The organism is Levilactobacillus huananensis, assembly GCF_003946145.1.
Lineage (GTDB): Bacteria > Bacillota > Bacilli > Lactobacillales > Lactobacillaceae > Levilactobacillus > Levilactobacillus huananensis.
The window spans coordinates 57,672-173,014 of record NZ_RHOC01000004.1; the positions used below are offsets into that span (position 1 = coordinate 57,672).

Below are 115,343 nucleotides of genomic sequence, written 5' to 3' on the forward strand. Positions count from 1 at the left end.
CTGTGATTTTTGTCTTCTCATCCACTGGTCGACACATCCTTTTCTAAAATAGCTGTCCGTCAAACGCTGATTGATAAATCCGGCGACAATCTTCTCGATTCAAGCGCACGATACCACCGATACACTGGTCATCGCCGCGAAAGGCAATATTGCCCAACATCCGTTCTGTTTCCGTCGTGGGAACGTCATAGTCCGCAAAGGACGTTGGCATCCCCAATTGTTTAAAGAAAGCCACGACCTGCTTAATCCCTTCGTTCGCCAGCTCCTGATCATTTTTACCGGCAGCCGGCACGTGGCAGACCTCGCGGGCAAAGCGGGCAAACCGATAGGGCTTCTGTCGACTGGCATAGGCCATCCAAGACCCCATAATAATGGCGATCGTCGCCCCATGTGGGGTGTCGAAGACGGCACTCAGTTCGTTAGCAATCTCGTGGGTCGCCCAATCTTGGGTTCGTCCCATCCCCACCGTATTGTTCTGCGCAATCGTCGCAATCCACATGAGTTCGGCGCGACTCTCATAATCTGCGGGATGGGCGAGAACTTTTGGACCCAAGTCAACAATGGTCCGAAGAATGCCTTCTGCCATGCGATCGACTACACCAATCTCATTGTCTGGTGAGAAGTAACGTTCGCACACGTGACAGAACATATCCACGATCCCACACGCCGTCAGAAATGGGGGCAGGGTGCTCGTGAGCTCCGGTGCCATGAAGGCCACCGCTGGTCGTACGATGGGGTCACTGACGAGAAGCTTCTGCCCAACCGCCGTGTTATTGACGACCGTGACGGCACTCGACTCACTGCCGGCCGCTGGATAGGTCACGAGTGAGGCTACCTTCACCGTAGCGGTCGGTGTCGCCTGGCCCGTGAAGAAGTCCCAGACGTCTCTGTCCGTGGCTGCCCCCAATCCGATCGCCTTAGCGGAGTCAATGGTGCTACCGCCACCGATCGCGAAGATCAGATCGATTTTTTGGGCCTTCACAATGGCGATCCCTTCACGCACCAGTGACAGCCGCGGATTGGGTTGTACCCCGGCTAACTCGGTCACCGCAATCCCGGCCTGCTTGAACTGGGCCCTTACCCGATCCAAAAGCCCGGTAGACTGGAGAAACGGCCCGCCATCGTGATGCAAGAGGACGTGATGCACGTTCATGGTCTGAAGCTTGTCCCCAATCTGGTCAATACTCTGGCGACCGAAGACGAAGTCCGTCCCAATCTGAATCTCAAAATCCTGTAGCATTCTCCTGCTCCTTTCCCAATAATTTTGCTTTTAGCTGAGCCACCGTTGACACACACTGCCACGGCCGCTGTTGCCGTAAGGCTGCCACATCACCATCTCCGTAGGTGACCCCCAAACACATCAGGCCATTCGCTCGGGCGGCGCTCACGTCCGTCCCCGAATCTCCTATGTAGAGGAATGGACCAGGGTAATGGGTGTCCATCAGAATGTGTCGAATGGCCGTCGTCTTGGTGGCCTGGGGGCCAAACCAATCGATGCCATAGACCGCGGTAAATAAGGACTGCCAACCCTTGTTCGCCACAATGCGATCCAATGCCGCTTGTGGCTTGAGGCTGACGACCACATTGCGAATACCACGATTCTTCAGGTCCTGGAGGAGATCCTGAATTCCCGGGTAAAGCCGCGTCTGGTCAAAGGTATTCAGCGTGCGATAATGCTTGGCGACTAACCGATCGAATTTAGCGAAATCTCGCTGATCCGCTCGCGGTTCCAACTGTTGAAACAACTGCTCTAATGGCCAACTTAAATGACTGGGATCCGCCGTGAGTGCCGCTGGTAATGTGGCGTTCAATGCCGCCGCAGCGTAGGCTACCGAGGCCCACACGTCTGGTGCTGTATCCGCCAACGTTCCGTCGAAGTCCCACAGGATGGTCCCCAATGTTGTGATACCCTCACCCCCTTAACTAGTGGTTGTCACTGACAGTCATGACTCTGTCAGCACGTGATCTTCTAAGAAAGCTTCGAGCTGGGCTTGCGTCGGACAAGCGCGACTTCCTGGCTTCGTCACCGTATAGCCCGACACGGCATTGCCTAATCGCAAGGCTTCGCGGAGCCCTTGATGCTGCAACATTGCCTTGATGAACCCTGCGTTGTAGACGTCGCCAGCGCCGACCGTATCGTCAACGGTCACCTCGAATGCGGGCACTGCGATCTGCCGGTCAGGCGTTAACGCCAGGGATCCCTGACTGCCGTTACGGACGACAATCGTTCGGTCATTTGTGACCAATGATCTGGCGTTGGTTATCCCATCCTGACTGTCACCCAAGTAGGCATATTCCTCCTCGCCCGAACCCAGGACGTAGGTGGTGTAGGTCAGAATTTCTTTAATCGCTTGTTCATAGCTTGGATCGAGCCGACCATTATCGACCCTGAGATTCAGGTCAAAAGACGTCGGAATGTTGTGTTCATAAGCTAATTTGAAGATCGCTATGATAGTCGATCGCGCCGAGGTGTCATAAGTGAGCGTCATGCCGGAAGAATGCACCCAATCTGCCTGTAAGACTTGGTTGTCATTCACTTTCGCCGGGTCCAATACCTTGAAGGACCGTTTCTCACGCGGCCATCCCCAAAGGTATCGTTCCCCCTGGTTATCGATAAAGGCGAAGACCCCGACCGTATTCCGTGTGGGGTCGACAATGAGTCCCGTCGTATCAATACCGCTCTTCCGAAAGTCTTCTTGCACGTAACGACCATACGAATCGTCCCCGATTGTTCCGATAAATGCTGTCGGCACATTCAAACGAGCCAGAGCCGTGGCGGTATTCGCCGCTGTTCCGCCGCCTTGTAGGCTGGGATTCTCAAAGTGAACGGCCGTTGGTTGCTCACGCGTCACCGTTGGGTAGTGAACCAGAATGTCGACATTGGCATCCCCCACAATTAGAACTTTAGGCATTTTGCGCCGCCTTGATGAACGCCTCAACCTTCTGCGGATCCTTGCAACGCAAGGTGTTGGCGCGCTCATCGTCGTAATTGGTCAGACTGAAGGAATCGACGCCGTAAGGATGGGTCAGGTGAATGGCCGCCGCCACGTTCTGATCGTCTAAGCCCCCTGCGATAATGCAGGGCACCTGGGTGCTATCAATAATGGCCGCGTCAATGTTCTGATCGTGAACCTCACCCGTTGCCCCAATATCGTCCGCGTCTGGCGTCTTGGTATCAATTAAGAAGAAGTCGGCCACCGGTTCATAGGCCTTCACGTAGTCCAAGACCGGTTGTTCGGCCAATGGCACGCCAGCCAAAACCGGTAACGCTTGCATTATTTTCAATCCTGGAAAGCGATCTTTTAGGATCTGAGCCTGTTTCGGGCTGATACCGTCAATATCTCCGGAAAGATGCATGACGTCCGGTAAGGCCAGCTTGAGGTCTGATGTAATTTCGTCGATATCTTCGGAAACCGTTAGGCCCACACGGACCACGTTGCCAGCAGTCGCCTCAAAGATCGCCTTGGCCTGGTCGCAGGTTAATTGTCCGGGGGTCCGCTTCACTTGACCATAGCTCACGCCGATGTGGTCGCCCCCTAAATCAATAACCATCTGCGCATCTGCAATCGTTCTAATGCCATAAATTTGCGTAATCATCTTTGCCACAATCCGTTACTTCCTTTCCGCTTCGAATGCCCGTACAAAGGCGTCCGTGGTAAATGGTGTTGCGGTGAACCCCACCGCTTGCGCTAATTGAGTCAGCGGCGGTGGCGTGATGAAGCAGGTCTTCAAGGCCGCCGTCTGAGAGAAGACGGCTTCCGGCGTCCCATCCAGCCGAACAGCGCCCTGTGACATGACAATCACCCGCTTAAAGTTCTGAGCCACAAAGGTCATATCGTGGGAAATCGTCACACAGAGTTTTCCTGCGGCTGTGAGGTGGCGAATCAGACGATTCAACAGGTGATCGCCGTGAACGTCTTGCCCACAGGTTGGCTCGTCAAACACCACCACATCGGGATTCATCATGATAATAGCGCCGATGGTACAGAATTTTTTCTGCGTGTCGTCAAGGTCGAAGGGATGGGTATCAAGTTCATCGGTCAACTCGACCAAGTCAGCGACCTGATCGATGCGGTGCTTAATCTCTGCCGGTGCCATCCCAATTCGTTTGGGCCCAAACTCAAATTCTTTCCGGACCGAATCTAAAAACAATTGGTCATTAGGATTTTGAAAGACATAGCCCACTTTTGCGGCCCATTTGGCGGTCGTCTGGGTGGTCACATCCTGACCGTCAATCAAGACGTGTCCGGAAGTCGGCGTCAAGATCCCATTGAACTGCTTCACTAACGTCGTCTTGCCGGCCCCGTTCTGGCCAATGATGGCGATGGGGTCCGTCCCAGCCAGCGTTAAGTCCACGCCATGCAAGATTTCATGTTCAGGATGATACCCGAAATGTAAATCCTGTAAGTCAATGCGCATGATTGAGCCCCTCCTTCACCAGTGCGACCGCCTGTTCTTTGGTGACACCTAATTCAGCTTTGATGAGGTGGCGCTGGGCCAAGGCCTGCGTGACCGTCGCATAAGCCGGGGGTTCGACCCCAAATTCGGCTAATCGCGGATCGCCGAAGACTTCCGCGGGCGTCCCCTGTAAGACTGGAGACCCTGCCGCCAAGACCAAGATTTGGTCGGCATACTCGGCGACTCGTTCCATATCATGGTCGACCATAACCACCGTTATCCCTTCATGATTGAGGCGCTTCACGATAGCAAAAATATCATCGGCACCCATAGGATCCAATTGTGTGGTACATTCATCCAGCACCAAAATCTTCGGTTCTAGAATGAAGGTGGACCCAAAGGCCACGCGTTGCGCCTGACCACCGGACAAATCAAGCGGATTCTGGTCGAGTACCTGATCGATCCGCATTAATTTGGCCACGGCCGCAACTTTCTTCACCATCTCTTCACGAGCGACCCCGCGGTTCCCCAACCCGTAAGCCAATTCCTCGGCGACCGTTGAGGCCGTGTACGAGAGTTGATTAAAGGGATTCTGGAAAACCAGACCAATCTGTGACGATAAATCCGCAATGGACTGGTCTAAGATACTCTGGCCGTTGACACGGACCTCTCCGTCCATCTTGCCTAAAAAGTAATGGGGAATCAGCCCCACGAAGGTATTACACAACGTGGATTTGCCCACACCATTGCCGCCAATGATACAGAAGAAGCTCCCCTTGGGTACCGAGAAACTAACGTGGCTTAACGCCGCGTGGGTCGTTTGCCGGTAACGAAACGACAGATCCTTCACTTCAATTGCTAACTCGTCCAACGCGCTTCCCTCCTCGTCTTACTGTGCCCATCTCATCCAAATAGAAATAATAATGACTGCGACTAAAAAAATAATGAGGCCTGCGCGTAAATATGTATCCGCCTTGGACGTTGTGACTTCGATATAGCTCGTCCGCTTAACGTTCGTGTTCGCAAACCCCCGCGTTTCCAAGGTCATCCCCCGCTCCTGGGCATCCGTCAATGAGGACATCACGACGGGGCCCATCAACGGCACATAGGCCTTTAGTCGGGCCCACAGGCCACCGGTTGTTTCAACACCACGCGCCTCTTGCGCTTCTTTGATGATGTCCAAGCGGCGGTGCATCTGTGGCACCACATTGAGACTGGCCAGAATGAGGTAACCGACCTGCGGATTGATCCCGCTCCTGGTCAAAGCAGCGACCATCTTTCCGGCATAAGTCGTTTGATTCATGATGTAGAATGTCGCTAAGAAAACAAGCAGCGTGATGACAATCTTCGCCGCGTACAGGAGGCCCTCTTCACCAAGCTTGGCGAATCCCAAGTCCGCAATGATGGTCTTATTCTTGGGACTGTAGAGGCCTTGAATAAAGAACAGCATCAGCGAAATGGGAATACCAAAACCGAAAATCGTCTTGGCGAAAGACGTCAAGATATGGGCTATTCCTGCGACTCCGAAGAGGACAATCACGATGCCTAATCCTAACCAAGAGTTCGGATAAATTAGCGTTGCGAGTCCCAAACAAAAGATGGCCAGCATCTTTGTAAGCGGATTCAATTTTTCGATCGGACTTTTAACTGGTTCTCCGCTACCCACGGGACTTTCCCCCTCTCAAAATAAACAATGGCTTGCTAGTCGTCACCCAGGCTCGATGAATACTGACTCAGGAACTTCTTTGGAATCCGCTGGATGATGAGGTAGGCAATCACAAAAACAATGGCCTTATCAATTAAATTTTCCACCATCGATGACGAGAAAACTGAAAACATGATTTTCTTGGTGGTGGCAAGCAGGGCCGCCGTGACTAGCGAGGTACTGTTCACCCCAGTGGCCCCCCCATAAACGAAGATCGTGATGAGTGACGCAGAAACGGTATTGGTCAATGTCACTACCAGCCAAGTCACCACGACGCCAAACTTGTTGCGAAACAGGCCGGCCTTAATTAAGTACCCCGTGACCAACCCACAGAGAACACTCACTAGGGCGTAGGGCAGGTAGACCGGGTTAGCGACTAACGCCAAGAACAGGTTGGTTAACAATCCACAGAGAGCCGCCACCCATGGGCCGGACAACACCGCAATCACGATGGTGCCAATCATATCCAGAAAGAGTGGTAATTTCAGGGTCGAACACAACGTTCCCCCGATCAGGTTAATGCCGACAGCGATTGGTATGAGCACCAAGGACTTCGTCGCCGACTGAACCTTCACACTTCTGGATAGAGACCTTTTTTTGTCAACATTCATCCCCCCTTTTAAATTTTTTGATTCTGTGCTAACTTTAGGAAAGTGTTTTCCGAAAGCTCTTTCACGGTCAATTTACCATCACGATTTAGGATTGTCAATCAAAAGTTGTGGTGGATAACGGTTGCGCGTGCACGCCTTTTAAACGGGACTTCGACGAAACCACAGGCGCCACTTGGCTTGGCTTTGCGAAAAGGCTTGCAAAAATAATTCGAATAAAATACGCTAGGAACGTGGGGTCAAATAAATAAACATATTAGTCGTTCATTCCGTGTTTAATAGGCCCTGAAATAGCGTCATAACAACGTTTGCCAGCGAATAAACCGTTTTACATGAGCTGGTTGACCAAGCAACTGTTGACTAACGACAATTTTGAAAAGGTGAACTCACTCATGAATATTAACGATATCGCGAAAATGGCAGGTGTTTCAGCATCGACGGTGTCTAAGATTGTTAATAATAAAGACGGGAGTATTCGTTCCGAGACGCGCGAGCGCGTCTTAAAGATCGTCAAGGAATATCACTACACCCCATACTCACAAACGATCAATGCGTCGCAAAAGACGTATACCTTTGGGGTGCTTCTAAGTTCCGCCATTTCGATGGACTCCACGCTAGATGGCATCATCAAGACGGCCCAGAGAAATGGCTACCGTGTCTTGGTCTTCAATGCCTACAATGATGCCGATCAGGAATTAAAGAATATTAGCGCCGTCAGCAACAATCAAGTCGACGGGGTTATTTGGGAACCCATCAGCCAAGCCAGCGTCAAGCGGATTGCCCGCTTCAAAGAACGCCACATCCCCCTGATTACCATTGGGGCCTTCGGTGGTGACCACTCTCTGCTCATTCCCTATCAGCAGGCGGCTTACCAGATTACGCAAGAACTGATTGACCATCGCCACACACGAATCGCCTGTCTTCTCTCCGAAGGTCGCCGGACAGATGCCTTTCTCGAAGGGTATCGCGAATGCCTCTTTGACAACAACCTGACTTACGAAGAAGATCTGGTCTACACTGACCTCGACGATAGTCTGCTTCACCGCATCAACTCCCACTACATCACCGGGGTGGTCTCCTCACACCACAGTAAAGCCCTTGAATTCTATGCCATCCTGCACGACCTCGCCATCAAGATCCCCGAAGATGTGTCTCTGGTCTCTCTGAAGAACGATAACGCAGAGTCACAAGCGACATTTGCCCTCAATGAGATCTCGACATTAACCGTTCGGAACTCCGATTTTGGGGCGTATATCTGCAATAAGATGGTTACCCAACTGGAAACGAAAAAGACCGTCAAAAAGCCCTTTTCACAAGAATTCAAGCTCGATAACGAAACCACCGTTGCCATTCCTTACCAGTTCAATAAGCCCAAGGTCACCATCATTGGCAGCATCAATATGGACACCTATCTCCGCGTACCGCAGCTCCCAGAAAGCGGGAAGACCGTCACGGTAACCGCCTCAACCACCGTTCCTGGTGGTCATGGGATCAACCAAGCCATCGGGGTGGCTCAGCTTGAACAACCGGTTACCCTGATTGGTAACATTGGTTCTGACCTTGAATCCGATACGATTTATAAGGAACTCGAGCACTATGCCATTAATGTTCGGGGCGTTAACCGTATCAACCACATTGATACCGGCCATGCCATCATCTACGTCGGAAAGGATGGCAATTCCACCGTGTCAGTCCTTCCCGGCGCAAATGCACTGGTTACGCCCGAGTATTTGACGGCCAATGAATCCCTGTTCAAGAACTCTGGCTATTGCCTGATTCAGTCAGAGCTCCCTTTGGAAACCATTGAACGTGCTTGCACACTGGCCCACAAGTATGGCGCCACCACGATCTTCAAACCATCGACGCGTAGCAAAATTCCCGTTCAATACCTCAATGGCGTTGACATTCTGGTTCTCGACCGCCAAGAATTGGCCCTCCTCGCACCTGCAGCCGGTGAACTCAAGGACCAGGCCGAATTTCTTTTGAATGCCGGTATCTCCAAGGTCATCGTGACCTTGGGTGGTGAAGGCTGCTACCTCGCAACGGCCGAGACTGAACGGGTCTTCCCCGCCACCGACTTCCCTAAGATCGACACCACGGCAGCAACCGATGCCTTCATCAGTGCCCTAGCGACTTACCTGTTAGCCGGCTATGCTCTAGAAGAGGCCATCCGGATCGCCAACTATGCCGCGGGCTTCTGCATCTCACGTGAAGGGGCGGCGGCCTCACTGATTGATCGGCGAGGACTGGAATCCTATATTCACCAGACGGAACCAGGTTTGCTGGATTCCCTCTAATTTAGGAATATGACAAGCGGCACCCTGAGATTGCTCTCGGGGTGCCGCTTTTGGTGTTGCTACCGTATTTTGATGCTGCTTTTGAAACGTGCTTCAGGAGGCAGCCAGTTCCGCTTAACCCCAATACCGCAAGTGTCCAAACCCGGGACGCTCACGGTATTGACGTTAATGCTCACTGACTAACCGCCTCCTGAACCACTCTACTCTATTGAAACACCCGCGCCGTGAAGACCTCTGGCCGGTGGTTACTCATCAAGTAAGCCGTGCCATCGCTGGCGAAGCTCAGCCCTTCGAATTCCCGCCGTGACGCGAAGTGGGTCCACAGCACATCCCTGCTGGTTAGACTACCGCTACCCGCAAGCTTCTTAACCGGCAGACTGGCGATGGATTCGTCGGCAACCAGGTACAACCGCCCGTTGTGTGGGTTGTAAGCCATGCTCTGAACATGTGTGCCGGGCCCGTGCTCCAGGATCTGATGCGTCAACCGAAAGCGGACGTGGTTGCGGCTAATCTTGCCTTGATAGATGTAGACCTCGTTGCCGTTTGGCCGTGTCCAGAAGTAAGCCCGGCCAGCCTTGTCAAAAGCCAACACGTGACCGCCAGGAACCGCAAAACTCCCCGCCTTCAATCGGAATGTCACCTTGTGAACTGGCTTCAACGTCGTTTGGCTGAGCTGCTGGATAACCCCTTCTTGGTTAATTGGAACGGCGGGGGCAGACTCCCGATCCTGCCACATGTAAAGCTGGTGGGTCTTCCAGTCATAGGACAGCGACTGCCCGTGCCCCGTCACAAAGGCTGGCCCAATCTTAATCGCCGCCGCGATTGCCTGTTCATGCTTGTCATTAGCCGCCGAGCTGTGGTAGACCCGCTGAATATCCAGTGGGGTCGCCTTAAGACTCGCTAACTTAGCCATATCCAACCGCACCATGCGGCCGCGATTATGCCAGGTCATCGGACAGTAAATCACATAGAGATAGTGGCCCACCACCGTCATGCTCTGAGGATCACCCCAGGCTTCGTTGCGGTAGCCCGGTTGTGGTAACAAGTACTTGGTCGTAAAGGTTACGGCCGAGCCTTGGTCACTAGCAATCGTGTTGATCCCGTGCGGATGAGCCGCTTCAGAATAAGAGCTTGGTGCCGTCACAAAGTGAACCTGCGTGTCTGCTAATGGCCGCAGATCGCTCGGGGCTACTAAAGCCGCCGACGACTGTCTGACCGTACTCATCGCGTGTGCAGACACCGTTCCTGCGCTGCCCAAGCCAAGGCTCAGAACCAACGCACCCCACAAATAGATTCTTCTCATAATTGGCCACCCCCCAATATTTGACGCCAGTATAACGGTGTTGGACGTCCTTGACGACCTTTGACATCCCGATCGATCTCGTAGCAAACTTACTAATTCGAGATGAACCAGAGCGCCACATATCTAGACCACCTGTCAGCAGTCGCTTGTAAGTGTCTGGCAGGCGTCACAAGTGGTATCATAAAATTGACGGCATCCCATATGTCGCCAGTTTAGGGAGGAATCAGTTATGTCCAAAAGTTTGGGAAAGATTGTTATCACGACTTTAATTATCGGATCCTGTGGTCTGTTACCGACCACGTCATTTGCCAGTCAAAAGACTGTGGCACACGTCTCTAAAATCCGGGTGACCCGTCAACACGTCTATGGCCGGACGACTAAGAAGGCCACAGTTAAGATTCAGACCTTAAAGGGTCATTTTCTGGGGAAGGCCACGGTCAATCATCAAGGCCGCTTTGTCATCAAAACCAAAAAGAATCTCAAAAAATCCAACTTTAAGTTCAAGGTGTCCAAGCACGGCTATCGCTCTCGAACCACGACATACGCGCCAATTGTGACCATCGTTTCGAGAACGAACTAAGCACCCTAACGACCTGATCAATTCGGGAATAAAAGCGGACCTGGAAAAATCCAGATCCGCTTTTTACATAATATCAATTTATAAAACAAAAGATGGCCCGTGCTTAGATGTTAACCAACTCGAACTCATTCACAACCCTTATTTTGCTCTAACCGGTATGCCACGATAAAAAATCGAGCCCGCCACCTGATGCACACCAATAACACGCGTGGAAAACTTACTCGTGCCAACTGTAAATTGGACATGATAGTAAGTCCAGTCCCGCCGGACCGAATACTTCTCGCCCTCTGAATCCGCCAACTTGAGCGGATAGACCAACAACCCTTTCACTGGCTGCGCGTGTTGCACTAAGGTGAGTCGGACCGCATTACTGGGCGTATACGGAACGAAGAGCAAGACAACCGCTGCCACCAGAATTAACAGAAGGACAGCCACTCTGTGCCTCCCTTGATGTGCCTGTCGTTTCATCGCCATTCCTCCGTTCATCTTTCAGTTATCCAACGTCAAAAGTCAGTGTACCGCGGTAAAAAAGATGACCCGCTGGCCGCCAAACGCCGACCTCGTTGCTTTCATAGCCCCCTGAATAGGACATCACCTGGTGATCAAAGCGGTAATAATCCCAGTCTCGCTTACCAGAAGACCCGCGTGTATCAGTTCGTGACTCCTTAACTGGATGGCCCTCAAGCGCCTGTAGAGGGTGACCATTGCGAAGTATCGTCCAGCGAACCGTATTCTTAGGCGTCACCGGCAAAAGAAACAACAACTCTATCACCACCAACACACTTATCCCACCAAATAACCACCAAAGAAAGTGCCGTTTATGTATGCGTCCTGCCATGAGGCTCATCTCCCATCCCTTGCCGTTAATCTTATGATACACCATCTTGTGAAATGGTGTTCTTATCAATTGTAAACTTATCAATTACCTAAACGCGTTACGTAAAAAAGCTGTGACCAAGGTCACAGCTTTGGTGTCGCCAGGATTGAAACGTGTGTCCCAAGACAGGGAACTCCGCTTACCCCCACTAATCGCCTTGACTCACCCGTTGTTTTTTACCACCAATTCCGATCCCCGGAAAAGAGCTCAGGATGGTGATTGGTCAGAAGATAGGGTGTCCCATTCTTGGTGAACGTCAGACCCTCGAACTCCCGCTTGGACGCGAATTGCGTCCATTTGAACTGCCTGTTTTTCAAATGACCCTTGCCCACCAATGACTTAGCCGGGAAACTCGCCACAGAGTCATCGGCGACCAGGTATAGCCGCTGATTATGCGGGTTGTACGCCATGCTCTGCAGGCGTGTCCCGGGATTCCGGGTCAGGAGCTGGTTGGTCATGCGGAAATGAACCTTCTTCCGCGAAATGGTGCCCTTGTAGATCAACGCGGTATGCACGGTTGGCTTGGTCCAGAAGAAAGCATTGCCGTAACGGTCGAACGTCAGCACGTGACCACCAGGCTTGGAAACATGACCAGATTTTAGCTTGAATCGGATCTTGTGAATTGGGGTCAGAGACCGTCCGCTGATCTGGGCGATATAACCGAATTGATTCATGGGGACCCGGGGAGCAGACTCCTTGTCGATCCACATGTAGAGGCGCTTGTGCTTCCAGTCATAGGCCAACGACTGCCCGTGACCCGTGGTAAATGCTGGCCCAACTTTAATGGCCCGGCGAATCGCCAGTTCTCGTTCGTTGGTTTGTGTATACGCCATCTGGACTTCCAGCGGTGTCACGCCCAACTGATTTAATTTGCGTGCATCATAACGGACCACGCGTCCGTGATTCCTCCAATTGGTCGGGCAATAAATCACGTAGAAGTACCGGCCATCGGTGGTCAGGCTCTGTGGATTCCCCCAAGCCTGATTCTTGTATCCCGGATACGGCAAAAGGTAGGTCGTCTTGAAATTCATCTTAGCGCCCTTGGCCCAACGAATCTGATTGGGACTATGTAAGTGACCATGCGCGTAAGTTTTCGGCATTTTCACGTAATGTACGGCATGATCATTGACCTTCCGCAACTTCCCCACCGTGAGTGCCGGCGTAGTCTGATGGTCAACCTTGACCGCGGCTTTCGCGGGAACGTCAACGCCCGCGTTGATTCCCAGGAAAAGCCCCAATATTAGCAGAGCCAATCCCATTTGTTGCTTCTTTAAAATGATGATCGCTTCCCCATAAATAAGATAGTAAACGGGATAGATTATATCCCAACTTCAGAGAATCAACAACGCGCTAGATCTCCCGCAAATGGGTGGCCTAGCGCGTCTTAGTTTGTGATTAATTTTGTTTTGAGGGGCTACACTGTCGATAACCCAAAGTCATCATGAGTAGCCCGACTTACCATCTAGAGTCGATGGTCGATCTCAGCTGCACGCCTAACGACCCCAATCGCTCTAACAAGTTACACGAATTCAGAGCGTCTAGATGACCTCACGCGTAAAGGGATCCTTAGAAATCCCCTTATCGAGAATATCCTTGCACCATTCTTTAGCGGAGAACAGACTGTGGTCCTTGTAATTCCCACAACTGTACTTGTCCGTTCCCTGAACGTCCTTCCACTCCGTGTCAAACGCAATCTTGTGGAGCGAAGCCTTTAAAGCCTTGGCAACTTCTTCCGTAGATTGTTCACCCCAAGTAATCAAGTGAAAACCGGTCCGGCAACCGAATGGTGAACAGTCGATGACGCCGGTCATCTCGTCTCGCAGATAGCCCGCCAACAGGTGTTCAATCGTATGTAAGCCAGCCGTTGGAATCGCATTGGTATTCGGTTGGACTAACCGTAAATCAAAATTGGAAATGACGTCACCCTTGGTCCCCGTTTCCCGGGTAATCAAACGAACGTATGGTGCCTTAACAGCGGTGTGATCTAACGTAAAACTTTCAACTTTTGCCATTATTTGCCAACTCCTTTTGAGATTGTGGGTACGCCTTTACTGTACACCCCTAACGACCGCCCTGGCCAATAATTTGGATGGCTAAATTGATTAACCGCCCGACCATTTGGTTAGTCCTAATTTGATCAAAACTAGGCGTATTGTCCTCCCCTTACCGCGCCCCTCGCTATACTGAGAGCAACTTGACGAAAGGGGGAGTCTGTTATGCGTCAATCTAGCGCAAAACCACGCCACCTGTTAATTCGGAAACATCACTGGCAGCGGATCGTGACCATTGGTGGGGCACTCCTCGCGTTGCTTGGACTGTGGGGGTACCACGCTTGGCAAGCCGCACAGCATACCTTTGACGGGGCCTACCAATCCGCCGGGATCCATCCCGATGGGAGTGCGATCACCAGCGGCAAACCCTTCGCCGTCCTCCTACTTGGGACCGATACCGGTGCTCTGGGGCGCCACGACGTCGGACGAACTGATACGATGATCGTGGCGACGATTAATCCCAAGACCCAGACGGCCAAGCTGACCAGTATTCCCCGTGACACCCTGGTCGACATCTATGGGAGCCAACAAGACGATGAAAAGATCAACGCGGCCTACCCGTTATATGGTGCTAAAACAACGCTGAAGACCGTGGAGCACCTGGTGGATATTCCGATTCATTATTACGTCTTGCTCAACATGGGCGGCCTTAAACAGATGGTTAACGCCGTCGGAGGTGTCACCATCAACCCGCTCCTAACCTTCCACTACGAACAGGCTAACGTGACCAAGGGCGTTAAGATTCACCTTGACGGGGCCAGTGCTCTGGCCTACTCGCGGATGCGCGATCAGGACCCCTTAGGCGACTATGGCCGTCAAGCGCGTCAACGCCAGTTGATCAAGGCTCTCGTCGTTAAAGAAGCCGGTATCAGCTCCATCCCCCATTACCAAGCCGTGCTGGGATCCCTCCAACACAACATCCAAACCAATCTAACCTTCAACGACCTGATGTGGCTGCGTTTCAAGGACGCTCACACCAGTCGCCATATCGACTCTCTGACGCTTCAGGGTCAGCCAGCCATTCTAAATGGTATCGACTACCAGGTGGCGCCACAATCCGAGATTGACCAAGTTTCCAACCGTCTGCGCCGTGCTCTGAACTTGCCGGTAACGGGCAACTTCCAGACGGATGCATTGGATCCGTTAGTCTTTTAACGGCTAGCAATTAGACAAATGGACCGCCAGATCAAATCGTCTGGTGGTCCATTTTATTTTCCCTATCATTTTGCCATTATAGTGTTGAAACGTGCGCAACAAACTAACCGCCTTACGTCTCACTTTCCCCTAACAAAAAAGGGTAACGCGATCGCGCCACCCCCACAACACTACTCATTATTTGTTTGATGTTGCCGAGCCTGCCAGATATGCCAGCCAATAATCAGAACGCTGGCATCCCCGAGCAAGGTACCCAAGGCGATCAACAGATTCCCAGAAGTCGTAACCATCAAGCCAGACGTTGCGGGTATCCGAGCCAACAAGGCAAGAAAAGTCGTAATCCACAGACTTCCCAACACAGCAGACAACCAAGAATTAGGATGGATGCGGTTCTGCCACCAAGTCAGACCAGTAACCAGCACGGCAAAGACGATCAGCGCAATACTCCCACCACCGCGAGTTAAGTAAACCAAGCCCACTGGTGGAATCGTCGTCGCAGCAACCCGCATCGCCACGAGTAACGCCACAATCACGATCAACCAGGCCACGACGCGGCCGCGCTCGGTAAAGCGCGGTGTTAGCCAGATCCCGATTACTAAAGCCACGATGAACAATCCGTACTCCACACCCACCAGCAACAGCTGAAGTGGCACGGCCGGTAGAATAACACCGGGTAAAATGGTTCCCAGCGTGAAGATTAACAGCGGAACCAAAAGATCCCAGTTCCACCACCAAGGCCGACGACTGCCGGTCTTGCCTAACGCAATAGCAATGGTGGCAGGACCGCCGCCGAAGAAGTCCTCGGCATCTCGTCCAGCCTTTTGCGCCGCGATAATTTCCGGCAACAGGTCGTGTAACTCGCGCTGGAGCACGGTTTCCTTACGAAACTTGGCCTGTTGGCGCATATTTTCCACGAGATCATCCCAATACGACCGGTTTTCCGGCGAGAGTTGGTCTCGTAGCGTTGCATTTTCCTTAATAATTGTTGCGATTCGCGCCACGACCGACACACCTTTCATAAATATTCACTAATCCCATGATAGGGAAGTTACCTGCCAAACGCCACTATTTTATCCCACAAATCGCAGGCCGACCATCAGGCCTAAAGCAGCTAGGAGTAGACCACCGCCGACGCTTACCAGTCCATAGCTTAGTGCGGCGCCATAGCGGCGCTGGTCAACCAACATGACCAGTTCATGACTGAAAGTCGAATAGGTCGTGAAGCCCCCTAAGACCCCCGTTCCAATTATAACGGTTGGCCAGGTGCCCCACTGCCAACCCGTGAGTAGACCCAGTAATAAGCTCCCTAAAAGGTTGATAAGTAACGTCGCAAATGGCCAGCGGTTCCCCCACAGACCGGTCACCCATTTCGTGATTTCATATCGTCCCAGTGCCCCCACTGCAGCCCCTAGGCCAGCCAACGCGGCCATCAAAGGGTCACCGAGGGGAGGCGCCACCATCGACGTGCACACCAAACCCCAAAAGCACTACAGGCCAAGCCACCGAAAACGGTGACCATCAAATAAACCGTTGCCAGACCCCACTGTTGGCGTTCAAGTAGGGTCATCGTGGTCACACTGAACGTCGAGAAGGTCGTAAAGGCCCCCACGCCACCGACACCCAGGCCAATGGTCAGGGCTTCCGGCCATTTGGCAGTCAACCGCTGGGCGTGCGACAACCACGCTAACACCCCACTACCGAGGAGATTGATCAACACCAGGCTCCAGGGAAAACCTGTGCCCGTGGGAATAACTTCCCCCAACCAGTAACGTAGACTGCCCCCCAGAAAGCCACAAATTAGAATCGCCAGTACATTTGCCACAGGTTCACGTCCTTTACTTTGAAACAGATTAGTCCATTGTACCAAAAACAACCAGCTGACAACAGACGATTAACCGATGATCCTTAGCAAACCCAACTGCTGATCTCATGTCTCGGCCAAATCAGACCGGCGGTCATCCGGACAAAAAAGGCGCCGCAACTACTGCGGCGTCTTTTATTAATTTCTTGTCAGTTTAGTGGAACTGCATCCCACCATCAACTTCTAGCGTCTGTCCCGTCATGTAATTTGAATCCGGACCGGCCAGAAAGGCAACCCCGGCAGCGACATCTTCGGGTTCGGACAAGCGGCCCAAAGTGATGTCCTTGGCGAACGTCTGCATCCCCCATTCATCATCCTTACCGGCATTTTGCCCGACCTTATGGGCAATATCAAACATCATCGGCGTCTTCACAATTCCAGGTGCATAGGCATTCACTGTAATGTCTTCGGCGGCCAAGTCACGCGCGGCGACTTGGGTAATCCCTCGAATAGCAAACTTGGTCCCACTGTACAGGGCTAGGTTTGGATTTCCAACCACCCCGGCTTGCGAGGTCGCATTGATAATCTTCCCCCCGTGTCCGAGTTCCTTTAATTTGGCGTGTGTCGCCTGGATGCCCCATAGGGTCCCAGCCACATTCACATGGTACACTAAATCAAACTGTTCTGGGGTAATCGTATCGATCGGCGTTGTTGGCCCTAAGCCGGCATTGTTGACGATCACGTCAAACCCACCGAGCTCATCTGCTGTCGCGTTAACCGCGGCAAACACACTGTCGCGATCGGCCACATCGACCTTCACGGCGCATGCCTGACCACCATCAGCTTCGATGTCGGCAGCGACCTTCTTGGCATTGTCTAAGTTCAAATCGGCAATTGAAACCGCAAACCCATCACTGGCTAAACGTTTGGAAATGGCTTCCCCAATTCCTTGTCCACCGCCGGTAACCATTGCTACTTTACCATTTGATGCCATGTGCCATTCACTCCTTCAGAATAAGTAGATTCACAGGTACACCCTCATTCTACCGGAAAAGGCAACGCAATGAAACCGATTTCACTCTGAGCTTTTTAACGCGCTAACCCGGTCATCACTTGGTCACAATGCCCCGTGTCATAACAAATCAAAAAACCAGGACCCATTTATTGGGATTCCTGGCGGAAACACGATTTATTTAGAAAGTATTTTAATGACCTTCGCAGGCACACCACCCACCAAGGTATTGGCAGGAACGTCCTTCGTCACGACTGCTCCGGCCGCGATCACAACATTATCGCCAATGGTCACACCGGGCATAATCGACGCCTTGCCCCCAATCCAGACATCGTTACCAATCGTAACTGGTTTGGCCTGGGCTAAGTATTGGCGGCGACCACTAGCCGTCATCGGATGGTTAACCGTGTAAATATCTACGTTCGGGCCGATCATCACGTGATCTCCGATCGTGACCGGCGCAATATCCAGGATAGTGAGGTTGTAATTACTAAGAAAGTCCTCTCCCACGTGGATATTACGCCCATTGTCGCAGTTAAACGTCGCCTGCACGGAAACCCGTTCGCCATGACGACCTAAAATTTCCTTAATTTTTGCAGTTTGTGCCGCCGGATCAGTAGCTGGAATCGCATTAAATTCCTGACACAGCCGCGCCGCTCGTGCCTTACGGGCTGCCACTTCCTCGTCAAGAAAGTAATAGGGCTCACCGGCCTCAAGCTTCTGTAACGCTGTCTTTGACATCATCTTCACCTCATGGTCATCCTACCACTTAGTGTTGACGCTAAGTCAAGACCTAGTGTGTCTTAACGACCAGGTCCAAGGCAGCTTGGAGTTCCATCTGTTGGTCATCGGTGAGTTGGTCCTGACTGACACACTGTTTGACGTTCTCCGCCACTACAACACCCATCATCCGTTCAACCCCGGAGCGAACGGCAGCGAGTTGCGTCAGCACATCCTGACAGGGGCGCCCCTCATCGACCATCTTTAAGATACCTTGCAGTTGACCATCGGCTCGACGCAGGCGATTCTTCAATTGACTAGACGTCGTTTGAACCATTAAGCGCTCACCTCAGTTAACTTTTCATCGAGATACTTCTTCAATGCAGCCTTAGGATGGAAACCCACAACCTTTTCCGTTGGCATCCCGTTCTTGAAGACCACCAGAGAAGGAATACTCATGATCCCCAGAGATTGTGCGAGGTCTTGGTTCTGATCCACATCGAGGGAGGCAAACTTCACCTGGTCCCCGTATTCTTGATCCAACGCCTCTAGAACTGGCGTCTGCATCTTACAAGGTCCACACCAAGTGGCCCAAAAGTCGACAACGGTTACGGCGGTGTCGTCCCCCACGTGCTCGAAATCCTTACTCGTAATTGCTTGCATGTTTGCGTACCCCTTTTCAAATTTGATCGTGCCATCAGTATACCCCCGCAGGTATGTTTTGGCTAGGGCTTTGCATGCTTCATTAAAAAATAGCGTCCCGATCATACGCCGTGCTTGCCGGAGCGTAGAACCGAGACGCTACAGGCGACCCAATATCGTAGAGATAAAAAACCGAGACACGAGGTCTCGGTTCAAGAGTTCACCTATTCAGATTAAGCTTCCTCTGGGTCCTTATCGACACCAGCGGTCAAGCGAGGATGGTTGTTCCCACGCTTCGTTTCTTTTTCCACGGCCTGTTGTGCGACCAAATTCAGATAGTTGAATGGGTCGTCAAAGTTTGGATTAAACAACATATCCACGAAGGCCAAGTCATCAATCGTGTTACGGTTTTGAATGGCAATCGAGATGGCATTAGCAGACTGTGCCACTTCATGTTTACTGAAGAATTGGGCCCCTAAGATCCGCCGATTCTTCCGATTGTAGACCAGGTTAATCGTCAAGTCATCGGTCGTTGGCATATAGGCTGGCCGCCAAGTCCCATCGAAGGTCACTTGGTCGGCGTCAAAACCAGCGTTCAAGGCATGGTCGATAGTCAGACCGGTTGAGGCCAATGTCCGGCCAAAGATGACCATGGCTGACGTGGCTTGCGTCCCCATATATTGTTGAATGTTTCCAAACACGTTGATCCCCGCCAACATTCCTTGGCGCACGGCATTGGTGGCAAGTGGTGTGTAGGCTGGCTTACCCGTTGGGTTGAAGTTAACCACACTGGCGTCTCCGCAAGCAAAGATATCGGGATTGGATGTCTGTACGTAATCGTTAATGATGATGGCCCCGTGCCTATCCATCTCAACCTGTCCCCGTAAGAGTTCGGTATTTGGCACGAATCCGGTACAAACCACGGCTAGGTCGGCCGTGAATTCGCCGTTGGTCGTTTCAATCACCAATTCCCCATTGTCATTACCAGTAAAGGACGTCACACGCCGGTTCAACAGTACTTTGACCCCTTCATCAGTTAGGATGCTGACGATGTGATCTGAAAGGCCCTTGTCGACGTAATGGTTCAAGATAATGTCTCGTGATTGAATCAACTGAACATCGTGACCCGTCCGCGCGTAACTTTCAGCTAATTCGGTCCCGATATACCCTGCCCCGATAATGGCAATCCGCTTGTTATCCTTAGCGGCCTTGTCAATCGCGATAGCTTGTTCATAGTTCTTGCATAACATGACCTTGTCTTCGTCGATCCCAAAAATTGGTGGAACCGTCACCGTTGACCCTGTCGCCATAATTAATTTGTCATAGGTATCTGTCTTCATGTCTCCGGTGTCCATGTCAACCACTTGAACAGTCTTGCTCTCGGCATCAATCTTGACGACATTGTGTCGAGTCAAAACCTTTGCTCCCGCTTCGGTCAACTGTTCCGGGGAAGAATAAAACATGTCCTCTAGATGTTTAACTTGCCCGTCTAGGAACAAAGAGATCCCGCAAGACAGAAGAGAAACATTCGTATGCCGTTCATAAATGGTAACTTCGGTTTCTGGATGATCTTGCAAAATTTGTAACGCTGCATTAGTCCCAGCGTGTGTACTACCAACAATGATGACTTTCATGTTTACCCTCCTACACGAAAAACAATTCTACCGTTAGTCTACTTGAAAGTTAGCGAAAGATAAATGACTTCGTCTTCAAAAGCCTTGGAATAACCGCTTTTTCCTCACACTTAGATAAAAATGACGGTATTGCGTGCGTGACACACATAAATTTTCACTTATAATATGAGAATCGTTCTTATCTGTTGTGACGATAAATCCTGTCACAACGCGTTTTATCAGCAGTTACACAATTATTTATATTGCAAGTTTCATGACTGCATCACTGACCGGCCGTCGATACCATGATCGGTCACCCCCCTTGGCGAAAAAGGAGATTTTTAACCGCTTTCATGTTAAAATCGTCCGCCACTTATCGCATGATAACGCTAATCAGTAACCGTTTACCGCTGTTAATCACCTGTGCCTAATCCGTACTGGGATCCCCCCTAAATGACCACCAAAGTTAATTATCTAGCCACTTCTGCAAAAGAGTTACATTTTGCTTGCTTACAAACTGACTGGTGACTATGATTAACACTAGTTAGTTCGTGATACGTTCTGACCTTAAGCACTGTGATAGAAGTTAGGAATCACTGTCTATAGATGCACTCCCCCCAAAACAAGTGATTTATTAACAAATTCCTAAAATATGGCCTTGAGCGATCCGCATGTCGCTTGAGGCTTTTCTTTTGCCCTTTTTTCAATAAAAATAAAAAAGACACCCTTAAAGTAGATGTCTACGTGCGCTGACGCCAGGCTGTTAGGCCACGTTTCACCATGACTGGTATCACCATCAGTACCAAGAATAACCAGGTAAAATTCTGTCGAATGAAGGGCGTATTGCCGAAGAAGTAGCCCACGGCGCAACAACTAAAGACCCACAAGAAGCTTCCGAGTAAGTTGTAAATCCGAAATTGACGCCAGGCCATGTCTGCCGTCCCAGCCATAATGGGAACGAAGAGCCCAACGAAGGGAATGAAACGCCCAATCAACAGCGTTTCGCCTTCATTATTGGTAAAGGACGTGGTGGCCTCAGCAACCTTCTGGTCTGGTAACCGCGCGATCAGTCTGGCCTGCCGGTCATGCCACCGAATGGTGGTCAGGTACTTGATGGCCGATCCCAGGGTGGCCGCCATCGTAAATATCACAATTAACCACCAAATATTCAGCTCTGACGCTGGTGCGGCCGCGATCGATCCCACCATAAATAACAATGATTGACCGGGAATAAAGGAAAAGATCAGCATTCCCGACTCTAAAAAAATAAGAAAGAATAGCACCGGGTAGATCCCAGTCCCCAATTGATTGGTCAGAGGAACCAGGACACTCAGCGGATGCCAGATGATCGCCCAGATTTCAGCGAGTAATGTCATGTTACGACCTCCATGATTAATCGGGACTAAATCTCCAAATTAATCCAATATCTATAAACCATTAACAGGTGGCTATTGTAACTTTAATCACGACAAATAGCCGATTTTTGTTTCTTTTGATGCGTAAAATGTAAATAATAGTTAAGACGTCTAATCATTTTTCAATTCTCCAAGTAAGGTAACACGGTCGTGTTAGGCGACCATCCGTTACAAAACCTTCACGAAACTTAGTTATCACTGATGGCCAACGTCCTTTACAAAAACTCCGTAAAAACAGTGCCTCACAGTTGGAAAAGTGTCGCTAAGTCCCGTCCTTACTATCCCGCGGTCTATTATACGGTTATTTCCAGCAAAAACCGCGCTTTTCTTCAACAAAAAATGGCCGTCGAATATTTTTCGACGGTCGTCAGCCCTTATTCCTCAGGCCTTTAACACGATTATATTTTGTGTCTATTTCTCTAATATTTGTGCCCCAACATTTTTAATCGACTTGCTCATTCATTCCTAGAAGCGACTTAAAAAAGCCGCTAACCAGTTATTAGTAAATTTATGAAACCAATCAATTGCGCCTAATCTTGCCAGGGGGTACACTACAAGCAAGTTAGTAGCAACGACGCTGCTAGCTGCGTTGCATCAATTCTTATTACTCTTTTTACGAGCAGCAATTAGCACTCCCCCAAAGTTTCTAAGAAACCTGCTCGTATCCCCCCTCAAGCCGCGATAGTTCGATATCGTGGCTTTTTTGTGCCACTGGTGAAGGGGCTTCTCCCCCGTCTGCGTCACCTAACCAGACTCGTTGCAACCAGGCTTAGCCTAAACAACGTCTGCTAGGAAGTCTATCTAGGTCGGTCTTAGCCGGTCAAAAGGCAAGCATCATCCATGGTTCACCATCCCCGTTAGGAAACTAACCTCCGCAACTAGGGGATGGCGAAACCGTGTTGCTTTCGCCATCAATGTCACCGCGAGTCGTCCTTTGCCACCTCGCGGCAGAACTAGTCCAACACCTGAACCCCAACGCCAATCAGTCCTGGCCCCGTGTGTACCCCCAGTGCAGGCGACACATCCCCAGCATACCAGTCCTCCACGTTCGGATGGGCGGCTTTTAAGGCCGTTAAAACGCGCTCTCGCAGGTCCGGGTCGGCCCCGTCACAGACGGCCACGTTAACCCGTTTAGCGGTGCCAATGGCGTTATTAACGAGCTCTAACAGCTTGCCTAGGGTTCGTTTGGTCCCACGAACCTTGGCGATTGGGTAATAGATCCCCTCTTCATCACACGAAATAATCGGCTTTACATTTAAGAGTGTGCCGGCCATCCCGGCAACCTTGCCAATTCGACCACCAGCCTGAAGGTATTTCAGGGATGGCACATAGAAGAAGACCTTCGTCTGGGCAGTCACCCGTTCCACTTCCGCCACAATCTCATCAAAAGATTTGCCAGCATCACGTAACTGAGCCGCATAAATAGCCGCAAATCCACTTCCGATCCCGACACTGCGGGTATTGATAACGTGTACCGTCAGATCGGTATCGGCGGCCAATAGCTGTGTCTCCTGGTAGGTGCCAGACAGAGCCGCCGAGATACAAACCGCAATCACATGCGTGTAGCCAGATTCCTGAATCCGTTCCAGCGCGTCCATGATGTGCTTACCCGTGGGACTCGCTGTGGTGGCCTTCTCGTTGGCTTGGCGTCGATAGAATTCGGTTGGGGTGATGGTGACACGGTCCTCGTAGGCCCGATCGCGGAAAATCACATTCATCGGCATTAAGGCCATGTCCGCCGCTTCAAGCACTGCGGCTGGAACGTCGGAACATGAGTCCACCAAAATGGCAATCTTTTCTTGTGACATGACTGTTACCTCGTTTCTCCTAGTATCGTTCTTGGATAATAATCGTAATTATAACGCAATTACCTAGTTATTGAAACTAGATCATCTATTGTTTGTTCTGGAAGTCCCTTTACCAAGCAGTTAATTTGCCTTCGCCAAGACAGCCAATTCTAAAGTTTCCCCCTATACTGAGTGCAATTAAAAAATATTTTAGCTATCATCTATCATTTTTCTCTAATTCAGGCATTCGTTATTTCTGTTCAACCTGACCAAGCCACCTGTCGGAACTCCCCTCACCGACAAACGCAACGGCCACGTCTGGCAACCATGAAACCGGACTCAGAAAAAAAAGAGGCGCAAGATGACCATAAACCGTGAGCGACTTAAAAGACAACTTTTTATAAAAATAAATGTTTGGGCGACCAAAATTAATCCCCCTCAAGGTTGACATTGCGGCTCAATAGCCTATACTTACGGATGGAATCAAAGTCTGTCGTACGACCCAGTCTCACGTAATTGCTCTTATTCGCACCGTTTCGACTGGGACTTCTCCGGACTTTATAGGAAAGACAGAAGTCACTCGACTGCCTGAATTTCTAAGCCAATAGAAAAGAGGGATTTTTTTATGAAGAATCACGAATCCGATCCAAAGTCCAAGCACCATATGCTCCAATCCACTGGCGGCGACCAGAAGAGTCTCGACGAAGTTAACGGGACTGTCGAGGTCCCGCAAAATGCCGGTTTCTGGCGTACCCTGATGGCCTATACCGGTCCGGGTGCCCTGATTGCCGTAGGGTATATGGACCCCGGTAACTGGATTACCTCCATCGCCGGTGGTGCCAACTACAAGTATGCGTTACTAACCGTGGTCTTGCTCTCCAGTCTGGTCGCCATGCTCTTACAAGCCATGTCAGCTAGACTCGGGATTGTGACCGGGAAGGATTTAGCGCAACTCACTCGAGAGCGAACCGGTAAGAAGACCGGTTTCTTCCTCTGGGTCGTGACTGAACTCGCCATCATGGCCACCGATATTGCTGAAATCATCGGTTCAGCCATCGCCCTGAAGTTGTTATTCGGCTTCCCGTTAATTGTCGGGATTCTGATTACCACCGCTGACGTCTTAATCCTCTTGATCCTGATGAAACTCGGATTCAGAAAGATTGAAGCCATTGTGGCAACCTTGGTTGCCGTCATCCTCTTCGTCTTCTTATATGAAGTTATCTTAGCCCAACCAAATGTTGGCCAGATGCTGAAGGGGTACCTTCCTTCCAGTAAAGTGGTGACCAATCAAGGTATGCTCTACCTATCCTTAGGGATTGTCGGGGCAACTGTGATGCCTCATGACTTGTACCTGGGGTCATCCATTTCACAAACTCGGAATTTCGATCGGAAAGATCGGAAGAGTGTGGCCAAGGCCATCCGCTTCACCACGATTGATTCCAACATCCAATTGACGTTAGCCTTCGTTGTGAACAGTTTGCTCCTGATCTTAGGAGCCGCCCTCTTCTTCGGAACCAACAGTGACTTGGGCCGGTTCGTCGACCTGTTCAACGCTTTAAGCGACAGTAAGATTGTCGGTGCGATTGCCAGTCCAATCCTGAGTATGCTATTTGCTTTAGCCTTACTGGCTTCCGGTCAAAGTTCCACAATTACGGGGACCCTGGCTGGTCAAATCATCATGGAAGGCTTTATTAACCTGAAGATGCCACTCTGGGCACAACGGGTAATCACCCGACTTCTTTCAGTGACACCAGTGGTGATCTTCGCCATTTACTACCATGGTAATGAAGCAAAGATTGAAAACCTGTTGACACTCTCACAAGTATTCTTGAGTATTGCGTTACCGTTCGCCATGATTCCACTGGTGATGTTCACCAGTAGCAAGGACCTCATGGGTGAGTTCGTCAATAAGACGTGGTCACGAATCCTTGGCTGGATCATTGCGGTAATTCTAATCATCTTAAACATCTACCTCATCTTAAATACGTTACATCTCGCCTAAACCTGACGAGTCGCCCGGCCGCCTTGGCCGGGCTTTTCTTTTACCGTTAGTTTGCCTCCAGTCTTACTAACCATTGACTTCTCCGTACTCACCAGCTATAACTAAGAAAAAAGCGAGGTGGTCTCATGACTGATTATCGAGTTTCTAAAACCATTGTCCTCAAGTCTCCAACGCCAGACGATGCACCGGCGTTGTTCGAGCTCGTCGATGCCGACCGGCAGACCTTACGCCAGTGGTTGCCTTGGGCGGATGATACCGAAACGGTAGCAGACGAGGCAGCCTTTCTGCGCGTTTGTCAGCGCCACATGGTGAGTGGTGAACTCTGGCTGGCCGTTATTTGGGTCAATAATCGACCGGCAGGCATGATTGACCTACACAACATCCATGATGGTCAGGCCGAGGTCGGTTACTGGCTCGGGAACGTCTTTCAAGGCCGCGGTATCATGACACAGTGCCTTAAGACGGTCGAACAGATTGGCTTTGCCGTCCTTCACCTACGCAAGCTATTTCTGTTGGCAGCGAGTGCCAACTTCGCCAGTCAGGGTGTGGCTAAGCGCCGACACTTTCAAGTAGAAGGTCGCTTGCGTCAACAGATTCCCGATAATCATGACGGGTATCGAGATGCTGTATTATTTGCAAAGTTAGCCTCTGACTAATTTCTTTTAGCGCAATTTAAAGGCAGTGTGGTCCCAAAATGGACGCACACTGCCTTTTTTAATTTCTTTGAATTTACGTGGCCGAAACGTGTCAGCTAGGGCAGCCAACTCCGCTTAACTCCGTCAAGAAAGTCATCCAGGTTCGAGATGATTCCCTTGGCGACGTTCATGCTTGCCAGCTAATCGCCCTGGCTGACACGCTTACTACGACTAGGCTCTTTGCCCACCGTCCACCGTAAACTCGGCACCATTAGCGAATGAAGATTCGTCGCTACCTAGGTAGACACAAACTTCACCGATGTCCTGTGGCTTGCCTAAGTGACCCACTGGCACCGTCTTGGTGATTTGTTCCTTAGCGGCTGCGGGGATGATGGCCGTGTCAATCCAGCCTGGATGAACGGAGTTAACACGGATATCAATCCCGCGTTGGGCTAAGTTCAAGGCCGTCGCGTGGCTCAACATCCGACTTCCACCCTTGCTAGCAGAGTAAGCTGGCGCCATTGGTAGCCCGATCAACCCGGCAACTGAGGACACATTAATGATGGACCCCTTGGCGTCGTTGGTCTTCTGCATCGTCTTGATAGCGGCCTTTTCACCTAAGAAGTTAGCCGTCAGGTTGATGTCAATAACCTTCTGCCAGTCAGCTAATGACAGGTCTTCAATGGCCGTGTTAGGGCCTCCAATACCGGCATTGTTAACCAGAATATCTAGTTTACCAAATTTTTCAATGGTTGCATCGATAACCTTTTGCCAGTCGGCTTCCTTGGCAACATCTTGTTGCACGAAGAGACTCACGTCATCCCCGAACTTTTCGACAGCTGCATGACCGCCATCAACGTTATGGTTAGCGGTGATCACAACCTTGGCTCCCTCGCGAACGTAGCACTCTGCGATACCGAGGCCGATTCCAGCAACCCCACCGGTAATAATGGCAACTTTACCCTTTAAACGATCAGTCATATCAAATCATCCTTTCAATCTTTTCTATTGTTCAGAATATCACACTCAACGGTTAGGGGAAAATAATTCTCTCACTTAATGGGTGATCGGCACTACTTGTTTGATGACTACCTTAATGACAGTACTTTTCATTTCAGACTTAATTTCCAATAAAAAAATCCGAGACCTGCGCGCCCCGGATTTTTAGTCTTTATTCGTTTAAATTAAAACTTGTGGGCTAAGACTAAGCCACCCGTTTCATCATCATTTGGATGGTCGCGCTTAACCACGAGTTCCTGGTTGACGAAGCTAAAGATCCCGCTCTGCCCGAGTTCACGGCCAAAACCAGACTTCTTGACACCACCGAATTCAAGTTCCGGTAGGGAGCTGAAGAAGGTGTTGACAAAGACCATTCCCGTTTCAATTCGAGAGGCCAATTCTGCCCCATATTCGGCAGTGCCAGCAAAGACGATACCACCTAAACCATAATCGGCATCGTTAGCCAAGGCGATAGCTGCATCGTCATCCTTAACCTTGTAAACCTGAGCAACGGGACCAAACATTTCCTTCCCGTATGCTGGATTATCCTTGGTAATATTGGTTAAGATCGTTGGCATGAAGAACTGACCATCGTCATCGATTGGGTCGTGAACGTAGTAAGCCGTTGCGCCACCAGCAATGGCTTCGTCGACTTGAGCCTGTAACTTGTCCTTGGCCCGCTTAGAATTCATTGGTGCTAACGTTGTCGATGGATCCATTGGATCGCCCATCTTAACGGATGAGAAGGCGGCCTTCAAGGAAGCCAAGAATTCATCGTAATTGTTTTCGGTCACAATGAACCGCTTAGAAGACGTGCAGACCTGACCAGCGTTATATAAACGTGCCCGTGGTGCAATGGCATTGACATCAGCCATATTAGCATCGTGAGCGACGATGAAGGCGTCGACCCCACCCAATTCCATCGTGGTCTTCTTGAGGTGTTCACCAGCAACCTTGGCAACGGCAACTCCGCCACGTTCAGAGCCGGTTAAAGCAACCCCTTGAACCCGCTTGTCAGCAACGACATCGGAAACTTGGTCGTAGGATAAGAACAGATTGGTTAAAGCCCCTTCAGGCGCTCCTGCCCGCCGAACAGCGTCTTCGAAAGCCAAGGCTGAAGCTGGCGTAATTGCGGCGTGCTTGTAAACGATTGGGTCACCCACGGCAAAGTTTGGTGCGAAGATCCGCATCATTTGGTAGTAAGGGAAGTTCCAAGGTTCCACAGCCATCATGACACCCAGTGGATGGTTCTCCAATTGGGCTTCACCAGCAATAGACGCGATGGTCCGAGGCTTCAGAAGTTCCTCGGCGTGGTCGGCATAGTAGTCGGCAATCATCGCACACAGAATCACTTCACCCTTAGCTTCACCGATCAGCTTACCCATGTCCACCGTTAACACCTTAGCGAGACTATCCGTCTCATCTCTGAAAATCTGTGCCAACTTGTGGAGTACGGGAATACGACTGGATACGGGATCGTTCCGCCACTTCAAATAGAGTTTTTGTGCCTTTGCTAAACTTTCTTCGACATACTCAGGAGTTGCGTCCTCATAAGTCTTCACAACTTCATTGGTATAGGGATTGGTTGTTTGATAAGCCATTCTACTCTTCCTCCTTATCGGGGTCATCAGCGTTCACAAAGTAACCCCTTACATTTGCCACTATACCCTCATAGATTGCGGAACGCCAGTATTTCGTTTGTGACTTTTTATTCAAGCTATTTTGTGAAATAGCACACGGATTTAAAGCGCTCTCATAAATTTCCAACAAAATTGGTCTATGACTGAATTCTGGGTAAAACCACGAGATCGTGACTGATTAATTCCCCTCAAGTATGACAGCTAAACCGGCAAATATGTTCAAACATCACAAGGGTTAGAAGGTTCGCCAATTGTTCAAACTAACCGACGACGCTTTACCCCTCCAGCCACGTCCTTTGAAGATGTGGGACATCAAAAAAGCGACTCTCAAGATGAGAGTCGCTCCGTAAGCGTTTAGCTTAACTTCCAACGGTCCAAAATCCCGTTGAACAGACGGTTGGCCGTGGTAATCTGGTCCAACACCGTCCGGGGGCTAGCAGTAAAGTTATCGTTCGCCCACTTATTAATTATTCCCAACGCGCCAGCGGCAATAAACTCCGCCGACGTGTCGATCACGTCTTCCTTTAAGTAACGGTACTCGGGCATTGCGTGGAGTAAAATTGACAACCGCGACGCCACAAACTCATTCGCAGACTGGCGCCAAACGCCACCATCATACGGATAGGCATTCAAAAAAATTTTCGAATGATCAGCGATTCGTTCCAATAATTGGATCGTTGCCGGCCGCCAATTTTCCAGCGTCAATGCCGTCGGTTGCTCATGCCGTGGGGCGTCCACGATAAAATGTTCGTAAACAAAACCCAGCAATTCATATTTGTCGGCAAAGTAGTAGTAGAACGTTTTCCGGTGAACTTCTGCTTCGTCAGCGATCTCACGGACCGTGACCTTGTCAAACGTATTGTGGTTCAACAGCGAAGCCAAGGCCTCCGCAATACGCTCCTTAGTTTCCGATGCAGCCATCGTGATACCTCCAATCATACACACCATTTAGATTTAGATTTTGATTTTGCACGTTACTAGCATCCCCCCCGGAAGCTAGTAACCTTAACTAACATCCTAAGCTGACTAAAATTATACGCGTCTTCGCGCCAGATAAAACCCTTTTTTCAGAGAAAATGTCAGTTAGTTGCTTATTAGTTATAACTATCAACTATAACCTCGACTATCCTTTAAACAGCCTCGATTATAGCATAACCACTGATACATTGTACGATACTTTTGTGCACAATAGGTCATTAAGCCGTAAAATTTCGAAAAAATCGGCATTTTCTTCGTCAATTATCGATCTGCCAAGTCATTTTAACGATCCTTCCAGTTCTAGTAGCCAACGCTTGCGCTTCAGGCCCCCAGCGTAACCAGTTAAATCCCCATTTTTACCGATCACACGATGACAAGGAATAATCAAGCTGATTGGGTTATGACCAACCGCACCCCCGATAGCACGGGCACCGGGGTTATGTCCCAGCTGCATCGCAACCTTATCCGCAATTTCACTATAGGTCCAAACTTGACCATATGGAATTGTCCGTAACACTTGCCAAACTTGGCGTCGAAGCGGTGTCCCGCTAGGCCGAACCGGGAAAGTAACGGATGGTTGTGCGCCGCTGAAGTAAGCGGTCAGCCAGGTAGTCAGCTGGTCAAATACCGGATAATCGCCAATGGGCGTCGCCTCGGGTAACGTGCTCCCAAAGTGCTGCTGATCAACAAACCACAGACCCGTAATGGCCGTTCCATCGCTGGACGCGGTCATCGATCCCAGCGGCGTTTCAATCTGCTTTTGCCACATAATGATCACCCTTTTTTACTTATTTTATCATTAAAAAAGACGATAGGCTAACATTACTCAATTAAATTTTTCGCGAAATCATTCTGTACGATGGTTAGCCCACCGGCCTTCAGGTCTCGATTGGCCCTTGGCCCTCCCAACCACGCACTCTATCCGCAAACTAACGCTGTTAATTATTCCTTCATTTGGTTTAAAAGTGGCTTGATGCTTGTTGTTTTTTGGTCACTTTCCAACTGCTCGCCGCCAGTTGTCGGGACACGCCCCATCGATCACGGTTAATCGATACCCTCGCTAACTTTTCAGAGTCGTCTTGACGACTCGCCGCGGCTATGGCTAACAAGAAATAAAAATAACCACATCAGTCGCCCAAACCAAGGACGTTCTCATGTGGTTATCTCGTCGTACCGATTTAAATTTTAGTGATACAGGTCGAATCGGCCCTTACTAAAGACCGTACTCAAATGAGCACTTTCCAGTAATGAACGGTCGGTGATGACCTTCTTCATGGCAGAAGCCACGTAACCCTTGATCTTACGGTTACTACTGAAAATCTCACCGATACCATCGCGGTCACTCAGTGAAGCAACCGTCCCAACGGACTTGTAGACGAATGGCAAGGTCTCACGGCCACGTCGTTGTAACCCGATGTTCTTAGCCGCTTGTGCGCCCGCCGCCAAAGCAATTTGTGCCGTGGTTGGATATGGGCGTTCGCTATCAGCATCCATGACAGCGGCCACATCCCCAACGATATAAACTTCGGGATGATCAGCTAAGGACAGATCAGGCTCAACGACAACTCTGTTTCGGCGCTGTTCAAAACCGGAATCTGCGATAACTTGCGATCCACTAACCCCCACGGTCCAAACGATCGTGTTCGCCGTCTCTTCGTGTTCTTCATCATTGCCATCACTGTAAACCACTGCGCCGGGCTTGATTTCTTTAATATTGGATCCTAATTTCATCTCCACGTTGTGCTTGGCCATGAAGGCCATCGCATAGTCTGCCAAAGACTTGTCAAACATTGGCAGAATGGCTGGGGAACGTTCCAGGCAGACCAGCTTGATGGCTGGCGTGTTGTATCGCGTCTGAAGTTTTGGCAGCGACTGGGTTAATTCACCCAGGAGTTCAATCCCAGTGAACCCAGCGCCACAGACGGCGACCACTAAATCATTAGGATCTTGACTCTGAGCATAACCCTTTACCTTAGCCTCAATGTGCCGGTAAACGGCCTCAGAAGTTTCCAAGTCATCCATTGGCAAGGCATTCTCTTCGGCACCCTTCAAGCCAAACGTTTCAGACTGGAAGCCCAAGGCCACAATCAAATAATCATAGGTAATGGGTTCATGATCCGCCAATGTGACCTGTTTCTGATCGACATCCACATTGGTTACCTTGTCGCGAATAAAGGCCACGCGACTGCTAATCACATCGTTAATTTCATAGGTGATGCGGTCAGGGGCAATGGTCCCTGCTGCCACCTCGTGCAGATTGGTTTTTTCTGTATGGGTACTCGTCTTATCGACTAAAATAATTTTATCTTCACTGGGTACCTCACGCTGTAAGAACTTGATTGCCCGCATGCCTGCGTAGCCACCACCGAGAACTAAAATCGTTGCCATATTAAACGACCCCTTTTCTGCTAGAGTTCCCTGAAGTTCGGTTAGTTTGTTAATCCGTTAATTGACTAAGTCCATAAGCCCTTAGCCAATGACCACTCCCCCCGGAGAAATCAGCGGGTGACCTAGTCATCAGGGATGATTTACTTCTATTATACGAGTTATCAGGTGAAAAGCCATTGAAAGCGGTTTATTAAATATTTCACAAGGGGACCTCCTGCGCAGACAAGAAATTGACAAAGTGGTTAACCCCGTATGTCAGTCAGCTCAGACCTTGGCGAGTCACTTTAGCTGAAATCTCCTCACGAAACCTTTAAGGTAGAGGTTAGTTAAGTTAATTAGGTCTGGTGGGGTCATCATTTACGGTCATGCGATGCCGCCTTAGTCACCGCAGACTAACACCCAACACCAAATCACTCAAGGAGGACTTCTTCATGACAACATTAGTAATTGGTGCCCACGGCCACGTTGGCCAGCACATTGTCGAACAACTCGCAGCCCAAGGTGAAACCGTCTATGCCGGTATCCGCTCCGATACGCAGGCTTCAGAATTAAAGGCCTTAGGTGGCGAACCGCGCTTGGTCGATCTGATGGGGAGTATCGATGATCTCGTCGCAGCCATGGCTGGCATCGATACCGTCGTCTTCTCTGCTGGATCCGGTGGTCGCACTGGAGATGACATGACCCTAAACATCGATCTTGATGGGGCCGTCAAGTCCATGATTGCGACAGAAAAAGCTGGTATCAAACGGTTTATCATCGTCAGCGCCATGGGAACCGACGACCGGTCCTTCTGGCGTAAGTCTGGCATTCGCCCATACTACGTGGCGAAGTTCTACGCCGATGAATGGCTAAAACACCGTACCAACCTGGCTTACACCATCGTCCGGCCTGGTATTTTGACCAACGATGCCCCAACCGGTAAGATCACCACCCAGACGGCCGATAGCGAAACGAAGTCTGTCAGTCGGGCCGACGTGGCCGCGGTGGTTGCGGCTATCGTGGCACATCCCCAACCTAAGCAAACGATTGAATTCGTCAATGGCGACACGGCTATTGACACCATTATTCAGTAATTTAAGCCCTGTTAGGACGTCAGCCTCGTTGGTTGACGTCCTTTTTATCTCCCGAAAACCCGGTATTTCGGCCAGGCAGACCAACGCGTGGTTTTTATATTTCACACAAAACAGTACATAACCAACTAATTGGTATGAATTGTTTATCCCCGATGTGATAAAATAAGTTTATAAATGGTTAACCACTGGAAAGGAAATAGCGCATGAATTTTAAAGACTTAGCATACTTTACCCGATTAGTCGACCGTCAGAGCTTCTCTCGCGTTGCCGAAGATTTTCAGGTGACCCAACCCGCGGTATCGGCTGCGCTACGCCGACTGGAAAAAGAATTGGCTGTTCCTTTGGTCGATCGTCGGCAATCCCGTCGCGAGGTCACGTTGACCCCTGCTGGCAACCAATTCTACGCTCACGCTAGCCGTATCTTAAATGAATATCATCGTTCCCAACAAGACCTAGTCAGTCTGGAGAATGGTACCGTGCGTCTAGGCCTCCCACCAATTATTAGTCAAAACCTTTTACCACAATTGGCGCCGGCCCTGCAGGAAGCAAACTTATTCCAGGCATTAAAACCCGTCGAGGGGGGATCCAACCAAATTCTACAAAAGCTTTTAGCCGGTGAACTGGACGTGGCCTTTATTGGTACCGCAGGCAGTCTACCAGCCGATACCTTGAATGTAGAAGAACTCACCTCCGCAGAATTCGCCATTATCGTCAGCCAACAACATCCCCTAGCTAACCGCAACCGAGTCAACTTCAGTGAGTTTGTAGATGATCCCTTCATCATGCTAGAACCCGGCTACGTTCAAGATAACGTCTTTCATCAACTATCAGATGCTGGCATCACGCCACCGATCCGGTTCCAAACCAGCCAGGTTGAACTGATCAAGCAGCTGGTCGCGGTCAATGCCGGGGTCAGTCTACTGGTTGACCTGGCCATCTCACAGAGTGACCCACTGATCGCGTTGCCCCTACTCGATGACGTTCCACCATTTCGTATCTGCCTGGTCACACGCAAGGGACAACACCTTAACGCCGCCACTCAGGCCTTCATCGACTTGGCCCGTCGCGAACTAAAAGGAGCGTAACTCCCGGCGTTAGCCGACAATCACGCTCGAATTAGCTTCTATTCTACTGATTAACCCTTACTTTAATTGACGGTCGTCATGCTGGTTGTCCAGGTTCAGGGCACTGGCATTGACGGCCGTTTGGACTTGACTGGAAATTTTCTTGGTTGTAATCCGCTGCAAGTGGATCCGGGCCGGTTGAATACCGGCGTTGGGCCGGTCACTTAGCTGAATCGATGTCCGAATCTCAGGGGCATTGTCCCCCACCGTCGGCTTCGTTGCAGCGGAAGCCCCGGCAGAAGTTGCCAGTAAGGTCGTCACCGTCATAGCACCTAGCATAATTTTAGTCATCATCGTCTTAATTTTAGTCATTTTAACCACTCCTCAGTTAGTTGTTTTGGCTGTTCGCTTTCGATGTCTTAGTTATACCATGGCACGTCCCTGTTAATCTTGAGGCTAAAATAAGCCGGACATAAGAATTTCTTATTTTCCACCGCTAGTGTTATGGTATTATGCCATTAAACGCCACCATACGAAGGAGTATCACGAGTTATGAAAAATACAATTCTACTGGTCGAAGACGAGGAAGGCCTCGCCAGTTACGTTGCCAAGGAGCTGACCTTCGAAGACTTTACGGTCATCACGGCCGCAGACGGTGAGGAAGCCTGGGAAACGTATCAGAAAAAACGCGACGAGTTGCTTTTAGTTCTATTAGACTGGATGTTGCCAAAGATGGATGGCATGCAGGTTCTCCGCCGGATTCGTCAACACGATGACCTGCCCGTCATTATGATGACGGCCCGTGACTACCTTGGCGACAAGGTCACCGGCCTAGATACAGGCGCCGATGACTATATCACGAAACCCTTCGAAATCGAGGAACTCCTCGCCCGAATTCGGGTCATCCAGCGCCGCGCTGAACATCAAGCTGGTCGCGATCAGGCCTACCACTTAGCCGACCTGACCCTGGTTACCAAGACGCGTCAGGTCGATCGTGGGGGCCGTAACCTCCAGCTTACCCAGCGCGAATACGATCTCTTACTCTTCTTACTGCAACATCCCGGTCAGGTCTTTACCCGAGATGAACTCCTCGACAACGTCTGGGGAGTCGACTTTCTCGGCCAACAGAACGTGGTCGACGTCTACATCGGCTACCTTCGTAATAAAATTGACGTAGGCGACGCGCCGCACCTATTTCACACGGTGCGTGGCGTCGGCTACAGCCTAAAGGAAGATGATGCTGATGCGAACTAAACAACCGCGCTCTTACGCGGATATCATTCGTCATTCGTTTACCAGTCTGCTGGTAACGATTGGGATCGTCATCGTACTCACGGTCAGTATCACCCTAGTGGTCGACCAACTCACTCGCGCCCAGAACCAGGCCGCCCAGCTGAGTGCCAGCCTCCAAACCTCCCAGGTCAGCAACTTTCAGGACTGGCTCAAGATTAACCAAGCGAGTGGCCTGAACTCCCACAACACATTTGTCTTCATCAAACAAGCCAATGGCACCACCACGTCACTGCTCCCACGAGGTGCCGCACTTGCAGCGGCTAAGACCTGGTCGATTCCCTTCACCCATTTGACTTACTTCAAGGGCTGGGGACTCTACTTCTCCGAATCACTCAAAACAGGCGGTCGAACCTACGATCTCTTCATTGGAATGCACGTTCTGGTTGGCAATCTCCACATCTTAATTGCAGTCCTTATCATTATTATTGGTTTGAGCTTCCTGATTGGGCTGGCCTACGTTCGCCGATTAGCCAACCGGATTAGTGCTCCCACTATCACCTTGGCCCAGGCGGCCCAGCAGGCCGCGGCCAATCCCGAGAGTACCCAACCGGAACTACCGCGTCCTACAGAACCGGTAGAAGTGGCCCAACTAGCGCGCGACTTTAATCAGCTTCTAGCTGCTCAGAATGGTCGATTGCAACGCGAACGTCAATTTATCTCTGACGCTTCACATGAACTTCGAACTCCCATTGCCACCATCCGCGGCAATCTCAAATTAATCGAACGTCGCGGAGAACAGCATCCCGAGGTCATCCCTGAATCACTAGGCTTCATCGACCAAGAATCTCTGCGGATGCAACATCTAATTGAAAACTTACTCCATCTGTCCCGAGCGGATCGCGCCGCAGTCACCCTAGAGCCTCTGGATATCGCGCTCATGGCCCAAGGCGTCGTCGAGCACTACCAACCCCTGGTCAGCCAACCGTTGACGTTTAACGGTCCCGCAACACCAGCCATGGCTCTGGGTAATCAGGATATGCTCCACCAAATCCTGACGGCCCTCCTCGACAATGCCCACAAGTACTCACCAGAAGACCAGCCCATTGCGGTTACTGTCGCCACAACCAACGACCACGTCACCCTTACGGTGGCCGACCAAGGGATAGGGATCGCGCCGGAGAATCGCCAGCACATCTTTGAACGTTTCTATCGCGTCGATGCTGCCCGGTCCAATAAGATTACGGGTAACGGTCTGGGACTCGCCATCGTGTCACAACTGGTCCGTCTCAACCACGGGACAATTGCTGTCACCGACAACACACCTCACGGTAGTCGATTTACCATAACCCTGGCCACTGCAAAAGAAAAATAAGAAATTCTCAGGTAATCCTTAACTGAAATCAAGGACTAAAGTGACCTTTCCCAGGTATACTGGGTCCATAAATGATATCTGAGTGTTCATGACAATCTAGCGTGCCGCCTGCTTCAATCAGACGCCACCCGCCTGAAAGGTAGGCTTTGAGCGTGCCCCAAAGGCTGCCATGCCTGACCAACCCAAGCGTTCACACTCAGACCTCATAATTTGAAAGGAAGCGTGAGATTATGCTGATTGATGACAACCCACACATTCATACGGTAACACCCGCCCAGATTACGAAGGTTTTCTACCCTTACGTCATCGCTAAGACGGAAGCTGGGAGTTATGTCAACCTGAACTTAAGCGACCAGGAACGCAAGGACCCCTTATTCTGGGAATCCATCACGAACATCGCCAAGGCCAAACTTTGGGTGCCAATTGGCGAGAAGTTTCACCAACTCTTAGCCTACGATTGGACGTACGCCATGTAGCACAACTAAAAATTAATTGTCGCCGTGAATTAAAGGCCCCCAGTGAGAGCGCCATTCACCACTAAAGCGATCCGCAACCTCAGCCGCCAAGATGCTTGACTTGGCGGCTTTTTTGATTAATAAAAGGGCTTCCACACACCAAAAAAGGCCTGAGATTTTTATCCCAGACCCACTTGTTTAAAGCTATGATTAATTCTTAATGGGGAATCGGCTTATGCGTAAACTCGGCCTTTCGTCGCAACTGTTTACGCGTCTGTCCCACCATGATTTCCGTGGGATAAGCCAGATAACCGTCTAAGGTGCCCCCAAAGCTAGCAACGCAAAAACTCATAAAGCCCCAAATTGCGGGCGTCCAGTCAGGAAAGTAAGGGGCCATGCAAGCGACAATCGTGAAGAAAATAAATCCAACGAGACCTTCAAATCCCTGCCGACCAAACCGATTGAAGTAAGGATACTGACGAGTGAAGAGGCCGTCAACAATGACCAATCCGAGCATTGCACCTACTGCCAGATTCCTGCTAGATGCGACGGGTTCGAAAATCACCGGACTCATCAGCAACATCAATACCTGAAGAAACCAGAACGAATGAAACGCATAGCGCCAATCAAACCGCATCTGAATCGCCTCGCTTTCCAAGTTGGGTTCCGCTTTTGGAAGCCAAGTGTAGCACAGGAAAGCTTAACAATAGGCTAACAGAAACTGACCTGGTTAGGGTAGTTGCAATACTAACGCCCCGTTGTGTTCCGTTCGGATCGAAAGGCCGCTAGCATGCTGAGCAAGGCCCCAAGTCCGGTCACCACCAATACCAATAGAGCCCATTGAGACCCCAATGCCGTTTTAACGGCGGTACTGCCGGTTCCAGATGCCTGACTAGCGGCGATGATCGCGGAGACCACGGCCGTTCCAATGGCACCGGCGAACTGTTGAAGCGCGTTCATCAAGGCGTTACCGTCCGCTTTAAGGTCGGTACGCAATTGCTTCAATCCAGCTGTCATGATGTTCCCAAAGGCAATCCCAATTCCAACCATGTAGGCTACGTAAAGCCACAGAATGGCACCGACCGACAGGTGACTTGCAAAGCCCGTCATCAGGGCCAACGTGAGGACAACAATACTCAAGCCCAAAAGAATGGGGCGTTTAGCGCCGAAGCGATCCAAGATTTGACCACCGATTGGGGAAAAGGCAGCACCAATGACAGCCCCTGGCAAGACCACCAGCCCAGCCACAAAGGCTGTTCGCTGGTCCACCAACTGCAGATAATTTGGCAAGATAAAAGACAATCCCAGTGCCGTTGTCTGCACTAAAAAGAAGGCCAATAAATGCCAGGCGAAAGCCCCATTACGCACCGCTGCCAGCTGAATCAGCGGATGATCGACGTGATCCGACCGGCGCACAAAACCGATGACGCCAATAACACCCACAATCCATGAGCCCAGAACCGACCAACTCAGCCACTCGTGACTGCCGAGAGAACTGAACCCGTAGATTAGCCCCCCGAAGGCCAGAATCACTGTGACCATGCTGAGGACATCGAAAGACTCTCGCTTCGTAGGCGTGACCTGCTTGATCGTCCGAATCCCCACAAAGAACGAAATGATGAGAAATGGCAACAGAATCCAGAAGATATATCGCCAATTGAAATTCGTGACTAAAATACCGCCGTAGGTTGGCCCGATAGCGGGTCCCACGGCTGTGATCAAGGTTCCAATCCCCGTCATCAATCCAATCCGACTCAGCGGAACCTGTTCAAGGATGATGTTAAACATCAAGGGTAAGGCGATCCCGGTTCCGAGTCCTTGGACGGCCCGCCCCAGCAACAACCACGCGAAGGTCGGTGCAATGGCATCTAGCAACAATCCTGTAATAAATAGAAGGTTGGCCGTCACAAACAGCGACTTCAACCGAAAACGCCGTTTCAAATATGAGGAGATCGGAACGATGCAGGCCACGATCAGGAGATACAGTGTGGTCATCCATTGCACGGTCCCCGTGGTCACGTCAAATTGCTTCATTAACGTCGGAAACGTAATATTCATCGCAGTTTCTACAATAACACCACTCAGAGACATCAAGCCGGTAGCCAAAACAGCACCGACGACTCGAGGCTCAATTCTTTCACTTGCCATTAGCAGACTCCTCTCCGGGGATGGACTTTCCCCACTGTGCAACCTTCTGTAATGCGTGACGAAAGGCTGCGGCTTCATTGGCCGTCAGTCCTGCCACAATCTTGGCATCCTGTTGTTCCAGATGAGCCGTGACGATCGGTACCAACCGTTGGCCCTTCAGAGTCAATCTGAGTTGGCGCTTGCGACTGTCATTGCTAGCCACCTCTCGCGAAACCAAGTCGCGTTCCACCATCCGCTTGATCATCACGGATGCCGTGGACCGTTGCACGTGAAACTCTCGCTCAACGTCTAACTGATAGGTATCGGCTGTTCCCCGCCGACTGAGAAAATCAATCACGGACATCTGCATTCCTGTGAGATCATAGGGACGAGCAAACTCGTTCATTTCAAAACTCATCTGGTGCTCAGCATCTCTCAGCCAAGCACCTAATCTTCTATTGGGCATTTCCACACTTCCTTTTGTTAGTCAGCTAACAATTTTAACTGGCTTTCTTGGAAAATGCAAGCGTTAATTTTCGTGTAGCTGGCCCTTCCCACCTCGTAGTGATATGAACAGTCAGATCAAAAAAACCGCACACGATCAAGATTGATCGCATGCGGCCGTTAAAGTTAAATTTAAAGCGTGTCACCCTTGGCGCGTAACAATTCGCCTAACGCGGGTTGTTCCTTGGGATCGATGTGGCTAGTCTTGGCATAAGCATCGACCATCTCTTGACCGTAGAGCTTAGCATCAAGCGGCATGAAGGCCGTTCCGATTGGATCGTCGTCTTTGATAACCGCGTTGACCACAATCGGCTTGCGGTTCCCCTTAGCCTGCAGGTCTTTGATTTGATCGAAGACCGCTTCGACTTCGGCGTTGTTGGAAACGGTGAACCCAATCCCACCGAGTCCTTCGGCAACCTTCGCCCAGTCGGCATCGGTCAGATCGACCCCGTACAAGTGTTGCTTGGTATCAACTTGTTCACGGTAAATGAATCCGAAGCGTCGGTTACTGAAGACCACGTTGATAACAGGCAACTCATAACGCGCCTCTGTGATAATATCGGGGGCAACCATAGCGAATCCACCATCACCGGAGAAGGACCAGGCTTGACCATCTGGCACACTCAACGCCCCAGCTAACCCTGCTGGTAGCCCATACCCCATGGTAGCGAATAACCCAGAGAGAACGAAACGTTGTTGCTTATCCATTGGTAAGCCACGAACAGACCATTCAGAAACATTCCCGGTATCGACCCCATAGGTATCCTTCGGGCCAACCATGCTGGCAACCTTCTTCATGACGGCTTCGGGTGCGAGGCCCTGACTATCATCATCGGCCTGTTGCGCTAACCAGGCATTCCAGTTCTGCTTATTCTGCCGGTTAGCACGTAACCAATCCGTCTCTGGCAACGTTTCACCGGTGGCAATCATGGCTTGTAGATAACTCTTTGCATCACTGATGACCGCATAATCGATTGGAACCATTTTCCCAATATCAAATGAATTATTGTTTACTTGAATGATCTTAATATTCTTTGGCCAATATTGGGCAAATGGGAACTCAGAACCGAGGAAAAGAATCAAGTCCGTATGCTGAAGGGCTTCAAACCCAGACTTGGACCCCAAACGGCCAAACGTCCCAATGGCGTTGGGATGATCAGTTGGAATGACGCCCGTAGCGGGAACCGTATTGAGTACGGGAATATGGAACTGTTCACTGAACTTAACCAGCTCGTCTCGAGCTCCCAACAATCCCCGGCCAGCATAGATTAAGGGGTGCTTGGCTGCCTTGATCAGGTCGAGTGTGGCGGTTATCGCAGCGGGATCGATCGTTTGCGTGTAAGTATTTGAGACCGTGTTTGGCGTCTTAACTGGTTCATAATCAATTTCTGTAGCTGAAAGATCCTCAGGAATAATGACCACAGCTGGCCCCTTTTGCCGGTAGGCTTCACGAATGGCTTGGTTGACCATATAAGGCAATTGTTCGGCTGTCGTTGCCGTTCGATTATAGACAGCCACGTCGCTAAACATTGGCGTTTCGTCCATTTCTTGGAAGTAATTCGTATTCATCGTTGGCTGAGGGACTTGACCGACTAACGCTAACATTGGCACGTGATCCATTTTGGCATCGTAAAGACCATTAAAGAGGTGTGTGGCGCCAGGGCCCGCGGAACCAAAGGCAACACCAACTTTGCCAGTATACTTGGCATCAGCTGCGGCGGCTAAAGCCCCCACTTCTTCGTGGCGCACCTGGATGTATTGAATCTTGTCCTTTTCCAGGTAGAGACCCTCAACAGTGTGGTTGATGGACCCTCCAGGAATACCGTAGAGGTGATCGACACCCCATGCCTCTAAAACCTTGACCAATGCTTGACCCGCAATCATCTTTGTCATTTGAATCGCGCTCCTTCGGTGTAGGTGTCGATCATTCAGCACCCTAAAATCATTGATTACTGTCATCATATCCCCAAGTTATGGTGAATGCCAGCAATTGTACTTACTTTTTGTTAGTGAAAGGCTTCACTTATGAAGCGCTTCCATTCTACGGCTCAAAAAAAGGCTGCGATGGCAGCCCTTTTTAGCATTGAGATTGTTGAAACATCTTCTTACCAAAAATGCCGGTGTTTTAGCATCAAGGCCACCCAGGCCATAACGCCGACCATGATGGCCACGGTAATCAGCCACGAGATCCCTTGATTGGCAAATGGTAGCTTAACATTCATCCCGTAAAATCCCGTCACGATAGTTGGAATCGTCAAGACCAATGACCAAATCGTTAAAAATTTCATCGTGTCGTTCAGGTTATTGTTCAACACGTTGTTAAACGTCTTGGAAATACGATCGACAACATCCGCCTCGATAGACGTCATTTCGGACGTTTGACGGGCTTCAATGACAGCATCCGTGAGACGCTCATTGTTGGTATCCGAGAGTTGCTTGCCAAAAGGCGTATTACTTAGGTTAACCACCATCATCGCGTTGTTCCGAGTGGCACTGACAAAGTACGCCAGACTCTGCTGCAGGTTAGACAACGCGATTAAATCCTTGTTATCCGGCGACTGATTGAGCTGCCGGTCCAAACGATTCTGTTCCGCATTAATCTTACGAATTGGTGGAATAAACTGGTCAAACAAAATGAACAGGCCAACCAACACGAACTCATTGGTGTCCATAATCTGTTCTAACTTCAGTCGGTCGCTCAACGTCTGATTCACCCACTGGGTATTTTTAGTGGTAATGGAGAAGACTCGGTGACCCTTCAGTAGAAATGTCACAGGCCGCGTAATATAACGTTGCGACACTTGGTCCACAACCACCGGCACGTGAAAGACAAAGAGTTGTGTATTCAAATACTCGTCACGGTCATAGTGGGAGCGTTCATTTTCATCGGTAACGTAGGTCAAGATTTCTTCAGTCAGACCATAGTTAACCTGTAATTTTTCTCGGTCGGCATCGTCCTCAACCATGGCCATCACCCAGACCAGGTCTTGTTCCCCCGTCCCAATCTTTCTTTCAACAATCATGTCATTCCGCTCCTTGTTAAACGCTGTTTACAGTGTACCACGAGGGGCTAACTTTTACCGCCAAATTTCGGGGATTGTGCTTCTAACTATCGGCCAGATGCGTCAGGCTGGACTATCGGAAGCAAGGGCGATCCAGCCAATCAATCCAGACAAGATGCACTTAGAAAGACCTATTGGGAAAGGCCAACTCAAACACGACATCCCCTCTAAAACCAAAAAGGATCATCACTTCCGGACCCCACGCCCGGAAATGACGATCCCTTCAATCACTAAATTTTGACACCTAATTAATTATTGCTCTCCAAGCTGGCGGCATATGCCGTCTCCTGCTTGATGACCCGTTGCCGTTCCTTCTCGTTATACCAGGGCGAGATGGTGAATGCCAACACATCATTAATCAAGTAGACGGAACTGTTGATGAACATCGCCAACGTCGCCGATCCTTGGCGGAAGGAGATAAACCACAGCACCATTTGAGCCAGACCAGAAGCGATCCACCAAACGTATTGGTTGTTGAACCGTAGGAAACAGATTACGCCAGCGGTCAGACTGATGGCGAAGCTAATCGCATCGACCCATGGTCGTGGATCGTCGGTAAAGGTTCCAATTCCCCAGCCAGAGACCAAGTAAATCGCAACCGTTGAAGCCAGTGCAATGACCCAGGTCCGACCCGTAAACTTGCGGATCTTAGACGCCATGTTGACGTTCCAGCTCGCGCTCAAGAGAACTGGAATATCCAGTGTGGCCACGTAGGCCACCTGTTCGAAAATACTCAGATAGTTCTTCGCCGCATACCCCGTGATAATGAAGCAGATTGCAGAAAGCACGCCGAGAAAACCATTAACCGACTTCGCCGCGTTAATCGCCAGAACACAGAGAACTCCCAGCGTCGTCCCAATAAACGTCAAGACAGTCAGCAACGTTATTTGTTGGCTAACCAGCGTCATGACTTGGCACCCTAGGCTAAAGAAGAATAAGTAATAGTTTTGCTGTGGCCACCCTTTGAGTTGGTGGGATAAAAATTGAATATAATGCTTCATGCTAATTGCGCTCCCTCTTCATTTTCATTAACCACATCTAGTATTTCATCACCGGTGAAGTGGTCAGTTAGCACAACATGTTGTGGCGTTCAATTTGAACAACAGGATCGATTATAGCACGTAAATTTCCTTTCGGGGGCCTCTTTTAAAATTTGTTTCATGCCACTTTTACCCGTAGTAAGCGGTTACAATCAGACGGCCACAGCCGTGAAACAAAAACAATCTGTTCCGAAGGTTGCACATATTTGTTCGTTTGAGGGAATAGAAAAAGACCAGTCGCATACGACTGATCTTAGCTTATAATTCATGCGTGAGTGATTAGGCCTCAGGAGTCGCCGTGGTCGCCTTAGCCGTTGCCACTGCCAACATTTGAGTCAATTCACTGACCGTCAATTGACTCCCACCAGCCGCCAGCTCAGTATGACTCATGACCTTGGCTGATTTGACCAGAAGATCATGACAAGCCATTTCTAAGGCTTCACCGCTGGCTGTCAATGATAATGGACGTACTCGGCGATCGGAAGACTGATAACTTTGCAGCACATAGCCCCGACGAATCAATTGCGAGATTCCGCGCGACACTGCGGCACGAGAAATTCCGCGGCTATCGGCAACAGTAGCTGAAGTTAGCTTACCAGGATTCTCCAAAATATGGTGTAGAATCGCGTACTGATCCACGGAAATCCCCATTGCCCGTTGGAACCGTGTCGCTGACTTCTCCAATTCTCGCTTCAACTCCATGTAAGATTCGAAAAAACTTTCCGCATGAACGACCTTACTCTTTGCCATAGTATTCATCATATCCTTATCTTCTTCACTAACCGCTAAGATAATTAACACGATTAGCAATACGCAAAATGGTTGACCCCATAGAAATATCTATACATTTAATAATAAAGAACAATTTGCAGAAATGCAATAGGAATTCGCTAATTTGTAAAAAAGTTTAGGGTATAAAAAAGGCGGCCGCGTTTTAAACCCGGTCCGCCCCGCTAAACCTTTATTCCAGTTTTCTCAAATGATACAAGCGGGCTTCCCAAGGTTGAATCTCGAGATCGTCTGATGCTGCATCAAATCGTAGGTTCGTTAAAATAAGTTCACTCGTCTTCAAATCAAATTCTTGGGTGGTAGCACTGTCGTCACTCATATTAACGACGACCAACCAGTTATCTCCGTTCAAAGTTCGACGGTAGACGTACAACTGATCGTCGTGTGTATCAATCAATTCATAACGACCCCGTAGCAACGTTGGTACCGACTTCTTCAGTCGAACCAACTGCCGATAAAAGGTCACCACCGAATGCGGATCATGGCTCTCCCGCTCGACGTTCACCCGCTCCCCATCAGGCGCCGGCTTGATCCAGGGCTGGTGATCGGAGAACCCGCCGTATCGGTGCTGTGTCCAAGGCAGTGGCGTACGTGCATTATCTCGGCTTCGTTCGGACAGGTCTTCTAGAACTGTTTCGGCTGGCACACCCTGTGCCAGCTGTTGTCGGTAATACAACCGACTGTCAAGGTCTCGATAGTCATCGATTGACGTAAAGTGTGCATTCGTCAATCCCAACTCTTGTCCCTGATAAATGAAGGGCGTTCCTCTCATCAACAGGTACCACAACCCCAGGGCCTTTGCTGAGCGACGCCGGTAGTTCCGGTCGTTACCATAGTAGGACACGGCCCGTGGCAGATCATGATTCTCAATAAATAACGCAATCCAGCCACTATCGGCCATCGCCAACTGCCATTTCGTTAAATTCTCACGAAGTGCAGCCACTGGTAGCTTAGGTTCAGCCAACTCCCAGTTGTGCACGTGGTCGAACTCCAGTAACAGATCGAAGTAGCCCGTTTCGGGGGCTAACCAGTGTTGGGCGGTGGTCATATCAATACCACCAGTTTCGCCAATGACAAGCAAATGATTACGACGCAAGACGGGTTTCAAAGCCTCGAGATAAGCGGTTACCCCGGTAAAATCGGCAAAGTAGCCAGTTCTTGGATTAGCCACATCCGCAAAGTCCGCGCGCTTCTTCAGATGAGTCACCCCGTCGAGACGGAACCCATCGACACCACGGTCGGCCCACCACTGAATGACTGCCGCCAACTCATGTTGTACGGCGGGATTCTCCCAGTTCAGGTCGGCCTGTTCTCTGGCAAAGGAGTGCAGATAAGCCGCACCGACTTGCGCATTGTAGGTCCAGGCCGATCCGCCAAAAACGGATTCCCAGTTATTGGGCGCTGTGTCTTTGGTGGCCGATTGCCAAAGATAGTAATCATGATAGGGACTCTGCACATCTGCCACCGCGGCTTGGAACCACGGGTGTTTGGTAGACGTATGATTCAGTGGCAGGTCCAATACCACCTTAATATCCGCGGCGTGCAGGGCCGCGACCAGGTGATCAAAATCAGTGATCGTTCCGAATTGCGGCGCCACCCCCTGATAGTTTGTGACATCGTAGCCATTATCAATCCCACCGGATGGATAAAAGGCAGCGATCCAGACAAAGTCAATGCCCAGTGACTGTAGGTAAGCCACCTTGAGCTGGATGCCCGGCAGATCGCCGATCCCGTCGTGGTTACTATCATAAAAACTTTGTGGATAAATCTGGTACCCGACGGCTCGCTGCCACCACTCTGTGTCACTCATGAATTTCTTCCTTCCAATACGCAATTAATGCAACCGCTTGTCGCTTCTAACCATCAGTCTTGCACTCGCTTTCATTGTACCAATAATTATCCGGGTTGTGGTTTCTTTTTGCAAGTTTTATGCCTAACCCCATAAAATAAACGACAGCAGAAAATAGTCCCCCTTCTTTATTATTTTATTAATCATTGAACCAACTTATTCACCTAAGGTCATACCGCCTACACCCCGTTGGCCTCAGCCTAGAAGGTAACCGATTACGACGCCTTGCCCACAAAAATAGCCTGACCAGGCCCCGATAAGACGAGACTGATCAGACGATTTTTCATTCTATTTATTTTTTTGAAAACAACCACTACCCACGGTCTGATACGAAGCGTGATCGCCTCGTCCGACACCCACAAGCAGATTACCACGCGGTAGCAACGTGTTTTTAATCGATCTTCCGTTTGGGATTTAAGATGTTCATCGGATCGAACAATGTTTTAATCTGGTGTTGGAGTTGATCAACCGTCTCGCCGAGTTCGGGATTGTTCCACTGATTCTTAATCATCCCCACGGCATGTTCACCGGAGATAGTTCCACCCAGTTCGAGCGTCTTCCAGAAGGTCTGGCGTAAGGCCTCAATGATGACCTCTGGCACTGCTTCTTCGTCCTTAGGCCAAACGAACGTTGGGTGGACATTCCCATCACCAGCATGACCGGCAGTATAGATGGTAATCCCCAACTTCTTCCCTAAATCTTGAAGGTAATCCATCATCGGGGCTAGCTTAGAGAGTGGCATGGCCATGTCCTCCATCAAATGATTCTGACCAGCAAAGACGGCGGGTAACATGTCACGCCGTAATTGTTCCAGATCTGCCTGTTCTTGTTCGTCATCCGTGACCTGGACATTTTGGCCCTCGTACTTCGCCAAAAGATCTTTCACTACGGCCATGGATTCAGGACTGGAGCCTTCGAGTTTAAAGATCAACATGGCCCCGCTAGTCGTCGCATAATGGGTATGTTCATACTTATCCAAGGCAATGACTGTATTCCCATCCAAGGCTTCCAACATCGTTGGATAAACCCCGGACATTCGAATGGCTGTGACGGCCTTAGCCAATGCCCCCATGTTACCGAAGAAGGCAACCCCCATGACGGTTTGACCCAATGGAATTGGCATTAACTTTACAGTAATCTCAGTGATGATTCCGAGGGTCCCTTCAGACCCCACGAAGAGTTGGGTCAAGTCATAGCCGAAGGCTTGCTTTAACGTTCGACCGCCCAACTTGATCTCACGACCATCCGCTAAGACCGCCTTCAATCCTAGGACATTATCCTTGGTCGCCCCATAACGAACAGTACTCATCCCGCCGGCATTGGTTGAGACGTTCCCACCGATGGATGAAATGGGCTTAGAACCAGGGTCCGGCGCGTAGAACAATCCTCGTTTTCTCGCAGCCTGATCCAGATCACCATTAACCACGCCGGGTTGAACCACCGCGACGGAATCTTCCTTATCAATTTCTAGAATTCGATTCATTTGCCGAGTCGAAAGAATCAAGGCGCCCGTCTGACCATCAGAACCAATAACGGTACTGGTTGCAGTGGTTTGCGGAATGACTGGCAAGTGGAACTTCCGTGCGGTTCGCAGAACCCCCTGAATATCGGCGACACTTTCAACTTCAATGAAGGCCCGAGCCAGACCACTTTCACCACCAGAAGCATTGGCGTTGAACGATTGCTTTTTGAGCGTGGCCATATCGGTTTCCACCGTGCCATCCTTAACCTGAGCTATCAGGTAGTCGAGAATTTCTTCATCAGAATATGCACTGAATACTGTCATTTGTAGGACCTCTTTTTGTGTTTTAGAGACAAGGTCATCATAGCACCACTTTAAAAAGAATACCTTATTGAATTCTCGGAAAACTTGATCAGGTCGGGAAAAGCGGTTTCATCCTTGTAAAATGCGCTATAATTGAGATATCGAATGAGGAGGTATTTCGCTATGCGTCGAAAAAATCTACAAGTTACCGATTTAATCAAGGTCAAGGCTTTTTTAAGGACGGGACACGTCATCAACACTGCCATTCACGACGGTGATTATCCTTACGTGGTTCCAACGAACTACGGTTTCCAATTTGATGAAGATGGCCTACTCCACCTCTACCTTCACGGGGCGCCAGAAGGTAAGAAACGTGAGCTAATCGCCAAAGATGGTCACGTCGCCTTCGACATCGTGGCCAAGGCAGAACGTTATGACACGCCTGATGGCGAATTGTCGAACAACGGGTACGCCTACCAAAGTATTATGGGAACTGGAAATGCCAGCCTGGTCACTGATTTGAAGGAAAAGCGAGAAGCCTTAGAACTGATTCTCGACCACGAGCTGGGTAGCCGTGATGATTCCTTGAAACCGGCAGATGTCGAATACACCGGTGTTATTCGAATCGATGTCACCAGCATGACCGCTAAGGAAGCCACTAAAGACAAAAACTAATCAACAGAATCTGGGCGGTTGCCCAGATTCTTTTTTTAAAATTATTAGTTGCAAATGCAACTTAAACGTTTTATACTAGGCCTACGCGTTTTTGGAAACTATCGCTATCTACGCTTATCAGGGGACGACAGTGACTTTAAAAATCAGCTTAAAGGAGATGGGAATTTGCCAGATATTCTAAGATCCATTGGCATCATCGATCGTGCACTGGATACGATCGCTAACATCGAGTTCAAGGAAGTTAATCTCACCCGTGGTCAATATCTTTATTTAGTTCGAGTCTATGAGCATCCCGGCATCATTTTGGAACGCCTGGCTAATCTAATCAAAGTCGACAAGACGACGGCAGCTCGGGCCATTCAAAAGATGGAAAAAAATGGCCTACTTGCGCGCAAGGTGAATCCCGCCGACAAAAAACAAAAGCAGATTTACGTTACCGAAAAGGGCCGCCAGGTTTACCCCCTCATTCACCGGGAGAATCTGTACTCTAACGAGGTCGCCCTGACTGGAATCTCACCTGACGACCAGATGAAGTTGCACGATCTTCTTGAACAAGTGGCGAAAAATATCGAAGACGACTACAACACCGTTAAACGCGGTGAGAAACGTCAGTATTAAGTGGCCCATGACTAACCCAACTTTCACCGTTGTCAGTCCCCAACAGCTAGCTGATTTGCGCCGTCTCAGCATCGACACCTTCACTGATGCCTTTGGAACCCAGAATACCTCGACGGACCTTCAAGCTTACCTGACTCAGGCCTTCAGCCCCAGCCAATTGGCGAACGAACTAAGTGATCCCAGCAGTCAGTTCATCTTTATCCAGACGGCGAACGAGAATTGCGGGTACCTTAAGCTGGTTACTCACCCAGATTATTTAGAGATTCAACGACTCTACCTCACGCCGCGCGCGCAACGCCAAGGATACGGTGCCGCAGCTATTGCCTTCGCGGCACATCTTGCTCAGTCAAAAGTTAAACATGAATTGCGCCTCGCCGTGTGGGAACACAACCTGCCAGCATTCAAGTTTTACGTGGCTCAGGGGTTCCGCCCAATTGGTAGCCACCCCTTTCAATTGGGGTCAGCAATACAAACCGACCTCATCATGACCAAAAAATATAAATTTGGAGATGTTCATTTATGAAACAAGCAATCATCGATCCATCCTTTTGGGAACTATTCCCCCAAGGGCAAATCAGCATTCTAACCCTCAAAGGTATCGACAATCATGTCAACGAAGCTGACGATCCTTACTTCCAAACCCTTCTTAACGACGGGGCTACCGAAGCTGAAAAGTTCATCACAGACGACACCTTTAGAGAAAATGCCGTCATCGCCGAATGGCGGGATGCCTTACGGAAGTTCAAGACTAAGAAGGGCGCTCGTTCATCAATCGAAGCCCTCCTCAAGCGGATCAGTCAAGGCAAGCACCTCAGTCCCATCAACCCGTTGGTCGACATCTACAACAGTATTTCACTGAAATACGCTTCACCCTGTGGGGGCGAAAATATCGACGCCATCGCTGGTGACCTCCACCTCGGCCTCGCTCAGGGTGGCGAAGGCTTCCGTCCTTTAGGCGACACTGAAGACTCTCCTGCTCTACCAGGCGAAATGATCTACTATGACAACGATGGTGCCATCTGCCGAAGCCTTAATTGGCGTGAAGCCCAACGAACCATGCTGACGGAAGACACCACGAACGCCGTGCTGGTTATCGAAGCCATCAACGCCGATCAAGCCACCCGGGCTAGCGAAGCCATTCAGGAATTGAAGAACCTATGCGAACACTACTTCAAGGTCACTGGCACGACCACCCTCTTAACCGCCGATCATGCGGCCACGACTTTAGTGGACTAACACCGCATTCTTTGAGTTAACGACGACATCAAAATCACCACAGGCTCTGTCATTATTGACGGAACCTATGGTGATTTTTTGTTTGTATCAGTTAAGCTATGCGCCTAGTGACCTACACGTTGCGTTAGTGACGAACAAACCATCTTAGCCGAAGGCGACCAGCATAGAATTTAAGTCAACTTCGTAAACTGCTTATTCTCCAAGCGGTACTGATGATCGCACTGTGCAGCCACATCTGGTTCATGCGTCACAATGATCACACACTTATTCTGTTCATGCGCGATTCGCTGAAATTGTGCGATCACGGCCTTCGTGTTATCTTCATCAAGATTTCCGGTTGGTTCATCAGCCACAATCACCTGTGCATCACAACACATCGTGCGCGCGATGGCCACTCGCTGTTGTTGCCCACCAGACAGTTGCTGGACGTTGCGATCGACTAGGTTATCTCCGATCCCAAGGTCATTTAGAATCTGTTTGGCATACGCACGATCACCAGCATGCTCCGCTTCCGTGATGGCCATGGCCGTCAGCAGATTATTCATCGGCGACATATAGGTAAAGAGGTTGTACGCCTGGAACACAATCGCGACATCATGACGGCGATAGTTGGTTAGTCCGATCTGCTTTAACGCGTGGTCACCCAATAAGATTTCTCCCGCTTTTGGTTTGTCGAGCCCGGCAATCAGTGACAGAAAGGTCGTCTTCCCGGTCCCACTGTGCCCCAGAATAGCGTAGGACTTACCTGACTCGAATGTCAGATTAATCCCTTGAAACAAGGGGTGTGCTTCATCCTGGTACCAGTATCCCAGGTCTTGTATTTTTAACATCGACAATCCTCCTTAGGAAATCAGTACTTTCTTTGGTTCCAATCGTATAATCCCACCGGCAGCTATCATAATCGACAGAAAGGTGATGGCTAAGCCAAAACCGCCAAGTTCGGCGAGATCAACGGCACTTACCGCAATCTCTAAATTGAGATCCTTCGCCTTGGTGCTGGCGGCCTGCCTGTTACCAGGACCACTGCCCTTAGTGCCACCAGGTTGGCCGCCCGGTTGGTCGGACGTGGCGTTCGTGGTTGTTTGCGTCGTGGTACTCTGAGAAACCAATTGTGACCCCAGCTGATTGCCGACAAACTTACCACCAGCGCCCGCAATCGCAATTGCCACTACAATCACCATCAACATTTCCGTAAAGAACTGTGCGACGATCTTCCAACGCGCTTCACCGAGGGATAAGAGCACCCCGATTTCAAAGCGCCGCTCGCGAATCATTAAGATAACAATCAAAGCCAGAATAACGGTTCCCGCAATGGCGACCAACCAAACAATCTTGTTGGCGAAACCTGCCACATTAGCCATGGATGCCTTCACTGACTGATAACTGGCGTCGTCGGTGCTCAGAGAATACTGACTGCTGATCAGCTGATTACCAGCCTTCTTAGTCGTACTGACCTTGGCCGGATTCGTCACATTAAAGGTGACCGAATCGGCTGTCCCGGCGTACTTGCTCCCCTTAATCGTATTCGCCAAGGTGTATGACGCATAGATCGTATTGGCGGGATCAGTACTCATCGGCCCAGCACTAGCCGAACTCGTCGAGCTAGCCGTATAAATTCCCACAACTTTAATCGTCACGGTGGCCTTATTACCACTGGTCTTCTTGAGTGTCATGGTATCTCCAACAGTCAAGTTGTTTTGACTGGCCAACTCCTTTTCAATGACCACGTTGTTCGTATTCTTGTCGTTTGCCGTGATACCGCGCCCCTTAGTTATCTTACTTTGACCCTCACTAAAGGTTGTGGTCAAACTCGTGGCAGTGACCCCATCAATCTGGGTATCACCAGAACTTGCGGATGACTTCATACCAGTCGGGCCACCACCATTACCACCCATACCGCTGGTCGTTGAGACCGTATCGTAGGATTTAGCATTCGCCGAGGTACTACTCGTCACATTGCTCGTCTTGATATTACTGAGCTTGGCGATCTTCGTCGCATCACTTAATTTCACCGGTGTCAGTGTTAACTTCGGCCGGCTGGTTTTGCTACTGGAACGACTACTGTTCTGACGCATCTTTTTAAAAGCTGCCTGCCGATTGGCCGATAGTGTCATGGTGGCACCAGCCTCATTCTTAGCCGTTTCAGTCGCCTTAACCGCTGCGCTCCGGATCAGTAATCCGGCCAACACAAACATCAAAATTGCAGACGAAACCAGAATCAGTAACAGTGATCGTCCTTTCTTCACCCAGATATTTAACCAAGCGCGTTTGAAAAAGTTCATGCGCGTCGCCTCCATTCATAACTTGTCATCGATTATGGCAAACTGGGCTTATCGCAAACCTAAAACACGGTCTGTAACACCGCCTATCTGCGACTCAAAAACGGCGGCATCCTGCAGGACACCGCCGTTTAGACTCTTTTCCTAAATTAATGACGCTGTTAATAAAGCGTTAAGGCTCACCCAACTTATCTTCGGGGGGAAAGACGTCCGGATAGAGTGCTGAGTACTCCTGATACCACTCAAAAGCGGTCGTTACCAGGACTTTGAGGACGGCAAATCCCGGCACCCCAAAGATAACCCCGATCAGGCCAAACATCTTACCACTTGCCAGTAAGACAAAGACAATGGTAATCGGGTGCATGGCCAGACTGTTTCCCATAATCAGTGGCGATAAGACTTGCGTCTCCAAGACCCATTCAATCAGGTAAACAATCACCACACCCAGTAACATCGACGGACTCGTCACAACTCCCATGATGATCGCTGGAATCAGCGCAATCGCCGACCCAAAGTATGGAATTAGATTCAGTGGTCCCGCGATAAGTCCGATCAAGATGGCATAGGGCAACCCAATGATAGAATAACCCGTGGTGAAGATAATCATGACACATAGTGCCACCGTGAGTTGACCGCGGACATAGGAACTCACCTTAGCATTCATCTTGTCGAGCATGACGACGAAGCGTTCCCGGTAGGCCGTTGGCACAACTTGACTAATATAATGTGGGAATCGCGATCCATCTTTCAACATGAAGAAAAGGACCATTGGCGCCGTAATCAGCGTGATAATCCAATCGCTCACCGTGGTCACCACATTCCCCAGAGAACTCAGGGTTCCCGTCAGAATATTCCACCCCCGCTGGGAGAAGTAAGTCGTCACCCGATGATTGATCTCGGCGAGATTAGCCGCCGATACCCAGTGATGTTTCTGATTCATGGTATTGAGTTTTTGCATCACATCGTTGGCAAACTGCGGTAAGGCCGCAATAATCCCGGTCGTTTGCTTCGTAAGAAATGGAATCAGCATGAGGAAGATCACGACGATAATGGCAATGGTCACTATCATAGCAATTGCAATCGCCAGACCCTCCTTCAACTTCAACCGGCGTTCCATGAAGTGAACAAACGGATCGAGGACGTAATACAGGATTCCCGCGACCACGATTGCCGGCGCCGTGATGCCAATAAACTTCCAAACTGGATCCAACAGACCGGCGTTTTGGACGAGCTCATTGACCACTAATAAAAGTAAAAAAATATTTAGCAATAATATTGTAATATGATTGTTCAAAAACCGTTGGTAGAACCAAGAAAATCCCGACTCTGGCTGTCGCAGTTTATTCAAAACGACCCCTCCCCAAGTTAACTTACTCCTAGTTTACGGCTCAGCGGCGGCTATGACTAGCCCGAATCTCGAATTCTTCTACCCGCTCATACTGAAATTAATGAAAGGGGCATAGAACGTGATCCGATCCTCATGTTCAATCTTGTCTTCGACCAAGCCACCCACGGCCACCACCTTGTGAGGCAGACTAGTCGTCTGGGGATTCCCACATTTTAGTCGCAGGTGTGCCAATTTTAGCATCAGAAAAAGCTCTGGGACATCACTCAAAAATCAGCTTTTTCAGAAAGACTTTCTTCTGAAAAAACTGATTTTAGTTTTGGTCATTATAGTGTCGAAACGTGCGCAACAAGGCAGTTTGTTGCGCTTAACCCGAGAACAAGAATTATGCCAAGACCAGGCATAGCCCCTGTTCTCACGTTAATGCTCGCAAACTAACCACCTTATGTTCCACACTCTTCCCATCACTTCGTGTTCTGTGCCACTTTAACCGTGGTGTCGGCGGCTTGTCCTTTGACGGTATAGGTTTGCTTACCGTCTTGCCAGGTCACCGTGTTGTCCTTGTCATCATCGGTCTTGCTGTAGACTGTGACAGCCCCAGTATCTGCATGCTTAGGCAGGCTACTCTTGCGCAATTGTTGATTGACCTGCTTAGCAAATTGAGTCGGCGTTCCCGTCTGATCGGCGTTACTGGTAACCGCCGTGACCGACCAATCGCCCTTGGTCCAATGGACGTAGGTATGTCCCATAACCCCTTGAACGACAGCGCTTGTCGACTTGTTCAGTTTAACTTTTTCGCCATCAGCGTTACCGACGTAATCCACTTGATCCTTGGCCGTGGCACGCGATCCGTAGGTCTTCTTTTGCAGGGTCGTGGATTGATCACCGGTACTCTGATCCGTATATTTAACCGTATAATTTTGCTTGGTTCCGCTAGCCGTAGTCGCCGTCACCTTCGTGCCATCGACGGACGCCGAATTGGGCGCTACCGTCTGGCCCGTGGAACTGACATCGTTAGCCGCGTGCATCTGAAGCACGCTGCCGGACCCCAGTGCTAATACTGCCAACGTCGCCGTGACCACCGTAATCAATTTCGTTTTACGTTGCATTTTCATCCAACCTCTCCACTTATTTCTTGACATGGGCATGCAGTGCCGTGACGTAAGTCCCATTGGTTAAGACGTAATACCGCGAGCCCGTGGCGCGTTTCTTAATCGCTGAAACCTTAAGCGTCGTGCCCTTCCGATACGACTTAACGCGGCTCGACTTGGTCATAGACGTCTTATTGTAGGCATAAATCTTTTGCTTGGTGGTAATTGTCTTCGTCGCATTCATACTTTCAAAATAGGCATGGTTTAGCCGTGCTAAATTGGCGGTAATATACCCTTTGTTAGTCTTAATACGATACGATTTGCCATCCGGTGCCTTAACAACGGTTCCAGCGACCTGCGTGCCGTTCTTGTATTTCTGTCCCGTCTTCTTGGTCAGACTAGAATCGGAATAAATATTCACATTATCGTGTAAATTGAAGGCTCCGTGTTGACCGACCCAATAGCCGGTAACGTCCTGGGACAGGACCCACTGGCCCAATTCCTTAATATACAGTTCTTGCTTAGAGTTCGACATGGTCAGTGGCTTGACGTCGGAAATCGTGTAGAATTTCTGACGATCGGCCTTGTCAATCTTCGAGCGATCAACATACTTGGAAGCCCCTTTATGTAAATAAACGTGCTGACCGGAACGGAAACTACTGTACGAATAGCTATGCGCTAATGCCGTCGCCACACCATCCGTCCACCAACTGATTGGATGAACCGACGTTTCGGCCCGACTATTATCCGTGGCCTCACCTAATGAAGACAGGTAATTACTATCCGTATACTGCCACAGTGCAAAAGAAATTGTCGGCGTGTAGGAATAGTTAGCGATCCACTGGGCGTCGAATTTTGTTCGTGCACTGTTGGCATAGGTTGTGGCAAAAGATTGGTAAGAATAGAAAATTAATTTTTTGCCAGTCAGTGAACTCATTTCGTCATACCAGGCCTTAACAGCGGCGTTTGTGGTCCCAGAAGTCACATCATTTTCCTCGAAATCCAGGGCATAGAACTTGGCATTCTTATTTGATCGATTATAGAAATTCTTGGCTTCCGCCTTAGCACTCGCTGCACTGGTAAAGGTCGCATAATCATACTCTCCAAATGGAATCCCATACTTGGCGTACAGGGCGGTATTATTGGCAGCATACTTGTCCACGTAGGATGATCCATACTGCCGCCGGTTGATGACAAATGACACCTGACGCTTTAAATTTGAAACCTGTGTTGCCGTTAACTTTCCCTGCCATTCGGGAATATCTGGAATGGCTAGTGTGCTGGCACTGGCGACGGCTTGACCGCCCCAAGCGAATCCAACGAGGGCACTGGCGGCAACCGCGGCTTGGGTTACCCGCTTGGCCCAACGATGATTAGTTGACATAATTGGCACTTCCCTACTTAAAATTTGGTGTGCCCTACTCCTAAAACTGGTGTGTCTGCTTCCCCGACACCCGAATCTCCCCGATGCTTTGCTCACCACCTCACGCTTAAAGTCATCTTTAAGGATAGGCTTCTTAAATGTGCATTTGATAACAGCAGGGTTTCAGTTCGATTACCGCATTTTACAATTATATTTATTACAAGAACGCCGTTAAATCAATGATACTAGTGACTATCTGGTTGGAAAATGATTAGGTAGTTTAATAGGGAAAAAGGCTATATGTACGAGATGGTGAATTGCTTATCAGGTTATCTAGGTGCCTGGAATCAAACATAACAACTCTCCCGTCTCCTCTGAGCATTGTTCGTAAATAGTGGTCATCCGTGATTTTAGTGTTGTTTCTCTAGTTTATTAAATACTGATAAAGAATGTCCCAATATAAAAGGATTTATAGATCGGTCACTTTACTTTCTATCCTGGCGATCTCTTCGTAAATATACGAATTATTATAAATTGTTCCCGTTGATTGTTCAGGACAATTCCCGTATGATAACCCTAACAGCTTTTACTCACAATTAGGAGGTTATCTTATGCGCCGTGCCCTACTCAGCGTTGCCGACAAGACAGGCATTGTCGACTTTGCTCATACGTTAATTGCCAATGACTTTGAACTGGTCTCGACCGGCGGTACCCAAGCCGTCCTTGCCGATGCCGGCATCCCCGTAATTCCCATCGAAGACGTCACCCAATTTCCAGAAATGTTAGACGGCCGCGTTAAGACCCTCAACCCACGGGTGTTCGGCGGAATCCTCGCCAAGCGAGACGACCCTCGTCATCAACAAACATTGGCCGCACACGCGATTACACCCATTGATCTGGTTTGCGTTAATCTTTATCCCTTTGCCGAAACCATCAGTCAACCAGGTGTCACGTTAGCCGCGGCAGTCGAACAGATCGATATCGGTGGTCCAAGCCTCATCAGAGCCGCCGCCAAAAATTATCAGGATGTCCTCGTCGTCTGTGACGTAGCCGATTACGATCAAGTTGGGCAGGCCTTAGTGACCCATCGTGATACGCAACCATTTAGAAAACATCTGGCTGCCAAAGTCTTTCACCACACGGCCCACTACGACGCCGTGATCGCGACCTACCTGACAGACGAGGCCAAGCCGGATACGCTGACCCTCACCTACAAACGAAAGGAAGCCCTACGCTACGGTGAAAACCCGCAACAGACAGCCACCTTCTACCAGGACTGCCAGCCGTCTCCGTTCTCTATCGCCGCGGCAGAACAACACCACGGGAAGCCCCTTTCCTTCAACAACATTAAGGACGCCGACGCCGCACTGGGACTAATTCGCGAATTCAGTGCCCCCACCGTCGTGGCCTTAAAGCATATGAACCCGTGTGGGATTGGAACCGACGAGGTACTCGAACGGGCTTGGAACAAATGCTATGCCGCTGACACCATGTCGATCTTTGGTGGCATCGTCGTCCTTAATCGACCAGTAGACTTAGCCACTGCCCAGAAGATGCATCAACTCTTCTTAGAAATTATCATTGCCCCAGCCTTCGACAACGACGCCTACGAGGTGCTCGCAAAGAAGAAAAATCTGCGATTGTTGACCGTCGATTTTAGCGCGGCCAACGATGCTGAATCAGATGAATTGGTCAGTGTTCGCGGTGGTCTCTTACGCCAGGAACGTGATGAAATCATCGATGATCCCGCAACCTTTCAGACTGTCAGTACTGCCCAACCCACGCCAGAACAGCTCGCTGCCATTGCCTTTGGCCTAAAGGCGATTAAGTTCGTCAAGAGTAACGCCATTGTCGTCAACACCAGCGACCAGACCTTAGGCATTGGGCCCGGACAGATGAATCGGATCGATGCTTTAAAGATCGCGGTGGATAAGGCCGAGGAGAAACCTAACTATGATCACGCTGTTTTAGTATCTGACGCCTTCTTCCCAATGGCTGATTGTGTCCAATATGCCGCCGAGCATGGGATTCACGTCATTGCCGAACCGGGTGGCAGTATTCGTGATCAGGCCTCCATCGACATGGCCAACGAACACAACGTCGCCTTAGTCTTCACCAATCATCGCCACTTCAGGCATTAAAAACCACGTCCCTAAGCGCATAGCGGTTTCATCGTTTGGAACCGCTATGCGCCTTTTCTGTTGATGACATGATTTAACATTATTAAGAACACTTTCACTGACCTCGATAGAACACTTGAGACCCATTAGTAACTTGCCGAAGAAAGTCATTTAATTTAAGCGCAATTTACCGCATAATGGAATTATCCAGTTATCATCGACTCAGAATAAGTTGTTCGAACTTAGATTTACTGGGGGAGCTGATCTGAATGAAAACACTAACTGCACCACGGCTAACCTTAGTTGTGCCGTGTTATAACGAAGAACCAATGTTACCCAAGAGCGCACCGGTCTTAAGCGCCATTTTGCACCGTCTCATTGACAGCAACCAGATTGCCAATGACAGTAAAATTCTCTTTGTCGATGATGGCAGCCACGATCACACTTGGGCTGTCATCACGCAACTCCGGCAGGCAGACACCTTGTTTACTGGACTGAAGTTCAGCCGCAACTTTGGCCAAGAAGCCGCACTCATGGCGGGCATGCAAGTTGCCCATCCCTTCTCCGATCTCATTATTACTATCGATGCCGACTTACAGGATGACCCCCGCGTCATTGGCGCCATGGTTCAGCAAGCCAAGGAAGGATTTGATATCGTCTACGGCGTCCGCAATGACCGTTCCACCGATACCTGGTTCAAACGAACCTCGGCTGAGGCCTTTTACTGGACCATGGGTAAGCTGGGAGTCGAGCTGGTTCCAAACCATTCTGACTTCCGCCTGCTCAGCCACCGGGCCGTCACCGCGCTGATGACCTATACCGAATCTGCACCTTTTATTCGGGGGATTATTCCGAAGCTAGGTTTCCCCAGCACGAAGCTCTATTACAAGCGCCAGCCACGGGCAGCGGGCACCTCGAAGTATCCGCTCAAGCGAATGTTGCGTTTCGCCTTAAGTGGGATCTTTTCGCTATCCTTAGCCCCACTCCGTGCCATCATGTACTTGGGTCTCACCATTTGTGCCGCCGCGACAATTGTCCTGTTATGGCTATTAGGGCTACACCTAAATGGCCTCACCACCGACAGAACACTTTTGACCTCCTTATGGCTACTCGGTGGCCTACAATTAGTCGGTCTGGGCGTCATTGGCCAGTACGTCGGCCAGATTCTCAGAGAAACGCAACACCGACCACATTACATCATCCAAACGGAAACCTTTTCCACTGCATTCCTAGCAGCTTCGCTCACGATAACACAACAACACGAGCACCAATCTGTTAACTAAGGAGGGACCTCTCATGACCACACGCCAACGCCTAACGACTGGCTTAGTCGGCCTCATCAGTTTGACTCTGTTTCTGACCGGCGTGTTGGCCGGTGTGAACCCTGTCGAATTTCGAACCGATCACGATTGGCTAAGTCCACTTGTGATCTTACTGGGAGCGGGCGTCTACCTGGGCATGCTGGGCCTACTCTTTCGCTGGCTTCATCGCCGCACCGCAACTCAACATCGCTGGCTCAGTTGGGGGCTTTGGGGCCTCTTATTGGCCATCCAACTGGTCGTCGCTTTCAACTGGGTAAATGCCCCCAGGGCCGACCTCTACTTCGTTCATCAGCAAGCTTTAACGTTGCTTCACGGTGACACTTCCTGGTCAACTTACTTCTACACTTATCCCAATAACATCAACTTCACGCTGGTCTTGACCGGTCTAATGAAGGTGGCCCGAATGTTTGGGACCACCCTCAGTGGCATCGATCTCAACCTCATTCAATTTGCCTGGCTAGATTGTGGCCTGCTGGCCCTTTGGCAGGTGCTTCGTCGCCACAACATCGCTCGTGGCCACCTCTTCTTAATTATCATCATCGGCACGGTACCACTCTATGCTTACGCACTCAACACTTATAGTGATCTCGCCGTTTTGCCAATTAGCCTGCTCGTTCTGGCCGGTTTATCACACCTATTGCATGCTTCCACGTGGCCTAAACGACTAGGCTGGACTTTATTTGTCGGTCTTTTTCTAACCTTTGCTGTACTCATTAAAGCCAACTTCATTGTCCTAGTCATTGCGGTTATCTTGGGCCTCTGGCTGGTCGACAATGCGAGTCCTCGGCCCTGGCTGGCCCGGACTGGCATCACAGCTCTATTGATCGTCATGCTAGGAGCCGGTATTGGTGGGAGCCATGCCATTCAACGTGCCGCTGGTTACCAACAAGATCCTGCTCTAGCCTTACCGGCGACCAGTTGGATCGCCATGAGCTGGAACCCCACAACGCATGGCGAGTACAGTCGTCCTGATGTGGATTCCATTCGTGATGAACCCACCGCTGCCCGCAAGCAAGCCTTGGCCAAGAAACATTTAGAAGAATCCTGGCACACATTGGGAATTGGAGGAAGTCTTTATCACCTCGCCCAAAAGGCCAAACTCTTCTTAGCCACTGGAACTTTCGACGCCTTTCAAATCTCACCAGAATTCGAGCAGGCACCCAACTGGTATCGGCAGCAGCGCAACACAGTTGATTGGCTTTTAGCCAACTGGTGTCAGCTTAATTACCTGGCACTGCTCATCGTCACCTGTGGCTGGGGTCTCCAGCAGATTCGTCGCCGACGACTGCGTGCAACCTACCTCATCGGGGGGCTCTTCGTCATTGGCCTGATTTGCTTTCACGTCATCTTCTGGGAAACCGAGGAACGCTATGCCCTGCCAATTCTGCCCCTCCTAGTCACTGGCACCGCAGCAGGTTATCGCCAACCACTTAATCTCTTGCGTTGGTCAACCCGCAGCCGCTGGATTCCGTTGGGAATGGCCTTGGTTTTTAGTGGTCTTATTCTGGTCAGTGCCTGGCAGAATAATGGCCTCACCACAAAACCCGTCGACAATCCCATCTACGTGCTTACCCAAAATGAAGGCCGGTACTTCCAAAACCACCACTTTAAACTCAAACCGGGTAGAAGTCTCACACAACCATTGACGGCGCCAATTGCTTTTGACCAACTGTCTATCGATCCTAACTTCCCGTTCCGTGGCCGGCTTACCTTGCGTAATGACCAAGGTAAAGTTGTCTGGCACTCACCCGATCCGGATCCCCTGATTCAACTCAAACAAATCCTACCCGTACAGCCCGCGGGCCACTACCGTCTGACGATCACCAATCTTCAACCGACCCCGGTCAAATTCGTAACAGCGCCAGCGACGTTCCCTGTCCTACCACAGCCGATCGTCGGTCATCCCGACCAGTATCTTCGCTTCCACCTCACACAGCGCAACGTGGCCCCAGTCATCGATCGCCGTCAATTCTGGTTAGTTCTGGGGACCATTTGGCTCAGTGGCTTGCTGATTATCGATCGGTTCTACTGGTATCGGCGCCAGATCTAACACTTTCTAACAAATGACTTGCCCTAGAGTGGCTCGAAGGTCCTACAATAGACCTAGAACACGTCATATCAAAGGAGCAACTAATTTGAAAGAAATTAAGCAACAAACATTAACCGGGGAACGGGCCTTATTTCAAGGCCACGACCTTCACATTACTGATAGTATCTTTGTTGACGGGGAATCCCCACTCAAACACGGGAAGAACTTAGCCATCGACCACACCATTTTCAAGTACAAGTATCCCCTGTGGTACACCGATCACACACAGTTGGATCACACAACCTGGCAACCAGCTGCACACGCTGGTGCTTGGTATGCCAAGGATCTCACTATGGCCCACAGCATGATTCGAGCCACCAAGACTTTCCGGCATGCGCAAAATCTCCACTTGGATGACGTAACCTTCGCCGATGCCGGTGAAACCCTTTGGTGGTGTGACGATCTTCACTTAGACAACGTCACCGCTACCGGAGACTACTTTGGCATGAACAGCACCAATGTGGTCGCTAACAACCTGAAGATCAACGGAAACTACGCCTTTGACGGTAGCAAGAACGTCGAGATTCATAACGCCACCTTCATCACCCACGATGCCTTTTGGAATTGTGACAACGTCACTATCTACGATTCAACCATCATCGGAGAATATTTAGCTTGGAACACCAAGAATATCACCTTCGTTAATTGCTGGTTGGAAAGTGAACAAGGCCTGTGTTACGTTGATCATCTGACCATGCGCAACTGTTCTCTGGTCAATACGAACCTGTCCTTCGAATACTGTTCTGATATTGATGCCACAATCAACACGACCATCGACAGCGTGAAAAATCCCATTAACGGCCGGATATCAGCTCCAGCGATTGGTGACATCATCTTTGACGATCCCGCCATCGATCGCAGTCGGACGACGATTACCACTGAGGAGGTCACTCATGAGTAACGACTTTTCAGAAATGGTCGACCGCCGTCATACGAACTCCGTCAAATGGGACGTGGCCGATAACGAACTTCCCATGTGGGTGGCTGACATGGACTTTCGAACGGCGCCTGGTATCGTCGCCGCCATTCAAAAGAAGGCCGCTACTGGTATCTTTGGTTACGAAGAAGTCCCACAAGACTACTTCGATGCTGTCCAGCACTGGCTCACGACGGAACACAACTGGACGCCTCAAACGAACTGGATGCGCTTCGTCACCGGTGTGGTCCCCGCAATCTCTTCGGCCGTGCGCCGAATGAGTCACGTGGGCGACAATGTCTTGGTACAAGCCCCCGTTTACAATATCTTCTATAATTCAATCGTGAACAACGGTCGCCATGTTCTTTCCAGTGACCTCCACTACGCTGATAATCAATACAGTATCGACTGGAACGACCTCGCTTCTAAGCTGGCAGATCCGTTAACCAGTATGATGATTCTCTGCAACCCGCATAATCCAATCGGTAAGATTTGGACGCCAGACGAGTTGCGCCGGATCGGCGACCTAGCCGCCACCAACCATGTGACCGTCTTTTCTGACGAAATCCATGGGGATATCACCACCCCTGGCAAGGGCTACACCCCCTTCGCCTCGGCAAGTGAAACCTGCGCCGCTGTCAGCATCACAGCCGTTTCTCCTAGCAAGACCTTCAACGTCGCGGCCTTACATGCCGCCACTCTAATCATCCCCGACGAAAACCGCCGCAATGTGGTCGACCGCGGGATCAACACAGATGAATTGGCCGAACCCAACGCATTTGCCATCGATGGCAGTATCGCGGCCTACACCACCGGTGCCGACTGGGTGCACGACTTAAACCACCAGATCACGACTAACCGCCAAGCCGTCACCGCGTTCGTACAGAAAAACCTGCCCGATCTGCACGTGATTGCCGGCGATGCCACCTATCTGGTCTGGATCGACTGTCGCGACGTCACAACGGACACCACCGCTCTCTGTCAGGTCATTCGCCACCAGACCGGTCTCTTCATTACCGCTGGTGCCGTGTACGGCGGCAATGGTCACGACTTTGTGCGCATCAACGTGGCTTGTCCAGCCGAACGTCTCACAGACGGTTTGAACCGCCTCAAACGTGGTCTCCAAGCTTTTCGTCAACAAAACAACTAATCAAAAAACCAGCGATTTCAATCGCTGGTTTTTTAATTTCCCCAACTTTCCACCCACTTAGCGGTCAGCCAGCGAAACCATTTATTAGCCCCCTGATATACTCAACCTAGGTATAAACATTCTGATATTGAGGGGGAGTCACTATGCCACAAATTAACCTTGCCGACGTCCAGGACGTCTTTCGTGATGCCGGTAAAAACGTGTTATTTACCACCTTGCTCATTGATCGAAGTGACCGCATCAAAGCACGTGAGGCCATGGCCTGTTTTGCCGATCGCTTAGGGGCCACCGAACGCAGCTTAAACGTTCGCTACCCTCAAGCCGAGCTCCGCGTAGCGTTTGGTTTGGGGGCCAGCGCCTGGCAACTTCTATTTCCAACAATCCGACCGCCAAAAGAGCTCGTCGACTTTCAACCGGTCGTTGGTCCCAAGTATACGGCACCAGCCACGCCCGGCGATCTCTTCTTGCATATTCGCGCTAATGATATGGCCGTCGTCTATGAGATGGCTGCCGAGCTCCATGAATTTCTCCACAGCTGGACGAGCGTCGTGGATGAGACAGTCGGTTTTCGCTACTTCGAAGGTCGGGCCATCATTGGGTTCGTCGATGGCACCGAGAATCCGGCGGGACCCGAAGCCCCAGACTATGCCATCATTGGGGATGAAGATCCCGAATTCATTAACGGCTCTTACGCCTTTGCCCAGAAATACACCCACAATCTGGATGCTTGGAACAATCTGGCTACCGAGGACCAAGAACGGGCCATCGGTCGTCACAAGTTCAGCGATCAGGAACTCTACGACGATGACAAATTGCCTAACGCCCACAACTTGGCCTCCCAAGACAATGATGATGGCGTGGAGCATAAGATTGTTCGCATGAATGTCCCCTATGGTGACCCAATCCGCGGCGTAACCGGCACTTACTTTATTGGCTACGCTCGCCACTTCACTGTCACGCAACGCATGCTTGAGAACATGTTTACACAAAGTGACCGACTACTGGACTTCAGTACGCCAATCACGGGAAACGCCTTCTTCATCCCTGCGTGGTCTCTACTGGCCCGTATTGCGGATGGCGATCTCTTTCCGGTAGACTATCCGGACGATTAACCCATTTTAAACCTTAAGACTCCCGAGACCTTGCCACTAATTTAGGGCTGGTCTCGGGAGTCTTTGTTTGCTGTATGCTTCCTAATCGGCGACGGTTTTAACCGGTGTCTTCCGGTTAGAACACCCAGTGTCTAATTTGAAATAAAAAATAATTATCGCGGAACCGGGCATTATTAAACAATTGCGAGCGCATACAAAAAGCGCCGAGATATTGACGTTTCGGGCTTATGAGGGTATGTTAGTGGGGTTAATACTAACGAATAAATCAAATTGGTGGGTGTGACTTTTGGTCAGATCATCAATTAATCTATCCCCATAAAGGAGTTGACTCACTTTGGATGAAGCCGAGAGAGAAAGTGGCCCGTGGCGTCGTAATCTACGGGTTCTTTGGTTCTGTACGTTTGTTGCCGGCATGGCTTTCAGTGAAATCATGCCATTTTTGTCATTATATATTAGTAGTTTAGGAGACTATACCAAATCCCAGGTCACCATGTACAGTGGTCTGGTCTACGCCGCCGACTTCTTTGTCAGTGCCATCGCATCGCCCCTCTGGGGAATGGTTGCCGACCGCAAAGGCCGTAAACTCATGTTGCTGCGGGCCTCATTGGGGACGGCCTTTGCTATGGCCTTGATGGGCTTCGCAACCAGCGTCTGGCAATTAGTGGCCTTGCGTGCCCTGCAGGGGGTCTTCGCCGGGTTCATCTCTAACGCGCAGGCACTCGTGGCTTCTCAGACACCGCGGAAACACTCTGGCGCTTCGCTGAGTACCCTGATGACCGGCGTAACCAGTGGGATGTTGCTGGGGCCCGTAATCGGGGGTATCCTAGCCCAGATCTTCTCCATTCGCCTGACCTTCTTCATCACGGCATTGCTCCTACTATCGACCTTCTTCTTGAGTTGGATCTTTGTGGAAGAAAAGTTCAAGCCGGTCGCACCAGCCACCAACGCCGACGGACGCAAGAGTCATAACCCGTTGGCTGCCTTCCCGAATCCAAAATTAATTTTGGTCCTACTGAGTTCAACGTTAATCGTACAGTTTGGGAACATTTCAATCTCCCCAATCATCAGTCTCTATGTGAAGGAACTCATGCATAATGTCGGCCCCATCACCGTGGTTGCCGGAATCATTGCAGCTCTCCCCGGAGTTTCCAATATCTTTGCTTCCCCGCGCCTTGGGCGTTATGGCGACAAGCATGGTTCCGGGCGGGTCCTCATTTTTGGGTATATCTTTGCCACATTGATGTACCTTCCCCAAGGGTTCGTCACCAGCGTCTGGATGTTGGGGATCTTGCGCTTCATGATCGGGATCTCCGATGGGGCCTTGTTCCCAGAGATTCAAACACTCCTGACCAAGAACTCCCCCGTCGCGCTGACCTCCACCGTCTTTAGTTGGAATCAATCCTTCCAATCGATCGGTAATATGCTGGGGTCTCTGCTAGGTGGCTGGATCGCAGGGGTTTTCAACTATAATGCGGTCTTCATTTCAACAGCGATGTTGATGCTCATTAACCTTGGCTTGGTCTGGTGGCTGGTTCCGGAAATCCGGAAGCCACAGGCTCAGGTGGCGGATTAGTTACCGGCGTCCTTAACGTAACGGCTGACCAATCAGTGGCAGTTCCAGCTGATTAAGTCGGGTTCAATCGAATACAAAAAACGAGTCTGAGATCGCATCCCCAGGCTCGTTTTATATTTCAAATGTATAATACGGCATAAAAAGCAACTGACGCCGCTTACCCCTGCTAGATGGGGCATTGTTCCGCGTACTTTCCTATCTAACCAGCTAAGCCAGATACCCGTGGCTGAGCACTGGAAACCACCATTGGTAGCCCCAATAGCGCGCGTACACTGCCGAGTCCGGTAACCAGATCGGCTGTCTGCAGGGCAATCAAGGCCCGTTGGGCGGCACGTAACTCACCCGGGAGTTCGTCAATGTCATCGGTGCGGCTGACCACGACTCGTGACGTCCCCGTGGCTTGAGCCGCCGTGACAATGGTCTGTGTTACGGCAGCGAGACGAATCGTGGGTACCAGAGCCACAACGGCATCCTGATCCAACATGGCAGCACTCAGACCGCCCTCGTCAATTAGTTCGCCAGTTAGACCGGTAACGCTGCCGGGTAAGGTCACCTGGCTCGGGGTATAAACGGTCAAATTAACCGAATTCAGGTTGCTTAGCTGATGAACAAAGGCTTGTCCTGACGAATCTAAAGCGCCGACGATTAAGATATTTTTCAAAGGTGATCTTCCTCTCTTTTTACTGATATGACGTATTATACGGGGTTACAGTAGGTCGAAGGCAAGCCCTCATTTGAAAAAAATGACGACCACCTCTCACGGTTTTCAAGCCATTCAATTAGGCCATTCTTATCCAACATCTGGCCAAATATGTTATGCTTGAATAGATTAAGTCCTTCAATGGCGGCAATTCGGCCATCAACCCCTTGCCATTAAAGGATCACTGGCCATGCAGTCCATGTGACTATCAACACCAGCAATAGTCTTCATTTGGAAAAATCATCGGTTTCAGGTAAAATTAGTCAACAACTAAATTCGTTAGTTTCACAATCAAATACGACCGGTCTCCAGGTTGCCCGCCGTGCGTGCGCCACCTTGGCACACCGATCGTTATTTCTTTTCCCGAGGATCCCTCGGGCGCAACACCACTATACAGGAGGTTAATCTATGCTACTTTCAATGGAACATTTAAACAAAGAATATCCCAATGGCAAGCTCGCCGTTGACGACTTCAACTTACAAGTCGATCGCGGCGAATTCATTTGTTTTATTGGGACGTCTGGTTCCGGAAAGACGACCACCATGCGGATGATCAACCGCATGTTAAATCAAACGTCAGGAACCATTAAAATCAATGGGAAAGACATTGCTAAAATGGATCCCGTTAAACTACGGCGTTCCATCGGCTACGTCATTCAAAACGTGGGCTTAATGCCTCACATGACGATTCAAGAAAACATTGAAATCGTCCCTAAGTTGTTGGGCTGGTCCAAGGAAAAGCGGGCCAAGCAAGCCGTTAAGATGATCGACCTCGCCCAGCTTCCTCAAGAGATGTTAAACCGTTACCCCGGTGAACTCTCCGGTGGGCAACAGCAACGAATCGGGGTTGTGCGCGCTTTGGCTGCCGATCAGGATATCATCCTCATGGACGAACCCTTTGGGGCCTTAGACCCCATCACGCGTGAATCCTTACAGGAACTGGTCAAGCGACTCCAAGAAGACCTGGGGAAGACCTTTATCTTCGTGACTCACGATATGGATGAAGCCCTCCATCTTGCCACCCGCGTGGTCATTATGAGCCACGGCAAGCAAGTCCAAGTCGATACGCCGGATAACATCTTGCGGCATCCCGCTAATGAATTCGTCACCAACTTAATCGGGGAAGAACGTCTAATCAGAGCGCAACCTAATATTCTCTCCGTCAGTCAAATTATGTTAAAGAACCCCGCGGCAATTACGCCAGACAAGACGTTAGATGATGCCATTGACCTGATGCATAGCCGCCGTGTCGATACACTGCTGGTCACCAACGCTGACGGCGTGCTCGAAGGCTACGTTGATCTGGATGATATCAACCGGATCACGGACGCCACGACCCCTGTCAGTCGCTTTACCAATCGCGAGGTCTTCTATGTCCAGGCCAGTTCACTGATTGGCGATACGGTTGACCGAATTCTGAAACAGGGGGTTAAAAACGTTCCCGTTGTCGATGCCAAGAAGCACTTAGTTGGTATCGTCACGCGGACGGCCTTAGTCGACATCGTTTACGATGCCCTGCGTGGGGCACCGGCAACTGATGAAGAACCAGCCTCACCAATCAATGCCGACATCCACGCCGCCGCAACTCATGAAGGGGGCGAATCATCACAATGATTCACTTTCTGCAAACTTATGGCATGCAATTAATAAGTAAGACCGGTCAACATCTCTACATCTCAGCCGCTGCACTGGGGCTGGGGATCATTGTGGCGGTTCCGTTGGGAATTCTGCTTACGCGGATGAAACACGGGGCTAACGCTGTGATTACCCTGGCCGGGGTGCTGCAAACCATCCCCGCCATGGCGCTGTTAGCCATGATGATTCCCATCTTTGGGATTGGCTCTACACCCGCGATTGTCGCCCTGTTTATCTATTCTTTACTTCCCATCTTGCGAAATACGTATCTCGGTATGGAAGGGGTCTCCCCTGCCGTCCGTGATGCCGCTAAAGGAATGGGAATGACCTGGTGGCAATCGATGGTACGCGCCGAGATTCCATTGGCCGCTCCCGTTATCATGTCCGGCATTCGGCTCTCTGCCACTTACGTGATTGCGTGGGCCACGCTGGCTTCCTACATTGGTGCCGGTGGCCTAGGTGACTTTATTTTTAACGGGTTAAATCTATATCGTTCCGACCTTATCTTAGGTGGATCAATCCCCGTTATCATCCTGGCACTGGTAGTCGACTACCTCTTAGGTAGACTGGAAGCAACCGTTACCCCACGAGAATTACGATAGGAGGTCCGTCATGCGAAAACATTTACGTCGATGGCTAGCCGGACTTCTGTTAGTCATTTTAATCATCCCAATGAGTGGCTGTAGCCTGCCCGGGTTAGCGGGTTCCGGTGACAATACCGTTCGGATTGCCGCGCAGAACACGACCGAGCAACAAATCATGGCTTACATGATTCAGGGCATGATTAACCACTACACCGATTTAGATTCAACCATTATCAACAACCTCGGATCTGGAAATGTCAGCTTTAATGCCCTCAAAAATGGCAATGCCGACATCTCCTCCATCCGGTTCTACGGAACCGACTTGACCACCATCTTGAACGAAAAGTTCGAGCGGGATCCATCGACCGTGAAGTCGACGGTCACGAAGGCCTTCGAAGATCGTTATCAGATGACCTACTTTGAGTCCTATGGTTTCGCCGATACCTATGCCTGGATGGTCAAGCAGAGTTACGCCAAGAAACACCACCTGGAAACGGTCAGTGATTTGAAAAAGCTGGCGCCAACGATGAAGGTCGGCATTGACCAAATCTGGCAAAACCGTCCCGGTGACGGTTACCCGGCTTTCCAAAAAGACTACGGGTTTAGCTTCGGGACTGTTTATCCCATGCAACTTGGGTTACTCTACGATGCCCTGGCTTCCGATAAGATGGACGCCGTGCTGGGTTACTCCACCGACGGTCGGGTCGGCAGCTACAATCTTAAGCTGTTAAAGGATAACAAGGACTTCTTCCCACCATATGATGGAAGTCCGGTTGCCACTGATGCCATCTTAAAGAAACATCCCGAGCTCAAACCGGTTATCAACCGCATGGTTGGCAAGATCTCACTGAAGACCATGCAGCAACTGAACTACCAGGTCGACGATCAACTCGAAGAACCACAGACCGTGGCCAAAAACTATCTGAAACAACACCACTACTTTGAAGGGGGGAACTAGGCATGAAAGACATGGGATTATTCAGTCAGTTAATTTACTATTTTTCACATAATGGCATGTACGTCCTCAATCAATTCAACCTGACGTTCCTCGTTTCAATCTATGGGGTCTTGTTTGGGGCCATCGTCGGAATTCCGATTGGGATCTGGATCTCACAAAACCGGAAGCTCTCGCCAATTATTATTGGGATTGCCAACGTGATCCAAACCATTCCATCCTTGGCGATGCTGTCAATCTTAATGTTAGGCCTGGGACTCGGACAAAATACTGTGATTGCCACGGTCTTCTTATACTCCTTGTTGCCAATCATCAAGAACACTTATACGGGGATGCTGAGCGTCGACCCTGACGTCTTGGATGCCGGTAAGGGGATGGGAATGACGCGTTTTCAAGTCATGAAAACTATTCGAATTCCCCTGTCGCTTTCCGTCATCATTGCCGGTATTCGGAATGCTCTGGTACTGGGCATCGGGATTACCGTGATCGGATCCTTCATTGGTTCTGGTGGTCTGGGCGATATCATCGTCCGAGGAACCAACGCCACCAATGGTGGGGCCATTATCCTAGCTGGTGCTTTACCGACGGCCTTAATGGCGATCATCACCGATCTGGTCTTATCCTTCATTGAGAAGCGCTTAACACCAAAGACTTCGTCAGAAAATTAGGCGCTATTACTCGGTTCCTAAACTCCTGATTTTCAAGTCAACGTTGCCATTAGGCACTTTCAATCAACAAATCTAAATAAGGGTCGAGACGTCTGGTCTCGACCCTTTTCTAGTGACTTTAATCTGAAAAGACGGTCCTCAGTCCTTACTTCCGGCAAACCGAAGGCTTTCCGAAAACCCCGCCGTATCAATCCTGTTCATTGCGTGGGCGCAAGGCTTAGAGTCAGGTCAACGGGACCAGAGTGAAGGTGTGCCCGCCTCATAACAGAGATATTTGGTATACTATAAACAAAATCTACGAAAGCGAGGTCTTCCTCGTGACACGATCTAAACAAGCCGGGATGGATTTTTCGGTAGGGACCCTTAACTTTTTGGCCAACGTTGGCATCATCTTACCTTACATTCTCATTTTGGCCCGCTTCCAACGAACACAGAGTACCACCTACCTGATCGCCTTAGTGGCCTTCTACGTCTCCCGGGCTGCCAGTATTTTTTACACCAAACGACTGCACTTGCGCGCATCCACCTACCTCATTTTGAGCCTGACGCTGGGCGCTGCCGGAAGTCTAATCTTTGCCATCGCTGCTCCACATCTAGGCTGGCTGATCATTGGTAGTCTCCTGTGGGGGTACAGTGCGGCGACTATCTGGCCGTATTTTCTTACGGTAAAATTACACCTGACAAACCTAACTAATTTTAAAATGAAACGCATCTATTGGCTAATCTTCGCCGGCCTTGGGATCATTGTCGCCATCGACATCGTGACCAAGTTTAATTACACGTTGACCTTTGCCTTGTTGGGTCTGCTCTATCTGATCGCTATCCCCGGTGGCTTGCTCCTTCAAAAGGTGACTCGTGGTCTCTATGACGACCGGCCTTGGCAGATTAAGCCGCTCAAGCAGGGCTGGCGTTGGGTCCTATCTCTGATCTTCTTTGCCGTCATGGCGGTTCTAACCACCTTGCGGAAAGCCACCGTCTACTTGCCAATCTGGCTAACGTTAACAATTATTGGGGTCGCTCTAATCATCTTACTCGTGGAGCTTCATTTTGACTGGCACCTCTTGCCCCAATACAAGTTTCGCCTCTTGAGCCGCGGATTCTTGGTGAGTCTGGTGCTCCTCTTCAATGGCTTTTTCGCCTACTTTTACCTGGGAAAGACTGGGATGTACGTCGTCTTTGCCATCTATTTATTGGGACTTGAGACCGGCTATCCACTATTTCATCGACTGGGTCGGGGAGAAGACAACCGATCACGAGATCTCAGCCTGATTGGCGTCGTCGTGGGTCAGGTACTCTTACTAATCCCCTGGATTGGCTCATATTTGCTGGGTATGCTCCTTATTGCCCTCTACGTGGGTTACGACAACCCCACCATTAATGCCACCCTCTATGGCCTTGATACGGTCGATAGCGACACTGCGATGATTCACAAGTATCGCTTCTCAACCTACGGCGGTCTTCTTTGCCAACTCGGAATTTTTGGCCTACTGGTGATACTAAGTGCGATCACCCATCGACCACTGTTAGCCTTCTTCAACCCGCAGTCGGCGGGACACTTTGCCCTATATTTTTACGGACTGAATTATCCACTCGTCATTATTTCGCTGTTACTCACCTCGGGAACGATCTGGGTTCGTCCACGAGATTAAGCCGCTTGAACCTAATGTCGCGGTGCGACCGTGAAATAAGTCATTAACCACCCCCTAACAATGATTTTGCGCTAAACTAGATCATACAAAATGTCACCTATAATCAGACAAAACCATCAGGAGGTTATCACCATGCCATTGATGCGTATCGATATGTACCGTGGCCGTAGCAAGGCCGAGATTAAGAACATCTTAGACATCTCGTATCAGGTTGCCACAGAAGAACTACACCTCTTACCACGTGACCGGTACCAGATCGTCACCCAACATGACCCCGAGGAAATGATCATGTTGGACGTTGGCTTAGGATTCGATCGGACCGACAAGATGCTGGTCTTTAGCCTAACCTCCAGTCCTCGTAAGGACGCTGACAAGGCCCGATTTTACGCTCGGTTAGTCAAGGAACTGGCTGCCCATGCCAATGTGGCACCATCAGATGTCCTGATTAACATCACCAGTAACACAAAAGCAGACTGGAGCTTTGGCAATGGTGAAGCCCAGTTTATGAATGGTAAATTAGCGTAAACTACTATTACTCGAAAGGCCGTCACAGCAATTGCTGTGGCGGTCTTTTGATCTGGATAAATCCAGACGCATAAAAAGAGCACAAGTCATTTCTGAATTGTGCTCCCATCATTTCATTATCCAAATTAATAACCCAACAAAATTTAATTGACAGGAACGTCCGTCAGAGACCACGTGATGGTCCCAGAATAACTGGTCGCATTCCCCGCTGCATAGATGTTAGGATTGGCATCCAAGTAGACCCCAGCCGGTGCGGAATTGCCACTATAAGACTTGCCGTCTTGATTCCAGTCCTTGGCGATATCCGTCGAGTTACTGTCACGCTTGCCTGAAGCCACAGAAACCGCACTCCCGCTATCTAGCCGCGTCTTAGTTCCATTACCATCCTCATAGACAATATGCCCGCTGAGTGGCCGATGACTACTATCGGTAGACGTCATCGTTGTTGCATTAGCCGTAACATACCAGGCTGACCCCAGCTCACGCGTATCAGAAATGTTAATCTGGTAGTCTCCGGGAGCATAGAGCGTCGATTGGCCAGGAACGGCTAATGATGCCCCATTCCCAAAGACCATGTCAGTCATGTCACCGAATTCCAACTTCCCAGCACCGCGAGTCACAGAAATTGTGGCTGGCGTGGTTGACGCATTGCCATCGCTATCGGTCACATTCATCGTCACGTCTTGGGTCCCACCGGTAACGGTTGCCTTGAGTTGGTCACTATCGGTCGTGTCGAAGGCCAAGGTCGATGGCGTCGTCCCATCTGGCTTGGTAGCCGTCATACCGGTTTGTGAGGCAATCCAGCTCGCAATATCCGTAGAAGACTTGCCTGCAATGTGGGCATCCCAATCATCTGGCGAGATGGTTAGAGAAGGCGTACTGGAGGTGATCGTCAGTGGCACTGTATTGGTAACCGTAGCAGAAGCACTCTTGGTATCCCCAAATTCATTGTACTCGGTAGCCGTAATACTGCTGCCTGCGTGCAAAGACTTTAACGTATTCGTGCCTAAGTCGAAGGTAAATTTACCACTGGAATCAGCCTGCGTCGTATAGTCACCATCGATACCCGTTAACTTAACCATTAAGTTCGGTTGTGCCGAACCAGTTACGGTATGTGCACTAGACGCAACCGTTCCGCCACCATCAATTGTGATATCCCCCATATTCTTGATCACATCGGGATCGGAATTCAATTGAACCGTGTAGTACATGGCCGTGCCAGATGCTAAATATTGTTCATAGTAGCCATATGAAAACCCAATATTGAGGGGCAAATTAATCGTATTTCCAAGATCCTTAAGATCGACATCTAACTCAGTCCAACCACTTGGAATCTTCGTGACTGATTTTTGCTGGCCAGTGGTCCAACTGCTAACTGAATTTTTAACCAATGACACAGCCTTACCATTCGATGTATAACTCACATCTGGATAGACCGAGGTAAAGTATCCCTCTTTGATTGTCATAGGATTTCCATTTGAAGCTAACGCAAAGTGAACGAAAAACTTGGTTGTTGCAGTGGTAATTCGACCATTTTTAACGCCGTTAGCATAAACCCCACTTGACTGATTGGGATAGTTTTGTACCCCGTAATAATCTCCATTAGAACTTCCTGAGACAAGGTTAGCCGCGTCTCGCTGGGAGTTAAAAGAATTCCCTGAAAGTAACGTTGCGTCCGCATCGACACCCGTCGGATTAGACCCAGCAGCATGAGCTGAAGTTACCATAACTGCAGAGCCCACACTCACAAAAGTCAGTAATAAACTAAGCTGTAACAACAACTTCTTCAGTCTCATCCTGCTACCCCCTTTCTCTGAGTAACCGAGCTTGGCGATAAACACCCATTGCCAAGACTAAAGCAATTAATAAAAGTAACCCAACTAGGCTAGTCAAGAAAACGCGTGATTCATTAGTCTGTGGTAATCGGCCAGCAATCAAATCAGCTGAGCCAGCTTTCACGATAGTTCCTATACTCTTCTTGGTCGTATTTGCGACGTTCGGTTTAACCTTTGAGGTCTTCTTAGGTGTTTTTTTACCAGAAGGCTTATCGGGAACAACCGGAAGGTCCGCGCCAGAACCTTTGTGTATTTTGGGCGGATTAGGAGTTGGCTCTGGATCAGGAGTTGGTATGACTGGATACCCCTGAATATACACGCTAGTCTGTGTCGTGCCACTAATCCCATCGACAGTTGCAGCGAGCGCCGGTGTCGTCGCGCCAATCCCTACGGTTAACGCGAGCGCCATAATTAAAGTTACGATGAATTTCTTCATACCAACGCCCTCCTTTCAATGGACCTTGCTTACTTTCGTTCTTTATCTTCGTTCTCATCTCGACGACGGCGAATCAGATAGATAATTAACAGAATTAAGAGAATCAAGATTAGCATTGCTAAGGCCCCAAGGCCGATCAATAGCCAAATGTTAACCCCTGAATCATCAACTGAATCAGAATTAAACTTATTGGCCTGGGCATTCGTGATCGTAAAATCACGGTCAAAGATCCAGGTTCGTTCCTTATTCTTAACTACCATGTGCAAATGGTAGTGTCCCGCCTTCAATGCCGTTTTTCCATAAAGCATGGGATAGCGATACGTTGTATTCGGCGCCATCTGAACATTCTCTTTTTGAATACGCTTTACAGTTTGACCACCATCACGATTCGTGATGGTCGAATTCATCGTCAGATCAGGAATAATCGTTGCCGTCGGATTCCTCAAATTGGCAATAACCCCACGGTGATAGTTATCCATCCCCGCGCCGACTTTACCAAGCTTGAGATCGCCAGCTGGCACCTTACCCATCAGGTATTCCATACCAACAACATAAGAATATTTATTCTTGATATTGTTGGTCCCTTTCACTGTGCCAGTGACCTTCGTATCAACCCGTTCAAAATACCAAGCACCTAAGATTAATCCGTTATACGCTTTATCCTGAGGTACCTGAACATTAACCGAAACAACTTTACTGCCACCAGCTGGAACGGTCACCGTCTTCTGTCCTTGAACACGACTAATATCACTCATCTTATATTTTAGCGAGGGGTCAAAAGACTTAGGTGAATCAATGTAATCAATTACACCACTCGAATTGGTCCAAGCCGTATGCACAGCTGATTTCACTCGAATATCTTGATTTGTGACATTAAAGATCTTCGTCCGTAGAGTCTGAGTCTGCCCAGGCTTCATACGTAATTCAAAAAATGACTGACTCTTATCAATTTGATTCTTTGGAATCTGTGCTTCCACGCTGTATCCAATATTATTGTTAACACCAGCCGCTTTAGCGGTCACCGGCGCCACAGTACCAATCAACAACGCGAAAAACGCGAGTATCATGAGTTGGAACTTCTTCAATCCTTGCATCCTTACACCTCTGTCTTACCCTAGTTAGACTCTGGTCGTACCAACTTCATGATACAACATATGTAAGCGAAAAAGGTGCTCATTATTAAAACAATGGACACCTTTGCTCGCGATTAATAAAATTTAGACTTGTGGAGCAACGGCTGGCGTTTCACTTAAAGTCCAGTTTAAGGTGCCAGTGTAGGTACCAGTGTTAGTCGTCGCACCAACACTAGAAAGTTGAATGTTTGAAGGGTCGAGTTGGAATGTCGTTTGACCAGCACCACTATTAGCAACGGCACCGTAGATAGTCTGAGTAGAACCACTGATGGTTGAAACCTTTACTGAATTAGCAGCAATACCATCTGTTGCCTTAGCGGAGTTATTAATCTTTGTTGCACCATCACCACCGTTAAAGTCAATCGTTGCACCCTTTAAATAATTGGTGTTTACATCACTGTTGCTTGTGTCGACCATCTTTGTACTGGTAAGTTGAACCGTCCAACCAGCATTGGAACCACGTGTATCAGAAATTTCAGTAACAAAATCTGAAGTTGGCGTACCATCAGTCGTAAACGTTTCAGGTGCAATCGTCGTTTGCCCCTTAACATCTTGAGAACCAGAAGTTACTGACTTGCTTGAACCAAAGTCAAGGTTGTTCGTCACGTACAAGAAAGTCAAATTGCCATCACCAGTTGTTGCACCGTTACCGGTTTGAGTACCAGTTGCGGGATTTGATGGATTGTTAGGATCGACTGGCTTTGTCACAGGATCTGGTGCAGTGAACTTGGCTGTTGCGGTCGTCGTCCCAGAGGTCGGTGTTGTAGCCGCGTTAGCAACAACCGGTGCAATGCTTCCTAATAATAATGCGCTTGCTAATAAAATACTGCTTACTGTCTTCTTCATAATCTAATGCACTCCTTTTAATCTGCTATGGATTCCCAAAACACTGTGACACGCAATACTCTGTGTGGCCCGAAACTAGTCAAGAATCATCTGTGATCCCCATAATCATTCGAGTCACCCCAGAAACGACAATCTCCCTAGAAGGTTGTTCCGCTTCTTTAAGTATGTAACAACGCTATTATATGCCCGATGAGTCAACTTGTAAACAATTTTTTGTCTAAAATGTGAAGAAATTTTTATCTTTCTCAAAAGAGGCCTCACGCCTGTAGAGACGGGGTTCTAAGCCATTTAATCAGATAACCCTTTTACACCCTATAAACTGTATTTTCTAACCATACAGATAAAGTGTGTGTATTAATTTTGCCACAATATGGCCTCAATCGTTGACCCCCATAGGCTTTCCTTTACTTTTTGTTAGTTAAATTCCTATCAAGATCCGCATAATTTTCTAAAAAAATAATGATTCACAGTGCTAATGTCCGTGAGTCGGTACAAATTATAGCCACGTGCTTAACCTCAACATTGATGACAATTTATAAAATATATTTAATTTGAAATTCGATAATATTTTTCGATTTTCATTATATTTGGTCAAAAAAGCCGTCATGAAATTTAAAAATTCCATGGCGACTTTAAGTTGACTTCAATTAGTTATCCCTACTCTAACAATTGTCGCAATAACGCTTGTGTCGCATCCTGCCGCTTAGCTTCCTGGTCTCTCTGCCGCAGATAATACTGATGTAACGCTGAGACCGTCACGGCGTCATCCTCAGCCGGTAAGGCGTACAGCCGGCGATATGTCGTCCGCACAGCCGTAAAATCTGGTTGATCAATCGTTAAGTGTCGCAGCTGGCTGGGGGTCACATGGTTCTTTCTAGCCGGTACCCAGCCTTGTTGAGGCTGTACGGCCAGTCGCTCGGTGAAGGCCCGAGTCAATTCCACAGGCCAGCTTGGTGACAAGGACTCACCAGCCGTCAACTTATCCCGCAATGTCTCACAATCCGTGAACACCTGTCTTGGGACCTGATGTCCTTCCCACGGATCACGTAGGTGTTGCAGCTGTGCCCGTCGCTCTTCCGGCGTCAAAGCAAAACCAATCGTGACATTAAATAAGTCATCGTACCAGTCCCGTTGTCGTTGTTTCGCCCGAAAACACACGTCGCGATTCAGATCGGCAACCAGGTAACGCGGTACAATCTGCAAACGAGAGGCCACAATCTTGCCACGCCGATCAAACTCCGTAGCCATGACCCCTAATTGGTAGGAATTGACCAACTTTTTCAGTGACCGCGGCTGGTCAATCTTGGCTAATCGCGCCTTGAAATCAGTTAACGGCAGATGCTGAACAATCAGCTCGGCCACCGTCGTCAGGTAATTGCCATACGGTTTTGCGGCCCGGAGTTCTTGGACCGCAGCACTCTCCTGAGTTTCGGCCTTTTTCCAAGCAGCGGCCGCTTCGCGTTCGGCACGCTGCTTCGCGACCTTTCCTTGCTGTGCTTGCTTCTGAACCAACGCCTGAGCTGCCTTTCGATCCAGTTCCGTCAGTTGGGTATATTCGGTTAAATACGGTGTCAGTGCCGCTTGTGGCAGTTGACGATGACGTCGTTTCAGATAATCATCCACCGTCGTCCGGGTCCCGCGGCGTACCCAGCGCTGTCGTCCGTGTTGTGGCTGTGGCAGATGAGGCAAAGCCGCTTGATCCCACAAAATTTCTGGGACTTGTGGATAGTGAGCCGTCAGGTCATCATACTGGGCCACCGCGTGGAAGTTATCCTCGGTCGTGATCGTCATCAGATACTGCATCTCATCACTCATGAACTTCTTCACGCACTCTGATCCCACCACAATCTCCTGGCCATCCGTCCGCAATACCACGTGGTACTCGTAACGCACCGGTTTGTGGCACAACGCACAGTGCGTCCAATCTGTTCGATGCACACTGGTATTAATCGCGTAGGGGAGCCGCGCCAGTAATTTCCAGACACGACTTCCTTGTACGAGCCACTCGATCCGCTGATCCGTCAAAAGATCACGCGCCGATCGCGTGAGAAAGTCACTCGTCATTTTGACTGTTGGATGCTCACGTAATAACGGCATGACGCGCGTCAGATCAGGCAGTTGGAGGGCCGGCTGACTAAGCTGAAGAAATCGGTTCTCGGCAGGTGTGAGGAGTGTGGTGACCATACAAATCTTCCCTTCATTTCAAAAAATTCAGTTCTCCTAGCATACCATAATTTTCAACGACGGGGAACATATGTTTTTTATTTTTTATGAATCCATTCTCTCAAAGCAACCCCGGTACGTGAGTCAGCCACATCAACCGACTCATGCGGCGTCCCACTGTACTGGATATGGCCGCCATAACGTCCGGCATCCGGGCCAACGTCAATCAACCAATCGGCCTGACTAATCACAGCGAGGTTGTGTTCAATGATAATTAGAGAATTTCCGGCGGTGACTAAGGCATTAAACAACGTCATCAATCGGGCCGTGTCCTTTAAATGCAGACCGGCAGTCGGTTCATCTAAAAGATAGATTGTCCCCTGCTTACCGAGTTCCACGGCCAACTTTAACCGTTGTAATTCACCACCGGACAGCGTGGTCAGCGGTTGCGTCAGTGTCAAGTACCCCAGACCGACCCGGTCCATATTTGCCAATTGGGCCGCAATCTTGGGGGTCGCTGCAAAGAACTTGGTGGCTGTGTTGACAGACATCTGGAGCACTTCGGCAATCGTCTTCCCCTGATAGTGATACTGCAGGGCTTCCTCACTGTATCGCTTGCCGTGACAGCGTTCACAGGTCTGTACAACCGGATCCATGAATGCCATGTTGGTGATGGTCACGCCTTTCCCTTTGCACCGCGGACAGGCGCCCTTCCCGTTGTAACTAAAGAGACTGGTACCGACGCGCCCGTTGGCGTCGCTAAAGAGTTTCCGAATACCATCCAGAATGCCGAGATAAGTGGCCGGCGTCGAGCGAATGTTGATCCCGACCGGCGCTTGTGCCAAATCAATGTAATCATCTTTCAATTGGGCCTTTAAGGCCGTGACTAGCGATGACTTCCCAGATCCTGCCACGCCGGAAATGACCGTCATTACGCCCAACGGGACGTCCACATTGATGTCTTGAAGGTTATTTTGCGTGACATGTCGCAAGGCGATCTGACCGGTTGGCTGACGTTCTGGACCCCAACTATGGGCTTGACGTAACCAGTCTCCGGTCAAGGTGTCGGAAGCTAACAGTTCCTGATAGGTCCCCGTAAAGGTAATTTGACCACCACCTTGGCCGGCCAAGGGGCCCATCTCAACCACGTAATCGGCGAAACTGATCATCGCTGGATTGTGCTCAACCACCAGAATCGTGTTGCCCTTATCTTTTAATTTTGTCAGAGCCTGACGAATCAACTGAATATCATGAGGGTGAAGGCCCACACTGGGTTCATCCAAGATATAGACCATATCAACCAACGAACTGGTCAGGTATTTCGCGATCTTAATCCGTTGGGCCTCCCCACCAGATAGTGAGCTAGTCCCCCGGTCCAGAGTCAGATAACCCAAGCCAATGTCGACTAACGACTGAATCTTCGTGCTGAGTTCACGCACAACGTCAGTTGCCAATGGCGCGGTAATCCCCTTTAGAAAGCGTAAGACGTGATTGAGATCCATCGCACTCACGTCAGCAATTTTGACCCCATTAATGTGGACTGTCAGGACCTCTGGCTTCAAGCGTGTCCCCTGACAGACTGGACAGGGCTTACGCGTCACAATCTTAGCGATGGCCTCACGATGATGTGCCGCTTCTTTCTTGCCAATAACCGATCGGCGAATTCGCGGCACGACACCCTCATATAAGGCCGTCCGCGGAAAGCCTTCACCCGGATGTGCCAACTTCTGTTGCGGGGCATGCATCAAGAGATCGTACTCTTCGGCGGTATAATCCTTGATTGGCTTATCGTCGTCAAAGAGCCCACTGGTCGCGTACCGTCGCCAACGCCAGGTGTCGGGGCCAAAACTAACAAACGTGATCGCCCCTTCATTTAAGGACTTCTCCGGATCAATCAATTGCGTTTCATCAATGTCATCGACGTAGCCCAATCCCTGACAGGCGGGACACATCCCTTGCGGCAAATTAAAGGAAAAGCTATCGGAATAGCCGATAAACGGACTCCCAATTCGTGAGAAGAGCAGGCGCATCAGCGAATAGATGCCGGTATAAGTCGCCAGCGTCGACCGAGCATTCTTCCCCAGTCGTTGTTGTGCAATCACGATGGCGACGGGCAAGTGTTCAATGTCCTGAACGTGTGGTTGCCCGAATTTGGGGAGGTATTGTTGCGTAAAACTCGGAAAGGTTTCGTTGAGTTCTCGCCGTGATGCCGCGGCGATCGTGTCGAACACCAGTGACGACTTACCCGAGCCCGATAACCCCACAAAGACGGTCGTCTGATATTTGGGTATTTTCAAACTCACGTGTTTCAGATTGTTTTGCGTCGCATCTTTAATTTCTATGTATCCCTGTTCAAATGGCATCGCCATCTCAAACTCCTCTCATGTCGTTTTACTTTTTGACAACTCATCCCCAGCGACCCTATTCACCCCGGCTGCCAGGGACACCAGTCAAGCCTAACACACTCTAAAAATTTCCACCTGCTCGAAAACTCGCAAGCCAATCCCGGCGTTTTTCAATGATAGACGCTTATACTTTAACGTGTAAGATTTTTAGAAGGAGGAACATCCTATGTCCTTATTGAAAAAACAGCCTTTGAATCTCCCCGCCGCTATCATCGCTGGCGGCGCTGCTGGCATTATTTCTGGCCTGGTCAAGCTTGGCTGGGAAAATATTTTACCGCCACGGACCGAAGCGCGCAATGCCACGAATCCGCCACAGACGCTGTTGGAGCAGTTCGGAATCCCTGCCAAAGTCACGCACGCGACTTATACTTATTCCGGTCACAAACTACCGTGGGTAAGCTACATCATCCACTTTGGCTTTTCGACCACCTTTGCCGTGCTCTACCAGATCGTCGGTGAAAAAATCCCCATTGTAAAGAAAGATGCCGGTACCTGGTTCGGTCTCACCATTTGGATTGCCTTTCATGTGGGGTTGATGCCCGCCATGGGAACCGTCCCTACGGCTAAGGACCAACCAACCGAGGAACATGTGTCCGAAGCCCTCGGTCACATCGCTTGGATGGTCACTAACGACTTGGTTGGTGCCGAGGTCTATCGTCGTCTGCTCCAGGAGAGCAAACGACGGAAGTAACCCAACGCTAGCGTGTATTTATGGGTAACGCCATCTGCGTTACCACATTAAACATCCCGTGTTCAGCCGGTTTACCTCTTCGTTAGTCTAACACGCTACAACGGTCTTTCTCATTATCCCCATTGCCATCATCTTGGGAGGCGACGCAATGAACAAACCTTGGCAAACCAAATGGCCTGAGCGTCTGAGTTATGGTCTAAGCGATGCAGCGGATAACCTGGTCTTTCAGATGATGACCACCTATCTCCTGTTCTTTTATACCGACGTCTACGGTCTGACCGCCAGTTCGGCCGCAATTCTCTTCGTGGTGGCTCGACTCGCCGATGTGGTTGAAAGTCTCATCATTGGCCTCATGATCGACCGGACACATTCCAAATGGGGCAAGAGTCGGCCATTCTTTCTGTGGTATGCGCTCCCCTACGTCATATTTGCCATTTTGACCTTCGTGACACCGCCATTCGGTACGACTGGCAAACTCATTTGGGCCTATGTGACTTACTTAGGCCTAGGTTTCCTTTACACGGCGGTCAATTTACCGATCACGTCAATTCTCCCGACCATGACGGAAAACGATCAAGAACAAACAGTACTTGGCGTCATTCGCCAATTTTGTGGCAGTTCTGTTCAAATCATTGTGGCAGTCTTTACCTTGCCACTAGTCGCCCTGTTCGGCCATGGCAACCAGCAACGCGGCTTTCTCTTAACCATCGTTTTATTTGGGATCATCTCACTTATTTTGATCTGGAATACCTTCTTCCGCGTTCGTGAACGCTTCACCAATCCGCAACACGCCCATCAGTCCTGGCGCGCCGTGGGGGGCATGTTGAAACAAAATAAACCGTGGCTCGTGATTTCCGTCGTCATCCTGTTATATTGGCTGACCACCGCAATTAAGAATCAGACCACTATCTACTATTTCAAATATATTCAGCATCACGAGCAACTCGTCCCCTACGCCAATGCCTTCACCTTTGCGGCCTTGATTGGTGTTTTGTTAATCATCCGTTCCGCCAACCGTTGGGGGAAGAAACGGACCATGTTAACGGGTATCCTGATCGCTGCAATCGGTCAACTTATCCTCAGTCTGGGCACAATTCGTCATTTGTTGCCAATCATTTTTACCGGAACCCTGATTAATTCTGTGGGCAACGGCCTCATCATTGGGCTAGTCTCCATCATGATTGCCGATACCATTCGTTATGGCATGGCACTGGGCATTCAGGCCGAGGGGATCTTGGCCTCGACTGACGACTTTGGCGTCAACGTCGGCCTGGGATTTGGTGGCTTAATCACCGCTGGCCTCTTCCACCTATCTGGCTATACCGCCAATCACACCCAAAACGTCGCGACCCAACACATGATCCTCTTGAATTACGCCTGGTTACCGTTAGTCCTTTATCTCGTCATGTTTGCGGTACTCCTCCTTTACAATGAACGTGAGTTACAGGCTAAGATTCAACCCGATCACTAGACTTGATTGCCCTATTAAGACTAACGAAATTCGAGTCCAGTTTTTCGCCTAGTTTGGAAAAGATTTTAAAACTATTTACAAAAACAAAATCGGTAAGGACGACTTGCGTAACCAAGTTGTCTTTACCGATTTTTCATCAAAGTCTCTGTCTCGACCGAAAATCACGGGCATTTCGTCTCAATGCCCGTGATCACAAAGAAGGGCTATACCCGATTGGTACAGCCCTCTTTTTGATCAGTTGTTTAGTCTTGTGTCGTGTGATTTCGCGTACGGCCACGATTGGAGTTCCGGCGTTTATCATGTAAACTATCGAACCCGACGAAGCCCGCAGCGACTGCCCGTTCATTGGCCCGGTGAAGTACCTGGATAAAGTGTTCCGCTTCGTCCTTACCAAAGAAGCCTAGCCAACGATGGAATCGTTCATCCGTCGCTTGTGCCAAGTTCCGTTGAACCCGACTACCAGCCGCTGTCAAAGTAATGTACTTAACCCGACGGTCATTAGGATCGACCTTCTGCATCACGTAGTTTTCTTTCAGTAACACGTTAACTTGACGAGCAATGGCACTCTTCGATACGCCTTCCAGCTTGGCCAATTCCACCAACGTTTGCCCATTCTTACTCCGGGCAACGTTCTCCATCACCATGAAGGCTTCAAAAGTTAAATTATACTTTTGGGTGGGAATCGAAACAAAGTCCCCGATGTACTTGAAAATATGCATGTACAAGTCGTCAAATTGTTTCTTTAATTCTGCTTCCGTAACGTTATCGTTTGTCGTCTCTGTCATTATAAATCCATTACTCCTTCTAGTTCAGCGCGGGGCGCTGCCATTTACCGTCCTAAATTGGATACAGCCTACGGGACTTAATTTTAGCCGATAAAATGCCCGTCGTCACCGGTCAAAAAGCACAAAGTGGATAACCATACTTATATTTTATAGATAGATTAACTAATCCGGTAATATTATAGTTATGATTGGCAAAATAGAACAGGTGTTCTATAATGGGATTAATCTTCTGACCAAGGATGTGACTGAGATGTTAGACTATACACCACAAAAAATTCGGCTCCTACTCCAAACCGCTTATCAACAAAACCAGCTCACCACGATCACGTATCATGGCGTTACCAAAACGGGAACCGTTGACTTCGTGACTGCCAGCACCGTTTACCTCGGCTTAGCGGCTGGCCATTCTCGTGAGATTCCCCTGACCCAGATCAGCCAAGTTAAATTACACCAATTGCAATCTTGGTGGTATCTTTATGATTCTTCCGCACGGTAACTCCCTCTAGTATCGCCTCTTCTGGTCAAAAAATAAAGGGCTTTTTGGTAAATTGTTTGTTTTTTCTTTACAATTCAAAGAAAACGCTATCTTCTGCTCGCCGCCTCGCTTTTCTTTATGTTGACGAGTCAACAAGATCTGCTCTGTCAGGTCCTAAAAGAGGCTATTCTTTGTGATGAATCGGCCTCTTTAATTGGCTAGGTTCAATAACTATTGGTCAAAACTGATAATGACCATAAACTTGCATAGTTTGACTCATTCGAGGGGGGCAAATGGCCACTTTCGACACAAATAAATAGTCTGAGACATGGTGACGTGTCTCAGACTATTTTTAATCTCCAAATCTATCTCATTGAATCGTACTAGTTAATCTCTACCGTCCCCTGTCGACTGTCGACCGTCACCGCCATGTCAGGATTTTCCCCAACACAGCCAATCTTGTGGTGGCGATCATCCAACTTAAAGTGCGCGTCACGAGGTGCTCGTACAGTCCCCTCTTCATTGCGCAGGTCAAAACGATAGGCCTGTCCCACCGGGACCTCTAGACTCACGTTACCGTGGCTCTGAACCTTCATATTGCCGGTAACCTGAGCACTGACCCGACCATTTCTGGCCCGAATATCCCCATCTCCAGTGAGCCCCTTAACGCGAACCCCGCCATTGCGGGCAATACAGATCAGCTGACCATTCATGCCATCGACCCGGACACCCCCATTACGCGAGTTCACCTGGAGATCACCGGACTGATTGGTCACTCGGATGGCACCATTTATGGTTTCAACCGCCCCTTTACCCGTTAGGCTGCCGAGCGTTACCGCGCCATTGTCGGATCGAATACTGTAAGTTGTGCTCTTTAGCTCATCAATCTTGATGGCACCATTGGTCACGGTCAGATCAAGCCGATCCACGGCCGTATGAAAGAGCCGGACACGACCATTTGTCGCATGAGCAGCAAGGAAAATCGCGCTCTGAAAGTCGCTCATTTCGAGACTCCCATTACCGGCTTCAACAGTGACATGTCCCGTCAGATCAGTCGGCAGTAAAATTTCCACCCGGATATGCACGGGCCAGAGGCGTGGCCGTTCGCCCTGCTGAATGGTTAACGTGTCTCCGACGCGTGTTGCCCGCAAGTGAAACCGGTCATTGTCTCGACTCATATACTCGTTAACCACGATAGCCTTGCCGCTTGCCGCCCCCAATTTAACGGCGGCATCCTGATAGTCGATCGCCACGTTAGCCAAGTCAGTCACGGCAAAGGTCTGGGTATTGACCAGCTTCAGTGAGGTGACGAGAGTTCGCTCTGGTTTCTGACCGTTGACCGTCACGTGATCCCCATTAACATCAATTAGACCATTGGCTACGGACACGTGATCGCCTTCCACCTGAACCAGATTTCCGAGATCCACCCTATCCTTATCGCTATCTACAAGAACGCGGTCCCCCCAGGTCACTTGGTTGTCAGTGATGTGAAGCTTGCCAGCGTGCACACTCGATTGAGAGGGTTGCTTGGCTTGAGACTCACGCTGTCGGTTACGGCCGGTGGCCGCGTCGCGCGCACTATCTTCGACAACTTCTTTGAGAAGACTATCGAGATCCCCAATCTGACTAATGGTTTCAGCGATTGCTTTGTCCGGCTGCATCCCGTCATTAACCCGTTCGGAGGCCGCTTCGGTCAAGTCACCAACTAATTCTTCCTTCAACTCTGTTAAAGCCCGTGATGGGGTATAGTTGCGAAATAAGTCATCCAAACGCGTCCGAATTTCCATTGTAATGTCGTCCATAATTAAGCCTCCTCGGTCAATTTTCCGGTAATTAAGTCATCAATAATGGGCTTGGCAAACTGCCAGGCCGCAGTCTTCTCCGCCAGCATCTTTTGCCCAACCGGCGTGACGTGATAATACTTGCGTCGCGATCCCTGCGTCTCATCGCCCCAATAATCCGTCAATGCACCATTCTTTTCGAGTCGGCGAAAGACCGTGTACAGCGTGGCTTCATTGAGCTCATAATGCCCATGACTCAGGGCCTTCACCCGCTTTGCCACTTGATACCCGTAACTATCCCCCTGCTGGAGAATGTTCAAAATAATTGTATCCGTATGGCCCCGAATGAGGTCTTTGGAAATATTCTCAGCCATGCCGCCACTTCCTTTCTTTTTTGCTTGTCAATAATGTATCACATACTACTGTGTGTGTCAAAGTAGTATGTCTAAAAAGCCGATTTATCCTTGCTTAATTTCCATCCAAAAGGTAGCCTTATGACAATAGCATAGTACACTAAACGCAATAAATTTATTCAGGGGAGCTTGTTCAATGAAAACTTTTCGCAATATTCTAAGTTGGGGCCTACCCATCATAGTGGCTCTAGCTGTCGTTTTCGTCGTGCGCACATACTTACTAGAGGTCGTCAAGGTCTCGGGAGACTCGATGGAACCGAACTTAAGGAATGGTGAAGCCATGATCGTGACGAAACCAACACCGGTCAAGCGGCTCAGTGTCATCGTTTTTGATGCCTATGGCGAAGATCCAACCGCACCCAAAAATACAAACTATGTCAAACGTGTTATTGGCCTACCTGGGGATCAGGTCGTCAGTAAGAATGGTTACCTCTATGTCAATCATCGAAAGATTAACCAACACTTTATCAGTCAGACTGAGCAGGGTGCCGGGACCGGTAATTGGACGCTAGGTAGCCTGGCCAAACAACACAACTGGTCTTACCAAGGCAACACCGTTCCCCGGGGCCATTACTTCGTTCTGGGAGATCATCGGAGTGTCTCAGAAGACGGTCGAGCCTGGGGTTACGTCGACGCTAAGAAAATCATGGGCGTGGTCAAAGTCCCGTTCTGGGAAGGTAGCTCAGTGCATCGCGCTAACGTGAATAGTCTAGCTAGCTAATGACGCCCTATACTTCAGGACAGGCATGTCGCCACCGGTGTTCACGATTGTCCGTCTTCAACTTAACATCAGCTCTTGCATAAAGCCGCCGGACTTCACCTGTTGTGGAGCCCTAGCGGCTTTTCATCTGCTCTTAATACCACTGAAAACCTTCACGCCACAACCTCTTAAGCGATCAAAAAAGCCTGAAACCAGCGTTAAACCGCTGACTTCAGGTTTAATTTCGAAGAATGTCTCTGAGCAAACCTGCCTCACTGGACAGGGCATCCCCAGCACATCGCGGTGACTCCTCACTGGAAGTCGTTAACGCAACGTTTAACTAAACATACGCTTTGTTGCCTTCAACAAGGTCTTCGGATCCTTGTCATAACGAGGCGTGTCCACCAGGTTCGTCATTGGAATTCCGGCGAAGTGGAAGGCGGCGATTTCACCAGAACGAACGGCACTCTGTTCCGTAAAGATCATCTGATATGGCTGTTCGGCAAACTCACCAGTAAAGGCTAAGTTCGTTGAATGTGCTGGAATAACTTCCGGTCGATCGGTCTTGGCCCGGTTGTTAAAGAGGGCTGAGGCATATGGCATGTAGACTGGAATGTTATTGATAATACTATCGAGAATAGCTGGTTCCTTGTCCTTAATGTTGTTAGGACCTGGGTCAACCTTAGATAACTGGCCAATCAGCTCCTGAGCCATTTCTTTCCCCGTCATCTTGATATACTGCTTGTGGACGAATTCTCCCGTCCGCCGTGGATACAGGAAGTAGCCCCAAATAACCGATTCATTAGGCTTTTGAGTCGTAAAATGTGGCTGGTGGTGAACCACGATCGACATGTTAACATCTTTCTGGCCCAAAGGCGTGATTGGCGTCGTGGAGAGGAAGGAGTTCAAGGCGTTCCCTGGAACCTGGGTCGTGATCCGCGTAATTTCATTCAGCAACAGGTGATTCTTCGTGGTCAATGTAAAGCTGACCCATTCGGAATTCTTGCGATCAGCGAAGAACTTATCGGGTGTCCCCAGGTTATAGAAGCGTTCCGTAGCCTTCTTCCACAAGGCTGCACTGATCCCATATTCCATATTCTCAGGTGCTGGCGTATTGTAATCTCCCATCGTCGCGGAATCGGTGATGGACCCGTTGGTGAAGATAACTGCCGTTTCATCGTCAATGTCGACTACTTCTTCAGTCCCATCTTCAACGTTCTTGACGTGGATGCCAGTCACCGTGATTTCGTCTTGCATCGAACTGTCGGCAAATTCCCAGTCCGTTACAATTCGATTGGAAATAAATTTAACCCCTTCACCCTTCAGGTAGTTAATCAGTGGCAACATCATACTTTCAAATTGGTTATAACGGGTCCGGTTGACCCCAACCAAGTGTTCAATTTGTGTGAATTCATAAATCATCTGGTGCATGTAACGCCGGAGTTCTTGAACGGAACTCTCAATGCGAAAGGCGAACGTGGTTTCCCACATATACCAGAAATTGGTTTGGAACATGTGTGGGTCATCCTTGAAGTATTCGGCGATCGTCACATTGTCCAATTTAGTTTCTTCATCATCAGGCATCAGGACTAACTTCGATAACAGTGCCCGGTCTTTGTTATTCAGGCCCAACTTACCACCATCGATAATGCCCTTACCGCCTTGCATCAACCGTGCCTTGTCATAGGTCCGGTGATGTGAATCGAAATCGCGGGTATCTTCTGCGGCCGTCATGCCCTCCTCCGTTGCGGAAGGGATCCGGTCCAGGAGGTCCATCAAATCAACGTAGGTCCGGTAGTTCAACATCCGGCCTCCACGAGCAACATAACCCGTTCGGTTATCCAGTGGGTGTTCCTTATTCCAGTATTCGTTACTGAATTCTTCAGTCGTTCCACCATCGTTAGCACCGTGCATATCTGCTCCGTAAAAGGTGATATTGTCACCCCGCCAATGGCCTTCTTGAATCAGGTAAACCGCCGCGGCCATGTTAGACAATCCCGCACCGATCATTACTGCTTTTGTTTTAACCATCAAAAACACCTCCGTAGATTCTTTGTGCCTTAACGCCTTCATTATGCTTGCTTTGTCATGCATTGTAAAGCGTTTACATGACAGTTTTAGAAAAAAGTTCAAATCGTTACGGATCCTTAATTACCGGGGATTGCGACATGTCATGTTCCATTTACAGGGGCCAAATATAGCTTAAACTACGGTCATAAAAACAGTCGAAACGATTTACCCTTAAGGACCGCAAGACGCAAAAAAACGGTGTGCCAAAGCACACCGTTTTCCCCGACTGATTCATTAGTCAGCGGCCATGAACTTGCCTGCGGTTAATTTAGAGGCTAAAACCCAGCCCTTAGTCTTTCCGCTAGTCACATAGAGATAGCTAACGTTCTTCTTAGCTTTTTTAATCGACATTTGTTTCGTTGCGTAGAAGGTCTTACTGTTTGGTAACTTGCCCTTCAACTTCAGGGTAACCTTAGGTGCGTTCGCAGCAAACTTCCCCGTGTAATAAGCTGGCCGCGCATTCTTAAAGTGGTAAGCGCTCTTCTTAATCTTCTTGGAGCTGACCAGCGTGTAGGTTGTTGCTTTGTGAACGCCATCAGCGGCCATGAACTTGCCCGCAGTTAATTTGGACAGTGCCACCCAGCCCTTAACCTTAGCATTCGCCGTCTTCACATAGACGTAAGTGACCTTCTTAGCCTTGGTGGTCTTGGTAGCCTTCTTCTTAATTACAATCTTCTTGGTACCGTAGTAGGTCGTGGCGCCCTTCAAGGTCCCCTTCTTGGCCATCGTGACTTTAGCCTTGTTGGCCGCAAAGACTGCACTGTACAATGCCGGCTTCCCAGATTTAACGTGATACGATGTCTTCTTTAAGGCTGCACTACTCAGCAATGAGTAGCTGACTTTCTTAGCTGCTGGTTTGGCAGCGGCAAATGCAGTCACACTACTACTTACGGGAGCAATAGCCCCGACCCCTAATGGTAATACCATGGCTGCTGCAGCTGCGATCATTGCAACTTTCTTCATCATAACAATTACCCCCTGAGATATTTTGAACCCATCTCTGAATTCACGGGTATCATATCATGACTATCCGATCTAGCCATACTAATGACACTCAAAAGTGACCAAAAACAGCGGTAAATATAGGATTCAGGGTAAATTAAACCAACTTACTCCCAGAGACTAAATGGTGTCAAAACACAAAAATCGTGACCACCAAATGTCTAGTGGCCACGATTAATTGCATCTTTGATTATTTGTTCTGATCTTGACTAACCTTCGCAATCGATTTAGCGATGAGCGCGGTATAGTGCCGATTTCCGTAGTCATTTGGGTGCACATGATCACTGACGAACCAGCTCGATTCGTTCTTGGCAGCCCCATACCAGTCCACGACATGAACATTCTTATTATCATCCGCCGTCTTTTGAATACGACGGTTAACAGAATTCTGCCACTCACGGGTTGGAACGTGCGCCGTCACCCAAAAGATTTCGTGATGAGACCCAATGGCATCCACAATACCTTGTGCTTGTTCCGGTGTCACGTAGCCGTTCGTCCCAATATTCACGAGAACATTCTTCGCTAATTGTCCCTGTTGTGACAGATTATTAATAACATCTTTCATATCAGCGGCCTGACGACCCACTTTCCCATCGACGATAGCGCCAGGGAAGACCTTTTGAAGATCACCAGAATCATCCAAAAGAACCGAATCCCCAATCGCCGTCAATGGTGTCTCCTTACTTGAGACCATCTCTTGAGGCGTCAGATAGTAATACTTAGCGGTCTTCTTATCGGCTTTAGAAAGCTTAGCCAACGCCGCCGCTTTATCGTGCTTCTTCTGCGATGCCGCCTTAGCTAAGGCTTTTTGCTTCTTAGCTGCTGCTGCATTCTGCCGTTTAGCCTCAGCCTGACGGGCTGTAATCGTCTTTTGCAAGGCTGTTGGTTTAGCAGCGGCGGGCTGTTGGACAAATCCAACGGCCGTTAAGCCAAAGAGTAAGGCCCCAACGACTCCCAAGCTACTAGCCAACCGGTGGGCACGAGGTTGCTTAAAGAAACTGACAATGTCACTCGTTAATTGCCCATAGTGGTAACGCCGAAGAGGATTCTCAATCCATCGATAGCTCACTTCAGTAACCACCATGATCAAAGCCACTTCCATCAAGGCATTGAATAACGGATGATTGCCAATGTTGATACGTGCTTCATAAAAAATCATCACTGGGAATTGATAGAGGTAGATCCCATAACTGCGTTGGCCAACGTAACTGAAGACGGGATTAGATAGTACCCGATTCATGTCACTACCAGGATGTGCGACCGTGCCGACTAAAATACCGGAGAGTACTGTAAACCAGAACATCCCCCCACGGTAAGTGCTAGCTGCCTGCCCGTTCATCGTAAAGAACAGGTAGACGAGCGCAATTAATGAGGCGCCTCCTAACAAGTCCATCACAATTCGATGCGTCCGACTGACATCTGCGCTAAGCTTATGCGCAGGCCAAACAAATGCCATCGCGGCTCCGATCAGAATCGCAAACATCCGGGTGTCCGTACCATAATAAACACGGTTAGGATTCTGCGGATTGTAGAGTAAGGCCATCGCCACAGCTGAGGCAACGGCCGCCGCTAACAGGATCACTAGGGATCTTCCCTGTTTCTTCACCAGAATCAATAACGCCAACACGACTAATGGCCAAACCAGATAGAATTGCCCTTCAATGGACAGTGACCACAAGTGTGTAAAAGGTGACTCCCCACTAAACCGGTCAAAGTAAGATTGACCATGGCCAATTTCAAACCAGTTATATCCATAAATCAGGTTCGTCAAAACTGTTTTTCGAATATTAACGAGCAAACTTCGTTGAAAAAGCGTGATATACGCGGTTGTTGCCAAGAGCATGGCAACCAACGCCGGATACAACCGCTTTAATCGACGCCCGTAAAAGCCTCGAATATCAATACGATTTGTTCGATCCCATTCCTGGATTAAAAGGTACGTAATCAAGTAGCCAGAAACCACAAAGAAAATTGGCACCCCAAGGTAGCCCCCCTGAAGGGTCGATGGTGCCAAATGATAAATAATAACCCCTAATACGGCAAGGGTTCGAATGCCGTCAAACCCAGTTATGTACCGCTTCTTCCCCGCACGCTGTGCACGGACATAAGACCGCGTTAGCCGCGAACTACTCTGATCCATAAAATTACTCCTTTTCTCTTTAAGACCGTTAGTACTCCCCCATATTAGTCAGATAATTATCCATTTTAATGTTATTTATATTTAAAGTATAAATAATCGTATTGTCAGTTTAATTACTAGGATGATTTATCATTCCGCCAGGTGATCGTTAACCCTGTCTAATTAGCTTCATTCTATAATGTTTTCCCTTAAGAAACAACGCTTTTACATCAATTTATGAATTTGTAAAATTTGAAATCAAAGTGTGACTTTTCACGTTCAAAAATCCCGCCAATCTACGGGATAATCCCGTCAGTTTGTTCGTTCAATAACCATTCATAAGGGCTAAACATGAAATTAATTAAGTCTTATAATCGCGACTTTCGCGTCAGCAGGAGCGACGGGTCGTTCATGCTATACTAGACATAGCGTTATGAAGTCAACCCAGTAGGACTGACTTGTGATCACAGCACGTTACCTATTCTTAGGAGGAATTTTTATGACCCAATCGCCATTTACCCCGACGACCGTTCGTCAGTATCCCAAGATTGATCTGCACTGCCATCTTGAAGGATCGCTCTCCCTCGTGGCCTTGCGTGAGATGGCACAAGTGACGGCAACACCACTGCCCACTAATGATGATCGCCTTCAACAGCTGCTCACCACCACGGCAACAGACCCGACGACTACCGATTATTTAAAGCGCTTTCGTCCGATCATTGATCTCATGCAAACGACCGAACAACTTCAAATTGCCGGATTCGATATTGTGCGTTCTGCGGCCGCTGATGGGTTAATCTACATGGAAACCCGTTCCACACCAACCCTCTATACGCAAGGCGGTCTAACCTTGGAACAGGCCATTGAAGCCCTCTTAAGCGGCCTCCATGCCGGCACCAAGACGTTCGGTATCCCAGTTAACGCCATTGTTTGTGGCCGGCGTGAACGCAGTCTAGCTGAGATCAGCACCGTCTTCAAGACAGCCGCCAAGTTTGCTGATCGGGGTGTCGTTGGCCTTGACCTTGTCGGTGATGAATTCGACTATCCGACCGTTGACTTGGCCGATGCCATTCGGGCCGCACATGCCACGGGGTTACCGATTGCGTTACACGCGGGAGAGACGGCCCCCGTTGATAATATCGTGGTCGCCATGACGCTCAATGTGGCTCGGATTGGCCACGGGCAACGACTCAACGGCTTCCCGGCTGCCATGGATCGCGCGAAACGGACGAAAACAACCCTTGAGACTTGTCTGACTAGCAGTCATCATTCCACGACACTACCGGATTATCCTAATCTCCCCCTACAAGACTTTCTGGCAGCTGGCCTCAAGGTTACGGTTAATACCAATCATCGAACCATCGCCAATGTTAACTTAACTGATGAAATTTTGGCCCTACACACCCATCATCACCTAGACTGGCCACAACTTCGTCAGCTCACACTGAATGCCATTGACGGTGCTTTTTTGCCGGACATCGACAAGGCTAACCTCCGCAGTCAGATTCCGGAAAACCAGTAATCATTAAACAAGGGGTCTGAGGCTTGGTCTCAGGCTCCTTGTTTGTCCACCAAACAACTCTGGCTATAACCGGCAGTCACTGGCCTTGCCAGTGACTAAAAACTTGGTTAAAGTAATCATTAACAAAGGAGGCTTTCCATGGCCCAAAACTACCCTTACCAAAATGCCTTTAATCGTGTCCTACGCGAGCGTACTATGGCACAAGCCACATTCGATGACTATAACACCACATTGACTGATTTCTTCAAATATCTAGAGAATTTCAATCCCACTTATCAACGCGACCATCGGGTCAATCAATTACAAACTGCCGATGTTCAACAATACTTAGCGATGCTCGTTGACCAGCGACACATTCAAAATCAAACCTACAATAAGGTGTTGTCACACCTCAACGTCTATTTTAAATTTCTATTTTCCCATGGCTGGACACCCTACTTGCCAACCTTAGATCTCAAGAGCAAGCCTAAGCAGGCAACACCACCGGTCAACTTTCGGTGGGTGGATACGCTCGATGACTTATTAGCGGATCGTCGACTCCACGTCTACACCCGCCTGACACTTCTCTTAATTGCTCACGGCTTCTCTGCTCAGCTTTTTTTAAAGCCGCATTTTGCCGCCCAACTGTCCACGACAACCACAGACTGGTCGCCTGCGGCGCAAACCTTTCTTCAAGAGTTTCGGGTCTTCATCACCCCACTTCAAGCACGCTTTCAAACATCTGATTGGTTTTTGAAGCAACGCGCGGCACCAGATCCGCACCTCACCCTACCCGGCCTTCACAAGTATCTGAAGCCGGATGAAGCGTTGACCGGATTTGCGTTAGGTCCTACTGGTCTTTACCAAGGCTACTTAGTTAACTATCTTCGGCATCATCCCCGACAATCTGATCGTGAGGTCATCACCACCCTACACTTAGATCCGGACACCATCGACTACTATCGCCGACTCGCCCAACGCGCCGAATAGTTCCCGACCACTTTACGTTGAACCCCCTATACTATATAGTTAAAGTAACTCATATTGGGGGAATAATTTATGAAGAAACATTGGTGGATTTTAGGTAGTCTGATTGCCTTACTCGCGCTACTGGTGGGAACAGTTGCCTGGCAACAACAGACGTCCAAGCAGGCTGCTGCACCCACAAAAGACTCACGAACCAAGCAGCGAACGGCACGCTCAACTGTTGCTAAACCGAAAGTAAAACCCTGGATTAAGCTTAAGCAACCGCTTAAGCTGCCCATTTTGATGTATCACAGCATCTCAAGTGGTAATCAACTGCGTGTCCCTTCACGCCAATTCCAACAAGAAATGGCTTACTTACAGCGACACCATTATCGTACCCTAACCGCAGATGAAGCCGTTCGCGCCTTGACGACCAACACGATTCCTAGTAAAAAAGTTGTCTGGGTCACACTCGATGATGCGTACAAGGACAATCTAACGCATGGTCTTCCCGTCTTAGAACAAACGAAGGTCCATGCCACCATCAACGCCATCACGGGCTTCACGCACAAGGCCAATCACCTAACGCTTTCAGAAATGAAACAAATGAAAGCGACGGGTCGCGTGGACTTCGCTAGCCATACGGTTCAACACCTGGATCTCAACGAGATTACCGCCGCTCAGCAAAAGACGGAATTGGTCAATGCGAAAACATGGTTAGATGCTAAAATGCACCAGAACACCAAGGTTCTCTGTTATCCGGCAGGCCGAGCTGATGGCACGACTCACCGATTGGCCAAACAGGCTGGTTACAGCATTGCCTTGACGACGCAAGAGGGCCTAGCCCAAATGAGTCAAGGTCGCTACAATCTCTCCCGGCTACGGGTCACACCAGGGATGACGACCGCGACCTTTGCGAGTCTGTTAGCTGTTAAAAACAACTAATATCTCTCACAGAAAGCGCTTCCTATTGTGTCATAGCGAGACTCGGCGTACAATAAGGATGAACACCAGGTTATGAGGAGGTCGTTATCATGGGGAGCGTTGTCACGTTGGCAACTTGGTCATTCATGCTAGTCTTAATCGGTGCCGAAATTATCCGCGGAATTTTTATGTTTAAGGGTTAACATTAAGCAAACTATCGTCTCAAGACGTCGTATGAAAATGGTGCTATCCTACTAATTTTCGTACGACATTTTTGATCACGCGTACATCCAGTCCCGCTAAATGTCGGTTGACAGTGCCTTATTGGGATCTTAGAATTAAAGGCATATCGGGGCATTTCAAGGAGGAGTCATCATGAAAAAGTTTAAAATCGGTCTGATCACTGGACTAGCTGTCTTTGCCCTCTTCGGTGGTGTCATCGGGACTAGTCTACCTGGGACCCAAGTCACGGCATCTGCCAAAACTACCAAAAAGGCCAAAGCTATCAAGAAACCACGCTGGGAACGGCCATCTGAAAATAAGCCCTACCCCAATCTGAAAGTACATAAGCACGTCTACCTACAGGTCTCAATCAAAAAACAACGGGTATACGTCATGAGCAAACACCATAAAGTCCTTTATACCATGATTTGCTCAACTGGGAAGAAGTCGACACCAACGCCTAAGGGAACTTTCCACATTCAAAACCGGGGGAAGCACTTCGTGGGGGCCAACTACTGGACCTCCTTTAAGGGCTGGGGAATCTATATGTTCCACTCTGTCGTCATCAACAGTCAGGGCCAATACATCAAGAGTGAAGCCAAGAAACTGGGCCACCGGGCGAGCCATGGTTGCATTCGGATGCCAATTCCCGATGCGCACTGGATTAACAGTCACATTCCGGCCAAGACTAAGGTCATTATTCATTAAAACATGATTTGATTAAGGGGCGAGACCTTTGTGTCTTGCCCCTTTTTGGTCGGGTTAGCTATTTGAATTCAAGTTCAAGATTAAGATGGCCGCCTGCGGCTGCCAGGGATTACGCCTGCTGTGGGTTCAAACGACTAGTCTAACCCACTAAAGTTCTAGTCTATTTACCGCTATTGGCAAGGACACCATCGTAGTCTTTGATAAATCTCACACGAAGGGGTTAACTGCCACTGAATCTAAAGAATAAAACACTACTCGGCATCGGAATCCTTCGGGCTGGTCGATGCTTTTTTAATGTTTCCACTCTTCGGATACACAAAAGGACGGCCCTCGGCCGTCCTTTAAACCCGTCTTAGCTACTGGTTTATTCCTTCTGACGTAACTTAATCAATGATAAACCTGACAAGGCTAGCAACAAGCTCCCAATCAAAGCGAAAATGCCATGAGCCTGTTCATCGGTTTGTGGCAAAGTGGTTGCTGACTGACCGTTGTCTCTCGTTGTTGTCAAATCAGTCAGTCCCGCTGTGACCTGATCATGAGCTCCAGCCTGCCGGGCTTGTCGGTCCGCCGTCCCCTTGGCATCACGGTTTACGATTGCTGAATTCTTAGTCTGTTGTCGGCTTTGGTCTGGCGTCTTCCCACTCGTCTTCGGTTCCACTGGGGTTGCTGTGTCAGTCGGTAAGTCCCCCGGATTCGTCGGCTTGTCGCCGGGATCAATTCCTGGTGTCTGATCACCCTCACCGGGTCTCTTCGGATCGGTTGTTCCTGGATTGCCAGTTGGCGTCTCCTGGATGTGAGTCAGTGTGATCGTTGGGGCTTGTTTAGCCGTTAACGTCGCAAATCCAGTCTCCACCGTTTTGCCACCTGGGTAGTGACCCGTCACGGTACCAATGCCATCCGTCACTTCATGAGGTGCCGGAGACGTTGGCACTTCCGCGTCGGCCGTCAACTCACCGGTCTCCCAGGCACCGGAAGAGGCTAAGGTTTCCGCCGTAAAGGTCTTTAACGTTGGTAAGGTACTCTCACTTGAGAGCGCCGTATGATCAGTAACCCCAGGTTGTGGCGATGCCGTGTAGAAGAAAGCAAAGACATGATTGAAGGTCGAATTGCGACTGACCCCCGAAAACATCGCCATCAATTCCGAAACGGGATCGAGCGTGGTAAAGGTATAAATATCCCCCAGGGTCTTAACCTTTAAGCCTTCGGCATTCAGCCCGGTTCCTGTACCCGGAACCTCGACCCCCGTCAGATGGTAAGTCACCCCGTCCTTTTCAAAATTTGGCGTGATCATTCCTGTTAACAGATCGGTCAATTCTGTGACTTTAGCCGGACTCACACGATAATAAGGGGTTCCAGACTCACTGGTTGCTGCTATTTTAGCCTGATCGTCAATAGTCACAGTTTCACTAGTGCCAACCTTATCGCCCGACAAATCGGCACCGGTAACACCAGCACCGCGACCCACAAAGTAAGCCAAGTCCTTACCAAAGAATTGATAAATATTGATTGTTGTTCCGCCTTCTACTCCACCGTTCTCGAGGCTGGTTGGGACCCCATTCGTAGATAAATTGGCCCCATTTTCCATACTTTCAACTGCCGTTGCATTGATTTCCTCATCGGGAGCCTGCGTTTCTAGATAGGTTAAAAATTCCCGATAGCTGGTCTCAAAGGTGGTAAAGTTGCTGCTAAATGACGTTTGCTGGATCATCATGTCCACGACTTCTGGATACGTGTAAGTGACCTCACCAATACCGTAATCTGTTTGCGCTTTTTCTAAATTTGTCACCAGGTCACTGTAACTCATTGTTGTATTTGTATCATCGCCAGCGATTGCCAGCTGGTAATCCGCCGCCTTAGCCACTAAATCATCACCGATCGCTTGGAAACTGTGGGCCAATGTGGTCCACATGTCTCCTTGATAAGATGTCGTATAGAGCGCGTTTAACATGGCTTGATCGGCGTTAATGGTCATCACGATCTGATTGACTTGGACAATCCGCTGTTGCAATTGGAACTCGGCTTTGATCACCGCCAATAGTGCGGGTGTAGCGTCCATGATCGTGCTATTTTCAGTAAATTCAGTGTTGAGATCCGTCTGTAATGTGGCTAGGTCTGGCAATTCTCCATCGGTCGCCTTGGTTTCACGACCGCTTGCGGCTAAAGCCGTTTGATAAGTACGCAACGTTGCTTGATAGGCCGCCTGACTGGTTGTGAGTACCGCAAGTGTCGCCTTGACATTCGCTTGGGCGTCCTGAACGTCTGTTGTCAATTGTTCAAAGTCCGGGAAAGTTTGATCCGTAGCAGTCGCTGCCGCCACGGCTGCGCCATAATCTCGATAGGCCGACTGCCAAGCGGTTAACTTGTCCTGTAGGTCAATCAGCGCTTGCGTGAAGGGTTGTGTAACCGCCCGCTTGTTTTGGACGAGCTTATCGTAGGCCTGCTTCAGCGGTGCCGTAATTGCCGTGACCACTTGCTCGGCCGCACTCAGCGTTTCTTGTGCTTTGGCTAGAGAGGCTGTGTAAGTCGCGACTTGTCCCTCAAAATAGGTGGTTGGCCGCCCAGCACTCTGTGCGTCTGCAAGACCCTGTTGGGCATTTGTCAACCTTGTTAATTCCAAATCAACATTCATTTGGGCTGTTGTATAAGTGCCAAATTCGGTCGGATAATTTGTCTCAGCATCTTGGTAGGCTGAGACAATGGCCTGATTATTAGGATCCGACATGACAGCACTGTAAGCCACCTGCAACTCGGCGATTCGGTTAACAGCGGCGGCCACCGCTTCCTGAGCTGCTAACAATCCGTTACCCTCTACTCTGGCTGGCATCGTCAATCCCGCTAACGCCTGATTATAGGCCGCAACGGCGTCCTGCCAAACTTTAATAGCCCCGTTATACGCGTTACTCTCATTCTGAACAAGTTGGTATTTTTCCACTGCCGCATCGTAGGCTTCCTGAACCTGGCGATCCGCTAGCAGTTGCGTCATATCCGGGAGTTGGTCGCTATTAATAACGGCCAGCTTGCCACCCGTCTTATCATTGTACGCGACGACCACCGCATTATAGGCCGCAACGGCCTGATCGTAAGTGACCTTCAGAGTGGCTAAGGCCGCACTACTCAGCGTGGGACTGTCCAGTCCGACGTTCAAAGCATCCGCCGCTGTCGTCAACTCAGCACTGACCTGATTCACCTGTTCCGAGACAGCGTAGTTCGCCAGATTGGTTTGGACGACCTGGACCTGGGTGGTCACGCTTTGCTGAAAATCAGCTGTCAATTTCTGATAATCGGCCAGTTTGGTCCCCGTCGTTTCGGTATCTGTCACCTCTTTGACGGCGTTAGGTTGTTCCTTAATCGTGGCATTGATCTTATCCTGATAGGCCGCAATCAGGGCTTGGGTCTTAGAGGCCGAGTCCGTGAACTCACTGGCATTCTTTTGGTAGTCATCTAAAGCTGCTTGCAAGGTTGTTTGCCAATCAGTCTGTGCTGTTAAATCCGACTGATTCAACAGAGCCTGTAATTTTGCCAGGCTATCGTTGACGGTTGCAGCCTGATCGTTAGTCGTGTCGACCTGCGTCTGGGCATCATCGTAGGTCGCATCCAGGGTCGCATCAACCGGCGTTGTGGTCTGGGTGACCGGTTCATCGGTGACAACTTCTTCTGCTTTAACTGTCCGTTCCTGGGTAGCCGCAATCGCCGCATCCCCTGGCAACTCTTCTCGTGGATCCCCATTAGTGGCCGCCGACGCGGTGAGGGGTGGCCCCATACTTAATCCGGCCATGAGACCCACCAGTGCAATCGATCCCACAACCCAGCTTTTTCCAACCTTATACATTTTAAGGTGTTCCTTGGTGATTCGATTTCGATTGAAATACATGGCGATTCCTCCTAAACGTCTTGTGATTAAGTGACGGTCAAATTCGCATTGTGAAATAATGATCAAGACAAGTATAACAAGGTTAAAACTGTTTATCAACCTTATTGATCACCTCTCAATACTTAACTAAACATTATCACCCTAAGTGGTTACTATCTTCTTAAATAAGGAACAAAATCCCTTCTTTTCTTCGTCCTAGAGTGGCCAAATCAAGACAATTATCCAGCAAGGCTGAATAATTTTAATCATCGGCACTAGTGGATTCGGAGCGGTCTTAAGAACCAATTAGTCGTTCAAAAGTTGTCGTTGCTGTTTTCATGTGAGAATAGTTTTGAATAACTTTCATTTTCTGCCAGATTTACCAAATATTTCAGCTTTAACGCTATCTGGCTTCACCATCACGCTATGAAAATAGCCACAAATTCCGCAAAACGTGAAATTGGTTTGACATTTCTTTTCACGCACCGTCAAGCACTGCTTATGGCCACCTGTTTTCCGACGCACCCCTTACAATGGCCCAACTACTCCACTATAATCGGCCATACATGGCCGTTACTCGATTGGTCGTTGTTCACCTATGCCCGGCATGGGTACCAGTGTCCCCGTCTTTTCACACCCATTTAAGACAGGCCGTGCCTATCACTTTAAAAGGAAATACGCTACACTAGAAACAATTGCTTTTTCTCAGACCACATTCAAGAAAGGAATTCATCCGCATGTTGTTAGTTGCCTTCTTCTGTACCCTGTCGGCCTTTATCATGGCGATCATGGGTATTGTTCAGCGTCGTCAACACCTCCGCCTCCTAGCTAGCGTCTACATCGCCTACTACCTGATCGCTCTGGTCGCCGTATTTATCGTTCTACCAAGTAAAGCCCTCTTTAGTCTGATCATCTTAAATGTCATCAGCGGTATCTGCTACCTGCCATTTCTGGCCTTCAGTAGTCCTGACGTCGTCATTGAAACCGGCGAGAACCGGCCACGTGTCCGGAGCCGAAATCGTGGCTTGAACGTCGCAGCCGGCATCTTAGGACTACTCTTTCTAACTAGTCTCTTCGGGGCCGCGCAAACCAAGTTCGGCGTCAAGCCCGTCTATAATTCCCTCAAAATTAAAACGATGAAAACCGCCCCGCTCCTGGATAAGGATGCCACTCCTATCGCGATTGCCCCCAAGACCGTGCGGAACAAGATGAATAAGGCCATGAGTGCCGTCCCCAATACCTCCTACTACAAGTTAGGCGCGCTTCAAACCCAGGTGGTCAAGGGCAAGACCGTCTACATCGCCCCCGTCGAATTCGACGGCTTCTGGCGTTGGCAACGGGCGAAGAAAAGTCCTGGCTACTTCATAATCGATGCAACGAACGTCAATGCCGAACCCAAATTCGTCAAACAACCGATGACCTACACGCCGAGTGCCTATCTTTTCGATGACGCACAACGCGTGATCTATAACCGTTTCCCGAGCTGGGTTCAGGAGGGGCAACCCCAACTGGAAATCAAGGATAACGGGGAACCCTACTTCATTCAAACGGTCTACAAGGCGCGTGGGGTCTCTAGTCGTATCAACTACAAGAGCCTGCACGTTGCGGTCTTAAACGCCAAGACCGGCGAGACCAAGCTTTACTCAGCCGCCGGTGCACCGAAATTTATCAACGAGTCCATTGCCTCTTCAACCGCAGCCGAAATGAATGAAATCTTCGGCTGGTACAGTAACGGTTTCTTTAACGCCCATTTCAACAAGACCGGCGTCAAAGACCCGAACAGCAATGGAACCGAAGACGGCGTCACGCCAGTCGTCGACAAGCATGGTAACATCTCCTACTTTAACGACTTCACCTCACCCAAGACCGGGGCTGACTCGACCATGGGTTACTCCATGATCAACGCTCGAACTGGGACTCTAACCTACTACACCGGTAAAAACATCGGGGTCATGGATAGCGATGGCGCCAAGAAAATTGCCGAGAAGGAATACGTTGCCCAGAAGTGGTCGGCCACGATGCCCATCATGTACAACATTGATGGCACCCCAACTTGGGTCGTCTCCCTCTTAGATTCCACCGGGGCCTTCCGAAGCTACGCCTACATTAAGGCGGCCGATCAGAGTGTGAAGGCTTACGCCACCACGGCTACCCAAGCTCTGGACCAATATCGCGTCCAGCTCGCCTCTGCCGGATCGACGGCCAGCTCAACGACAACCTCCAAGACCCTTAAAACCAGTGGCACTGTCGAACGGGTCGTCGTCATCCCCAATGGTGACACCCAAAATGTACTCTTCGCCTTGAAGGGGCAGGACACCCTCTGGACCATCGGTACCGCTGATTACCCTAAGGCTGTCCTGATGACCGCTGGTGATCGGGTAAAACTCACCGGTCGCGTCAACGAAGGTGCCAAGACCGGGACTGTTGAGGATTATGTCAACCGGACGTTTAACTAACACTCACCGACACAATGAAACAAGTCACATTCAAAAGGCCTGAGACAAAGTCTCAGGCCTTTTGAATGCTCCGAACGTCCGACTAAGGGCAGTCAATAACGTCCTTTGTCACACTATCTCCTATTCTGTACGAAAAAACTTCACCGTAATTACCGGGTGAAGCTCATCTCATCCGCGGCCAAGGGTCCCACTAATTCATGTGGCAAATAAGGTGCTTCCAAATAAGCGATGTCTTCGGCCGATAGCTTCAGGTTCAAAGCCTTCACGGCACCTTGCAGGTGGCTAGATTTAGTGGCACCGATGATTGGCGCCGTCACAGTTGGCTTTTGTAAGAGCCAAGCCAAGGCCACCTGAACCCGCTCGACACCATATTTTTTAGCGATCTCGCCGACTCGCGCAATGATCGGCATGTCTAAGTCCTTGCTGTCATTGTACTTTTCACGAGCCACCTTATCCGTAGCATAGCGCTTCGTTTCACCGGCCCAATCACGGGTCAACCGTCCCGAAGCCAAGGGACTGTATGGCGTCACAGCGATTCCTTGATCAGCACACAGGGGTAGCATCTCCCGTTCCTCCTCACGATAGAGTAGGTTCAGGTGATTTTGCATCGAAACAAATTTGGTCCAACCATGTTGTTCAGCAACGGCTTGGGCCTTCTCAAATTGCCAGGCAAACATGGCAGAGGCCCCAATGTAACGCGCCTTACCCGACTTGACGACATCATTTAAGGCTTCCATGGTTTCTTCAATCGGTGTGGTGTAATCCCACCGGTGAATGATATAAAGGTCGACGTAGTCCGTTTGAAGGCGTTCCAGACTCTGATCAATTTGTGAAAGAATCGCCTTCCGCGAAAGTCCTGCTAAGTTGGGGCCCTCCGTTGGCGTGAAGAAGACCTTCGTGGCCAAAACAATCTTGTCTCGGTCGGCCAATTTGTTCAGAGCGTGACCAACGAACCGTTCGCTGTCCCCGTGAGAGTAGATGTTGGCCGTATCGAAAAAGTTAATCCCGAGGTCCAAGGCTTCCTTGATAACCGCCTCACTCGGCTCCTCACCAATCACCCAGGGAAACATCCCCGTAGACGCATTACCGAAACCCATCGTTCCTAAACACAATCGGGAAACGTCGAGACCGGTATGACCTAATTTCGTATATTTCATTTTTGGGCTTCCTTTACTGAATTTTGTTAATCACGGTTAACCCACCCTGATTAACCAGAGTATCGCCTGTCAGGACCGTCGCATCAGCTGTCGTGATCAACAACCGAGATTCGGTTTGATAAATCTGAAAAGCGGGGGTCTGGCAATGGGCCTTAAAAGCCGCCAGATCTTGAAAGACTTCAAAAATCACCCAGCGCGTCGGATCGTCGACAGCCTGTCCCACCAACGCGACCAACAGACCAACTTCGGCGGCCATCGCTGGTCGTATGCTAGCCGTCACCAGCGTCTGATACGCCGCTGCTCGATCGACCGGAATCGTCAACTCGGTTAGTTGGCTGAACTGTGATGCATCGCCTCTTAAGGGGGTAGGTTTTTCCAACAAGAGTCGTGGGGTCAGCTGGCTAACTTCTTGACGTGTCACGGCACGCTTAGCGACCTCGCGAAAGGCCGCAAACTGTGGCGAGTGCGCGTGTTGATCGTAGCTAGCCGTGTCACGGTAGATCTCAATGACGCGATTGTCCAAGCCAGCTGGATCCACATGACTCGTATACATCGCCAGCGTCCCCGGTTCATTTTCAATTGAGGTCAAGAGGTTCCGTTCGCCAACCTTGGCAAAAGCTTCCCGTTCCTTAGCCGTAATCTTTAAGTTAAACAAGCGAAATAACGGTGTGTTCATACATTAGTCTCCTTTAGGCGTCGTCAAGGGTGCCAGCGGTTTGAGAACCCGTGCGGGAACCCCGGCAACGACCGTGTTGTCTGGCACATCCTTGGTGACGACCGCCCCGGCGCCTACCACGACGTTATTCCCGATGTGGATCCCGCCGATCACGGTCACGTTACCGCCGATCCAGACGTCATCACCAACAGTAATTGGCTTGGTCATGGTAACCAGGTAACGCGTCCCATCTGGCCGTATCCCAAAACGTTGTGTGGCATCTAACGAATGCGCCCCACAGTAGAACTTCACATCGGGGGCAACGATGACCCGATTGCCTAAACTGATCCGATTGGAATCCTGAAACGTACAGTTCCCATTAATAAAGACATCGTCGCCCACCGAAATGTGTACGCCATAGACGGCACTGATTTGACCATTGATGACGAGACGGTCGCCAGCCTGTCCGAAGAAATCCTGCATGGCTGCCGCGCGTTGGCCAGTATCCTGACTCGTGTTGATCACTCGCAGCAGAGCCTTGCCTCGTGCAATCAACTGCTGAAGTTCTGGATCACGATAATCGTAATCCTTACCCGCTGATAACTTTTCATGTTCAGTCATCACTCTTATCTGCCCCTAACCATTTAAAAATAAATGAAGTCAGTCCTCATGAATGCTTTAAAAGTGCGCAGCTGTAGTTAAAGGCCAACGCCTTTTGTGGAAATTTATCAATCTAAACCGCAGGGTGGCATGCCCCACCGGACAACTAGTCGGTCGTCATTAATCGCCGCCAGTTGCCGCTGAAGATCCGTTGCTTCTCCGTTTCTGAAACCCGCATGTCGGCCACCGCTTGTTCGACCACCGCGGTCGGCCCCACGGGTGGAATACCGAATGGCGAATCCGTCCCAAACAACACGTGATCGTTGCCGAAAAAATCAGCGGCCAGATCCAGCGCCCGGGGATTCCCCAGAATTGCGGTATCGACATAGAAACGGTGAAAATCTTCATAGTTCTCAGCCGACTGAATATATTTAATCCGCTGGCCAAACATCGGGACCATCGCCCCGGCGTGATGGACGATAACCTTTAGGTCCGGGTACTTGCGGAAGTACTTCGCGGCGACAATGCTATTCATGGCTTGGGTCAATTCGTACTCCCAACTGAAGGTTAGCTCGTTATCCGTCTTGTGCGTATCGAAGACCGGATGAAGCCAAATGGGTGCCCCGATCGCCGCTAATCTTGCGAAGATCGGTTCATACTCTGGCGCCGTAATCGGTTGACCCAAAGCCTGCGTGAAGAGCTGAACGCCCACCAGCGCATCGCTCCCGGCAACCTGATCGTCAATAATGGCGAGGGCTTCTGGGATGTTGTTCATTGGCACCATCGCCACGCCAGCCGGGAAGATATCCCGGTTGGTTCGCACCATGTCGGCAATCTCAGCGTTAGCGGCGCGACAAAGCTCAGCCGCCTGCTTGGGGGCCATGACATCCTCGGGATTCAAATTAACCGCGGAAATCACTTGTTGGTGATCAGCGGGTAACGACGCACGATGTGTCGCCAGATCGGTTAGGAGCGTATTTTTCATGTAGGGAAACTGGTCTAAAATGGTGGGAACATCCACCTGCATTCGCGCCAAAAACTGGGGTGGTAAGACGTGCGCAAAGACATCAATAACTGTCATCGGCGTGCCTCCTAGTACCAGCTCGGCTTGTCGCCATCAGTTCCTGCCTTATCCAAGCCAACGCTAGCATTAGCATACAGACTAGGATCGGCAATAACCTTGAAGGCAAAGTCAGCCACACTCTGACGGGAGACCTCGGTTCCCTTGAACCCATCGGCCATGGTCGTCACTTCATAGTCAACTTCATCCTTATCAGTCAACCAAGCCGGCCGAATCTCAGTAAAGATCACGCCAGACTTTTCCACGATCTCTGCCGTCTCACGGAATCCCGGCAAGTAGGCCCCAATCATCTTTTCATTCCATTCTCCGAACTTACCAGGAACTTCGTGGTGTGCCCCCAGTGAACTGATATAGATCAGCCGTTTTGTCTTCGTCTGCGTCATGGCGTCCAACACACTCTGCGTTTGAGTCGCTAAATCTTGTCCTCCTAAGTTGGAGTAAACAACATCAACACCCGCCATTGCCTTCGCAACAGCTGCCGTATCATAAACATCCCCGTCAACCAGCGCGACACGGTCATTAGCCGCATACTGGTTCAAGCGATCAGCGTTCCGTAAAAATAGCGTTAAGGTCGCCGTGGTTTCATGCAATAGGCGCTCCGTTAAAATCCGGGCCATAGCCCCGTTGGCACCAATAATCATCACTTTAGTCATTTGAAAATCCTCCTATTGTTCGCAAATATTAGTTAGTCCCTTACTGGCGACGACTTATAAACATTATGATACGCTACTTAACCCATGAGGAGTGCTCAGAAACCTTTAACCCTCAACCGTTTAAAAGGGCCACGGTTCCACTAGCAGGCTGCACTGGTTTGCAGCACCTGAGTTGGCAGCTCGGTAATCCTCAGCTCAAGTCGTTCCAAAGATGTCTGTAAGTGGTCAATTTGAGCGCGTAACGCTGTGGCCTGAGCTATCAAGATTTCCCGCTGTTCTCCCATCGATTCGGCCATTTGGAGCTGTTTAATCTCCTCAATCGTGACGCCACAGTCGCGCAAATCCAGGATCCCCTTGATTTGCGCAATATCGGTGTCGCTATAGTCTCGCATCCCACTAACTCGAGCGATCGGTGTCATAATCCCGATCTGCTCATAATAGCGGAGCGTCCACGCACTGGTTCGTAACTGCTTAGCGGCTTCATTGATTTTCATGGGCATTCCTCTCACTTTCTAGGCTGGCAAAATTTCTACGGTAGCTGACTGAGGACCCGCCGTTAACATTGGTTGAACGTAGGCACTGTCCTGATATTTCTGGCGATAAGCGGCATCAATCCGTGCGGTTAGATCAGCGTCGCTTGTGCTGGGACTAAAGCCTACCTGAAAGGTCTGACCATCCAAGTAGATTCGTCCCGCCCGCTGGCTCATCGCGGCTTGATACCACGAGGAACGCTGCCCGTTCCAAGCCCGCACATACAGGTGCTCACCCACGACCACAGACCAGATCCAAGTTGGCGTTCCATAGGTCTGGCCATCGCTATAAAATGGTGAAATCTGTAGGTCGTCAGCGTTGGCAAAGGCGCGTAGCCGTTGCACGGTCCATTTTTTCATCCACCCTCGTTCCTTTCTGTGCTGTGTACAAGTCCTATCTTATGAGTTGACTTTCAATATGTCGAATGCTTAGATCAAATTAGGTGCTATACAGATTAGTTATAGGAGATGACAACGATGGAACTACGCGTCTTACGTTACTTTTTGATGGTCGTTCAGGAAAAGAATATCAGTCAGGCTTCGGAAAGGCTTCATGTCTCGCAACCCACGGTTTCGCGGCAACTCAAAGAACTAGAGACCGAGCTTGGCACGGTGCTTTTCGAGCGGGGTAATCGCAACATCCAGTTGACGGCCGACGGTGAATATTTCGCCAATCAGGCCAAACAAATTCTGTCCTTGACCGATAAGACGCTGGCCAACATTCATCAGGAACAAGATATTCGAGGGGCAGTCTACGTCGGCAGTGCCGAGGCGCGGAGCATGTTGACTGTGGCCCAAGCCATCGGTCACCTGAATCGCCGACACCCGCACGTGCAGATCAACCTCGTCAGTACCGATGCTAGTGACACCCATCACCAGCTCAGCTCTGGCGTCTTTGACTTTGGCGTCGTCATGGAACCCACAGACAAGACCGACTATGACTTCTTACGGTTGCCCGGCGAGAGTCGCTGGGGCCTCTTGGTTCAGAATCACTCGCCGCTAGCCCAGCAATCCACCGTAAGTCTCGCTGACATTGCCAACACAACGCTCATTTTGCCGCAACAGGGTGGCAGTCAACGTATCCACGCCCTCTTTGGACTTAACTGGGATGACCTGCACGTTGCTGCCACCTATAACTTGCTATACAACGCTTCACTCCTGGTCTCGGCTGGCGTCGGGAGCGCGCTAGGCCTCGATGGCATTATCAACACGAACCAATCCGACCTCACCTTTGTGCCCCTAGAACCACGAATTTCGTCCGGCTCTAGTCTGGTTTGGTTAAAGGGCCAACGCTTGTCCACTGCCGCGCAGGCGCTACTGGCTCAGATTCGATCTGAGTTGACACCAGTTAAAAATTAACCAACGCTTAGTCTTCATCTGGCGTGGTTCCCTTTACGCGGCGCAAAACCCGGGCTGGTGATCCGACGACGACCATGTTAGCCGGCACATCCTTGGTCACAATGGACCCAGCCCCGACGATTGCATTTTCACCTACCGTCACTCCCGGGAGAATCATGGCCTTGGCACCGATCCAGGCGTTTTTTTCAATATGAACCGGTTTCGCATAAACGTCGCGCCGATGGGCAGGATCTTCAACATGATTGACCGTAATCAACATGGCTCCCGGCCCAATCAAGGCGCCATCCGCCAAATAGATACCGCCTAAATCCACAAACATCACACCTTGATTGACGTAAACGTTTTGGCCGATAAAAAGATGTGGGCCAAAGTCGCTGTGAACCGGGGCATTTACCTCTGTTGACTCGGGGATGCTGTACCCCACGACCCGACTGAGCGTTGCACGGCGTTCGTCATTCGTTTGATCACTCTGGTTAAACTTTTTCAAAAGCGCCTGTGTTCTTTGAACGGTCTGACTGATAAGTTGAAAGTCTGCACCGGTGAAGTCCAGAGGCTCCCCGGATAAAGCGCGCTGAAAAATTGCTGGTTCAGTCATACTGATAACCTCCTTTTGTTATAAAGGCCAGTATAGGGAGTCTGATTGATCATAGCCAATACTTAAATTAAATCATCATATATTACTTTTAGGCATAGCCATGCCGGCCGTCTAGAAACCAAACCCCAAAAAAGCCAAACCGAGACGGGGGAGTGTCGGTTTGGCTTTTTAATGTGACCTGTCTGATCAGTCAAGTTCGTTTGACTGTTGTCTGCTTTCGTTACTGAGTTTGTGGTAGCTGGTTAAACCATTAGATTTGTCTGATTCACTGGAATCGGATCGGCCATCGCCGTTTGATTCTGGTGGTAGCCTTCAAAATAGCCAGGCTTAACCCCGTTATCCGTAATGACTCAAGACCAGAGGCATTATTCATGCCCCGGAGCTAACCGTTTATTTTTGCACGCTTAGCTTAATCGCCAACTGGATGCCAGCCGTTGGCATCACTCAGCCGGTTCAAGAAGGCCATGTCCTTGTCGTTAATTTCAAAGTCGAGTTTTGCATTGGCTTCAACGTGAGCCATTGCCCGGGCTTTTGGCAGTGGAGCAACGCCATTTTGGATGACGAACCGCAGGGCCAATTGCGGAATTGAAACCTTGTAATTACCGGCCACACGTTCGAGCTCTGGGCTATCGACCAAGCCACCGGTTGCCAGTGGTGAGTATGCCTGAACTAGAATCTGGTTATCATTTGCCGTCTTTACAATCGTATCCTGCGTGTGACCGACGTAGTATTGAATCTGGTCAACAGTCGGCTTAACCGTCAGGCCATCCCACGTTAACAGATTTTCGAGGTCATGGGAATTGAAGTTAGACACCCCAATGGCCTTGGCCCGGCCGCTGTTGTAGATATCTTGCATGGCTCGCCAAACGTCACGGTTCTCAGCATCATGGTTACTGCCCATTTGCGCCCATGGCCATGGGGCGTGGATGATGTAAGAGTCGACATAATCCAGGTTTAAGGCAGCTAAACTACTCTCGAAGTCGGCCATTGCGGCATCGTAACTCTTCGATTCGGCAGGTAACTTCGTTTGGACGAAGATGTCTTCGCGTGCGACATCACTGTCGGCGATGGCTTCACCTACACTCTGTTCATTCTGGTAGGCTTTGGCGGTATCAATGAAGCGATAGCCGGCCGTTAGAGCGTTGGTCACGGCGTCATAAGTTTCCTTACCAGGCCGTGTTTGCCAGGTTCCAAATCCAACCTTGGGCATCTTTAACTCATTATTTAAGGTAAATTCATCTGTAATTGTTGGCATTCTGTCTCCTCCATTTCAGTTTATGCTTAATAGCTTAACCCCTTAGGGCCACTCGAAGGCAACTAGTTTGTTTCAAGTTTTACTAAATCCTGTGGTCGAACCGCGCGATAGAGGTTAAATGCCCCATCCAGGTTAACCACATCAAACCCATGCTGCCGTAAGATCCGTTCGGCCATGTAGCTACGCTGCCCACTGAAACAGCTGACCACGTAGGCCTGCTTGGGATCCAGTTCGTCCAGTCGGTCCCGCAGTTCATTGAGCGGAATTGTCACGGAATTGGGAAAGACACCCGCATTAAGTTCTGCGGGATTACGCACATCCAGCACCCGTTTACCGGCTTGAAGTGCTGCTGGGAGTTCGGACCACTGAATCGACTGACTGAGGCCATCCATGACGTTTTGTGCCGCGTACCCTAACATGTTTACAGGATCTTTAGCCGAGCCAAATGGTGGCGCGTAGGTCAACTCCAATTCAGGCAGATCAGCCACCGTCAAGCCACCCTTGATGGCGGTTGCCAAGACATCCAGCCGCTTATCAACCCCTGATTTACCAACACCCTGAGCGCCATAGATCACGCCGGAATCTGCGTTGAAGATAAGTTTCAGGAGTAGTGGGGTCCCACCAGGAAAATACCCAGCATGATTGGTTCCCCGCACATGCACCACGCTGGTAGCCAGCCCTTTCTCACGTGCTTGCCGCTCACTGAGTCCGGTCGCAGCAGCCGTCAAGTCAAAGGTCCGCACGATGGCAGTCCCCAGGCTTCCTCGGTTCGGCCGATCGAATCCGGCTAAATTATCAGCGACCTGCCGTCCCTGGCGGTTAGCCGGTGACGCCAATGGAATCAAAGTTGGCGTCCCGTCCAGCACTTGCGTAACGACAATCGCATCCCCCACTGCATAGATAGCGGGGTCACTGGTCTGATAATGTCGGTCGACAACGATTCCATCCCGTAGGCCCAATTGTAGCCCGGCTGCCTTGGCCACACGCGTATCTGGACGAACGCCGACGGCCAATAAGGTTAACCCTGTGGAAATCTGGGTTCCATCGGTCAAAACCGCCGTCTGGCCGCGATCTTGAAAGGCCGCCACGGCTTGTCCAGTCACGACACGAACGCCATGCCGACGGAGTTCATTTTCAACAAACGCCGCCATCTCAGTATCCAACGCTGGTAGCACGTGATTAGCTTGTTCCACCACAGTCACGGCAACTCCACGCTTCGTCAGGGCTTCCGCGACTTCTAGGCCGATGAATCCGCCACCCACGACTAATGCTGGTTGATCAGCCTTAAGCCCGGCCATGAGGCCATCGAGATCGGGAATGTTCCGTAAAACGTGGGTATTTTCGGCAGTATCTAAGCCCGCAATCGGTGGCACCACGGGCGTCGCTCCGGGTGACAAGACCAATCGGTCATAACTTTCCCGGGTCTCTTGCCCATCGTGCCGAACAACGACCGCGTGTTCCTCCGGCAAAATCTGTGTGACCTCATGGTTTGGTCGCACATCCAGATTAAATCGTTTCCGCAGCTTATCCGCCGTCTGAACCATCAAATCACCACGATCGACAATCTCTCCCGACAGATAGTAAGGCAACCCACAGTTTGCAAATGAAACATAGGGTCCCTTTTCCAGAACCACAATTTCAGCACGCTCATCCAGCCGACGCAACCGCGTCGCCACAGACATCCCACCGGCCACACCGCCTACAATGACAACTTTCATTTGAACAACCTCTTTCTATCCTGAATTATAATAACCACTTCACGTCAAAGTTCACATACTCAGTCAGCCAACACCACCAGTCGAATAGCTCCCAAGAAACTTAACCTTAATCACAGCTGGCGTCGACCCTTCTTGCCTCTAAATGTAGTATACCTTAATGTAACCGTTTCCCATTGCGCAAACCGGCGTTTCCGCCTACAATTGGACTAGCAATTCACGACAGGAAAACCGGTCCCATCAGATT

At 49.8% G+C, this 115,343-nt stretch carries 106 protein-coding genes (1 of these 106 only partly in view); 37 read left to right on the forward strand and 69 right to left on the reverse strand.

All coding sequences use genetic code 11. The features are described from left to right. The 9 genes in view from EKM71_RS04765 to EKM71_RS04805 are tightly spaced (at most 45 nt apart) and all read right to left on the reverse strand, a layout consistent with a single transcriptional unit that may run on beyond the window. Positions 1 to 25: the start of an MFS transporter gene (locus EKM71_RS04765; RefSeq protein ID WP_225417992.1), read on the reverse strand. The gene continues 1,415 nt to the left of window position 1, outside the view; the window shows 25 of its 1,440 coding nt (coding positions 1-25); its start codon is at positions 23 to 25; its stop codon lies beyond the left edge, outside the window. An 18-nt stretch (positions 26 to 43) separates the two neighbouring features. Then, positions 44 to 1,240, reverse strand: coding sequence for an iron-containing alcohol dehydrogenase (locus EKM71_RS04770; protein WP_125573512.1), 1,197 nt, complete (start codon positions 1,238 to 1,240; stop codon positions 44 to 46). Then, positions 1,224 to 1,898, reverse strand: coding sequence for an HAD family hydrolase (locus EKM71_RS04775; protein ID WP_164504723.1), 675 nt, complete (start codon positions 1,896 to 1,898; stop codon positions 1,224 to 1,226). The genes EKM71_RS04770 and EKM71_RS04775 overlap by 17 nt, the downstream gene beginning before the upstream one ends. Before the next feature lie 45 nt (positions 1,899 to 1,943). Then, positions 1,944 to 2,912: a carbohydrate kinase family protein gene (locus EKM71_RS04780; RefSeq protein ID WP_125573514.1), complete on the reverse strand. Its 969-nt coding sequence runs from the start codon at positions 2,910 to 2,912 to the stop codon at positions 1,944 to 1,946. Next, complete coding sequence (locus EKM71_RS04785; RefSeq protein WP_225417997.1) at positions 2,905 to 3,597, reverse strand: phosphoribosylanthranilate isomerase; 693 nt, start codon at positions 3,595 to 3,597, stop codon at positions 2,905 to 2,907. Before EKM71_RS04785 ends, EKM71_RS04780 begins: the two co-directional genes overlap by 8 nt. Before the next feature lie 15 nt (positions 3,598 to 3,612). Beyond that, the gene (locus EKM71_RS04790) at positions 3,613 to 4,419 is read right to left on the reverse strand and encodes an energy-coupling factor ABC transporter ATP-binding protein (RefSeq protein ID WP_125573516.1); all 807 of its coding nucleotides are present in this window, start codon (positions 4,417 to 4,419) and stop codon (positions 3,613 to 3,615) included. Continuing rightward, on the reverse strand, positions 4,409 to 5,269 hold the full coding sequence (locus EKM71_RS04795; protein WP_125573517.1) for an energy-coupling factor ABC transporter ATP-binding protein: 861 nt from the start codon (positions 5,267 to 5,269) through the stop codon (positions 4,409 to 4,411). Before EKM71_RS04795 ends, EKM71_RS04790 begins: the two co-directional genes overlap by 11 nt. 18 nt (positions 5,270 to 5,287) lie before the next feature. Then, positions 5,288 to 6,064 (reverse strand): energy-coupling factor transporter transmembrane component T, encoded by a 777-nt coding sequence (locus EKM71_RS04800; RefSeq protein WP_225417993.1) that lies wholly within the window; start codon positions 6,062 to 6,064, stop codon positions 5,288 to 5,290. Between the two features lie 35 nt (positions 6,065 to 6,099). Continuing rightward, positions 6,100 to 6,714, reverse strand: coding sequence for an ECF transporter S component (locus tag EKM71_RS04805; protein WP_125573518.1), 615 nt, complete (start codon positions 6,712 to 6,714; stop codon positions 6,100 to 6,102). Positions 6,715 to 7,103: 389 nt separating this feature from the next. Between EKM71_RS04805 and EKM71_RS04810 the strand changes: the two genes are divergently transcribed. After that, a complete protein-coding gene (locus tag EKM71_RS04810; RefSeq protein WP_125573630.1) occupies positions 7,104 to 9,008 on the forward strand; it encodes a PfkB family carbohydrate kinase in 1,905 nt (634 codons plus the stop codon). A 205-nt stretch (positions 9,009 to 9,213) separates the two neighbouring features. Here EKM71_RS04810 and EKM71_RS04815 read toward each other — a convergent pair whose 3' ends face one another. After that, a complete protein-coding gene (locus tag EKM71_RS04815; RefSeq protein ID WP_125573519.1) occupies positions 9,214 to 10,311 on the reverse strand; it encodes a hypothetical protein in 1,098 nt (365 codons plus the stop codon). 229 nt (positions 10,312 to 10,540) lie between these two features. Between EKM71_RS04815 and EKM71_RS04820 the strand changes: the two genes are divergently transcribed. Further along, positions 10,541 to 10,891 carry an Ig-like domain-containing protein gene (locus EKM71_RS04820; protein ID WP_125573520.1) on the forward strand — a complete coding sequence of 117 codons (351 nt, stop codon included), beginning with the start codon at positions 10,541 to 10,543 and terminating at the stop codon, positions 10,889 to 10,891. A 138-nt stretch (positions 10,892 to 11,029) separates the two neighbouring features. On the opposite strand, the gene EKM71_RS04825 is transcribed toward EKM71_RS04820, so the two are convergent. The 4 genes from EKM71_RS04825 to EKM71_RS04840 form a co-directional block, all read right to left on the reverse strand. Beyond that, a complete protein-coding gene (locus EKM71_RS04825) occupies positions 11,030 to 11,359 on the reverse strand; it encodes a hypothetical protein (RefSeq protein WP_125573521.1) in 330 nt (109 codons plus the stop codon). A 25-nt stretch (positions 11,360 to 11,384) separates the two neighbouring features. Beyond that, positions 11,385 to 11,729: a hypothetical protein gene (locus tag EKM71_RS04830; RefSeq protein ID WP_125573522.1), complete on the reverse strand. Its 345-nt coding sequence runs from the start codon at positions 11,727 to 11,729 to the stop codon at positions 11,385 to 11,387. A 215-nt stretch (positions 11,730 to 11,944) separates the two neighbouring features. Continuing rightward, the gene (locus EKM71_RS04835) at positions 11,945 to 13,021 is read right to left on the reverse strand and encodes a hypothetical protein (protein WP_404819404.1); all 1,077 of its coding nucleotides are present in this window, start codon (positions 13,019 to 13,021) and stop codon (positions 11,945 to 11,947) included. A gap of 285 nt (positions 13,022 to 13,306) precedes the next feature. Next, complete coding sequence (locus tag EKM71_RS04840; RefSeq protein WP_125573524.1) at positions 13,307 to 13,780, reverse strand: S-ribosylhomocysteine lyase; 474 nt, start codon at positions 13,778 to 13,780, stop codon at positions 13,307 to 13,309. A 204-nt stretch (positions 13,781 to 13,984) separates the two neighbouring features. Here EKM71_RS04840 and EKM71_RS04845 point away from each other — a divergent pair, with 204 nt between their 5' ends. Continuing rightward, positions 13,985 to 14,974: an LCP family glycopolymer transferase gene (locus EKM71_RS04845; protein ID WP_125573525.1), complete on the forward strand. Its 990-nt coding sequence runs from the start codon at positions 13,985 to 13,987 to the stop codon at positions 14,972 to 14,974. A 170-nt stretch (positions 14,975 to 15,144) separates the two neighbouring features. Here the strand turns inward: EKM71_RS04845 and EKM71_RS04850 are convergent, their stop codons facing one another. From EKM71_RS04850 to EKM71_RS04895, 10 genes are all read right to left on the reverse strand, one after another. Next, positions 15,145 to 15,975 carry a DUF1129 domain-containing protein gene (locus EKM71_RS04850; RefSeq protein WP_125573526.1) on the reverse strand — a complete coding sequence of 277 codons (831 nt, stop codon included), beginning with the start codon at positions 15,973 to 15,975 and terminating at the stop codon, positions 15,145 to 15,147. Between the two features lie 69 nt (positions 15,976 to 16,044). After that, entirely contained in the window at positions 16,045 to 16,404 is a 360-nt protein-coding gene (crcB, locus tag EKM71_RS04855; protein WP_125573527.1) for a fluoride efflux transporter CrcB, read from the reverse strand. After that, complete coding sequence (locus EKM71_RS04860) at positions 16,404 to 16,796, reverse strand: fluoride efflux transporter FluC (protein ID WP_125573528.1); 393 nt, start codon at positions 16,794 to 16,796, stop codon at positions 16,404 to 16,406. The genes crcB and EKM71_RS04860 overlap by 1 nt, the downstream gene beginning before the upstream one ends. Positions 16,797 to 16,989: 193 nt before the next feature. Continuing rightward, positions 16,990 to 17,769, reverse strand: coding sequence for a (S)-acetoin forming diacetyl reductase (locus EKM71_RS04865; protein WP_125573529.1), 780 nt, complete (start codon positions 17,767 to 17,769; stop codon positions 16,990 to 16,992). A 195-nt stretch (positions 17,770 to 17,964) separates the two neighbouring features. Continuing rightward, positions 17,965 to 18,528, reverse strand: coding sequence for a sugar O-acetyltransferase (locus tag EKM71_RS04870; protein WP_125573530.1), 564 nt, complete (start codon positions 18,526 to 18,528; stop codon positions 17,965 to 17,967). Between the two features lie 52 nt (positions 18,529 to 18,580). Continuing rightward, the gene (locus tag EKM71_RS04875; protein ID WP_125573531.1) at positions 18,581 to 18,844 is read right to left on the reverse strand and encodes a metal-sensitive transcriptional regulator; all 264 of its coding nucleotides are present in this window, start codon (positions 18,842 to 18,844) and stop codon (positions 18,581 to 18,583) included. Next, complete coding sequence (gene trxA, locus EKM71_RS04880) at positions 18,844 to 19,275, reverse strand: thioredoxin (protein ID WP_125573532.1); 432 nt, start codon at positions 19,273 to 19,275, stop codon at positions 18,844 to 18,846. Before trxA ends, EKM71_RS04875 begins: the two co-directional genes overlap by 1 nt. Positions 19,276 to 19,382: 107 nt before the next feature. Then, on the reverse strand, positions 19,383 to 20,783 hold the full coding sequence (locus EKM71_RS04885) for an FAD-dependent oxidoreductase (protein ID WP_125573533.1): 1,401 nt from the start codon (positions 20,781 to 20,783) through the stop codon (positions 19,383 to 19,385). A 719-nt stretch (positions 20,784 to 21,502) separates the two neighbouring features. After that, positions 21,503 to 22,138 (reverse strand): VTT domain-containing protein, encoded by a 636-nt coding sequence (locus EKM71_RS04890; protein ID WP_125573534.1) that lies wholly within the window; start codon positions 22,136 to 22,138, stop codon positions 21,503 to 21,505. 992 nt (positions 22,139 to 23,130) lie between these two features. After that, on the reverse strand, positions 23,131 to 23,985 hold the full coding sequence (locus tag EKM71_RS04895; protein ID WP_125573535.1) for a DegV family protein: 855 nt from the start codon (positions 23,983 to 23,985) through the stop codon (positions 23,131 to 23,133). Between the two features lie 604 nt (positions 23,986 to 24,589). On the opposite strand from EKM71_RS04895, the gene EKM71_RS04900 reads away from it, so the two are divergent. Both EKM71_RS04900 and EKM71_RS04905 read left to right on the forward strand, forming a co-directional pair. Beyond that, the gene (locus tag EKM71_RS04900; protein ID WP_125573536.1) at positions 24,590 to 25,966 is read left to right on the forward strand and encodes an Nramp family divalent metal transporter; all 1,377 of its coding nucleotides are present in this window, start codon (positions 24,590 to 24,592) and stop codon (positions 25,964 to 25,966) included. A 125-nt stretch (positions 25,967 to 26,091) separates the two neighbouring features. Then, entirely contained in the window at positions 26,092 to 26,622 is a 531-nt protein-coding gene (locus EKM71_RS04905) for a GNAT family N-acetyltransferase (RefSeq protein ID WP_125573537.1), read from the forward strand. A 210-nt stretch (positions 26,623 to 26,832) separates the two neighbouring features. Here the strand turns inward: EKM71_RS04905 and EKM71_RS04910 are convergent, their stop codons facing one another. The 5 genes from EKM71_RS04910 to EKM71_RS04930 form a co-directional block, all read right to left on the reverse strand. Further along, on the reverse strand, positions 26,833 to 27,582 hold the full coding sequence (locus EKM71_RS04910; protein ID WP_125573538.1) for a glucose 1-dehydrogenase: 750 nt from the start codon (positions 27,580 to 27,582) through the stop codon (positions 26,833 to 26,835). Positions 27,583 to 27,785: 203 nt separating this feature from the next. Then, on the reverse strand, positions 27,786 to 29,201 hold the full coding sequence (locus EKM71_RS04915) for an NAD-dependent succinate-semialdehyde dehydrogenase (protein ID WP_125573539.1): 1,416 nt from the start codon (positions 29,199 to 29,201) through the stop codon (positions 27,786 to 27,788). Between the two features lie 393 nt (positions 29,202 to 29,594). Beyond that, positions 29,595 to 30,161, reverse strand: coding sequence for a TetR/AcrR family transcriptional regulator (locus tag EKM71_RS04920; RefSeq protein ID WP_125573540.1), 567 nt, complete (start codon positions 30,159 to 30,161; stop codon positions 29,595 to 29,597). Positions 30,162 to 30,495: 334 nt separating this feature from the next. Next, positions 30,496 to 30,987 carry a methylated-DNA--[protein]-cysteine S-methyltransferase gene (locus tag EKM71_RS11255; protein WP_125573541.1) on the reverse strand — a complete coding sequence of 164 codons (492 nt, stop codon included), beginning with the start codon at positions 30,985 to 30,987 and terminating at the stop codon, positions 30,496 to 30,498. 416 nt (positions 30,988 to 31,403) lie between these two features. Further along, the gene (locus EKM71_RS04930; RefSeq protein ID WP_125573542.1) at positions 31,404 to 32,606 is read right to left on the reverse strand and encodes an NAD(P)/FAD-dependent oxidoreductase; all 1,203 of its coding nucleotides are present in this window, start codon (positions 32,604 to 32,606) and stop codon (positions 31,404 to 31,406) included. A gap of 431 nt (positions 32,607 to 33,037) precedes the next feature. On the opposite strand from EKM71_RS04930, the gene EKM71_RS04935 reads away from it, so the two are divergent. Both EKM71_RS04935 and EKM71_RS04940 read left to right on the forward strand, forming a co-directional pair. Further along, positions 33,038 to 33,679 (forward strand): SDR family oxidoreductase, encoded by a 642-nt coding sequence (locus EKM71_RS04935; RefSeq protein ID WP_125573543.1) that lies wholly within the window; start codon positions 33,038 to 33,040, stop codon positions 33,677 to 33,679. A gap of 203 nt (positions 33,680 to 33,882) precedes the next feature. Continuing rightward, a complete protein-coding gene (locus EKM71_RS04940; protein WP_125573544.1) occupies positions 33,883 to 34,764 on the forward strand; it encodes a LysR family transcriptional regulator in 882 nt (293 codons plus the stop codon). A gap of 57 nt (positions 34,765 to 34,821) precedes the next feature. On the opposite strand, the gene EKM71_RS04945 is transcribed toward EKM71_RS04940, so the two are convergent. Continuing rightward, on the reverse strand, positions 34,822 to 35,115 hold the full coding sequence (locus EKM71_RS04945; RefSeq protein ID WP_125573545.1) for a hypothetical protein: 294 nt from the start codon (positions 35,113 to 35,115) through the stop codon (positions 34,822 to 34,824). A 180-nt stretch (positions 35,116 to 35,295) separates the two neighbouring features. Here EKM71_RS04945 and EKM71_RS04950 point away from each other — a divergent pair, with 180 nt between their 5' ends. The 3 genes from EKM71_RS04950 (at position 35,296) to EKM71_RS04960 (ending at position 37,824) form a co-directional block, all read left to right on the forward strand. Further along, positions 35,296 to 35,997, forward strand: a complete 702-nt coding sequence (locus EKM71_RS04950; RefSeq protein WP_125573546.1) for a response regulator transcription factor — start codon at positions 35,296 to 35,298, stop codon at positions 35,995 to 35,997. Continuing rightward, positions 35,987 to 37,348: a sensor histidine kinase gene (locus EKM71_RS04955; RefSeq protein WP_125573547.1), complete on the forward strand. Its 1,362-nt coding sequence runs from the start codon at positions 35,987 to 35,989 to the stop codon at positions 37,346 to 37,348. The genes EKM71_RS04950 and EKM71_RS04955 overlap by 11 nt, the downstream gene beginning before the upstream one ends. Before the next feature lie 230 nt (positions 37,349 to 37,578). Then, entirely contained in the window at positions 37,579 to 37,824 is a 246-nt protein-coding gene (locus tag EKM71_RS04960; protein ID WP_125573548.1) for a hypothetical protein, read from the forward strand. Positions 37,825 to 38,020: 196 nt separating this feature from the next. On the opposite strand, the gene EKM71_RS04965 is transcribed toward EKM71_RS04960, so the two are convergent. The 9 genes from EKM71_RS04965 to EKM71_RS05005 form a co-directional block, all read right to left on the reverse strand. Then, positions 38,021 to 38,440 (reverse strand): hypothetical protein, encoded by a 420-nt coding sequence (locus EKM71_RS04965; RefSeq protein WP_125573549.1) that lies wholly within the window; start codon positions 38,438 to 38,440, stop codon positions 38,021 to 38,023. Positions 38,441 to 38,550: 110 nt separating this feature from the next. Next, positions 38,551 to 39,951: a DHA2 family efflux MFS transporter permease subunit gene (locus EKM71_RS04970; RefSeq protein WP_125573550.1), complete on the reverse strand. Its 1,401-nt coding sequence runs from the start codon at positions 39,949 to 39,951 to the stop codon at positions 38,551 to 38,553. Continuing rightward, positions 39,941 to 40,396 (reverse strand): MarR family winged helix-turn-helix transcriptional regulator, encoded by a 456-nt coding sequence (locus tag EKM71_RS04975; protein ID WP_125573551.1) that lies wholly within the window; start codon positions 40,394 to 40,396, stop codon positions 39,941 to 39,943. Before EKM71_RS04975 ends, EKM71_RS04970 begins: the two co-directional genes overlap by 11 nt. Before the next feature lie 170 nt (positions 40,397 to 40,566). Next, the gene (gene spxB, locus EKM71_RS04980) at positions 40,567 to 42,327 is read right to left on the reverse strand and encodes a pyruvate oxidase (protein WP_125573552.1); all 1,761 of its coding nucleotides are present in this window, start codon (positions 42,325 to 42,327) and stop codon (positions 40,567 to 40,569) included. A gap of 212 nt (positions 42,328 to 42,539) precedes the next feature. Further along, a complete protein-coding gene (locus tag EKM71_RS04985) occupies positions 42,540 to 43,457 on the reverse strand; it encodes a magnesium transporter CorA family protein (RefSeq protein ID WP_125573553.1) in 918 nt (305 codons plus the stop codon). A gap of 287 nt (positions 43,458 to 43,744) precedes the next feature. Then, entirely contained in the window at positions 43,745 to 44,497 is a 753-nt protein-coding gene (gene pnuC / locus EKM71_RS04990) for a nicotinamide riboside transporter PnuC (protein WP_164504724.1), read from the reverse strand. A gap of 318 nt (positions 44,498 to 44,815) precedes the next feature. Further along, positions 44,816 to 45,286 (reverse strand): MarR family winged helix-turn-helix transcriptional regulator, encoded by a 471-nt coding sequence (locus EKM71_RS04995; RefSeq protein ID WP_125573631.1) that lies wholly within the window; start codon positions 45,284 to 45,286, stop codon positions 44,816 to 44,818. Positions 45,287 to 45,497: 211 nt separating this feature from the next. Next, complete coding sequence (locus tag EKM71_RS05000; protein WP_125573555.1) at positions 45,498 to 47,135, reverse strand: glycoside hydrolase family 13 protein; 1,638 nt, start codon at positions 47,133 to 47,135, stop codon at positions 45,498 to 45,500. 430 nt (positions 47,136 to 47,565) lie between these two features. Then, entirely contained in the window at positions 47,566 to 48,960 is a 1,395-nt protein-coding gene (locus tag EKM71_RS05005) for an FAD-binding oxidoreductase (RefSeq protein ID WP_125573556.1), read from the reverse strand. A gap of 162 nt (positions 48,961 to 49,122) precedes the next feature. Between EKM71_RS05005 and EKM71_RS05010 the strand changes: the two genes are divergently transcribed. The 4 genes from EKM71_RS05010 (at position 49,123) to EKM71_RS05025 (ending at position 51,468) form a co-directional block, all read left to right on the forward strand. Then, on the forward strand, positions 49,123 to 49,614 hold the full coding sequence (locus tag EKM71_RS05010; protein WP_125573557.1) for a pyridoxamine 5'-phosphate oxidase family protein: 492 nt from the start codon (positions 49,123 to 49,125) through the stop codon (positions 49,612 to 49,614). Between the two features lie 165 nt (positions 49,615 to 49,779). After that, complete coding sequence (locus EKM71_RS05015) at positions 49,780 to 50,232, forward strand: MarR family winged helix-turn-helix transcriptional regulator (protein WP_125573632.1); 453 nt, start codon at positions 49,780 to 49,782, stop codon at positions 50,230 to 50,232. A gap of 7 nt (positions 50,233 to 50,239) precedes the next feature. Next, entirely contained in the window at positions 50,240 to 50,755 is a 516-nt protein-coding gene (locus EKM71_RS05020; RefSeq protein WP_125573558.1) for a GNAT family N-acetyltransferase, read from the forward strand. Beyond that, positions 50,752 to 51,468 (forward strand): B3/B4 domain-containing protein, encoded by a 717-nt coding sequence (locus EKM71_RS05025; protein WP_125573559.1) that lies wholly within the window; start codon positions 50,752 to 50,754, stop codon positions 51,466 to 51,468. The genes EKM71_RS05020 and EKM71_RS05025 overlap by 4 nt, the downstream gene beginning before the upstream one ends. Before the next feature lie 170 nt (positions 51,469 to 51,638). Here the strand turns inward: EKM71_RS05025 and EKM71_RS05030 are convergent, their stop codons facing one another. The 6 genes from EKM71_RS05030 to EKM71_RS05050 form a co-directional block, all read right to left on the reverse strand. After that, positions 51,639 to 52,298 (reverse strand): ABC transporter ATP-binding protein, encoded by a 660-nt coding sequence (locus EKM71_RS05030; protein WP_125573560.1) that lies wholly within the window; start codon positions 52,296 to 52,298, stop codon positions 51,639 to 51,641. Between the two features lie 12 nt (positions 52,299 to 52,310). Next, complete coding sequence (locus tag EKM71_RS05035) at positions 52,311 to 53,750, reverse strand: ABC transporter permease (protein ID WP_125573561.1); 1,440 nt, start codon at positions 53,748 to 53,750, stop codon at positions 52,311 to 52,313. 169 nt (positions 53,751 to 53,919) lie between these two features. After that, a complete protein-coding gene (locus EKM71_RS05040) occupies positions 53,920 to 55,095 on the reverse strand; it encodes an AI-2E family transporter (RefSeq protein WP_125573562.1) in 1,176 nt (391 codons plus the stop codon). A gap of 78 nt (positions 55,096 to 55,173) precedes the next feature. Next, entirely contained in the window at positions 55,174 to 55,335 is a 162-nt protein-coding gene (locus EKM71_RS11050) for a hypothetical protein (RefSeq protein WP_164504725.1), read from the reverse strand. Between the two features lie 221 nt (positions 55,336 to 55,556). Next, positions 55,557 to 56,201 carry a hypothetical protein gene (locus tag EKM71_RS05045; protein WP_125573563.1) on the reverse strand — a complete coding sequence of 215 codons (645 nt, stop codon included), beginning with the start codon at positions 56,199 to 56,201 and terminating at the stop codon, positions 55,557 to 55,559. Between the two features lie 19 nt (positions 56,202 to 56,220). Continuing rightward, positions 56,221 to 57,567, reverse strand: coding sequence for a GH25 family lysozyme (locus EKM71_RS05050; RefSeq protein ID WP_125573564.1), 1,347 nt, complete (start codon positions 57,565 to 57,567; stop codon positions 56,221 to 56,223). Between the two features lie 590 nt (positions 57,568 to 58,157). Here EKM71_RS05050 and purH point away from each other — a divergent pair. The 7 genes from purH (at position 58,158) to EKM71_RS05085 (ending at position 67,828) form a co-directional block, all read left to right on the forward strand. Continuing rightward, positions 58,158 to 59,687, forward strand: a complete 1,530-nt coding sequence (gene purH / locus EKM71_RS05055) for a bifunctional phosphoribosylaminoimidazolecarboxamide formyltransferase/IMP cyclohydrolase (protein WP_125573565.1) — start codon at positions 58,158 to 58,160, stop codon at positions 59,685 to 59,687. A gap of 248 nt (positions 59,688 to 59,935) precedes the next feature. Next, positions 59,936 to 60,949, forward strand: coding sequence for a glycosyltransferase family 2 protein (locus EKM71_RS05060; protein ID WP_125573566.1), 1,014 nt, complete (start codon positions 59,936 to 59,938; stop codon positions 60,947 to 60,949). Between the two features lie 13 nt (positions 60,950 to 60,962). Beyond that, the gene (locus EKM71_RS05065; protein WP_125573567.1) at positions 60,963 to 63,038 is read left to right on the forward strand and encodes a hypothetical protein; all 2,076 of its coding nucleotides are present in this window, start codon (positions 60,963 to 60,965) and stop codon (positions 63,036 to 63,038) included. A gap of 85 nt (positions 63,039 to 63,123) precedes the next feature. After that, positions 63,124 to 63,978: a DUF3737 family protein gene (locus tag EKM71_RS05070; protein WP_164504726.1), complete on the forward strand. Its 855-nt coding sequence runs from the start codon at positions 63,124 to 63,126 to the stop codon at positions 63,976 to 63,978. Next, positions 63,971 to 65,143 (forward strand): MalY/PatB family protein, encoded by a 1,173-nt coding sequence (locus EKM71_RS05075; protein ID WP_125573569.1) that lies wholly within the window; start codon positions 63,971 to 63,973, stop codon positions 65,141 to 65,143. The genes EKM71_RS05070 and EKM71_RS05075 overlap by 8 nt, the downstream gene beginning before the upstream one ends. Positions 65,144 to 65,286: 143 nt before the next feature. Continuing rightward, positions 65,287 to 66,255, forward strand: coding sequence for a Dyp-type peroxidase (locus tag EKM71_RS05080; protein ID WP_125573570.1), 969 nt, complete (start codon positions 65,287 to 65,289; stop codon positions 66,253 to 66,255). A gap of 334 nt (positions 66,256 to 66,589) precedes the next feature. Next, entirely contained in the window at positions 66,590 to 67,828 is a 1,239-nt protein-coding gene (locus EKM71_RS05085; protein WP_125573571.1) for an MFS transporter, read from the forward strand. Between the two features lie 199 nt (positions 67,829 to 68,027). Here EKM71_RS05085 and EKM71_RS05090 read toward each other — a convergent pair whose 3' ends face one another. Next, the gene (locus EKM71_RS05090) at positions 68,028 to 68,489 is read right to left on the reverse strand and encodes an NAD(P)H-binding protein (RefSeq protein WP_125573572.1); all 462 of its coding nucleotides are present in this window, start codon (positions 68,487 to 68,489) and stop codon (positions 68,028 to 68,030) included. Between the two features lie 447 nt (positions 68,490 to 68,936). Here EKM71_RS05090 and EKM71_RS05095 point away from each other — a divergent pair, with 447 nt between their 5' ends. From EKM71_RS05095 to EKM71_RS05120, 6 genes are all read left to right on the forward strand, one after another. Next, positions 68,937 to 70,142, forward strand: a complete 1,206-nt coding sequence (locus EKM71_RS05095) for a betaine/proline/choline family ABC transporter ATP-binding protein (RefSeq protein WP_125573573.1) — start codon at positions 68,937 to 68,939, stop codon at positions 70,140 to 70,142. Then, a complete protein-coding gene (locus EKM71_RS05100) occupies positions 70,139 to 70,765 on the forward strand; it encodes an ABC transporter permease (protein ID WP_125573574.1) in 627 nt (208 codons plus the stop codon). Before EKM71_RS05095 ends, EKM71_RS05100 begins: the two co-directional genes overlap by 4 nt. Before the next feature lie 10 nt (positions 70,766 to 70,775). Continuing rightward, positions 70,776 to 71,705, forward strand: a complete 930-nt coding sequence (locus EKM71_RS05105) for an osmoprotectant ABC transporter substrate-binding protein (protein ID WP_125573575.1) — start codon at positions 70,776 to 70,778, stop codon at positions 71,703 to 71,705. Between the two features lie 2 nt (positions 71,706 to 71,707). Then, positions 71,708 to 72,370 (forward strand): ABC transporter permease, encoded by a 663-nt coding sequence (locus tag EKM71_RS05110; protein WP_125573576.1) that lies wholly within the window; start codon positions 71,708 to 71,710, stop codon positions 72,368 to 72,370. Between the two features lie 317 nt (positions 72,371 to 72,687). Next, positions 72,688 to 74,019 carry a hypothetical protein gene (locus EKM71_RS05115; protein ID WP_125573577.1) on the forward strand — a complete coding sequence of 444 codons (1,332 nt, stop codon included), beginning with the start codon at positions 72,688 to 72,690 and terminating at the stop codon, positions 74,017 to 74,019. Positions 74,020 to 74,151: 132 nt separating this feature from the next. After that, positions 74,152 to 74,544: a tautomerase family protein gene (locus EKM71_RS05120; RefSeq protein WP_125573578.1), complete on the forward strand. Its 393-nt coding sequence runs from the start codon at positions 74,152 to 74,154 to the stop codon at positions 74,542 to 74,544. Between the two features lie 143 nt (positions 74,545 to 74,687). On the opposite strand, the gene EKM71_RS05125 is transcribed toward EKM71_RS05120, so the two are convergent. The 6 genes from EKM71_RS05125 to EKM71_RS05150 form a co-directional block, all read right to left on the reverse strand. Then, on the reverse strand, positions 74,688 to 76,340 hold the full coding sequence (locus EKM71_RS05125) for a hypothetical protein (protein WP_125573579.1): 1,653 nt from the start codon (positions 76,338 to 76,340) through the stop codon (positions 74,688 to 74,690). Between the two features lie 4 nt (positions 76,341 to 76,344). Beyond that, a complete protein-coding gene (locus EKM71_RS05130; protein ID WP_125573580.1) occupies positions 76,345 to 76,815 on the reverse strand; it encodes an LPXTG cell wall anchor domain-containing protein in 471 nt (156 codons plus the stop codon). 29 nt (positions 76,816 to 76,844) lie between these two features. Next, positions 76,845 to 77,882 (reverse strand): DUF916 and DUF3324 domain-containing protein, encoded by a 1,038-nt coding sequence (locus EKM71_RS05135; protein WP_225417995.1) that lies wholly within the window; start codon positions 77,880 to 77,882, stop codon positions 76,845 to 76,847. A 150-nt stretch (positions 77,883 to 78,032) separates the two neighbouring features. Further along, the gene (locus EKM71_RS05140) at positions 78,033 to 78,794 is read right to left on the reverse strand and encodes a WxL domain-containing protein (protein WP_125573582.1); all 762 of its coding nucleotides are present in this window, start codon (positions 78,792 to 78,794) and stop codon (positions 78,033 to 78,035) included. Positions 78,795 to 79,451: 657 nt separating this feature from the next. After that, the gene (locus EKM71_RS05145) at positions 79,452 to 80,978 is read right to left on the reverse strand and encodes a hypothetical protein (RefSeq protein WP_125573583.1); all 1,527 of its coding nucleotides are present in this window, start codon (positions 80,976 to 80,978) and stop codon (positions 79,452 to 79,454) included. Between the two features lie 77 nt (positions 80,979 to 81,055). After that, complete coding sequence (locus EKM71_RS05150) at positions 81,056 to 83,326, reverse strand: ATP-binding cassette domain-containing protein (RefSeq protein ID WP_125573584.1); 2,271 nt, start codon at positions 83,324 to 83,326, stop codon at positions 81,056 to 81,058. Between the two features lie 202 nt (positions 83,327 to 83,528). On the opposite strand from EKM71_RS05150, the gene EKM71_RS05155 reads away from it, so the two are divergent. Beyond that, positions 83,529 to 84,053, forward strand: coding sequence for a DUF1440 domain-containing protein (locus EKM71_RS05155; protein ID WP_125573585.1), 525 nt, complete (start codon positions 83,529 to 83,531; stop codon positions 84,051 to 84,053). 148 nt (positions 84,054 to 84,201) lie between these two features. Next, on the forward strand, positions 84,202 to 85,524 hold the full coding sequence (locus EKM71_RS05160; protein ID WP_125573586.1) for an MFS transporter: 1,323 nt from the start codon (positions 84,202 to 84,204) through the stop codon (positions 85,522 to 85,524). A 242-nt stretch (positions 85,525 to 85,766) separates the two neighbouring features. On the opposite strand, the gene EKM71_RS05165 is transcribed toward EKM71_RS05160, so the two are convergent. After that, a complete protein-coding gene (locus EKM71_RS05165) occupies positions 85,767 to 86,309 on the reverse strand; it encodes a MarR family winged helix-turn-helix transcriptional regulator (protein WP_125573587.1) in 543 nt (180 codons plus the stop codon). Between the two features lie 250 nt (positions 86,310 to 86,559). On the opposite strand from EKM71_RS05165, the gene EKM71_RS05170 reads away from it, so the two are divergent. After that, positions 86,560 to 86,805: a hypothetical protein gene (locus EKM71_RS05170; protein ID WP_125573633.1), complete on the forward strand. Its 246-nt coding sequence runs from the start codon at positions 86,560 to 86,562 to the stop codon at positions 86,803 to 86,805. A 362-nt stretch (positions 86,806 to 87,167) separates the two neighbouring features. Here EKM71_RS05170 and EKM71_RS05175 read toward each other — a convergent pair whose 3' ends face one another. Both EKM71_RS05175 and EKM71_RS05180 read right to left on the reverse strand, forming a co-directional pair. Further along, positions 87,168 to 88,586: a DUF4097 family beta strand repeat-containing protein gene (locus EKM71_RS05175; protein WP_125573588.1), complete on the reverse strand. Its 1,419-nt coding sequence runs from the start codon at positions 88,584 to 88,586 to the stop codon at positions 87,168 to 87,170. Positions 88,587 to 88,588: 2 nt separating this feature from the next. Next, entirely contained in the window at positions 88,589 to 88,939 is a 351-nt protein-coding gene (locus EKM71_RS05180) for a PadR family transcriptional regulator (protein ID WP_125573589.1), read from the reverse strand. 175 nt (positions 88,940 to 89,114) lie between these two features. Between EKM71_RS05180 and lepB the strand changes: the two genes are divergently transcribed. Next, positions 89,115 to 89,699 carry a signal peptidase I gene (gene lepB / locus EKM71_RS05185; protein ID WP_125573590.1) on the forward strand — a complete coding sequence of 195 codons (585 nt, stop codon included), beginning with the start codon at positions 89,115 to 89,117 and terminating at the stop codon, positions 89,697 to 89,699. Positions 89,700 to 90,014: 315 nt separating this feature from the next. Here lepB and EKM71_RS05190 read toward each other — a convergent pair whose 3' ends face one another. The 3 genes from EKM71_RS05190 to EKM71_RS05200 form a co-directional block, all read right to left on the reverse strand. After that, positions 90,015 to 91,709: an oleate hydratase gene (locus tag EKM71_RS05190; protein WP_125573591.1), complete on the reverse strand. Its 1,695-nt coding sequence runs from the start codon at positions 91,707 to 91,709 to the stop codon at positions 90,015 to 90,017. A 273-nt stretch (positions 91,710 to 91,982) separates the two neighbouring features. Further along, the gene (locus EKM71_RS05195; RefSeq protein WP_125573592.1) at positions 91,983 to 92,714 is read right to left on the reverse strand and encodes a hypothetical protein; all 732 of its coding nucleotides are present in this window, start codon (positions 92,712 to 92,714) and stop codon (positions 91,983 to 91,985) included. 226 nt (positions 92,715 to 92,940) lie between these two features. Next, positions 92,941 to 94,890 carry an acyltransferase family protein gene (locus tag EKM71_RS05200; RefSeq protein WP_125573593.1) on the reverse strand — a complete coding sequence of 650 codons (1,950 nt, stop codon included), beginning with the start codon at positions 94,888 to 94,890 and terminating at the stop codon, positions 92,941 to 92,943. Positions 94,891 to 95,368: 478 nt separating this feature from the next. Here EKM71_RS05200 and add point away from each other — a divergent pair, with 478 nt between their 5' ends. From add to EKM71_RS05220, 4 genes are all read left to right on the forward strand, one after another. Next, positions 95,369 to 96,391: an adenosine deaminase gene (gene add, locus EKM71_RS05205; protein WP_125573594.1), complete on the forward strand. Its 1,023-nt coding sequence runs from the start codon at positions 95,369 to 95,371 to the stop codon at positions 96,389 to 96,391. 138 nt (positions 96,392 to 96,529) lie between these two features. Then, positions 96,530 to 97,360, forward strand: coding sequence for a site-specific integrase (locus tag EKM71_RS05210; RefSeq protein WP_125573595.1), 831 nt, complete (start codon positions 96,530 to 96,532; stop codon positions 97,358 to 97,360). A 69-nt stretch (positions 97,361 to 97,429) separates the two neighbouring features. Then, positions 97,430 to 98,281 (forward strand): polysaccharide deacetylase family protein, encoded by an 852-nt coding sequence (locus EKM71_RS05215; protein WP_125573596.1) that lies wholly within the window; start codon positions 97,430 to 97,432, stop codon positions 98,279 to 98,281. 354 nt (positions 98,282 to 98,635) lie between these two features. After that, entirely contained in the window at positions 98,636 to 99,190 is a 555-nt protein-coding gene (locus tag EKM71_RS05220; RefSeq protein WP_125573597.1) for a L,D-transpeptidase, read from the forward strand. Between the two features lie 364 nt (positions 99,191 to 99,554). On the opposite strand, the gene EKM71_RS05225 is transcribed toward EKM71_RS05220, so the two are convergent. Further along, on the reverse strand, positions 99,555 to 103,061 hold the full coding sequence (locus EKM71_RS05225) for a KxYKxGKxW signal peptide domain-containing protein (RefSeq protein ID WP_125573598.1): 3,507 nt from the start codon (positions 103,059 to 103,061) through the stop codon (positions 99,555 to 99,557). A 716-nt stretch (positions 103,062 to 103,777) separates the two neighbouring features. Between EKM71_RS05225 and EKM71_RS05230 the strand changes: the two genes are divergently transcribed. Then, positions 103,778 to 105,496 carry a hypothetical protein gene (locus tag EKM71_RS05230; protein WP_125573599.1) on the forward strand — a complete coding sequence of 573 codons (1,719 nt, stop codon included), beginning with the start codon at positions 103,778 to 103,780 and terminating at the stop codon, positions 105,494 to 105,496. A 149-nt stretch (positions 105,497 to 105,645) separates the two neighbouring features. On the opposite strand, the gene EKM71_RS05235 is transcribed toward EKM71_RS05230, so the two are convergent. From EKM71_RS05235 to EKM71_RS05265, 7 genes are all read right to left on the reverse strand, one after another. Next, positions 105,646 to 106,653, reverse strand: a complete 1,008-nt coding sequence (locus tag EKM71_RS05235) for an aldo/keto reductase (protein ID WP_125573600.1) — start codon at positions 106,651 to 106,653, stop codon at positions 105,646 to 105,648. Between the two features lie 13 nt (positions 106,654 to 106,666). Next, positions 106,667 to 107,329 carry a putative quinol monooxygenase gene (locus EKM71_RS05240; RefSeq protein WP_125573601.1) on the reverse strand — a complete coding sequence of 221 codons (663 nt, stop codon included), beginning with the start codon at positions 107,327 to 107,329 and terminating at the stop codon, positions 106,667 to 106,669. A 3-nt stretch (positions 107,330 to 107,332) separates the two neighbouring features. Further along, a complete protein-coding gene (locus tag EKM71_RS05245) occupies positions 107,333 to 107,929 on the reverse strand; it encodes a DapH/DapD/GlmU-related protein (protein WP_125573602.1) in 597 nt (198 codons plus the stop codon). 145 nt (positions 107,930 to 108,074) lie between these two features. Further along, the gene (locus EKM71_RS05250; RefSeq protein ID WP_125573603.1) at positions 108,075 to 108,989 is read right to left on the reverse strand and encodes an amidohydrolase family protein; all 915 of its coding nucleotides are present in this window, start codon (positions 108,987 to 108,989) and stop codon (positions 108,075 to 108,077) included. Between the two features lie 11 nt (positions 108,990 to 109,000). Further along, entirely contained in the window at positions 109,001 to 109,642 is a 642-nt protein-coding gene (locus tag EKM71_RS05255; RefSeq protein WP_125573604.1) for an NAD(P)H-binding protein, read from the reverse strand. Between the two features lie 140 nt (positions 109,643 to 109,782). Beyond that, on the reverse strand, positions 109,783 to 110,136 hold the full coding sequence (locus tag EKM71_RS05260; protein ID WP_164504727.1) for a MerR family transcriptional regulator: 354 nt from the start codon (positions 110,134 to 110,136) through the stop codon (positions 109,783 to 109,785). Positions 110,137 to 110,154: 18 nt separating this feature from the next. Next, positions 110,155 to 110,532 (reverse strand): DUF2255 family protein, encoded by a 378-nt coding sequence (locus tag EKM71_RS05265; protein ID WP_125573606.1) that lies wholly within the window; start codon positions 110,530 to 110,532, stop codon positions 110,155 to 110,157. A gap of 117 nt (positions 110,533 to 110,649) precedes the next feature. On the opposite strand from EKM71_RS05265, the gene EKM71_RS05270 reads away from it, so the two are divergent. Next, on the forward strand, positions 110,650 to 111,531 hold the full coding sequence (locus EKM71_RS05270; RefSeq protein WP_125573634.1) for a LysR family transcriptional regulator: 882 nt from the start codon (positions 110,650 to 110,652) through the stop codon (positions 111,529 to 111,531). Positions 111,532 to 111,538: 7 nt separating this feature from the next. On the opposite strand, the gene EKM71_RS05275 is transcribed toward EKM71_RS05270, so the two are convergent. The 3 genes from EKM71_RS05275 to EKM71_RS05285 form a co-directional block, all read right to left on the reverse strand. Continuing rightward, positions 111,539 to 112,126: a sugar O-acetyltransferase gene (locus EKM71_RS05275; RefSeq protein ID WP_125573607.1), complete on the reverse strand. Its 588-nt coding sequence runs from the start codon at positions 112,124 to 112,126 to the stop codon at positions 111,539 to 111,541. A 409-nt stretch (positions 112,127 to 112,535) separates the two neighbouring features. Continuing rightward, positions 112,536 to 113,381, reverse strand: coding sequence for an aldo/keto reductase family protein (locus tag EKM71_RS05280; protein WP_125573608.1), 846 nt, complete (start codon positions 113,379 to 113,381; stop codon positions 112,536 to 112,538). A 62-nt stretch (positions 113,382 to 113,443) separates the two neighbouring features. Further along, positions 113,444 to 115,099, reverse strand: a complete 1,656-nt coding sequence (locus EKM71_RS05285; protein WP_125573609.1) for an FAD-dependent oxidoreductase — start codon at positions 115,097 to 115,099, stop codon at positions 113,444 to 113,446. Positions 115,100 to 115,343: the final 244 nt, after the last annotated feature.

Bases quoted from the DNA above. Each gene is read 5' to 3' on its own strand.
- EKM71_RS04770 (WP_125573512.1), bottom strand. From the start codon at position 1,240: ATGCTACAGGATTTTGAGATTCAGATTGGGACGGACTTCGTCTTCGGT.
- EKM71_RS04780 (WP_125573514.1), bottom strand. From the start codon at position 2,912: ATGCCTAAAGTTCTAATTGTGGGGGATGCCAATGTCGACATTCTGGTT.
- EKM71_RS04785 (WP_225417997.1), bottom strand. From the start codon at position 3,597: ATGATTACGCAAATTTATGGCATTAGAACGATTGCAGATGCGCAGATG.
- EKM71_RS04790 (WP_125573516.1), bottom strand. From the start codon at position 4,419: ATGCGCATTGACTTACAGGATTTACATTTCGGGTATCATCCTGAACAT.
- EKM71_RS04805 (WP_125573518.1), bottom strand. From the start codon at position 6,714: ATGAATGTTGACAAAAAAAGGTCTCTATCCAGAAGTGTGAAGGTTCAG.
- EKM71_RS04810 (WP_125573630.1), top strand. From the start codon at position 7,104: ATGAATATTAACGATATCGCGAAAATGGCAGGTGTTTCAGCATCGACG.
- EKM71_RS04815 (WP_125573519.1), bottom strand. From the start codon at position 10,311: ATGAGAAGAATCTATTTGTGGGGTGCGTTGGTTCTGAGCCTTGGCTTG.
- EKM71_RS04820 (WP_125573520.1), top strand. From the start codon at position 10,541: ATGTCCAAAAGTTTGGGAAAGATTGTTATCACGACTTTAATTATCGGA.
- EKM71_RS04825 (WP_125573521.1), bottom strand. From the start codon at position 11,359: ATGAAACGACAGGCACATCAAGGGAGGCACAGAGTGGCTGTCCTTCTG.
- EKM71_RS04830 (WP_125573522.1), bottom strand. From the start codon at position 11,729: ATGGCAGGACGCATACATAAACGGCACTTTCTTTGGTGGTTATTTGGT.
- EKM71_RS04840 (WP_125573524.1), bottom strand. From the start codon at position 13,780: ATGGCAAAAGTTGAAAGTTTTACGTTAGATCACACCGCTGTTAAGGCA.
- EKM71_RS04845 (WP_125573525.1), top strand. From the start codon at position 13,985: ATGCGTCAATCTAGCGCAAAACCACGCCACCTGTTAATTCGGAAACAT.
- crcB (WP_125573527.1), bottom strand. From the start codon at position 16,404: ATGGCCGCGTTGGCTGGCCTAGGGGCTGCAGTGGGGGCACTGGGACGA.
- EKM71_RS04865 (WP_125573529.1), bottom strand. From the start codon at position 17,769: ATGGCATCAAATGGTAAAGTAGCAATGGTTACCGGCGGTGGACAAGGA.
- EKM71_RS04870 (WP_125573530.1), bottom strand. From the start codon at position 18,528: ATGTCAAAGACAGCGTTACAGAAGCTTGAGGCCGGTGAGCCCTATTAC.
- EKM71_RS04875 (WP_125573531.1), bottom strand. From the start codon at position 18,844: ATGGTTCAAACGACGTCTAGTCAATTGAAGAATCGCCTGCGTCGAGCC.
- trxA (WP_125573532.1), bottom strand. From the start codon at position 19,275: ATGATCGGGACGCTATTTTTTAATGAAGCATGCAAAGCCCTAGCCAAA.
- EKM71_RS04885 (WP_125573533.1), bottom strand. From the start codon at position 20,783: ATGAAAGTCATCATTGTTGGTAGTACACACGCTGGGACTAATGCAGCG.
- EKM71_RS04890 (WP_125573534.1), bottom strand. From the start codon at position 22,138: ATGACATTACTCGCTGAAATCTGGGCGATCATCTGGCATCCGCTGAGT.
- EKM71_RS04895 (WP_125573535.1), bottom strand. From the start codon at position 23,985: ATGTCACAAGAAAAGATTGCCATTTTGGTGGACTCATGTTCCGACGTT.
- EKM71_RS04900 (WP_125573536.1), top strand. From the start codon at position 24,590: ATGAAGAATCACGAATCCGATCCAAAGTCCAAGCACCATATGCTCCAA.
- EKM71_RS04905 (WP_125573537.1), top strand. From the start codon at position 26,092: ATGACTGATTATCGAGTTTCTAAAACCATTGTCCTCAAGTCTCCAACG.
- EKM71_RS04910 (WP_125573538.1), bottom strand. From the start codon at position 27,582: ATGACTGATCGTTTAAAGGGTAAAGTTGCCATTATTACCGGTGGGGTT.
- EKM71_RS04915 (WP_125573539.1), bottom strand. From the start codon at position 29,201: ATGGCTTATCAAACAACCAATCCCTATACCAATGAAGTTGTGAAGACT.
- EKM71_RS04920 (WP_125573540.1), bottom strand. From the start codon at position 30,161: ATGGCTGCATCGGAAACTAAGGAGCGTATTGCGGAGGCCTTGGCTTCG.
- EKM71_RS11255 (WP_125573541.1), bottom strand. From the start codon at position 30,987: ATGTGGCAAAAGCAGATTGAAACGCCGCTGGGATCGATGACCGCGTCC.
- EKM71_RS04930 (WP_125573542.1), bottom strand. From the start codon at position 32,606: ATGGCAACGATTTTAGTTCTCGGTGGTGGCTACGCAGGCATGCGGGCA.
- EKM71_RS04935 (WP_125573543.1), top strand. From the start codon at position 33,038: ATGACAACATTAGTAATTGGTGCCCACGGCCACGTTGGCCAGCACATT.
- EKM71_RS04940 (WP_125573544.1), top strand. From the start codon at position 33,883: ATGAATTTTAAAGACTTAGCATACTTTACCCGATTAGTCGACCGTCAG.
- EKM71_RS04945 (WP_125573545.1), bottom strand. From the start codon at position 35,115: ATGACTAAAATTAAGACGATGATGACTAAAATTATGCTAGGTGCTATG.
- EKM71_RS04950 (WP_125573546.1), top strand. From the start codon at position 35,296: ATGAAAAATACAATTCTACTGGTCGAAGACGAGGAAGGCCTCGCCAGT.
- EKM71_RS04955 (WP_125573547.1), top strand. From the start codon at position 35,987: ATGCGAACTAAACAACCGCGCTCTTACGCGGATATCATTCGTCATTCG.
- EKM71_RS04960 (WP_125573548.1), top strand. From the start codon at position 37,579: ATGCTGATTGATGACAACCCACACATTCATACGGTAACACCCGCCCAG.
- EKM71_RS04965 (WP_125573549.1), bottom strand. From the start codon at position 38,440: ATGCGGTTTGATTGGCGCTATGCGTTTCATTCGTTCTGGTTTCTTCAG.
- EKM71_RS04970 (WP_125573550.1), bottom strand. From the start codon at position 39,951: ATGGCAAGTGAAAGAATTGAGCCTCGAGTCGTCGGTGCTGTTTTGGCT.
- EKM71_RS04975 (WP_125573551.1), bottom strand. From the start codon at position 40,396: ATGCCCAATAGAAGATTAGGTGCTTGGCTGAGAGATGCTGAGCACCAG.
- spxB (WP_125573552.1), bottom strand. From the start codon at position 42,327: ATGACAAAGATGATTGCGGGTCAAGCATTGGTCAAGGTTTTAGAGGCA.
- EKM71_RS04985 (WP_125573553.1), bottom strand. From the start codon at position 43,457: ATGATTGTTGAAAGAAAGATTGGGACGGGGGAACAAGACCTGGTCTGG.
- pnuC (WP_164504724.1), bottom strand. From the start codon at position 44,497: ATGAAGCATTATATTCAATTTTTATCCCACCAACTCAAAGGGTGGCCA.
- EKM71_RS04995 (WP_125573631.1), bottom strand. From the start codon at position 45,286: ATGGCAAAGAGTAAGGTCGTTCATGCGGAAAGTTTTTTCGAATCTTAC.
- EKM71_RS05000 (WP_125573555.1), bottom strand. From the start codon at position 47,135: ATGAGTGACACAGAGTGGTGGCAGCGAGCCGTCGGGTACCAGATTTAT.
- EKM71_RS05005 (WP_125573556.1), bottom strand. From the start codon at position 48,960: ATGACAGTATTCAGTGCATATTCTGATGAAGAAATTCTCGACTACCTG.
- EKM71_RS05010 (WP_125573557.1), top strand. From the start codon at position 49,123: ATGCGTCGAAAAAATCTACAAGTTACCGATTTAATCAAGGTCAAGGCT.
- EKM71_RS05020 (WP_125573558.1), top strand. From the start codon at position 50,240: ATGACTAACCCAACTTTCACCGTTGTCAGTCCCCAACAGCTAGCTGAT.
- EKM71_RS05025 (WP_125573559.1), top strand. From the start codon at position 50,752: ATGAAACAAGCAATCATCGATCCATCCTTTTGGGAACTATTCCCCCAA.
- EKM71_RS05030 (WP_125573560.1), bottom strand. From the start codon at position 52,298: ATGTTAAAAATACAAGACCTGGGATACTGGTACCAGGATGAAGCACAC.
- EKM71_RS05035 (WP_125573561.1), bottom strand. From the start codon at position 53,750: ATGAACTTTTTCAAACGCGCTTGGTTAAATATCTGGGTGAAGAAAGGA.
- EKM71_RS11050 (WP_164504725.1), bottom strand. From the start codon at position 55,335: ATGCTAAAATTGGCACACCTGCGACTAAAATGTGGGAATCCCCAGACG.
- EKM71_RS05045 (WP_125573563.1), bottom strand. From the start codon at position 56,201: ATGCAACGTAAAACGAAATTGATTACGGTGGTCACGGCGACGTTGGCA.
- EKM71_RS05050 (WP_125573564.1), bottom strand. From the start codon at position 57,567: ATGTCAACTAATCATCGTTGGGCCAAGCGGGTAACCCAAGCCGCGGTT.
- purH (WP_125573565.1), top strand. From the start codon at position 58,158: ATGCGCCGTGCCCTACTCAGCGTTGCCGACAAGACAGGCATTGTCGAC.
- EKM71_RS05060 (WP_125573566.1), top strand. From the start codon at position 59,936: ATGAAAACACTAACTGCACCACGGCTAACCTTAGTTGTGCCGTGTTAT.
- EKM71_RS05065 (WP_125573567.1), top strand. From the start codon at position 60,963: ATGACCACACGCCAACGCCTAACGACTGGCTTAGTCGGCCTCATCAGT.
- EKM71_RS05075 (WP_125573569.1), top strand. From the start codon at position 63,971: ATGAGTAACGACTTTTCAGAAATGGTCGACCGCCGTCATACGAACTCC.
- EKM71_RS05080 (WP_125573570.1), top strand. From the start codon at position 65,287: ATGCCACAAATTAACCTTGCCGACGTCCAGGACGTCTTTCGTGATGCC.
- EKM71_RS05095 (WP_125573573.1), top strand. From the start codon at position 68,937: ATGCTACTTTCAATGGAACATTTAAACAAAGAATATCCCAATGGCAAG.
- EKM71_RS05100 (WP_125573574.1), top strand. From the start codon at position 70,139: ATGATTCACTTTCTGCAAACTTATGGCATGCAATTAATAAGTAAGACC.
- EKM71_RS05105 (WP_125573575.1), top strand. From the start codon at position 70,776: ATGCGAAAACATTTACGTCGATGGCTAGCCGGACTTCTGTTAGTCATT.
- EKM71_RS05110 (WP_125573576.1), top strand. From the start codon at position 71,708: ATGAAAGACATGGGATTATTCAGTCAGTTAATTTACTATTTTTCACAT.
- EKM71_RS05120 (WP_125573578.1), top strand. From the start codon at position 74,152: ATGCCATTGATGCGTATCGATATGTACCGTGGCCGTAGCAAGGCCGAG.
- EKM71_RS05125 (WP_125573579.1), bottom strand. From the start codon at position 76,340: ATGAGACTGAAGAAGTTGTTGTTACAGCTTAGTTTATTACTGACTTTT.
- EKM71_RS05130 (WP_125573580.1), bottom strand. From the start codon at position 76,815: ATGAAGAAATTCATCGTAACTTTAATTATGGCGCTCGCGTTAACCGTA.
- EKM71_RS05135 (WP_225417995.1), bottom strand. From the start codon at position 77,882: ATGATACTCGCGTTTTTCGCGTTGTTGATTGGTACTGTGGCGCCGGTG.
- EKM71_RS05140 (WP_125573582.1), bottom strand. From the start codon at position 78,794: ATGAAGAAGACAGTAAGCAGTATTTTATTAGCAAGCGCATTATTATTA.
- EKM71_RS05145 (WP_125573583.1), bottom strand. From the start codon at position 80,978: ATGGTCACCACACTCCTCACACCTGCCGAGAACCGATTTCTTCAGCTT.
- EKM71_RS05150 (WP_125573584.1), bottom strand. From the start codon at position 83,326: ATGGCGATGCCATTTGAACAGGGATACATAGAAATTAAAGATGCGACG.
- EKM71_RS05155 (WP_125573585.1), top strand. From the start codon at position 83,529: ATGTCCTTATTGAAAAAACAGCCTTTGAATCTCCCCGCCGCTATCATC.
- EKM71_RS05160 (WP_125573586.1), top strand. From the start codon at position 84,202: ATGAACAAACCTTGGCAAACCAAATGGCCTGAGCGTCTGAGTTATGGT.
- EKM71_RS05165 (WP_125573587.1), bottom strand. From the start codon at position 86,309: ATGACAGAGACGACAAACGATAACGTTACGGAAGCAGAATTAAAGAAA.
- EKM71_RS05170 (WP_125573633.1), top strand. From the start codon at position 86,560: ATGTTAGACTATACACCACAAAAAATTCGGCTCCTACTCCAAACCGCT.
- EKM71_RS05175 (WP_125573588.1), bottom strand. From the start codon at position 88,586: ATGGACGACATTACAATGGAAATTCGGACGCGTTTGGATGACTTATTT.
- EKM71_RS05180 (WP_125573589.1), bottom strand. From the start codon at position 88,939: ATGGCTGAGAATATTTCCAAAGACCTCATTCGGGGCCATACGGATACA.
- lepB (WP_125573590.1), top strand. From the start codon at position 89,115: ATGAAAACTTTTCGCAATATTCTAAGTTGGGGCCTACCCATCATAGTG.
- EKM71_RS05190 (WP_125573591.1), bottom strand. From the start codon at position 91,709: ATGGTTAAAACAAAAGCAGTAATGATCGGTGCGGGATTGTCTAACATG.
- EKM71_RS05195 (WP_125573592.1), bottom strand. From the start codon at position 92,714: ATGATGAAGAAAGTTGCAATGATCGCAGCTGCAGCAGCCATGGTATTA.
- EKM71_RS05200 (WP_125573593.1), bottom strand. From the start codon at position 94,890: ATGGATCAGAGTAGTTCGCGGCTAACGCGGTCTTATGTCCGTGCACAG.
- add (WP_125573594.1), top strand. From the start codon at position 95,369: ATGACCCAATCGCCATTTACCCCGACGACCGTTCGTCAGTATCCCAAG.
- EKM71_RS05210 (WP_125573595.1), top strand. From the start codon at position 96,530: ATGGCCCAAAACTACCCTTACCAAAATGCCTTTAATCGTGTCCTACGC.
- EKM71_RS05215 (WP_125573596.1), top strand. From the start codon at position 97,430: ATGAAGAAACATTGGTGGATTTTAGGTAGTCTGATTGCCTTACTCGCG.
- EKM71_RS05220 (WP_125573597.1), top strand. From the start codon at position 98,636: ATGAAAAAGTTTAAAATCGGTCTGATCACTGGACTAGCTGTCTTTGCC.
- EKM71_RS05225 (WP_125573598.1), bottom strand. From the start codon at position 103,061: ATGTATTTCAATCGAAATCGAATCACCAAGGAACACCTTAAAATGTAT.
- EKM71_RS05230 (WP_125573599.1), top strand. From the start codon at position 103,778: ATGTTGTTAGTTGCCTTCTTCTGTACCCTGTCGGCCTTTATCATGGCG.
- EKM71_RS05235 (WP_125573600.1), bottom strand. From the start codon at position 106,653: ATGAAATATACGAAATTAGGTCATACCGGTCTCGACGTTTCCCGATTG.
- EKM71_RS05240 (WP_125573601.1), bottom strand. From the start codon at position 107,329: ATGAACACACCGTTATTTCGCTTGTTTAACTTAAAGATTACGGCTAAG.
- EKM71_RS05245 (WP_125573602.1), bottom strand. From the start codon at position 107,929: ATGACTGAACATGAAAAGTTATCAGCGGGTAAGGATTACGATTATCGT.
- EKM71_RS05250 (WP_125573603.1), bottom strand. From the start codon at position 108,989: ATGACAGTTATTGATGTCTTTGCGCACGTCTTACCACCCCAGTTTTTG.
- EKM71_RS05255 (WP_125573604.1), bottom strand. From the start codon at position 109,642: ATGACTAAAGTGATGATTATTGGTGCCAACGGGGCTATGGCCCGGATT.
- EKM71_RS05260 (WP_164504727.1), bottom strand. From the start codon at position 110,136: ATGAAAATCAATGAAGCCGCTAAGCAGTTACGAACCAGTGCGTGGACG.
- EKM71_RS05265 (WP_125573606.1), bottom strand. From the start codon at position 110,532: ATGAAAAAATGGACCGTGCAACGGCTACGCGCCTTTGCCAACGCTGAC.
- EKM71_RS05270 (WP_125573634.1), top strand. From the start codon at position 110,650: ATGGAACTACGCGTCTTACGTTACTTTTTGATGGTCGTTCAGGAAAAG.
- EKM71_RS05275 (WP_125573607.1), bottom strand. From the start codon at position 112,126: ATGACTGAACCAGCAATTTTTCAGCGCGCTTTATCCGGGGAGCCTCTG.
- EKM71_RS05280 (WP_125573608.1), bottom strand. From the start codon at position 113,381: ATGCCAACAATTACAGATGAATTTACCTTAAATAATGAGTTAAAGATG.
- EKM71_RS05285 (WP_125573609.1), bottom strand. From the start codon at position 115,099: ATGAAAGTTGTCATTGTAGGCGGTGTGGCCGGTGGGATGTCTGTGGCG.